74 protein-coding genes and 1 tRNA gene are annotated in these 98,603 nt (G+C 42.9%); 27 read left to right on the forward strand and 48 right to left on the reverse strand.

What is annotated here, in order from left to right; translation table 11 throughout:
• Positions 1-4: 4 nt before the first annotated feature.
• Positions 5-175, forward strand: coding sequence for an HU family DNA-binding protein (locus D0T57_RS16090; RefSeq protein ID WP_368666905.1), 171 nt, complete (start codon positions 5-7; stop codon positions 173-175).
• A 1,118-nt stretch (positions 176-1,293) separates the two neighbouring features.
• Here D0T57_RS16090 and D0T57_RS07250 read toward each other — a convergent pair.
• The 11 genes from D0T57_RS07250 to D0T57_RS07300 all read right to left on the reverse strand — a co-directional run bounded on the left by D0T57_RS07250 (position 1,294) and on the right by D0T57_RS07300 (position 24,974).
• Positions 1,294-6,237, reverse strand: a complete 4,944-nt coding sequence (locus D0T57_RS07250) for a hypothetical protein (protein WP_163272367.1) — start codon at positions 6,235-6,237, stop codon at positions 1,294-1,296.
• A 70-nt stretch (positions 6,238-6,307) separates the two neighbouring features.
• Positions 6,308-6,964 carry a hypothetical protein gene (locus tag D0T57_RS07255; protein WP_163272369.1) on the reverse strand — a complete coding sequence of 219 codons (657 nt, stop codon included), beginning with the start codon at positions 6,962-6,964 and terminating at the stop codon, positions 6,308-6,310.
• A 75-nt stretch (positions 6,965-7,039) separates the two neighbouring features.
• Positions 7,040-7,459, reverse strand: a complete 420-nt coding sequence (locus tag D0T57_RS07260) for a hypothetical protein (RefSeq protein WP_163272370.1) — start codon at positions 7,457-7,459, stop codon at positions 7,040-7,042.
• 23 nt (positions 7,460-7,482) lie between these two features.
• Positions 7,483-8,685, reverse strand: coding sequence for a fibrobacter succinogenes major paralogous domain-containing protein (locus D0T57_RS07265; protein WP_221412296.1), 1,203 nt, complete (start codon positions 8,683-8,685; stop codon positions 7,483-7,485).
• A gap of 866 nt (positions 8,686-9,551) precedes the next feature.
• Positions 9,552-11,153, reverse strand: a complete 1,602-nt coding sequence (locus tag D0T57_RS07270) for a chondroitinase-B domain-containing protein (protein WP_163272372.1) — start codon at positions 11,151-11,153, stop codon at positions 9,552-9,554.
• Between the two features lie 209 nt (positions 11,154-11,362).
• Positions 11,363-13,039: a RagB/SusD family nutrient uptake outer membrane protein gene (locus D0T57_RS07275; protein ID WP_163272373.1), complete on the reverse strand. Its 1,677-nt coding sequence runs from the start codon at positions 13,037-13,039 to the stop codon at positions 11,363-11,365.
• A gap of 22 nt (positions 13,040-13,061) precedes the next feature.
• Positions 13,062-16,208: a TonB-dependent receptor gene (locus D0T57_RS07280; RefSeq protein ID WP_163272374.1), complete on the reverse strand. Its 3,147-nt coding sequence runs from the start codon at positions 16,206-16,208 to the stop codon at positions 13,062-13,064.
• A gap of 26 nt (positions 16,209-16,234) precedes the next feature.
• A complete protein-coding gene (locus tag D0T57_RS07285) occupies positions 16,235-17,803 on the reverse strand; it encodes a hypothetical protein (RefSeq protein ID WP_163272375.1) in 1,569 nt (522 codons plus the stop codon).
• A gap of 86 nt (positions 17,804-17,889) precedes the next feature.
• Complete coding sequence (locus tag D0T57_RS07290) at positions 17,890-19,506, reverse strand: DUF4955 domain-containing protein (protein ID WP_163272376.1); 1,617 nt, start codon at positions 19,504-19,506, stop codon at positions 17,890-17,892.
• Between the two features lie 2 nt (positions 19,507-19,508).
• The gene (locus tag D0T57_RS07295) at positions 19,509-20,711 is read right to left on the reverse strand and encodes a glycoside hydrolase family 88 protein (RefSeq protein WP_163272377.1); all 1,203 of its coding nucleotides are present in this window, start codon (positions 20,709-20,711) and stop codon (positions 19,509-19,511) included.
• A gap of 315 nt (positions 20,712-21,026) precedes the next feature.
• Entirely contained in the window at positions 21,027-24,974 is a 3,948-nt protein-coding gene (locus D0T57_RS07300; protein WP_163272378.1) for a hybrid sensor histidine kinase/response regulator transcription factor, read from the reverse strand.
• 515 nt (positions 24,975-25,489) lie between these two features.
• On the opposite strand from D0T57_RS07300, the gene D0T57_RS07305 reads away from it, so the two are divergent.
• The 3 genes from D0T57_RS07305 (at position 25,490) to D0T57_RS07315 (ending at position 28,160) form a co-directional block, all read left to right on the forward strand.
• Entirely contained in the window at positions 25,490-26,413 is a 924-nt protein-coding gene (locus D0T57_RS07305; RefSeq protein WP_185154641.1) for a lysophospholipid acyltransferase family protein, read from the forward strand.
• Positions 26,410-27,438 carry a glycosyltransferase family 2 protein gene (locus D0T57_RS07310; protein WP_163272379.1) on the forward strand — a complete coding sequence of 343 codons (1,029 nt, stop codon included), beginning with the start codon at positions 26,410-26,412 and terminating at the stop codon, positions 27,436-27,438. The genes D0T57_RS07305 and D0T57_RS07310 overlap by 4 nt, the downstream gene beginning before the upstream one ends.
• A gap of 83 nt (positions 27,439-27,521) precedes the next feature.
• Positions 27,522-28,160, forward strand: a complete 639-nt coding sequence (locus D0T57_RS07315) for a DUF4294 domain-containing protein (protein ID WP_163272380.1) — start codon at positions 27,522-27,524, stop codon at positions 28,158-28,160.
• 59 nt (positions 28,161-28,219) lie between these two features.
• Here the strand turns inward: D0T57_RS07315 and dnaB are convergent, their stop codons facing one another.
• Positions 28,220-29,743 (reverse strand): replicative DNA helicase, encoded by a 1,524-nt coding sequence (gene dnaB, locus D0T57_RS07320; RefSeq protein ID WP_163272381.1) that lies wholly within the window; start codon positions 29,741-29,743, stop codon positions 28,220-28,222.
• 537 nt (positions 29,744-30,280) lie between these two features.
• Here dnaB and D0T57_RS07325 point away from each other — a divergent pair.
• Both D0T57_RS07325 and D0T57_RS07330 read left to right on the forward strand, forming a co-directional pair.
• On the forward strand, positions 30,281-31,159 hold the full coding sequence (locus D0T57_RS07325; RefSeq protein WP_255490533.1) for a glycosyltransferase: 879 nt from the start codon (positions 30,281-30,283) through the stop codon (positions 31,157-31,159).
• On the forward strand, positions 31,156-31,974 hold the full coding sequence (locus tag D0T57_RS07330) for a glycosyltransferase family 2 protein (protein WP_163272382.1): 819 nt from the start codon (positions 31,156-31,158) through the stop codon (positions 31,972-31,974). Before D0T57_RS07325 ends, D0T57_RS07330 begins: the two co-directional genes overlap by 4 nt.
• On the opposite strand, the gene D0T57_RS07335 is transcribed toward D0T57_RS07330, so the two are convergent.
• On the reverse strand, positions 31,975-33,354 hold the full coding sequence (locus tag D0T57_RS07335; protein WP_163272383.1) for an rRNA cytosine-C5-methyltransferase: 1,380 nt from the start codon (positions 33,352-33,354) through the stop codon (positions 31,975-31,977). It abuts the gene before it with no gap.
• Positions 33,355-33,786: 432 nt separating this feature from the next.
• Here D0T57_RS07335 and D0T57_RS07340 point away from each other — a divergent pair, with 432 nt between their 5' ends.
• On the forward strand, positions 33,787-35,199 hold the full coding sequence (locus D0T57_RS07340; RefSeq protein ID WP_163272384.1) for a sulfatase: 1,413 nt from the start codon (positions 33,787-33,789) through the stop codon (positions 35,197-35,199).
• A gap of 320 nt (positions 35,200-35,519) precedes the next feature.
• Positions 35,520-35,603, forward strand: a tRNA-Leu gene (locus D0T57_RS07345).
• 411 nt (positions 35,604-36,014) lie between these two features.
• On the opposite strand, the gene uvrA is transcribed toward D0T57_RS07345, so the two are convergent.
• From uvrA to D0T57_RS07370, 5 genes are all read right to left on the reverse strand, one after another.
• Complete coding sequence (gene uvrA, locus D0T57_RS07350) at positions 36,015-38,852, reverse strand: excinuclease ABC subunit UvrA (protein ID WP_163272485.1); 2,838 nt, start codon at positions 38,850-38,852, stop codon at positions 36,015-36,017.
• A gap of 23 nt (positions 38,853-38,875) precedes the next feature.
• Positions 38,876-39,745, reverse strand: coding sequence for a lytic transglycosylase domain-containing protein (locus D0T57_RS07355; protein ID WP_255490536.1), 870 nt, complete (start codon positions 39,743-39,745; stop codon positions 38,876-38,878).
• A 378-nt stretch (positions 39,746-40,123) separates the two neighbouring features.
• Entirely contained in the window at positions 40,124-40,942 is an 819-nt protein-coding gene (ispE, locus tag D0T57_RS07360) for a 4-(cytidine 5'-diphospho)-2-C-methyl-D-erythritol kinase (RefSeq protein WP_163272387.1), read from the reverse strand.
• Between the two features lie 136 nt (positions 40,943-41,078).
• Entirely contained in the window at positions 41,079-41,975 is an 897-nt protein-coding gene (locus tag D0T57_RS07365; RefSeq protein WP_163272389.1) for a diaminopimelate dehydrogenase, read from the reverse strand.
• Between the two features lie 101 nt (positions 41,976-42,076).
• A complete protein-coding gene (locus D0T57_RS07370) occupies positions 42,077-42,766 on the reverse strand; it encodes a DUF2461 domain-containing protein (RefSeq protein WP_163272391.1) in 690 nt (229 codons plus the stop codon).
• 310 nt (positions 42,767-43,076) lie between these two features.
• On the opposite strand from D0T57_RS07370, the gene D0T57_RS07375 reads away from it, so the two are divergent.
• From D0T57_RS07375 to D0T57_RS07400, 6 genes are all read left to right on the forward strand, one after another.
• A complete protein-coding gene (locus D0T57_RS07375) occupies positions 43,077-43,685 on the forward strand; it encodes a DUF4290 domain-containing protein (RefSeq protein ID WP_163272394.1) in 609 nt (202 codons plus the stop codon).
• 23 nt (positions 43,686-43,708) lie between these two features.
• On the forward strand, positions 43,709-44,227 hold the full coding sequence (gene rimM / locus D0T57_RS07380; RefSeq protein WP_163272396.1) for a ribosome maturation factor RimM: 519 nt from the start codon (positions 43,709-43,711) through the stop codon (positions 44,225-44,227).
• Positions 44,224-45,453, forward strand: coding sequence for a pitrilysin family protein (locus D0T57_RS07385; protein ID WP_185154642.1), 1,230 nt, complete (start codon positions 44,224-44,226; stop codon positions 45,451-45,453). Before rimM ends, D0T57_RS07385 begins: the two co-directional genes overlap by 4 nt.
• A gap of 33 nt (positions 45,454-45,486) precedes the next feature.
• Positions 45,487-46,188 carry an outer membrane beta-barrel protein gene (locus D0T57_RS07390; protein ID WP_163272398.1) on the forward strand — a complete coding sequence of 234 codons (702 nt, stop codon included), beginning with the start codon at positions 45,487-45,489 and terminating at the stop codon, positions 46,186-46,188.
• Between the two features lie 83 nt (positions 46,189-46,271).
• Positions 46,272-46,592: a hypothetical protein gene (locus tag D0T57_RS15610; RefSeq protein ID WP_185154643.1), complete on the forward strand. Its 321-nt coding sequence runs from the start codon at positions 46,272-46,274 to the stop codon at positions 46,590-46,592.
• A gap of 109 nt (positions 46,593-46,701) precedes the next feature.
• Positions 46,702-47,328, forward strand: coding sequence for a 4'-phosphopantetheinyl transferase superfamily protein (locus D0T57_RS07400; protein WP_163272400.1), 627 nt, complete (start codon positions 46,702-46,704; stop codon positions 47,326-47,328).
• Positions 47,329-47,332: 4 nt separating this feature from the next.
• Here the strand turns inward: D0T57_RS07400 and D0T57_RS07405 are convergent, their stop codons facing one another.
• The 13 genes from D0T57_RS07405 to D0T57_RS07465 form a co-directional block, all read right to left on the reverse strand.
• Complete coding sequence (locus D0T57_RS07405) at positions 47,333-49,456, reverse strand: Tex family protein (protein ID WP_163272402.1); 2,124 nt, start codon at positions 49,454-49,456, stop codon at positions 47,333-47,335.
• A gap of 275 nt (positions 49,457-49,731) precedes the next feature.
• Positions 49,732-50,685: a hypothetical protein gene (locus tag D0T57_RS07410; RefSeq protein WP_163272404.1), complete on the reverse strand. Its 954-nt coding sequence runs from the start codon at positions 50,683-50,685 to the stop codon at positions 49,732-49,734.
• Positions 50,682-51,437, reverse strand: a complete 756-nt coding sequence (locus tag D0T57_RS07415; protein ID WP_163272406.1) for a WbqC family protein — start codon at positions 51,435-51,437, stop codon at positions 50,682-50,684. Before D0T57_RS07415 ends, D0T57_RS07410 begins: the two co-directional genes overlap by 4 nt.
• Before the next feature lie 33 nt (positions 51,438-51,470).
• The gene (locus D0T57_RS07420) at positions 51,471-52,589 is read right to left on the reverse strand and encodes a DegT/DnrJ/EryC1/StrS aminotransferase family protein (protein WP_163272408.1); all 1,119 of its coding nucleotides are present in this window, start codon (positions 52,587-52,589) and stop codon (positions 51,471-51,473) included.
• A gap of 64 nt (positions 52,590-52,653) precedes the next feature.
• Complete coding sequence (locus tag D0T57_RS07425; protein WP_163272410.1) at positions 52,654-53,517, reverse strand: glycosyltransferase; 864 nt, start codon at positions 53,515-53,517, stop codon at positions 52,654-52,656.
• Positions 53,518-53,522: 5 nt separating this feature from the next.
• The gene (locus D0T57_RS07430; protein WP_163272412.1) at positions 53,523-54,386 is read right to left on the reverse strand and encodes a glycosyltransferase; all 864 of its coding nucleotides are present in this window, start codon (positions 54,384-54,386) and stop codon (positions 53,523-53,525) included.
• Positions 54,371-55,159, reverse strand: coding sequence for a glycosyltransferase family 2 protein (locus D0T57_RS07435; protein WP_163272414.1), 789 nt, complete (start codon positions 55,157-55,159; stop codon positions 54,371-54,373). The genes D0T57_RS07430 and D0T57_RS07435 overlap by 16 nt, the downstream gene beginning before the upstream one ends.
• On the reverse strand, positions 55,156-55,956 hold the full coding sequence (locus D0T57_RS07440; RefSeq protein WP_163272416.1) for a glycosyltransferase: 801 nt from the start codon (positions 55,954-55,956) through the stop codon (positions 55,156-55,158). Before D0T57_RS07440 ends, D0T57_RS07435 begins: the two co-directional genes overlap by 4 nt.
• Positions 55,957-55,961: 5 nt before the next feature.
• Positions 55,962-56,945, reverse strand: a complete 984-nt coding sequence (locus D0T57_RS07445) for a hypothetical protein (RefSeq protein WP_163272418.1) — start codon at positions 56,943-56,945, stop codon at positions 55,962-55,964.
• Between the two features lie 5 nt (positions 56,946-56,950).
• On the reverse strand, positions 56,951-58,213 hold the full coding sequence (locus tag D0T57_RS07450) for an ABC transporter ATP-binding protein (protein WP_163272420.1): 1,263 nt from the start codon (positions 58,211-58,213) through the stop codon (positions 56,951-56,953).
• A 20-nt stretch (positions 58,214-58,233) separates the two neighbouring features.
• Entirely contained in the window at positions 58,234-59,100 is an 867-nt protein-coding gene (locus D0T57_RS07455) for an ABC transporter permease (RefSeq protein ID WP_368666906.1), read from the reverse strand.
• A gap of 148 nt (positions 59,101-59,248) precedes the next feature.
• Complete coding sequence (locus tag D0T57_RS07460; protein ID WP_163272424.1) at positions 59,249-59,467, reverse strand: hypothetical protein; 219 nt, start codon at positions 59,465-59,467, stop codon at positions 59,249-59,251.
• 180 nt (positions 59,468-59,647) lie between these two features.
• Positions 59,648-61,315, reverse strand: a complete 1,668-nt coding sequence (locus D0T57_RS07465; protein ID WP_163272426.1) for an AMP-binding protein — start codon at positions 61,313-61,315, stop codon at positions 59,648-59,650.
• 194 nt (positions 61,316-61,509) lie between these two features.
• Between D0T57_RS07465 and mtaB the strand changes: the two genes are divergently transcribed.
• The gene (mtaB, locus tag D0T57_RS07470; protein ID WP_163272428.1) at positions 61,510-62,820 is read left to right on the forward strand and encodes a tRNA (N(6)-L-threonylcarbamoyladenosine(37)-C(2))-methylthiotransferase MtaB; all 1,311 of its coding nucleotides are present in this window, start codon (positions 61,510-61,512) and stop codon (positions 62,818-62,820) included.
• A 271-nt stretch (positions 62,821-63,091) separates the two neighbouring features.
• Here mtaB and D0T57_RS07475 read toward each other — a convergent pair whose 3' ends face one another.
• Entirely contained in the window at positions 63,092-64,627 is a 1,536-nt protein-coding gene (locus D0T57_RS07475) for a sulfatase-like hydrolase/transferase (protein ID WP_163272489.1), read from the reverse strand.
• Positions 64,628-65,287: 660 nt separating this feature from the next.
• Here D0T57_RS07475 and D0T57_RS07480 point away from each other — a divergent pair.
• From D0T57_RS07480 to D0T57_RS07495, 4 genes are all read left to right on the forward strand, one after another.
• A complete protein-coding gene (locus tag D0T57_RS07480; protein ID WP_163272430.1) occupies positions 65,288-65,881 on the forward strand; it encodes a sigma-70 family RNA polymerase sigma factor in 594 nt (197 codons plus the stop codon).
• A gap of 321 nt (positions 65,882-66,202) precedes the next feature.
• On the forward strand, positions 66,203-67,117 hold the full coding sequence (locus D0T57_RS07485) for a dimethylarginine dimethylaminohydrolase family protein (RefSeq protein ID WP_163272432.1): 915 nt from the start codon (positions 66,203-66,205) through the stop codon (positions 67,115-67,117).
• Between the two features lie 79 nt (positions 67,118-67,196).
• Positions 67,197-69,656 carry an endonuclease MutS2 gene (locus D0T57_RS07490; RefSeq protein WP_163272434.1) on the forward strand — a complete coding sequence of 820 codons (2,460 nt, stop codon included), beginning with the start codon at positions 67,197-67,199 and terminating at the stop codon, positions 69,654-69,656.
• A gap of 61 nt (positions 69,657-69,717) precedes the next feature.
• Complete coding sequence (locus tag D0T57_RS07495) at positions 69,718-70,395, forward strand: NAD(P)H-binding protein (RefSeq protein WP_163272436.1); 678 nt, start codon at positions 69,718-69,720, stop codon at positions 70,393-70,395.
• Positions 70,396-70,480: 85 nt separating this feature from the next.
• Here D0T57_RS07495 and glgP read toward each other — a convergent pair whose 3' ends face one another.
• The 5 genes from glgP to D0T57_RS07520 all read right to left on the reverse strand — a co-directional run bounded on the left by glgP (position 70,481) and on the right by D0T57_RS07520 (position 78,066).
• Positions 70,481-73,066 carry an alpha-glucan family phosphorylase gene (gene glgP / locus D0T57_RS07500; protein ID WP_163272438.1) on the reverse strand — a complete coding sequence of 862 codons (2,586 nt, stop codon included), beginning with the start codon at positions 73,064-73,066 and terminating at the stop codon, positions 70,481-70,483.
• 168 nt (positions 73,067-73,234) lie between these two features.
• Entirely contained in the window at positions 73,235-74,887 is a 1,653-nt protein-coding gene (locus D0T57_RS07505) for a glycogen/starch synthase (protein WP_163272440.1), read from the reverse strand.
• A gap of 253 nt (positions 74,888-75,140) precedes the next feature.
• Positions 75,141-76,412, reverse strand: coding sequence for a peptidase U32 family protein (locus D0T57_RS07510; protein ID WP_163272442.1), 1,272 nt, complete (start codon positions 76,410-76,412; stop codon positions 75,141-75,143).
• Between the two features lie 257 nt (positions 76,413-76,669).
• A complete protein-coding gene (gene pdxH, locus D0T57_RS07515; protein ID WP_163272444.1) occupies positions 76,670-77,308 on the reverse strand; it encodes a pyridoxamine 5'-phosphate oxidase in 639 nt (212 codons plus the stop codon).
• 257 nt (positions 77,309-77,565) lie between these two features.
• Positions 77,566-78,066 (reverse strand): flavodoxin, encoded by a 501-nt coding sequence (locus tag D0T57_RS07520; RefSeq protein ID WP_163272446.1) that lies wholly within the window; start codon positions 78,064-78,066, stop codon positions 77,566-77,568.
• A 387-nt stretch (positions 78,067-78,453) separates the two neighbouring features.
• On the opposite strand from D0T57_RS07520, the gene pyrB reads away from it, so the two are divergent.
• Genes pyrB through D0T57_RS07535 form a run of 3 tightly spaced genes read left to right on the forward strand, consistent with a single transcriptional unit; the run spans position 78,454 to position 80,413 of the window.
• The gene (gene pyrB, locus D0T57_RS07525) at positions 78,454-79,371 is read left to right on the forward strand and encodes an aspartate carbamoyltransferase (RefSeq protein WP_163272448.1); all 918 of its coding nucleotides are present in this window, start codon (positions 78,454-78,456) and stop codon (positions 79,369-79,371) included.
• Positions 79,372-79,385: 14 nt separating this feature from the next.
• On the forward strand, positions 79,386-79,850 hold the full coding sequence (locus D0T57_RS07530) for an aspartate carbamoyltransferase regulatory subunit (RefSeq protein ID WP_163272450.1): 465 nt from the start codon (positions 79,386-79,388) through the stop codon (positions 79,848-79,850).
• On the forward strand, positions 79,847-80,413 hold the full coding sequence (locus tag D0T57_RS07535; RefSeq protein WP_163272452.1) for a flavin reductase family protein: 567 nt from the start codon (positions 79,847-79,849) through the stop codon (positions 80,411-80,413). The genes D0T57_RS07530 and D0T57_RS07535 overlap by 4 nt, the downstream gene beginning before the upstream one ends.
• A 34-nt stretch (positions 80,414-80,447) precedes the next feature.
• Here the strand turns inward: D0T57_RS07535 and D0T57_RS07540 are convergent, their stop codons facing one another.
• From D0T57_RS07540 to D0T57_RS07580, 9 genes are all read right to left on the reverse strand, one after another.
• A complete protein-coding gene (locus D0T57_RS07540; protein WP_163272453.1) occupies positions 80,448-81,206 on the reverse strand; it encodes an MBL fold metallo-hydrolase in 759 nt (252 codons plus the stop codon).
• Positions 81,207-81,232: 26 nt separating this feature from the next.
• Positions 81,233-82,198 carry a hypothetical protein gene (locus tag D0T57_RS07545; protein WP_163272455.1) on the reverse strand — a complete coding sequence of 322 codons (966 nt, stop codon included), beginning with the start codon at positions 82,196-82,198 and terminating at the stop codon, positions 81,233-81,235.
• A 249-nt stretch (positions 82,199-82,447) separates the two neighbouring features.
• Positions 82,448-82,981 (reverse strand): SPOR domain-containing protein, encoded by a 534-nt coding sequence (locus tag D0T57_RS07550; protein WP_163272457.1) that lies wholly within the window; start codon positions 82,979-82,981, stop codon positions 82,448-82,450.
• A gap of 99 nt (positions 82,982-83,080) precedes the next feature.
• The gene (gene serS / locus D0T57_RS07555; protein ID WP_163272458.1) at positions 83,081-84,352 is read right to left on the reverse strand and encodes a serine--tRNA ligase; all 1,272 of its coding nucleotides are present in this window, start codon (positions 84,350-84,352) and stop codon (positions 83,081-83,083) included.
• A gap of 100 nt (positions 84,353-84,452) precedes the next feature.
• A complete protein-coding gene (locus D0T57_RS07560) occupies positions 84,453-86,699 on the reverse strand; it encodes a HEAT repeat domain-containing protein (protein ID WP_163272460.1) in 2,247 nt (748 codons plus the stop codon).
• A 25-nt stretch (positions 86,700-86,724) separates the two neighbouring features.
• Positions 86,725-87,984 carry a Gfo/Idh/MocA family oxidoreductase gene (locus D0T57_RS07565; protein ID WP_163272462.1) on the reverse strand — a complete coding sequence of 420 codons (1,260 nt, stop codon included), beginning with the start codon at positions 87,982-87,984 and terminating at the stop codon, positions 86,725-86,727.
• Positions 87,985-88,505: 521 nt separating this feature from the next.
• Positions 88,506-89,513 (reverse strand): hypothetical protein, encoded by a 1,008-nt coding sequence (locus D0T57_RS07570; RefSeq protein WP_163272464.1) that lies wholly within the window; start codon positions 89,511-89,513, stop codon positions 88,506-88,508.
• A gap of 114 nt (positions 89,514-89,627) precedes the next feature.
• Positions 89,628-90,056: a hypothetical protein gene (locus tag D0T57_RS07575; RefSeq protein WP_163272466.1), complete on the reverse strand. Its 429-nt coding sequence runs from the start codon at positions 90,054-90,056 to the stop codon at positions 89,628-89,630.
• A gap of 109 nt (positions 90,057-90,165) precedes the next feature.
• Positions 90,166-90,903, reverse strand: a complete 738-nt coding sequence (locus D0T57_RS07580) for a hypothetical protein (protein WP_163272468.1) — start codon at positions 90,901-90,903, stop codon at positions 90,166-90,168.
• Between the two features lie 319 nt (positions 90,904-91,222).
• On the opposite strand from D0T57_RS07580, the gene rfbA reads away from it, so the two are divergent.
• The 5 genes from rfbA (at position 91,223) to D0T57_RS07605 (ending at position 97,111) form a co-directional block, all read left to right on the forward strand.
• Complete coding sequence (rfbA, locus tag D0T57_RS07585) at positions 91,223-92,089, forward strand: glucose-1-phosphate thymidylyltransferase RfbA (protein WP_163272470.1); 867 nt, start codon at positions 91,223-91,225, stop codon at positions 92,087-92,089.
• A gap of 4 nt (positions 92,090-92,093) precedes the next feature.
• Entirely contained in the window at positions 92,094-92,642 is a 549-nt protein-coding gene (gene rfbC, locus D0T57_RS07590; protein ID WP_163272472.1) for a dTDP-4-dehydrorhamnose 3,5-epimerase, read from the forward strand.
• 3 nt (positions 92,643-92,645) lie between these two features.
• Positions 92,646-93,428 (forward strand): glycoside hydrolase family 25 protein, encoded by a 783-nt coding sequence (locus D0T57_RS07595; protein ID WP_163272474.1) that lies wholly within the window; start codon positions 92,646-92,648, stop codon positions 93,426-93,428.
• 10 nt (positions 93,429-93,438) lie between these two features.
• Positions 93,439-94,443, forward strand: coding sequence for a S41 family peptidase (locus tag D0T57_RS07600; RefSeq protein ID WP_163272476.1), 1,005 nt, complete (start codon positions 93,439-93,441; stop codon positions 94,441-94,443).
• 382 nt (positions 94,444-94,825) lie between these two features.
• Positions 94,826-97,111 (forward strand): NADP-dependent malic enzyme, encoded by a 2,286-nt coding sequence (locus D0T57_RS07605; protein WP_163272478.1) that lies wholly within the window; start codon positions 94,826-94,828, stop codon positions 97,109-97,111.
• Between the two features lie 54 nt (positions 97,112-97,165).
• Here the strand turns inward: D0T57_RS07605 and rpiB are convergent, their stop codons facing one another.
• Positions 97,166-97,621, reverse strand: a complete 456-nt coding sequence (gene rpiB / locus D0T57_RS07610; protein ID WP_163272480.1) for a ribose 5-phosphate isomerase B — start codon at positions 97,619-97,621, stop codon at positions 97,166-97,168.
• A 60-nt stretch (positions 97,622-97,681) separates the two neighbouring features.
• Positions 97,682-98,603, reverse strand: a 922-nt coding sequence (locus tag D0T57_RS07615) for a transketolase C-terminal domain-containing protein (protein ID WP_304487049.1), incomplete at its 5' end; no start/stop codon positions are given.

The following is a 98,603-nucleotide window of genomic DNA, read 5'->3' on the forward strand; positions in this document are numbered from 1 at the left end:
AGTTATACAAAGTTCTTTAAAAGAAGGCGAACGAATTACCATACAAAATTTTGGAACGTTCCATGTTAAGGAATTTGGTGAAAGAAACGCTTGGAATCCTAAAGATGGGGTCCCAACAAAGGTACCGGCTAAGAGGGTAGTGAAGTTTAAATCTTCACTCAATAAGAAAGTATAGATATATTTTAGCGAAAATGTATCTTTAATTCTTATAAGATTTAATATGTGGAGGGAGCGTATCTGTGAAGAAATGCTCCCTTGTTTTTGTAATCCGGTCAAAATATATAATTTTGAGCGCTAATGGAAATGTACATCGTTAGATGATTTTAAGAGAAGACTCTTATTGATAAAAAACAAGACATAATAGCTTGTATAGCACTTTTGTACAGAGGTTTTTGGCGAAAAACATTGTAAAAGTAAAATCGACAGAAAATATATATTTTCATATATAAAATAACTCAAATTTATGAGTATTTTTGTAGAAGTAAATTTTTAGTTTTAATCTTCCAAAAAGGCACAAACGTGTGCAGCACTTTAGATATTTGGTATTGCCCTTATTGAATATCAACTACTTAGAATTCAAAATACTACAGAAAACGGGACATCGGGATGACAACCTTTTCTTTTTTATATAAGTTGCTGTTTACTCAGACATTTATATTGTCTAATAAATCTAAAATTCAATTAATAGGCTCTCAGTGATTTCCCTCATTAATGTGATTAAATTTTGTTTTGCTCCGTAAAACAGAAATCACCATTCTTACATTATACCTTTTGCCAGTTTTTTGTGGGAATTTCCCCATTTTCCGAAATGCTATTTTCACTTACTTTGCTATATAATAAACTGATGGCAGACAATGAGGAAGATTGCGCAAGGTTAAGATGGCTTTGCGGCAAATAAATTGGCGCAATCATGAATCAGAGAAAATGTATTTTTACCAGAATTACCATTAAATGATCAGTTATTAGTATCTGCTGCTTAGACGAAAAACAATAAATATGACATAATCTTATTTTTAAGTATTATTCAATCAATTACAATAACCGGGATTTTTACCATTATTTCGGGTTGTTGCATATCCACAACTTACATGTCTTTCCTTTTCAAAGGTTTTCTCCAAAGGTCGAGAGTCTTTAAAAAGGAAAGACAGAAGGGTATATATCAAAACTTATTTCTATGTATCTGTAAGATTGAGCCCCATTTTTCACACATAATAACAAATGAGACTGACTGCCCTTTTTTGACAATCAGTCTCAAATGCAAGGGATCTTTATTCCCCTATTTATGTACATATATTATCGAAGTTTGTCACCAGGGAGAAGATCGGTATCTTTTATATCCACTGTCAAGGTGGGATTTGCTTGTACCACTTTCACCAGGAACGACTGCATAGGAGCAATCAAGTCCATTGTCTCATTATCTTTATTTTTATAGTTCGTCCCGTCCCATTCGAAAGTAACATATGAGTCTACTTTCCCTTCTTTGGTACTTTCTCCGTAAGCTATTGTGAATTCACTCGGATCAATAGAAGAGCTGTTTCTAACTAAAAATTCCCTTATTTTCAGATGGCACATAAACGGATTCCCTACCAATATATATTCGCCAACCTTAGCAGTAAATCTTGGCAATGTCACAATTTCTCCCGAAAGAGAAGTCCCTTCGTAAATAAACCTTCCACTGAGGGTGCGTTCCGGTATAGATATAGATACGTCCCGGCTTTTTAGCGAGTCTTCAATTGCATAAAAATCGTATTGATCGTCATCTTTCGGGAAAACAAATTTAGGATCAACATTTGTACTCGCTTTGTCTATCCAAAGAGCAAGGCCTTCTCCCAAGCCGAATTTTCGGTCAACATTATTGAAACTATTCGACCAAAGATACTGAGTTCCTGTTTGTGGATCATTAGTTTGCGGGTTTTCTTGATTGTATAACATTGGATAAACCAAGTAATCGTCCTCGTATCGCTTCGGTTTGTCTACATAAAGATCGCCACTATATGTATCGTGTAATGGAGCCGACAACATATACCATTGGCTCGATTTTAACTCAAGTTCTACTGTAGCTCTGTTGTAATAGGCCAACAAATCGGTACGAAACACCTCACCGCCATGTTCGAATGTAATATCGTAACAAGAAATATCAGTAGGTTTATCAACTCCGAAAGAGGTCTTTGTTAAGTCCGGATAATTTTCTATTTCATCCGGGATCAATACACTTACACACCTAGCGGGAACAGCATTAGTTGTGTTGGTTCCATCTTCTTCCACCCAGTTGGCATGATTATGCCAATCTTGGTCATTTCCTGCTCCTGTCCAAATAAGGTAAGGCACATCAGAAGCCTTGATGATTTTCCAGCCTTTGTTTTTACAACTACTTTCTTCTTCGCCGATATAATGAACAACACACCAATAAACGCCAGCATCTGTAGGCCTTTCGACTTCTATTTCGAAGTCAGTGCTCACGAGTACAGCTTCATCACTCGGTCCCTTCTCCTTAGCATCATCAGTAAGAGTAAATCCTTCAGGTTCTTTATACCACTTGATAATGCTAATCGGAGTAGGACCCAATCCTGCGGAAGAAATGGTGTATGGGTAGTTATCGCAAATGATGTTTACTTCACCGTACATCTCAGCAGTGTTTATTCCTGCTTCAGCAAATCGCCAATTCTCATTACGGCCTTCGCGTTTACTTAAAGAACCCAACATTGGTATAGCTTTGTCATTTCCTGTCAATGCATTCATATTTTTCAGATTGACATAGTTTATGAGAAGGATATTGTCCTCTCCTGGTAGTATTGGTACTCCGCCATCATCATCTTCTTGAACGTTGGCTGCGTCAAGGAGGATGTCGACGTTTGCCAATATTGTTTCTGAGGTTGATTGAATTGTAGTATTAGCGTAACAATTGTTTCCGCTGGCGTACCAGGCTTTCCTTATTGTTGTGGTATTGCCTGCGGTGAATTTAAATACATGATTATTTTGTTCAAACCATAAAGTATCTACAATGATATTGTTGATCGTAGTGTGTTCATCCAGATATACTTTGTTGTAGGTACCATCCTTGAGGTGAAGATTGGGCCTTGTCGACTCCAGGTTGTAATAAACATCGCCAGGTCTCGCTTCAAATATATTGTCGGAAGTATATTCCGATGCTACACGCACTGTAATGGTCGAATTCTTGGTGTTTTCGTACGTCAATGGTGCTCCTTGGGTATATCGCCAGGGATCATTAGGGTATCCGTGAATTCCAATGGTCGCTCCGGCTATATTCAATGTCCGGCCGGGATTAGCAGCGTAGTCACTCCTAAAACAATTGATATATAGTTTCTGTCCACTAAAATCAAGATGTCCATTCTTGAAGATAACTTCCTGGGAAGCGGTTCCGGTTTGCGTCAACTCATCCAGCAGTTTCCAACCGCCACTTCCTTCAAAAATCATGTGACACGGGATTTTCACCCCGTTGGTTTTGATTGTTTCCCCGGAGCGGCTGGAGATAAATGTCATTGCCTTTCCAAAATTGCCACTTAGCGGGTATATCGTAGGCATTGTCATCCCTTTTTGAAGTTCTAACGAACCGCTGATTTGGATGCCATAGTTAGCCATATTGAATACAGGTTTCTTATCTTCATCGCCAATCCATTTCATATTGTTGCAAAATGCTGCCCCGTTCAGTGTAACGGTTTGTCCCGGAGCTGAGAATGAGTTGTTGTCAAAAGTGACATTGTCTGTCAAACCTGGAACACATGTCGCCTTTATTGTTCCTCCCGAAGTATGTGCCCAGTTATTAGGGTCTAACCAATTGCCAGTGCCGCCAACCCAATAAAACTCTTTAGGAGTTCCTGTATTAAATGTCCAACCGTTATTGCCACCCAAATCGGCCGATTCCTTTGCAGTATAAGTCGAGGGCCCGATATGGATATCCGTCAATAACAAATTACTTAAATTAACGACGCCAGTAGCTCCCATTTCAAATTTGCGCGGATTACCGAGATCGTCAGAATAGATGATGATAGCTCCTCCGCAAGAACTTGAATTTAATAAATTATTCACCTTTACGGGTTTGCTGGTAGCCAGCATTTTATATTTTCCATGGGCACTAAAAGTTAATGTATCCGTTTCAAAAGAACTGATCCGGGCGTTAGCCGCACCGATGGTTACTTTTTTATGTTTTCCGCCTTGTATTAGCCCAAAACTGTCTCCTCCCGGACCAATACCCGATCCTAAACATTCCAATTCATAGTATTGATCATCGGGTTTCCCATGGAAGCAATTGCCGCTTACGTTGTCTACTATAATCTTTGAGTCTTTAGTTTGTTCCGCTGTTAAAGCCGCACCGCCTAGGTGAACCCAACCACCGTAGTTACCTGATTTTGCCCAAGTTTTTAGATGAATAGTAGCCCCGGCAATATTCAATGTGCGACCACTCTTACAAATGCTGTTGTTAAGATGGTATTCGGAGTCTATTACCTTCCCATCAAGGGCACTATAGAAGCGGTAAGCAGTTACCGTTCTTCCATTAAAAACCAAATGACCACTTTGAAATACGATACCATTGCTACGGCCCGGATCATCTGTATAGCGACCTTGGTCTTTGCTTACAACTTCAATATCGTCTTGAAAAGTCCATTTTCCGGTTCCGGTAGTTGAACCTTGGGATAAGCTATTGAAATAGATCGGGACTTCATTCAGTTTTACCCCATTCATGGTAATTTTTTCGCCCGCGTCGGTGCTCCTGAAAACAAGCGAGGCGGTAAGGGTTGTGAAAGTCTCTGGCTTTTCTACTTTCATATTTTGTTGCAGTTCAAGCGAACCATGAACTTCTATTGGAAAATAAACCATAACCAATGGCGGTTTGCCACCGTTGAATGTGAGATCATGAGCATAGGCCGTCATATCGATCAATAACTGATCGCCGCTCGCCAATCCGGAAGAGCCATTAAAGACTACATTGTCGAAAGGCGTAGGGACGCAACCTTCAACCCAATGATTAGGGTCGTTCCATCGGCCAGCACCGCCTTTCCATGTACGAGTTGCTCCTGGTGAGGGAGAAGTAAAACTCCAACCGTTGTTGTTTCCGCCGTCAAGACCTTTGGCAGTACGAGTACCGCCACTAATGGCGATGTCTGTAATCAATACACTCTCCGCTCTTACAGTATTAGGGCTACCTGAGATAGCACGTCGGACTCCTGGACTAAAACTGCAAAGCTCAATAAATCCTCCGCAACCAGAGCTTCCAAAAGGTCTGATATCCAGTATTGTATTGACGGTTATATTGCCTCCCAATTCATATTTTCCCGGTGCGTAGAGTTGCAAAGTATTTGTAGTAACGGCTCCTCCCTCTGCTAAAGTACCATTGGCTCCCGTGAAACTTAATCGTTCGAAGTTTCCACTGTAAATTTTGACAGGAACCCAGCCACCAGCCACCACGTCTACAATGTTGTATTCGTCTGTAGCTTTGTAGGTTTTCAACCAAACTTTGGGAATCAATTCTGAGTGATAATTATTTTTTTGAGATAAATTAATCGTAGAGCCGGAAGTGACACCCGAACGAGTCAAAGGTTGATCTGAATTGTGTTCCCAACGAGACACATTGACCGTTGCATTTTTCATGCTTATTAAGGCTTTGTTATTTGTATGGAAATAATAGCCGGTGAAGGTTTTGCCATCCAATATTAATTTCCCTTGATCAACACTAATTCCCCGTTGGTTCGGAGGGTTAGTATAATAACTGGACATGATGGTTAAGTTATCCATTAGCGTCCACTCGCCAGAGCCATTAAATAAAAATTTATGATGGAAAGTAGCCCCCCCGGTTTTAATTTCATTTCCCTTGGCACTAGATAGAAATCTGATGACGAAAGCATTATGGTCAAAATCTGGGAGCTTTTCAACTTCCATCCCGTCCTGTAATTTGAGCGAACCATATATGTTCATATTTGCCTTTATTATCAATTTCGGAGGGGCAAGGCAATCAAATGTTATGTTTAGGGCAGTTGCATCCGCATCGATGGTTACCGTAGATCCAGCAACCAATCCTGATTGATTATCAAAAATGACATTGTCTTCTCTGGACGGAATTCTGAGATAAGCAGTCCCACTACTGTTTACCCAACGACCATTGAGGTCGGCCCAATTACCGCTACCGCCTCGCCAATAGAAGTCGTCAGCTTGAAGGGCATTGCTGCCTAATGCTGTAAACAGCACCAGCAGTAATATATATTGTAAAGTTTTTCTTTTCATAACTATAAGCATTGTTTTATATGAGTTTTATTTGTTTTCATACGAATCTGCCACAAGCAATTTGCCACAACTAGGGTTCTATTCTATTACTGTCTACAGAGCTACATCTGTTAGATACTCTCAGCCAGATAGGCTTGGTATACTCTGTACCAACAGCAGGAGCAGGCATCTGTAATGTAGCGGTAGTTGAGCCCGATATACGTCCACCGTCAGTAAGTGGTGTATCGCCTAAATACCATTGATATGTGAGCGATTCAATAGCATTGCCTGGAAGTATTTCATCCACCTCGTATGTGTAAAAAATAAATTCATGTGCAGGTCCCTTTATGGTAACGGAAGTTAATTTGACGCATAAGCATGACTCATGCATCCTCACCCATTTCGAGCCTTCCCAGTGATACAATCCGGGGCAGATGTCAGTGTTGTCTACCGTATGAGTGTTGTACACCCAAAGCCCGGAGTGGGCTAGTGTAACCCAGTCGGCACCAGCTCCCAGCATGGTTTTACTCATGTCGGCACCTGTTTCGCTTAGTAGTTTTACCCGGGGCATCAGTAAGCCACGGACAGAATTGACTCCGACTGGTGTATTGTCTTTCTCTTTTATCTGCAATATAGCTCCATCAGCCGGTTTTTCGCCCACCCCGACAGTTACCTGGCTCTTGATGCCGGAAAATCCGAGAAGCAAGGTAGCGAGCAAAAACACTTTGATGTATTGTAAATGTTTCATATTTTGTGTGTTTTGTTTTTTATTCCTATCCTTTTTTGACCAAACAAGGTATTTCTTGTCTGGTCATTGAGCCTGTTAATCGTTGAGCTTGGTCAGGCTCACCGGAAGCCATTCGTAACTTGGTGTTTTTGCTTTGTCATAGTTCCATACATAAACTCCGGTTTTGGGGTCTGTAGCTTCTTTCTTGATATGGAAAACCACCAATCCTACATGGTCGTCCTGATCCCAACCGGTAATGGCAGAACCGCCATCTACGGTGCTTGACAGGTCTGTACCGCTATCGATAGTGAGCGAGGTGAGCCTTACACGAGGCAAGAGAAGACCCTGACTGGCATTTGGGTTGTCGAAGTCTTCGAGGTTTTTTCTGATTTTGGTTTTTAGCTGGAGCAGCATACCGGGACTGGGCGCCTCGTCTACACCCATTGTAACCTGCGCTTGCACAGATGCAACAGACAGGCATATAAAAAGAAGTACGAGTATGAGTTTTAGTTTCATCTTGTTTATGTTTTATGATTGTATCAAGGATTATCTCTCTTGCAACGAACAGACAATAAGTCGGCACGGTTGGTTTGAGTTCGGTGTAAACTATGACTTCGCGATGTAGTTCGTGTCCAAATTGTAGTATACTCCTTAGTGGAGACTGATCTAGTTTTACTCACCGTCATAAAAATACTCTCGTCAGCATACTTGACTACAGTAACTTTATCAGTTCTACCATTAATAAAAACACCGCCCACTGCCAGGATATTGAAGCCGCCTGCAATTATAGGACGACTGCGATCTTGCCTGCCATTCACATTCTCACACTTCGAAAGCATTATCGCCGGATGACTATACCCATTCTCAGCAAGGTTGTCAGCACCACGTGGGGGTCCTCCGTTTCCAGTAAATGATGTGTTCCAAGCCTCATCCCATTTGGCAGGCTGAAAAACAGTATTGGGTGGAAATTCGCCATATTTGTTTGGATTTTCGTAAATCTCTTTTTCCAGTTCGTTCCATTCCCTATCGGTAGGGATATGCCAACCATCGGGGCAAATCCCTTGTATAACAATCGGTTGCCCATTTATAAGCTCGTCAGGCTCACCGTGTCCTTGGTAGATTTCACCATCCAGGGTTTCGCCCGGAAGCACCGTCCCCAGTGTAGCGCCCTTGTAGTTGTATAGATAGCCCTGTAGCGGCGTCCAGGTCTTTGGCTCTTTTGTAGGATTACTTAAATCCACATTAGGATAACAATAATATGCTGTAGCATACGAGTCGGCTCTACCTGAGGGAACGCCAAGTGTCATACTTTCATCCGTATAGCGCATATTTTCCAGCATCCAGGTGCCGGCTGGGCCAAAGGAGTGATACAAGTATTCCTGCTTTTTGCCATCTTTTTGTGGGCGGTCGTCTACAAGAACGCCCAGTCCCGGCGATCTTAGGCTAGGCCCCATATATTCCCATTGGCTGCCCGTCCACAGATAAGGCCCCCGGTAGATGGGCGTGCGCGAGCAGTAGTCGCCTTTACCATAATACACCATCAGTCCTATGTGCTCGTCTTTATCGAGAGTACCTTCTATCGTCAGAAGACTATCTAAGGTTTGTCCCAGGTCACCGGCTAATGTGTCCAGATATACCCGAGGAAGTCCAATTCCTTTGTTGGAATTAACCAGCGGGTCATCGTTATCTTTCATGTCGCCTTCTACTTGGAGCAATGCCCCTTTGTGGGGTGCTTTATCCACCCCAATTGTTACCTGAGATACCACTTGCCGGCAAGGGTTTAATAGACCCATCAACAAAATAATGTAAAAAAGGGAGTGAGTAGTTTTCATGTTTATTCGTTATTAAAATGTTTGCGTTAGACAATCTGGTCTATAATGCCGATGCTTTTCGTCTGTTAAGTTTCGTGTAGGTTTTCATCATTATGTCGTAATTACTCTCCGGGGTTGAAGCCTGCATATCCCGCGGTACTTATAGGCGATTTTCCCAAACAGCCGATAACAAACAAACAGATACGATGCTAGGACTGTAGGCTTCAGTAGCCGGAGTGTATTAGTTTTGTAGAGTATGTATGCAAACAAGGCAACCTCCTGACGGAAAGCTTTGATAGGGCTTGGCGTCAGGAGGTTGTAGTATGTGTATTTACAAAAACAAAAAACCTGTAATCTTTTTAATAAAAAAATTACACGACTATTGCATTTTGAAAAAAAATATTCCTATCTTAAGGGATTTGCAATTCCCCGATGGAAGTGTTTGCGCGCGGCAAGGTAAAGAATCACTTAGTGTGTCTCTCTCTCTAGCAAAATAAAGCTAACCCCCAAATATTCAGGAGTTAAATACATAGACAATGTTGTATTTTTTGAGCCCTTTTGCATCTCTTAATCTAGTTCCTTCCTGCAAATGTAGAATAATTTTGCTAATTAGAAAAAAAATTATGCTTTATTATGCTTTGTGGGGAGGGGAAAGGATAAAGTTTTATTATAATATTACTTGTTTTGAGTAACGCCATTTCATGATCAGACAATTCTTGAATACGGCAAAAATAAATGTGGCGGTTTTAATGCCACATTTACATGTCGTATAGCAGGGGGCTCGCTCTTGCCATCCATTATCTTTCTGTTCTTTCCTTATTCGCTTTAAGTCTGGCTTTGAGTTCTTTGTCTGAAACTCCATTGTCGGCATAAGTTCCGGGAAATACACCGCCACACCACAATGGCCCTACGTCGGCACGTGTCAATGGTTTTCCTGTAATACCTCCTTGGGTAATAGCCTCAAAATCTATGTCCAAGCCTTGAATAGCTTTCATGCGCAACTCGAATTTTCCGTTGGACAATATGTCTTTTGAAGGGTATATTCTACCATCGGAAAACGTGGTTTCAAACGGTTTATTTTCAAATCCTTTGGGGTCGGATATTAAGCCTGAGGCACATCCTGTGTAAAAGTTTTGCTCCCATTGTTGCTGTCCAGCAATATTGTGTTCATCGCAAAAAACAGTATAATCACTTTTTTTGCTGGGCGATGCAAAAAATATATTCCCTGCAAAGCGAATATCGTAAGGAAGCTTCGTCCTGTCGCCAAAAGCTTTTATCCTCTGTGGGTATAGTGGGCTGAAATGAATATCGTAGCCATTGTTGTCGGCGAAGATATTTCCCACAACATCAATATTATAAGCCAGAGCATGTTCGCTTTCCGGCGGGCCGGGATTGAAGTAAAGAGCCGCATTACCCCGCGATGCGATAGTATTAGGCAGGCTAAAGTAATTGTTGGCAATGATGTGGCCGCTTCCCCACACGAACATTCCACCGTATTCAAACCTACGGTCACTCCCTATAAAGAAGTTGTTGATTGCTACCTGACGGTCGCCATGCCGGAAATTCAGCGTGCCTCTACAGTTCAGTATGGTATTGTTTAAATAGATATTTTCGGTAGACTTGCCGGTAATAATTTCCGGTTCGGAATCCTGCCTTTCGAAGAGGTTGTGATCGACAAGGCAACGCCCGTAATCTTTTCGCCAATAACCTATCCTGATGCCCCCACCGGCATTGCCTACTTTTTTAGGATTCGAAAAATAACAATGGTCTATACGATGATACATCGGGACGCCCGCTTCTCCCGTTTCACTCTTTTTGGGGGTGTTGTTCAAATTTATTACCTGATCGTAGGTCGTCTTTTCAATAAAAGCACAGTGGTCTATACGGCAATGCTGAGGCACATTCCCTTTTTCGTCGAGCGAAGTGGTTATCCATGCCGAATCTGCCGTATCGAAGCGATGAAACAGGCATCCGCTCACCCTGACGTGGCTTCCGTATATGGCTACTAAGCCCGGCCCGTGCGATCTCCACTCTGATTGATTGCGTGTGCCGTCGCGAAATACAATGCCCTTCAATACAATATAGTTGCCTCTCAGTTCTACTTTTACATCACCCGTAAAGCTTACCTTACCGGGATTCTGAGCGCGTATTACTATAGAATCGCCAAGAATACCTGATTCTGAAACTATCAGTTTAATATTGTGATACTTACCATCGGTTAAAATGATTTCGGTTCCGGAATCGGGTTTCAAAGAGCCTACCGCCTGTTCCAACTCGGCAGTTGAGGAAACTGTAATTTGCCTGTCTTCTACTTTATTTTCCTCGTGAGGGATGACCGAAGCCATCCCGCATGAAGAAACAAGTATTGATAATATTATAAATACAAATCTTGTCGCCATTTCAGAGTCTGTTTAAATTTTATAGCAGAACTTTTTTATAGCTATTTTTAGATGGATTTTACGTGTTTTGCTCGCTGGTTTAGCGGGCTAAACCGAGAGTAAAATATGGGAAATACGCTAAAAAGAGCATAAAAAAGTTGCTAAGAACTATACTAAAGAACCTATAAGAAATATTTTCGCTAAAATTTAATCAGGCTCTCAATACTTTTTTATTTGTCCGAGCCTGCCCATTCCGGTTTTTGGTTCAGTTTTTTATTTATAGTAACTTCCTGAAGCGGATAAGGCAGCGACAGATGCTTTGCCGGATTGAAGTTGTTTGCCGAGCGCAGATAAGAAACATGCTGGTCGTTTGTTGCAACAAATCCCGCAGTACCTTGTATCACCGTTTTCTGGTAATCGAGCCTCTCCTTCAGTTTCCCCCAGCGAACCAGGTCGTGGCGGCGAATGCCCTCGAAACAGAGTTCGCGCATACGTTCTATCACCAATTCGTTGAAGAACGCTTCTTTAGAGCCTGTAATACCAGCATCGGCATCGGGCAGTCCGGCACGGTTACGCACCTTGTCCAAAGCATCGATAGCTGCCTGCGACGGGCCGTCGTTCACCTCGTTGTCGGCTTCGGCAAACATCAATAATACATCGGAATAACGCAAAACCGGAGAATTTACACAAGTAAAGTTATAATTTTGTTCCGATGCCTTTTCGAGTAGTATGTAGCTCTCGCGTTTCCCCTGATTGGGTATGTCTATATCATTATAATCCTGCGGTTCCCAACGGCGGAATTTGCCGGGACAATAGAATGCTTCGAGAAGTCCCTGCCGGGCTATATTACCTTCGTTATACTGCATTCCGGGAACATTCCACGCCTTGCGCACATCACTATCGTCATAAGAATTGGTCAACACCGGCGAAGCGTTGAGCATAGAGTAAGAGCTAGGTCCTTCTGTTCCGCCTGCGAGTATGAAACGTAAACCATTGAGTCCGCCTACACGCCCATTTACCATAAGCCCCATCTGACGGAGATAACCAAACGAAATCTCGAATAAAGACTCCTTGGTGTCATATGTATTTTGCACATAGTTCAAGAAATGCCTGCGATAGCCGTTTTCTCCATTACTTTCCTGCATCAGATCGTGCCAGCCGTCAGTCATTATAATATCACAATGCTCCCGTGCCAGTTTATAAGCTGATTTATCCTGTAGGGGATATCCGGCACGCTTGAGGTACATACGAGCCAATAGTCCATGTGCAGCCATTTTATTTGCTCGGCCGGGAGTGTATTCTTTATCGTTAGAGTGGTAAAGGTATTCGGCTGCAAAAAGCAAATCGTCTTTGATAAAGTCATATATTTCGGCAAGCGAAGCTGCTTCTACATGATTATAACTTTGGTCTTTAGATGATTCTTTTCTTATAGGCACTTCCTCGAACCAGCTTGTAAGATTGAGATAGCTGAATCCCCTGATAAAGCGAGCTTCGGCCAGATACCGATTGTATTCATCTTCGGGGAAACCGGTGCTGAGGTTTTCCATAAAAAGATTTGCCAGGTTGATAGAGTTGTATAATGCCGCCCACAGGTTGGCGATGCTTACATCCGATGCCGTATGGCGATAGAGGCTTACCGACCAGTTGTCGTTGCCGCGGCGGTTATAATATCCTTCATCGGCACCGGCATCGAACTGGATAAGGGCTTGACCGAAAACATTGTCGCTTGCCAATACACTATACATTCCGGCTAATCCGATTTCTACTTCGGTCTTTGTAGAATAAAATGTTTCCGGTTTGATATAAGATTTCGGATCTTCGGTAAGAAAATCATCACAACTTGTCATTGTCATACCCGATACAAAAAGGGCGAAGGCAATGCTTATATATTTTTTTAAATCTTTCATTGTCTATAAATTTTTCAAATTATCAGAACATAATATCTATACCACCCATAAAGGTCACACTTTGCGGATAGGCCGAGTAATCTAAGCGAGGTGTAAGCGCACCGTATTTACCTACCGATACATCCGGATCGTAGCCCGAATATTTAGTCCAGGTAACGAGGTTTTGCGCCGATACATATACACGCATTTTGTTTATTTTCAACTTGCTGGTCAAAGATACCGGCAGGGTATAACCCAAAGAAACCGATTTCAGCCTCAGGTACGAACCGTCTTCAACATACCGGCTGTCTACCTGATTGCCTTTGGGTGGCATACCGAAAATTGTTTCATAGCGCACGCCATTAATATCGCCTTCGGTATGGTATGGAGACCAGTAGTCGCCTACTTTGGCTAGTACATTGTAGCGTTTGTTCTCTGCAATACCTACAGCAGTATTGGTCGCATTAAGTATTTTCCCTCCGTAAGACCATTGGAAGAATACTTGCATATCGAAGTTTTTGGCGATGACAAAGTCGTTGGTGAAACCTCCGATATGTTTCGGATTGGTGTTGCCGAGTACTACACGGTCGAGCTCGTTGATAGTACCATCGTTATTCTGATCTACAAATTTGACATTCCCCGGTGCTACATTCGCACCATTGTCGGGTATTCCGGGTTTCAGGGTAAATGTGCCGTTAGTGGCATCGTAGTTGAAATCGTTCCATGAATAAAGCCCGTCATACTGCAACCCGTATATTTGTCCTACAGGCCGGCCTACTTTGGTTATGTAAGCGTGTTCGGCAATCGGGCCATAAAAGTTAGGATTGGTATAGATGGCGTCCTGTCCGTCGTTGAGTTTAAGTACCTTGTTGCGGTTAAAAGATATATTGAACGACGATGTCCATTTAAAGTCCGGTATGTCGATATTTACAGTATTGAGCGTAAACTCAAGCCCCTGATTGGATACCTTTCCTACATTTTGTTGCACTCGGTCGAATCCGGTGCTGAGAGCCATATCAGCGTTCAACAGCAAGTCGGAAGTCTCCTTGTAATAATAATCTAACACAATGTCTATTCTGTTTCGCAAAAGCCACAAGTCGAGACCAACATTGGCGTGTGATGTCGTTTCCCATTTAAGGTCGGGAACCCCAAGATTTGCCAAGTACACGCCTGGAGTATATTTTTCGCCATCTCCCCACACATAACCACTTTCGGAGTTGATATTGAGGTAGCTGATGTGTGCATAGTCAGATATACGGTTGTTGCCTGTAAGTCCCCATCCGGCACGTAGCTTCAGGTTGCTGAGCCAGTTGAAGTCTTTCATAAACTCTTCTTCGGTCACACGCCAGGCTCCCGAAAAAGATGGGAAATAGCCCCAACGGTTGTCTTTGTTGAACTTGGATGAACCATCGGCACGGAAGTTTGCCTGAAACAAGTATTTATCCTTATATCCATAGTTTATCCGTCCGAATGCCGAAGCCATCGTATTGCCTCCCTGATATGTTTCGGGCAAAGCCGGGGATGTACCAAGCTGTATCTTGTCGATGCCGAAAATATCGGTAGGGAACTGGGTGTTTTTTGTATATACAGTCTGCGACCTTTGTTTAGTAGCCTCCACACCTACGAGGGCATCGAAGTTGTGCTGCCGTTTTTTGAGTTTATAGGCAAGGGTGTTCGAGCTGGAAAGCATATAATTCTTAGCTTGATTGACCGAGCCGTTGATGCCATCATTGTCGCGCATACCCTGTTGTGTTTCTTCTCCATAGAATACAGAATTCTTGCTGTTGCTTACCTGATAGTTGGCCGAAAGATTGAGTACAAAATGTTTGCCGAAACTGCGCCGCAAAGAAACGACTCCGCGTGTTACATCCTGTTTCCTTTGACGATCGGTGTTTTGAAGGTTTTTTACAGGATTGTAAAGATACTTAAATCCTTCATCTTCCGGGTCGTAACCGCCTACCTGCATACCATCGTCGTTTATAGGCTCTACCGGGCGATACTGCAATGCATCGCGAATAACGCTTGTGTAATTGTTGCCCGAAACATCGAGTCCTCCTTTCTGATTGTGCGAATAGTGCAATTGTGCCGTCAGGGTTGTATGTTTTCCTATCTTATGAGTAATTTTAAGGTTGTTTGTCAATTTCTTGAAATCGGTATTGAGCAACGTTCCTTTTTCGTAGAGATACTCGCCCGAATAATATATAGATGTACCTTTATTACCTCCGCTGATAGTAAAGTTAGCCTTGTTGTAGCTTGCAGTGCGGAATATTTCATCCTGCCAACTAGTGCCTTTAACGCCTCTGTACAGCTCCGGGTTGTCCCATGTATTTACAAATTGCCTCACCTTTTCTCCGGGAGTGTAACCATCTGCAGCATAAGCTACTTCCTGCTGATAGCGAACATAGTCGTATGGCCCCAGCACCTCTATACGCGATGGTATCCACGATACGCCACTGTTGAGGTTCACCGATATGTCGGTACGTCCGTCTATCCGTCCGGTTTTGGTAGTAATCAGTATTACGCCATTTGCTCCGCGCGAACCATAGATAGCTGTAGAAGAAGCATCTTTAAGTACATCTATATCCTTAATGTCTCTTGTGGAGATAGTTGCCGGATCGAAATTTTCGAGTGGAATACCATCTACCACATACAGGGGAGAGTTGTCGCCGGTGATGGAGTTGCCACCACGGATTACTATATTCAAGCCTTCGCCGGGTGTACCGTCGACAGAGCTTACCTGTACGCCGGCCACACGGCCAGCCAAAGCCTGGTCGAAGTTTGATGTGGCCGTATTCACTATGTCGCCGCCGGAGATAGAACTTACAGCACCCGTGAGGTCGCGCCTGGCCATTGTGCCATATCCAATGGCAACTACCTCTTTCATCTGGAATGCCTCAACTTCAAGTGTTATGTCGAAATGCTTTTTTTGACCCACCTTTTCTGTAGCGGGCAGGTAACCCAAAAACTTAACTTCGAATACATCGGAGCTATTCATGCCATCGAGGGCAAACTTTCCATCGGCATCGGTTGTCGTTACTTTTTTCGAATTTTTCACTATCACCATTGCACCGGGCAAGGGTTCTCCGCTCTCGTCGCGTACAACTCCTGTTATTTTTACCTGCGAATAAAGACTTGTCGTACATACAAGAAATATGAAACAGGTAGTTATATATTTTATAATTTTCTTCATCTTCTGATTTGTTTTCGTGTGTTTATCTATTCACTTCTCTCTGTAGCTTTGTAATATACGTCGGAAATCTTATATCTTCCGGGACGGTTATATTTGCCATCGAAAGTAACTGTACCTGTAAAGTTGCTGAAATGTACAAAGGCAAGTGTAAACTCATCTTCGTTTTTCCACTCTTCGAGGTCGAGAACGCATTTAATCCATTTCTTATCGTTATTCTTGCTCGAATCTTTAAGGTCTTTTGCCTGGTCGTTTTGTGTGCTGCCATTTACTGATACAAGTACATTAGTTCCCGGATAAGGAAGTCCTGTAAACTCGGTGCCGAGCGTTGTTCCGTTAGATATTTGAGCTTTTACCCGGTCGCTCACATCTACCCACGTAGCCAGATCGGGATCGCTCATTGTGCGTGTAAAATTGGTCGAAACCATTATTTTTACCTGCGTAGTTATCAGGCCTGAAGCAGAAAGGTAAGTAAGGTATTCATTGCCAATCCACATGGTTGCCGACAAAGCGAATCCGTAATTGTAATCCGAAAGCTTTTGAGGAGTCATCACCACCCACGATAGATGGGGTTTCTGAATAGAATTTGATCCCGACAGCGTTGGGTTATTCATTATCGAATAATTATTTTTAAGAGCCGCAGGCCTTTCGCTTGCCGCAGGTGCCGCCGCAGCCTGACGATCCCAAGGTTTGTAAGATGGTTGGCTTCCTACTTCTTTTACAAACTTAATATAGCCGTCATTCCAGTTTTCTGCCGCAAAAGTAGGGGTGAAGAAATATTTTTCCTGCAATGGCAAATCAACAGGTGTAGACGAAACCACGATTGTAATAATATCGGTACTTCCATGGAATACAGCTTCTTCACCATTCAGTGTGTTTGTAACTATAATTGTGGGGGTCAGACTTACCTGTTCCGAAGGAGCATAGCCTTGTTTGAGCCAGATCGCACCTGTGTTGGCGTCTATTTCCAATTTGTCGGTATCGCTTCCAAGCGAAAATGTTACATTAGGGTTACCCGAAGGCATATACGCTTTTGTAGTCTTCTTTCCGCTGCCGATAACAAGGTTTTGTGCCATAGGAATATAAATGAGGGCAGAAGGTAGCAGTGGTTGTACTTTGAGCTTAAAAGCTTTAGGGAAAAGTGTACTGTATTCTTCGCCCTGATGCACTACGGTAACCTTTATGTCGAAATAATAATCGCCATAATCGAATGGATTCCCTGCCGCTATGGTTATCGTACCGGCATGGCGGTAATTGATGACCTCTATAGGGTTGCCTTCGCTGTCTTTACCAACCTCTACCATTACGGGGTTGGCTATCTCTACATAGCTCATATATGCATCGCTAAGTTGCTGTCCTTCGGCATTCGTACCTCCTACAATTTCGAATGTGGGTATAAGTCCGCCCGTTTCCACGGTAGGCAATCCGCTCTTTATCAAACCGTTTTCGCGTGCATTTACCACCTCAGCATACACCAGATTGCGCGGTGTTACGTCCGAAGAGGAAAGTTTCTGGTCGTCGATAAATGTATCGTCTGTACATCCGTACAGAAGCGATAACGCCCAAAAACAAATAAAAATAATTTTCCATTGTTTCATAGGTAATAAATATTTAGGTTATAAAAAATATGAAAAACGAAGTAATTGTGTAAATATTTAAACAAGTACTGAGTGATTCTGTAATGTTATTTGCTCTTTAGTTTTACTAGCCACTGTGGCAGGTATCCCAGACGCAGTTCGAGTTGTGCTTCGAATAGTGATTCCGGTTGAACCGGTTTCCCGTTGCTCTCTTCTACCACCACCTGTTCGCAGTTGAAGGTAGTTCCCGAGCCGTGAAAACCTACTATAACAGGCGGCATGAACTTCCAGAATCTGGAATCCGATGCCCACCAATCGAAATTCTCTTCCGGAGTATCGGTTTCCCGAAAATTCCAGAGAAATAAGTCTGACAGATGGTTTGGATTATTGCGTTCGGAACCACCCGCCCGATGGCGCATAAATCCGCTTTCGCAGGCATCGAAAAGTGTGGCTCTGGGTTGGCTGGCATGCGACTCAAAGCAACTATTGCTATTGGTCCGGCCACGCCAGATTACATTGCCCATAGCAGGTTTTGATACTCCTACGGAATGCCACATAGCCGGCTGGTCGTCTATTTTGCCGAAAAATACACGGGAAGAGCCTTGCGCGCGCATAGCCGAGTGCCCTATATTGCCGGTTATTTTGCAATCGTAAACCGACACATTTGCCGAAGAAATGATAGATATGCATTCGCTTACGTTGGTGAAACTGCAACGGCGTACCCACGAATTGACAACCCCATTCATCGAAAACATTTTGTATCCACCGTCGTGAAGCCAGTTTTTGTGATGGACAAACTCTTCGTGGAAGTTGCCAACGAAGGCTATATCTTCTACTCCAACCTCTTCTATATGAGGGAACTTGCGCAAGCACCACCCCCATTTAGATTCCACTTCTTTCATTACCGGTTCTTTAAACCATACGGTATTGCCTTCTGTTTTCACTATTTGATGGTAGTCGTTTACTTGCACACCTTTGACTGTGAGGTCAGTCCATTTAGGGTTGACTTCGTATGGGGCTAACTCTGCTGCAACCAGTTCGGGATCGTTGTTTTTAAGTTCGAGGCAAATCCAGTCGCCGGACTTAAGCATCGAAGCATCTGCCACTTCTACCGAGAAAGAGCCTCTGGACGCGTTTTTAGTCACATCCGTTAGTTTCGATTTAGCTCCTTTGGTTCTAAAGAGTATCAGGTCGGGCGATGTCCACATCTTATTGGGATCTGTAGCCGGATTAGGAAGTTCCATAAATATTTCCGTACCTCCTTCGCCCATACCATCGCCACGCAGTACAATATTGCTGCTACGTATGACGATAGCATCATTTGGGTCGCCTTCTGCATGGAGGTCGTAGCGTCCCCGGGGAAAGTATATGATGCCCGATCCGTTTTTCTCGGCTGCCGCTATTGCTGCTATCATTGCTTTGCGGTCCGATTTTCCATCGTTAGGCTTAGCACCATAGTCGCAAACGTTGAAGATGGTGTGTTTTGCTTTTGGCACTTCTACTTCCGAATGGTGATAACCTGCATACGAAAAGTCGAGCAATGTGGTTTCGCTTCCCGTCCGCTGGGCTTCTACAAATTCCAACCACAGACGGCTGACGTTGTCTCCTGTAACGACTTTGCTATTGGGCTTGTCGTCAGCATAAAGAAGATTTACAGTAAAGCTACTGCCAAACAGGAATACCGCCAGAAACAGAAGTCCTGTTCTTAATATGTGTGTACTCATAACTATTTATTCTTTGTGTTACGGTTTCTCTGACGCAGGAGGGCTTCGATATAATAGTAGTCGGCATAATTTAACGGCACATCTATTTCGTTCTTATGAGGGATACTGCCAACCGAATGTTTCAAGATGAAATAGTTGTTGTCGCCTATCGTTGCAGTATAACTTGGCGAGGCCAGCGTGTCGATCAGTTTAGCGGCATAGTCATAATATTTGCCGGGAATGTAAGCATCGAGTTCTATCAATGCAGAAGCGGTGATTGTTGCTGCCGACACATCGCGAGGCGCATTGGGTATGTCGGGTGCATTATAGTCCCAATACGGGATATTATCTTCCGGCATCTTGGGATGATGCATAATATAGTTTGCTATTTTCTCCACCATATCCAGATAAGCCTTATCCTTGGTATAGCGGTAGCACATCACATAGCCGTAAAGCCCCCATGCCTGTCCGCGTGCCCATGCACTTTCGTGGCTGAAGCCTTGTGCTGTATGTTTGCGGACAGCCTCTCCTGTTTCGGGATTGTAGTCGATGACATGGTAAGAGCTGTAATCGTCGCGAAAATGATTTGCCATAGTTGTATTGGCGTGTGCCACAGCTACATCATAATATTTGCGGTCGCCTGTAATAAGGTGGACTTCAAACAGTAGTTCGAGGTTCATCATATTATCTATGATAACCGGATAAGTCCAGCCACGGGTTGCCTGCCAGCCTTTATCCACATCCCAACTCTTTATTGCCCCTACAACAGGGTTGAACCGGCCAACTAAAGAATTTGCAGCATCTATCATTACCTGCTTGAAGGCTTCGTCGCCTGTAAGCCTGTAACCATTGCCATAAGAGCAATTGAAGATGAATCCTACGTCGTGATAGCTCCAGTCTTTGTGTGGCTCGTAAAGCTTTTGGAACTTCGCGGCACCATCTTTCCATACTGCATCTTTAGTAAACTCGTACAGATACCAGCAGGTTCCCGGAAAAAAGCCTTCGGTCCAGTCAAATTTTTCGCCTGTAATATAATGTGTACTCCCATCCGGTTTGATAGTACGCGGGATTGCTCCTTTCTGCCCGGCGTCGGCAAGCAGGAGCGAAGTTTGCTCGACAGCGTGTTGCAGGTGTTCCAGATTTGCATCTTGTGGAGTTATTGAGTCGCAGCACACCATCGAAAATATCGTAATGCCGGACAACAGAAGATTAAAGACTTTCTTCATTTTAATCAGGGTGATTTAAGATTAATGTTTTATAATAATACTATTTGAGCCGCTGTTCAGGATTCTTCAAATTCAAAAATCTGCTGACTCTTCACAAAACTATAGAATATATCTTTTCGATATGTTTGAAAAAATTCAAAGCTTTTTCGTAATAGTACAAAATAGCCTATAACAGAAGGTTTAAAGCACAAAACATGATAGATATGAAAATATACAGCCAATTCCTTTATATCGGGCAAGCCGTTAGATGCGCGGCTCTGCCGGTATTAGGGAAATATAAGGCAAAATGAGATTGTTGCTTGTCGCCAACTGATATTATTTTTTGCGATAATATTGAGCAGGTGATACGCCATAAAACTTTTTGAAGCTGGTGCTGAAATATTGTTGCGACGAAAAGCCACAGCGATATGCTACTTCTGCTACGAAAACCGACGGATCGGCCTGCATAATTTCGGCCGCATATTTCAAACGTATAGTCTGTATGAAATTATTGGGGGTCTGTCCTGTCACCCCTTTTATTTTAGAAAACAGGGATGTACGTCCAAGGCACATATCAGAAGCCAATGAATCTACCGAATAGTTGGGGTTTTCAATGTTGTCCATCACATAACGGCTAGCTTTTTCGATAAATTGGGCGTCAATATCATTGAAAGGTAGTTTAGCCGGAGCTAAACGGTCTTTGGCATATTTCTCTTGCAAGGCTTGCCGGTTCTTTATTACATTCTCGATACGTACAATCAGTAATTTTATGCTGAATGGCTTGGTTATGTAATCGTCGGCACCCGTCTGCAAACCTTCAACCTTGTGCTCGGTAGCCGTGCGCGCTGTAAGCAATACGACAGGGATATGGCTGGTATCGAAGTTATTCTTCAATTTTACACACATTTCTGTGCCGCTCATGCCCGGCATCATTACATCGCTGAGCACGAGGTCGGGTTGAAGTTCGGTTGCTTTAGATAGCCCTTCAAAGCTGTCGGCAGCCGTTTCGATATTGTATAAAGGCAGAAATAAATCGCGGAGAAACTCGCGCATTTCTTCATTGTCTTCTACAATAAGTATTGAGTATTTTTTTTGAGTGCTTGTTGCAGCAATGTCTTCATGTACCGTTTTCAATTCATCTCTGCTTTCAATAATATTCGTTTCCGGATCGTCTTTGAGCAATGATTTTTGTTCTTCTGTAAAGAATCCGTCACCCTTTTGCAGAGAGACAGTGAATACCGAACCCTCGTTTTCGCGGCTTTCTACTTCTATTTTGCCCGAATGTGCTTCTACAATGTTTTTTGCCAAGGCCAGCCCAAGTCCTGTACCCGGCATTATATTCTTTTTGCGTCCGAAGGAGTTTTCGGCCTGATAGAACCTATCGAATATTTTATCTATACTTTCTGTGGAAATGCCCACACCGCTGTCTCGTACTTCAACGCTTATCGTTTGATTCGTTTCGCGCAAGGTTACAGAAACCGAACCTTTGGGATCGGTAAACTTAAAGGCGTTTGAAATCAGATTGTAAAAGACTTTTTCCATCAACCTGCGGTCGAACCACAAATAAACAGGATTTGACGGGCCATCGTATTCATATTTTATATTGGAACTGTCGGCTAACTCTATATAACTGACAAATATTTCGTAAAGGAAAGCATTAAAGTCTTCTTCCGCCACCTGCAGATTGATATAACCGTTTTCCTGTTTGCGAAAATCGAGCAATTCATTTATCATCGCTTGCATGCGCCGTGTGTTCTTATACGAACTGAGTATGCGTTTGTAATACGATGGGGCGATGTTTGATTTTTCGAGCAGATATTCCAGCTGGCCGGCGATCAATGTAAGAGGGGTACGGAATTCGTGCGATACGTTGGTGAAAAACCTTAGTTTAGACTGGCTGTATTCCGCTTCACGCTTGTGTTCGAAATCTTTGATAGAAAGTTCATATTCAGCTCTTTTCAACAATAGGTACATCCTGTTTAAGAAAGCGATGATGAGAACAGCAATAAGCGAATATAGGGCGATTGCCCAGCTTGTTTTGTAGAAAGGAGGGTTAACGTGTACGCTCAGATGGGTTTTGCCTATGCCAGTGCCGGCATCGGATTCGTAGCCTACCACAAATGTGTAATCGCCGGGACTGACATTCGTATAAGATGCCTGGTTGCGGATATCTGCTTTGATCCAGTCGCGGTCATAGCCTTCGAGTTTGTACACAAGTTTCCTTTTGCTGCTTCTGGTGAGCCCCATGTCGGAAAAACTGAACGAAAAGGAGTTATGCTCGGGCCCCAGGTTAATACGGTCGGTTATCATAATGCTGGCATCAAGGATTCCCGTATCGTCCGAAGGGCTTACCGGTTTGCCATTCACTCTCAATTCTGTAATTTCGATACGTTCTGCCGGTGTCGTTCCCGGAAGGTCGCGTTCGAAGAAGGATATCATACCGTTGAATCCGCCAATGAAAATCTCTCCGTTAGAGGCTTCAAAAAGCCCGTTTTGGTTTATCTCATTAAGTAGTAAGCCGTTTTCCCGAATGTAATTAACGAAATGCTTACGGGTATAGTTGAAAACGGAAAATCCCTGGTTTGTGGTTATCAACAGGTCGTCGTATCTTGAGTCGGCAACGTTGAGCACTATATTGCCCGGAAGCCCGTCGGCAACCGAAAAATGCTCAAAATCGTCAGTTTCGGGACGATAGAGATCGAGCCCCGATGGCGATGCTATCCATACACGCCCAAAGCGGTCTGCCGTTATACTATTTATCAAATTGCCGCTGATACCTGTGATGTTAGTAGCCTCGTAAGAATACATTTTAAACTCTCCGGTACGCATGTTGTAGCGTGCCAATCCTTCAAATTCGCTCCCTATCCACACATCGTCTTCGGGGGTCAGCATAACAGCCAGAATGTTGTTATTCATCCGGCGATGGTATTGTTCCGGCAACAATCGTTCTACGTCCAGGGTGGAGGGGTCGAAAAGCATCACGCCATTGTGTGTGGCAATTATATAGCGGTTGTTGTATGGAATAATCTGTCCTACATTATTACTGTGGATAAGTGAACGGTGAGACGGCCTGTTCCTAAGGGACGTAAATTTTTGTTTACGTATGTCGAACATATTCAGCCCTCCTGTATGTGTCGCCACCCACAATATGGTATCGCCCTGGTTTGCAACCGACTTGACATTGTTGCACGGTATGGAGGACGGATTTGACGGGTCGTGATTGTAATAGGTAAAAGCGGATGTCTTACGGTTGTAATAATTCAGCCCGCCTCCCTCGGTACATATCCAGAGTCCGTCGTGCGAATCTTCACATATCTGGCTTACTATTCTAAAATTCAGGCCTTTGTGGTTGGGGTTGACCGGGTAATAACGAAATACAGAGCTTGTTGGGTTAAAAACATTTATGCCTCCAAAATATGTACCCACCCATATTGCTCCCTGTTTGTCGGTGTAGAGAGCCCATACCGAGTTGTGCGAAAGCTGCGTCGGGTCGTTTTCTTCATAGCCGTAATGATTTATTACCTTACCTGCTTTTTTATCGAAATGGTCGAGCCCGAGAAGTGTGCCTATCCAGATATAGCCATCGAGATCTTCGGCGATGCAACGTACAAAATTGCTGGACACCATATCTTCCGACTCTGTATATTGCCGTATATCGCCACCAGGCGACACACAGAAAACACCATTGGATGTACTTCCCACCCATATATCGCCGTCAGAATCGCGGTACATATTAGTGGTGTTGACTCTGGGTAGAATGATTTGCGGCGTATTATGCTCGGTAAGTAAATACACCCCGTTGTTAGTGCCGGCCATTAAGCCTTTATCGGTATCTAAAAGTACATTCAATAGCGTTCCTTTGGGAAGGCCTGTTTCCACCGGAGATATTTCTCCCGATTGGTTGTCCATCCTTAGCAATCCATTGTTAGTCCCGATCCAGGTGAACCCATCGCCAAGTTCGAAAGATTTTATGCCGGGTACAATATGATTGTCGAATTTTTCGGTAATTATATCGAAACAAGAGATAGCACCAAAGGTCTGTATCCAAAGCTTCGAACCCGAAGCTTTAAGCCGTTTTATCTGATCTTCGGGTAGGGAATTAGACTTGTTTCGGTCTGCATAATAGACGGTTATCGAATTGCCGTCGTAACGGTTGAGTCCATAACGAGTACCAAACCAGATAATCCCTAACGAATCCTGAGCAATAGATGAAACGGCGTTATAGCTGAGTCCACGGCCGAGTCCGATTCGTTCAAAACTGATATTTCCTGCCGACAATTTCATAAAGGAAAAGCACAAAAGAACTTTAAGCAGAAGATATACTCTTTTCCTTGTAGTTTTGCCAGTTTTGTAGTTCGATACCATTCTCAATAACAACTTATTTAACAGGAATTAAAGATAAGAAATATTTTACATCTCAGGGATGCTGCCTTCTGTTTAACTCTTTTGAGTGGCTGATACAATTGTTAAGGATGCGGAAATACTGCTGCTCAGAAGATATGTGTCGATTCATATTAGTTCTTTAAGTTAACAATAATACCAGACGAATATCCGGAAGGTATATGCGAAAATAATCCTATTATTTAAAGGGGAGTTTCGATATAGTACGCAAAGTGTTCAAATATGTACATTAAATCCTATTTGAGAAAAAGATTTTCTCTAAAACTTAAACGGTTACAAAGAAAGACTCCTATACATTACATAAATTTCGTTCACCAAATCGTCACTACGCAATAATTTGTGTATTTTTGGTCTTTTATTTACCGATATTTAGTATTGCGTTTTTTACAAAACTATAAATGATGAATAAGATACTTTATTATATAGTATATTCGTGGATGTACCTGCATGCCTTACTACCATTGAAGGCACTGTATATATTGTCCGATATCCTTTATTTTTGGGTATATAAGGTTGGTAGCTACCGTTTGCAGGTTGTAAGAGAAAACCTGAAAAACAGTTTTCCGGATAAGACAAAAGATGAACTTCGAAAGATAGAAAAGGAATTTTACCATCACTTCTGCGATTACTTTGTAGAAACTATCAAGTTGTTGCACATTACCGATGAGGAGATGCAAAGACGGATGCAGTTCGAAAATATAGATCTTGTAAAAGACCAGATGAAAGATGGCAATTCTGCACTTATGTTCTTAGGACATTATTGCAATTGGGAGTGGATACCTTCCATAACACTGCATTTCAAAGGAAAGGATTCTGATAAGATTCTGGGCGAGATATACAAGCCATTGAAAAATAAGGCAATGGATGATATTTTTAGGAAAATACGCAGTCGTTTCGGCTCGTTGGGTATTGCCAAGCATGAGACTTTGCGCGTGATAGTTAAGCTAAGGAAAGAAAAAAAGCAGACCTTGATAGGCTTTATGGCAGACCAGACCCCATCGGTGGTCAACATACATTACTGGTCGCCGTTCCTCAATCAAGATACTCCAGTCTTTACCGGAGTGGAGCGTATAGCCAAGCAAACAGGTTTTTCGGTTATCTACCTTGATATGGAGAAAACCGGGCGTGGTTATTATAAGGCAACGGCGCGCCTGATTACCGATAAGCCTGCCGAAGAACCCGAATACTCTATAACTGAGACTTATATCAGGGCGATGGAGAAAACCATCATGCGCAATCCTGCCTACTGGCTATGGACACATAAGCGTTGGAAGAGAACCCGCGAGGAAGTAGAACAAGCTCAAAAAGCCCATAGGAAATGAAGAAGGCAGCTGTTGTTATTCTCAACTGGAACGGGCGAAAGCTATTGGAAGAGTTCCTGCCTTCGGTCACAAAATATACAGCAACCCCCGACGTCGGGATTGTAGTAGCCGACAATGGCTCTACGGATGATTCTATCGAATTTCTGCAAAACAACTATCCGGATGTTTCTCTTGTTCTGTTGCCTCAGAACTATGGTTTTGCCGATGGATACAACAGGGCTTTGCAGCAGGTGGACGCCGAATATTTCGTCCTGCTGAATTCTGATGTGGAAGTTACAGAGAATTGGCTTTCGCCTATAGTGTCTTATCTGGATGAGAACCGGGATGTAGCCGCAGCCCAGCCGAAATTGCTGGCGCAGCGCGATAAGGCCTACTTCGAATATGCCGGTGCATCGGGCGGATACCTTGATAAATATGGCTATCCCTTTTGCCGTGGACGAATGTTTCAGACTGTAGAAGAAGACAAGGGGCAATATGATACGCCAACGGATGTTTTGTGGGCTACTGGAGCCTGCCTTATTATCCGGAGCAGGGAGTTTTTCGATGCCGGAGGATTCGATGCTTCATTTTTTGCCCATATGGAAGAGATAGACCTTTGCTGGCGTCTCAATTGCCGAGGCAAGCGTATTGTCTGCCTGCCATCGTCTGTGGTATATCATGTAGGCGGGGCTACACTGAAAAAGGAGAATCCGAGAAAAACATACCTCAACTTTCGCAACAACCTGCTGATGCTTTACAAGAATCTTTCTCAAAAGGACTTGAAGCGTACGATGATAATCCGCCTGATATTGGACTATATAGCTGCTTTTCAGTTTATGCTTACCGGAGGTTATGCCAACGGAAGGGCGGTGATACGGGCACATAAGGATTTCTATAATAACCGGAAAATGTACAGGCAGGCGAGGCAGGAGAATTTGTCGAAAACGATAGTCGATGTTCCCCGCACTATATACAAAGGAAGTTTGCTGATAGCCTATTATCTGAAGCGGATCAGGTTGTTTTCCGGCTTGAAGGGTTTCATCTGAACCGGGACAAATATAATTTATCCTAAAATATATTTGCATATTATATTTTCTTGTATATTTGAGCATTAGTATCCGTATAAAATATGAAGAGGTTTCTACTGCTGTTTTGTCTTGTTTTGCTGTTGCCTGTTGCGGTTGTGTCGCAGGAGCAAACTGGCGAAGCCCCTAAAACATATATTGATGTAGCCATGATATATGAAGGGGATACCGTGGCAATATTTGCATTGAGGCCGGTTCATATTTTCGCGCCTCGCAAGTTTCGTAACAATAAAGAGCGGCAGGCTTATTCGAGATTGGTGAGAGACGTGAAGAAAACTTATCCTTATGCCCGTTTTATAGCTGAGTCTATTATCGAGACTTACGAATATATGGAAACCTTGTCTACCGAAAAGGAGAAACAGAAATATCTGGAAGATGTGCAAAAATTTATGATGGATGAGTATAAGCCCAAAATGAAGAAGATGACCAAGAATCAGGGGAAAATATTGGTCAAGCTTGTCGATAGGGAATGCAATACCGTTTCGTACAACATCGTCAAGGCTTTGGTAGGCAGTTTCAAGGCTACTCTTTATAATGCTTTTGCAGGATTGTTTGGCAATAGCCTGAAAACACGCTACGAGCCGGATGGCAAGGATGCTGATATAGAAGCTATCGTGTTGCAGATAGAACAGGGTACTGTCGATTATTATTATTCAGTTAATTATCATTCGTTTAAGCAATAAACATAAAAAGGTGTCCTTTCTTACTTTTGGGACACCTTTTGCTTGTCATTTCTGTTTTTCTAAAAAGGAACAAAATCGTTTCCATTTCCCTGCATAGGTTCAAAACCCTGATTAGCAGATGGGGTAGGGGAGTTGTTTATTTTCGAAGTGAAACTTTGTCCTGCCCCGAAGTTGTAATCGTCGTCAACATTCTGAAAACGTGCAAATTCGCTTTTGAAACGTAGCAAGACATCGCCCGTAGCCCCGTTACGGTGCTTGGCTATTATAAGCTCTGCCAGTCCGATAAGTGAGTTTCCTTTATCGTCTTCAAATATCTTATAATATTCCGGGCGGTGGATAAAGCAAACCATGTCGGCATCCTGTTCTATGGCTCCCGATTCGCGTAAGTCAGACAACTGAGGGCGTTTTCCTTCGGCTCCTGCACGGCCTTCTACACCACGGTTTAGCTGCGAGAGTGCAATCACGGGTATATTGAGTTCTTTTGCCAAACCTTTCAGCGAGCGCGAAATCATACTTACTTCCTGTTCGCGGCTACCGTAATTCATACCGCTGGCGTTCATCAATTGCAGGTAGTCTATTATCAGTATCTTTATGCCATGTTCGCGGACAAGGCGGCGGGCTTTCGTCCGCAATTCGAATACGGATAAACTAGGTGTATCGTCAACAAAAATAGGAGCCTCGTATAGTTCCTTTATTTTAAAGTCGAGTTGTTCCCATTCATACGGTGCAAGCTGCCCGTTCTTGATTTTCTCGCCGGGTATTTCGCAGGTGTTTACTATCAGACGATTGACCAACTGCACGTTCGACATTTCGAGAGAGAATACCGCTACGGGATATTTATATGATACAGCCATATTCTTTGCCATGGATAATATAAAGGCTGTTTTTCCCATCGCCGGACGTGCTGCAATGATAATCAAGTCGGAATTTTGCCATCCCGATGTCATCTTATCCAGTGCCGTGAATCCGGTTTGCAACCCGCTCAAACCATCGGAACGGCTGGCAGCCTTGTCCAATAGGTCGAGAGCTTCCTTTATTACCGGGTCTATTTGCGTAAAGTCTTTCTTTACATTGCGTTGCGAGATTTCGAACAACTTGGCTTCGGCTTCTTGCATCAGGTCGTCTACATCGCTGGTTTCGTCGAAGGCCTTGTTGGAAACCAACGACGAAAACGATATTAGTTCGCGCGCCAGATACTTTTGGGCAATGATGCGGGCGTGGAATTCTATATGCGCTGCCGAAGCTACTTTCTCGGTCAGTTGTGCAATATATACCGGGCCGCCTACAACCTCCAGTTCGCCTTCCTTGCGCAACTCTTCCACTACGGTGAGCATGTCTATTGGTGCCTGGCGTATGGCAAGGCTCAAGATGGCTTTGTATATTATCTGGTGTACATTGTCGTAGAAACTTTCGGGTTTCAGTATGTCGCTCACCAGCGAATATGCATCTTTTTCGAGCATCAATGCCCCCAGCACCGCTTCTTCGAGTTCGCGGGCCTGAGGCTGTATTTTGCCTATATCGGGTATTTGGGATGTTTCTTTAGGTCTTTTCCTGTTCTGATTTCTGTTGTTAGCGTCGGCCATGTTGTATTTTTCTCCATATTTAAGGCTTCAAAGATACAATAAATAAAGCTTATACACATTTTTAGTTTTAAACACCTCTTGTTAATAACTTGGCTAAATTTTTCCCCTCCATTTAGCTCAAGTAGCCCACTATTATACGTTCGACAACCAAGATGGTAGCTTTTTGCCTTGAAGTGGTCGGTGAAATTTTTCTCTACTATTCTAATTTATTTTATCTTTGCCTGTTAACTACAGGGATAAAAGCTAAGAGCCTGTTTAAATTTTATAGCAAATCTTTACTAAAGAACCTGTAAGAAATCTTTTCGTTAAAATTTAAACAGGCTCCAAATAATTTTATCTATAAGGAAATGCTTTGGTTGAAGGAAAAAGTAACATTGAAAAAATAGCAAAAAGGTGTTACATGTGTTACTTTTTGGCTCTGCACTTTCCGATGAGAGAGGGTGACAAGTCACAAAAAGGGAGTGATAAAAGTAACATTGAAAAAGTGGCTAAAATGTGTTACTTTTGTTACTTTTTTCAAGAATAAAAGACTAATGAATGATTGATAATAAAAGCATAACTGTTTCCGTCTCCATGATTACCTACAATCATGAAGAATTTATTGCCGAAGCAATAGAGGGAGTCGTTATGCAAAAAACAAACTTCGCCTTCGAACTGGTTATCGGCGAAGATTGCAGCACCGACCGCACGCGGGAAATTTGTATCGAATACCAGAAAAAATATCCTGATATTATCCGCTTGCGCCTGCCCGAAACCAATCAGGGCATGATGCTCAACTGGATAAACAATATAGAAAGCGGGCAGGGAAAATATATCGCCCTTTGCGATGGCGACGATTACTGGACAGACCCCTACAAGTTGCAAAAGCAGGTAGACTTTATGGAAGCAAATCCTGATTTTGCCATGTGTTCGCACGCTACGCACACGCTGATGTGCGGCGTATTAGACGACAATATGAAGATAGAAAGTGATGTGCTGACCACCGAAGACTTGCTGAAGAAAGACTGGGCCTTACTCACGGCATCCATTTTTTTCAGGAAAGATGCCCATAAGACTCCCGACTGGTATTATACAGTAAAGAACGGCGACTATGCCCTCCAATTGATAGTATCCCTATCGGGAAAAATAAAGTTCCTGCCTGAATATATGGCAGTCTACAGGCAGCATTTCGGCGGAATGTCATCTACATTGAAACCACTGAACCAGACTGCGTGGATGGTATATTTATTGCATAAGTTCGATGAATATACTGCCAATAAGTATAAAAAAATAATATTGCAACGCATAAAGAGGATGTATAAGCTTCAACTATTTTATGCGTGGGGATATAAGCTGCGCAAAGCCGCGTTGGTAATGGAAATATACAAAAGATTACAGTTTGTCAATCCCTTTATGATAGAATCGAGACGAAAATGAAATTATCTATAATTACCATAAACCTGAACAACAAAGAAGGGCTGCAAAAAACAATAGAAAGTGTTGTTGAGCAAACCTTTGCCGATTACGAATTTATCATTATCGATGGTCTGTCTGCCGACGGAAGTGTAGAACTGATAAAGGAATATGGGGATAAAATATCATATTGGGTAAGCGAAAAAGATACAGGTATATACAACGCCCAAAATAAAGGTATAAAGCAGGCAAAAGGGGAATACCTCTACTTCCTCAATTCGGGCGATGCCCTATACGAAAACAATACGCTGGAGAAAATATTTGCCGGCGACCCGCACGATCCGTTTATTTGCGGCAGTTTCTATATGGAAACAGGAGGCCAACTCGAAGCCGACACATCATACAAAGGTCGCGACTGGCAATTTTCCATCTACGAGCTTTTCGCAGGATTCCTTTGCCATCAGGCATTTTTTATCCATGCAGATAATTTCAAAAAATATGGGTTATACGATGAGAGTTTCAGGGTAGTTGCCGACTGGAAACTATTCTTCCAAGCCATTGCCATAGATCACCTTCCGGTAAAGTACGTAGATACTTTCATCGTGATCTACAATATGGAAGGATTCAGCACTCAGATAGGCGGCGAAGTGATCTACCCCGAAAAACTGCGTGTATGCCGCGAATTTCTCAGCGAAGATATAGTAGAAAGGCTCAAACGCCTGTACTTCCTTGAACAAAACGGCTTTGTGACTGACATTATGAAGTCGAAGAAATGGATATATGACGGTTTCCGCGCTTTCTGTAAGATAGGGCGTATATTCGGATTTGTAAAAGGGTAATCAAATGACGCGAACTTCTTCTCGCGGGATATCTGCCGAACGGATACGCCACTCCTGCGGATAAAGATTATTTGCACGGTTGCCAATGTTTTTTACGAACCCTAATGGCATATCTTTATAGGTAAGCAATATATAGCCTTTTGGTTGATTGTCAAGCATTAGAGCCTCTTTTCTGAGGTAAGAAATCGCTTGTTCCCAACTTAATTCACAAATCGGGAAAGCACCTTTATCCAGCAGTTGGCTCATAGCCAAGGACTGGTTAGGTATGAAGTCTTTACCCTTATACTCACCGAGGCAAACGCCTTCTGATATAATATGCAATGCAGACTTTAAGTACTGCACATCGGGATATAAACTCTTATTGAAGGCATACCAAGAATCCTTATTCTGATAGTATATATGATTTTCTTTGTCTTTAATATAATCTCTTGCCTCAGCTGATAGGGTAGTCTTTGAAGGTTTTTCTTTAGCCGGTTTAAATTTCCGTGTCTTTGGATTATCCTCTCCTGTCTTTCTCAATACAGCACAGAAAAAGCCTTCGCCCTTTATCTTATGAGGAAAGAACCGGTATGCCGGAATGCCGTTCATCAATGACGGGTTTACGCCCCAATCAGGCTCAATATCGACAGGCAGAGCCTCTGCATCAAGTTCTTCGCTTATCCATTGCACATTCTGTTCGTTTTCATCCAGATTGTATGTACAAGTGCTGTATATAATCAGTCCACCCGCTTTCAATGACGGCCAAACGTCTCTTAAAATCCGCTGCTGGCGTTCTTTGCAGAGCTTTACATTGGCTTCCGACCATTCGTTAATTGCTCCTGCATCTTTGCGAAACATACCCTCACCCGAACATGGAGCATCTACAAGGACGACATCGAAGAAACCTTCCAATTTGGCAAAATCAGCCGGGTCGTTGTTTGTAACCACTACATTCGGGAAACCCCATTTAGCCAGATTTTCCGACAAGATATTTGCACGGGAACGTATTACTTCGTTCGATACCAAAAGGCTCTCATTACTTATTGCATCTGCTATCAAAGTCGATTTACCACCGGGAGCAGCGCACAAGTCCAATACTTTTACAGCCTCGTTTCCTATATATTGCTTAAGTATCTGGGAGATAAACATAGAAGAGGCTTCCTGCACATAGTAGCATCCGGCATGCAACAGGGGATCGAACGTAAACTGAGGGCGTTTGGGCAGGTAAAAACCTTTACTGCACCATGCCACGCCTTCTTCAATACAGGTGTTTACATCTATCTTTTTGCTGTTGAGGCGAATGCTTACAGGAGAAGGTTCTTCGAGCGATTTCTTAAAATCCTCCCATTCTTCTCCCAGCAAGGGGCGGGTACGTTGTATAAAGGTGATAGGTAAATCCATGATCGATAAGTGAAAATTCTTGCAAAAATAAGGATAAATACGCGATAGATGTATAGTTATAAGGTTATTTTTAGGGCAAATTCCTATGTATATGACATAAATTTCATAGAGTTTATATTTGCTTTAAAATCAAGCTTTTCGATCTGCTAAAAAATATAATCAAGTCCGTATTTGAAATAACTTTTGGCTAGTCTCCCATATTTCGACAGCCATACTCTTCTGATTTTCTTATAAATATACAATCCGGTGAGATATGCCCAAAAGAATGAGATGAAAACAATTGAAAGTGATTTTTTGTCATGTATTGCGCTGAAGCATCTCTTTTGTACGAATTTTGAAACATTCCGTATGTTTTTATAAAGAAGCATTTATGTGATTGAGTTATATTTGTAATTCAGGATATTGAAGTCTCTATTTATACAATCACAACCCATGAAAACTATGAACCCTACAAATTTTAGCTGCAAAGCGCTACTGGCGGGCGTGTCCTTATTCTCGGGAGTAAGCGCATCTGCTGCACCATTGGAAGAAACCCGTCCGAATATCATACTGATAATGACCGACCAGCAAACCGCAGGAGCCCTCAGCTGCATGGGAAATCCCAATGTGAAGACCCCGGCAATGGATGCACTTGCTGCCGACGGGGTTATGCTTACACGGGGCTATTGTTCCTTTCCGGTGAGCAATCCGAGCCGGGCGTCGCTAATGACGGGCTTTATGGCTTACGAAACAGGAGTGCGGGACAATGGAGATACTATGAAACCCGAATACGAGCAACAGAGTTTGGGGCTGGTAATGAAGGAAGCCGGATACGAGTGCCTTTATGCAGGGAAATGGCATATACCTGATGTAGAAGTTCCCGACAGGTTTGGGTTTACGAATATAACAGGGATGGACGACCGTATCCTTGTTGATAAGTGCAAACCATATCTTCAGAAAAAATATGATAAGCCTGTTTTCTTTGTAGCATCTTTTCTCAATCCGCACGAAATATGCGAGTATGCGCGCAATGAATCTCTTCTGTATGGGCAGCTTGCACCTTTCGATCTGGAAAAAACGCCTAATCTACCTGCCAACTTTATGCCCCCAACCTACGAACCGGAGGCTTTGAAGTTGGAAAAACAATGGGCTCCGATGTTTCACGACACCTATACTTACACGCAGGACGACTGGCGTCGCTACTTGTACGCCTATTACCGTCTGGTAGAGCGTGTTGACTTGGAGGTGGGCAGGCTGGTTGCCGAGTTGAAAGCTAATGGGCTTTACGACAACTCTGTCATCATATTCACGAGCGATCATGGAGAGGGTGTGGCAGCCCACCAGTGGAATCAGAAATGGGCATTGTATGAGGAGGTTGTTAATGTTCCCTTGTTCATCAAAGCTCCTAAAAGCAAAGGCAAGAAAGGCGTTCGTAACGACAAAGCTCTCAGCAACATCGGGTTGGATCTATTCCCTACTGTGTGCGACTATGCCGGAGTTAAACTCAATGACAGCTATACCGGAATGAGCCTGCGCCCGATAGCAGAAGGCAGTGCCGATACACTACACGAACATGTTTTTATAGAGACTTACATGAGCAGCGCACGGGTACGTGGTTTTTCTATAATAGAGGGTAGGTATAAATATGTACTCTATCTCTACTACCAAAACCGCGAACAACTCTTCGATCTGGAGAACGATCCGGGTGAGATGCTAAATCTGGCAGTAGACAGTCGCCATGCTGAAAAGTTGCAGCAGATGCGTGAAAAGTTGTGGCCGTGGGCTCAACGGCTGAAAGACCCGCGCATGATGAAAGGTGTGCGTCCCTTGGCTCTTCCGGCAGATAAAGGATTTTATCAGGATTGAGGTAATTTGCGTTATCCCTGGAGAGAGGATAGCTAAAATGTTTTACAAAGGAGCTTGGATTGCATTAATGTGAGTTTGATATAATTTTCGGAAGATAGTCAATTAGTTATCGCCTATGTACTATTGCTCTTTTGATTCAAGGAAAAACGTTTATTTATCAGTTATTTGGTAGTTTCAGAAAAATGATGTATTTTTGAGCCCGAAAAGTTAAACAGCCATCGGATAAATTGGCACTAGCTCTTTGAATAAAACTTGAAATGTATTTGTTTACAATGATATAGCGTCTACGGGTTAAAGACTCGTCTTACGCTCTTCAGGTTGCTCGAATGGTGGAATGGTAGACACGAAGGACTTAAAATCCTTTGAACATTGCGTTCGTGGGGGTTCAAGTCCCCCTTCGAGTACTTTTAAAAGCTTTAATGATTGAATTGTCAGTTAGTTAGAGCTTTTTTTGTGTGTGTTTTTGGAAACATTCCGGCGAGCCTCCCAAGCATGTCTACCGAATCAGCCAAGCATATAAAAAAAAGAAAGCCCGCGAAATCACCTTCGCAGACTCCCCAACCTTAACACAAACTTTACAAAACTACACAATAGAGTCGGTTGCAGCCTGAAATTTGGTCTAAATGAATTTAAATTCATTTCAGGAACCAACCCTGTGCTCATTTATTTCTATTCGCCGAAAGGCTTTTAAACAGCCAATATCGACTTTCTTGTTTTTTCTTTCTTTCAGTCTCAACTGATATTTGCAAAGATACAAAATCAGTGATTATAAACAAGAATAAAAAAGTACTTTTTTGTTTTTATTATTAAAAAAGTTAAACAGACAATTCTTGTTTCAGATATTCGGCTGTAAAGCTGTCTTTTACCTTCACCACATTCTCCGGTTTGCCGGTAGCAACAACCATTCCACCACCAACTCCTCCATCGGGCCCCATGTCGATAATGTAATCGGCACTCTTTATTATATCCTGATTATGTTCTATTACTATAATCGTATTGCCACGCTCTACAAGTTTGTTGAACACAGCCAGCAATACACGGATATCCTCGAAGTGAAGCCCGGTAGTCGGTTCGTCCAATATGTATATGGTATTGCCTGTATCGGTACGTGCCAGTTCGGCAGCAAGCTTAATACGCTGGCTTTCTCCTCCCGAAAGGGTAGTAGACGACTGCCCCAGTTTGATATAGCCTAAGCCTACTTCTTGCAACATCTTCACTTTTTGCAGGATAACAGGAACATTCTCGAAAAATTCGACAGCCATATTTATAGTCATATCCAGCACATCGGCTATCGACTTGCCTTTGAAGCGTACCTCTAAAGTCTCACGATTGTAACGCTTGCCGTGGCATTCTTCGCAAGGCACATATACATCGGGTAGGAAATTCATCGCAATGGTCTTGTATCCGTTTCCGCTACAAACTTCGCAACGACCGCCTTTTACGTTGAACGAAAAACGCCCTGCCTTGTATCCCCTTATCTTCGATTCGGGTAGATTGACATACAGGTTGCGTATATCCGAAAATACTCCTGTATATGTAGCCGGATTGGAACGTGGGGTACGCCCGATAGGCGATTGGTCTACACTTATTACCTTATCCACATTGTCTATCCCTTCAAACGACCTATAAGGCAATGGGTCGGTCAGCGAACGGTACAGGTGTTGGCTTAGTATCGGCTGCAATGTACCGTTGATAAGGCTCGACTTGCCACTACCCGATACCCCTGTAACACATATAAATGTATTGAGTGGGAAAGAAACCGACACATCTTTCAGGTTGTGCCCTGTAGCTCCTTTTATTGTTATCTTCTTGCCATTGCCACGCCTGCGTTTCTTCGGCACTTCTATTTTGAGCCGTCCGTTCAGATAGTCGGCAGTCATGGTATTGGCTTTCATCATTTCCTGCGGAGTACCCGAGAAAACAACCTTTCCGCCGCGACGTCCGGCATAAGGCCCCAGATCGACCACATAATCGGCATCGAGCATTATCTCTTTGTCGTGTTCTACTACAATGACCGAATTGCCTGTATCGCGCAGCTTCTTGAGTGAGTCTATCAAGCGGTCGTTGTCGCGCTGATGAAGGCCAATGCTAGGTTCATCAAGTATGTAAAGCACATTTACCAGTTGCGAACCTATCTGGGTGGCAAGGCGTATGCGCTGGCTCTCCCCTCCCGAAAGGGTAACAGACGGACGGTTGAGCGACAGGTAGTTCAATCCCACATCGAGCAGAAAGGACAAGCGTGATACTATTTCTTTCTTTATTTCTACGGCTATTGCCTTTTGCCTGTCGGATATATGGTCGTCCATATCCTGTATCCACTCGTAAAGGGTTTTAATATCCATTACTGCAAGGTCGGCAATATTCTTACCATTTATCTTGTAGTGCAGGGCTTCTTTGTTGAGACGCTGGCCGTTGCAGTCGGGGCAAACATCTGTCTTTACAAACTGTTCTGCCCACTTCTGTGCCGTGGCCGACGAATCGCTATCCTGCTGCATCTCTATATATTTGGCTACGCCTTCGAACGCAACCACGTAGTTGGAACTACCGAGCGACTCGTTTTTTATCTGCAAACGCTCGTCCGTACCAAACATTATTTCGTCCATTGCCTCCTGCGGTATATCCTTTATTGGCGTCTTGATAGATACGTCATATTTTTCGCAAATGGCTTCTATTTGCCAGAAGAACAACGAGTTTTTATATTTCCCCAATGGAACTATACCACCAGCATAGATGCTTTGATTGGGTTTCGGCACAATCTTATCTATATCTATCTGGTTGACTATCCCCAGTCCTTTACATTTGGGACAAGCCCCATAGGGCGAGTTGAACGAAAAGGTATGCGGCGCAGGCTCGCTATACGACAAACCTGTAGACGGACACATCAACTGCCGGCTGAAATGGCGTACTTCTTCATTGTCGGCATCCTGTATCATTATCAGCCCCTCGCCCATCTTCATCGCTGTGCGCAGGCTGGCTTTCAGGTTGTCGGCAAACTTGTTGGATACTACCATTTTGTCGATAACAACTTCCACACTGTGCATCTTATACCTATCGAGGCGCATGCCTGGGATTATCTCGCGGATAGCACCATCGACACGCACTGTAAGGTAGCCCTTCTTATTTATTTGTTCGAACAGTTCCTTGTAGTGCCCCTTACGGTTGCGCACCACAGGAGCAAGCAAATAGATACGTTTGCCTACATAGCGTTCGAGTATCAATTCGAGTATTTGTTCCTCGGTGTATTTCACCATCTTCTCCCCGGTGAGATACGAATAAGCATCTCCGGCACGCGCATAGAGCAGGCGCAGGAAGTCGTAAATCTCGGTAGTAGTGCCTACTGTAGAACGGGGATTGCGGTTCGTAGTCTTTTGTTCGATGGATATTACCGGGCTTAAGCCTGTAATCTTGTCAACATCGGGACGTTCCATACCGCCAAGAAAATTGCGGGCATACGCCGAAAATGTTTCGATATACCTGCGTTGTCCTTCGGCAAAAATGGTATCGAAAGCCAGTGACGATTTGCCGCTTCCGCTAAGTCCTGTAATGACTACGAGCGAGTCGCGGGGTATTTCTACATCAATATTTTTGAGATTGTGCACGCGTGCGCCATACACGTTGATCTTCTCTTTTTCTTCTGGTATATTTGTTTCCATCAAGTCTTGTAACCTTCCTTGTTTTATCTGTTGTTCGATACCCATTTCCTGTTGTGGACTTTCATCCGTTCGCCCTTTTTATAGTAAAGCGATTCCTGAGTAGGGATGAGTATCGTATATGTATTCTGGCTTTTGGCGGAAATTGTCAGTTTCCTGTCGCGAAGCCAGGGGTTAAAATCTTTCAGTTGTGCATAAGTTATACCTTTTTCTTTGGCAAAAGCTGCCAGGTCGGGTATTGTTTGCTTTACTACAACACTTGTAAATTCAATTGGTTTATATAAATCTTTTTCTTTCAATACAAAGCCATATCTGTATGGGGCTTCGAATATCTGCTTGATAGCAAGCATACGGAAATAGTAACGGGTGGTTTCGTCTACCAGCCAAAGATCTAGCCCATCTTCCGCCTGTTGCTTTTCCAGTTCGCCGCTGATGCGTCCCTGCCCACCGTTGTACGACAAGGCAACACTCGCCCAGCTACCATATTTGGCATAAGCCTGCTTGAAATATTTACATGCTGCTTTCGTTGCCTTTTCTATCGAATAGCGTTCGTCTACCTCCGACGACACTTCGAGCCCGTACGATGGCGCTGTCTTCGGCATAAACTGCCACATTCCGGCTGCACTGGCGGAAGATACAGCGCGGTGGTTTAGATTGCTTTCTATTACTGCCAGATACTTAAAATCGTCGGGGATACCGTTTTCTTTCAAGATAGGCTCTATTATGGGAAAATAGCGGTTTGCTCTCTTAATCAACAACAAAGTAGTAGAATGCAGGTATGTGAACCCGTTTATTTCGCGGTCGTAACGCTCGTGCATATCGTATCTTTCCAGTTTTATTTCTTCGCCGGCAAACTCTACTTTGTCGGGTACTTCTATCGACTTGGTCAGCGACATGACGAAAGGAGGTTGTGTCTTGGCATTTTCGTTACTCTGGTTAGAAAGGAAAACCAAAGCCAGAAAACAAATGCAGGCTATGGCGACAAAATATATAGGGTTCTTCTTCATTTATATTATTGTATAATATTCAGGTTTTAAGAGTCTGTTTAAATTTTATAGCAAATCTTTTTTATAGCTGTTTTTAGATGGATTTTATGTGTTTTACTTGCTGGTTTAGCGGGCTAAGCCGAGAGTAAAATGTGGAAAATACGCTAAAAAGAGCATAAAAAAGTTGCTAAGAACTATACTAAAGAACCTATAAGAAATATTTTCGCTAAAATTTAAATATTTTATTTACACTTCTGCATACTAAATATAGTTAACCAAAGGCAAAAACTATTCAAAGACTCCTTTGCTAACGAAGCTGCCGCCGAAAGTTTCTGTATTTATATTATCAGTCTTGCAAATAGCATAAACCGACGAGCCGGAACCCGACATGGATGCATATATCGCCCCTTGGCTATAAAGCTCCTCTTTTATCTCCCTTATCTGTGGATGGCGGGCAAAGATACTTTTTTCGAAATCGTTTACCATCAGGCTTTTCCATTCTTCTACCGGCTTGGCTATTACCTCTTTGAGCGATAGTTGCAGCTCTTTTGGCGTAATATCGGCAAAGGCCTCCCGCGTTGAGATATGGATGTCCGGTTTCACTAATACAAAATAGTACCCTCTGAGCGAAAGGCTAACATCTTCGAAAACGTCTCCGATACCCGATGCAAATACAGGACGATTGTATATAAAGAACGGGCAATCAGCTCCCAACCGGAAGGCTAAACCAGCCAATTCTGAATCGGATGCACCCAACGAAAAAGTGTTATTTAACAGACGAAGCATAAATGCAGCATCAGCCGAGCCTCCTCCCAATCCTGCGCCAAATGGTATTTTTTTCAACAAGTGCACTTCGACCGAAGGGAAATTGTAGTGCGTCCGCATCAGCTTCAGGGCTTTCACTGCCAGATTGTCGGCGGGAACGGAGCCTACCCGAAGACCTGCTTCTACGAATGAGTCTTCCTGCTGGTTTTCCTTTACTATTATTTCGAGGGCATCTTTGACGGGTATAGGGTAAAAGATTGTTTCGAGGTTGTGATAGCCGTCATTCCTTTTCGAAACGATGTTCAAACCCAGATTTATTTTTGCATTCGGAAAACAAATCATATTTTTTCTTATTTGTGCGCAAAGATAACTTTTTATGCGCATATATAAAAAACGGGGAAGCGTCTTGAGCTTCCCTGTTCCTATATTTCTGGTATCGCTTTGGTTTTGAACCACGGAGCAACCCGGATGCTTAAATTTACACCAGTTTCTTTATCAATGCCTCCTTATCGCCATATATATAGTCGATAACAGGCACTTCGATCATAGTATATGCTCCCGGTTGCTGCTTCATGGTAGCGCGCGCCGAAGCCACAAGTACCTGTGCAGTAAGGGCTGGATTGTTGATCTTCATATTGAAATCGAACAACTGGTTCTGGGTTGCACCCGAAACACCTTTACGCACCATATTCACCCCGTGCCCCATATCTTTCAGGTTGTCTACATTGTCTACCTGCATTACGTGGGTTTCGTCGTGAACGAAATAATCGTCGGACTTTATGGCTGCCACTACCTCTTCGAATTTATACCCGTCTTCTACCTCGATGTAAACCATGCGGCGGTGAATGCTTGTTCCTAGCGGAATAGTCATAGAAAGGGCTGCTTTTACTCCTTTTATAGCTTTTACGGCTACTGTATGCCCCATGCTCATGCCGGGTCCGAAATTGGTATATGTAACACCTTTAGGGGCCATAAACTCAAGCATAGAACGCACCATAGAGTCTGTACCCGGATCCCATCCGGCAGAAATGATAGAAACCGCCTTGCCTGCCTTAGCTGCGGCATCGAGGCTGCGGCGCAGGTCTACAATACCGCCATGTATATCATAACTGTCTACTGTATTGATACCCAATGCAAGACATTCTTTTGCATATTCTTCTACACTGCGTGTTGGGGTGCAAAGCACGGCTACATCTATGCCATCTAGTTCCTTTATGCTTTTAACGACTTTATATTGTTTCAATTCTTCGGGAACGTTATTGGGATCGCGGCGAACGATTCCTGCTACTTCAAAATCGGGCGATGTAAGTATCGCATCCAGTACATATTGTCCGATATTACCATATCCGACGATTGCTGCTCTGATTTTTTTCATATGATATTTTAATTATTTAGTTACCGGTTACTTCGCCCTTCAAGGCTGTTACCGGTTGCAAGTTATAAGAAATACCTCCAGTCCCCGAAGGGCAAGAGGCTTTATATCAGTGTTGCCTCCTTCATAAAGTTATACAACCACTCCAAGGCTACAAAATCATCCTTTATCATTTCGGCGAATTTTTCGGAATAAACTTCCTCGCCTATCGGCCTTACTTTCTCTACCCAAATGCCCTTACGTTGTATCCACGGTTGGAAATACTGGGGCAAGTCGTTTGGTATAGGGCGTTTATATTCTTCACCGTTTACGGTATAGCCTCTGTCTAATACGGTTTCCTGCGTAACGCGCTGAAACTCTTCGGCATCGTATGTTATTTCGTCTCTCAGGGCATCCATCACTTTCTTTTTGGGCTGGAATAGCCCCAGGCCTAATGTGTACCTGTCGGCCCCGATCTCCATAAAATAGCCCGGGTAATCTTTCCATTCCTCACGGCTGGCAGGTATCTGAAAGGTCAGCCACATAAATTCCTTATAAGGATTTTTATTCTTCGAGAAACGGATATCGCGGTATATGCGCGATATGCCACGGTGAGGACGCATTTCGAATGCGCCATCAATATTGTGCATTGCCGGCGAAAGGGCAGTGAACAAGGCTTTCAAAGGGTTCAACAGTTCCGATTCGTAAATATGCTTATTGGCATCGAACCACTCTTTATAGTTATTTTCTTTCAGGTCGCGGAAGAACTGGAAGGTTTGTGGGGTGAACCCTTTAAATATCAGTTTGCTCGGCATGGCATTTCTGTTTTTACCTTTTTCTGAAGTGAAAAATATACGGCAAAGCTATAAAAAATATCGGCTTTTTTCAAGCCTGGAAATTTTAAAGAAAGTGTAAAATAAAAAATAGTAGCTAATAAAGCTAAGTACAGCTACATAAAAATTATCCTCTTATTTGAGAATTGTATATGCTCAGGATGTTGGTTTCCGACAAAAATATTATCTTTGTAGTCCTATTTCGGCCGATGGATTTTGATATACAGACTACAAAGACAAATAATTGAAGAATCGGCCCGGTTGAAAAAGAATCATAACCCAATAATATAAAATGGAATATAATACCCAACTCAAAAAACTGGCTTTGCCTGAGTATGGACGGAATATACAGAATATGGTAGATCATTGCCTGACTATTCCCGAGCGTGACGAGCGCAAACGTTGTGCAAATACGATAATCAACATCATGGGAAACATGTTTCCGCATCTGCGCGATGTAAATGATTTTAAACATATCCTTTGGGATCATCTGGCTATAATGGCCGATTTCAAGTTGGATATTGATTATCCTTACGAGATAATTAAAAAGGAAGACCTTTTCTCCAAACCGGACAAACTGGACTATAGCCGCCCCGATATGAAGTACCGCCACTATGGCAAAACATTGGAGAAGATGGCGAAAATGGCAGGAGACATAGAAGACCCTGTAGAGAAAGAACAATTTGTATTGCTGGTAGCTACCCACATGAAAAAGTCTTATATACAATGGAATAAAGATGTGGAGGATCAGAAGATATTTGTAGATTTATACGAACTGTCGGACAAGAAAATAGATGTGCGGGGTTCGGATCTGAAATTGCCGGAAATGAAAGAACTGGGGCAACGCAACAACAACAATAATAACAACAACGGCAAAAAGAACAACCAGAAGAAAAAATAGTACTTATCCATTTGTTTTCTGACATGATAAAGGAGAGTGAAATATTTAAAATAGGTAAGCTGACTAAACCTCACGGCATAAAGGGCGAAATAAACTTTGTATTCGAAAACGATGTGTTCGACCGTGTCGATTGCCCGTATCTCATATGCATGGTTGATGGCATATACGTACCTTTCTTTATCGAAGAATACAGATTTAAAGGAAAAGATACCGCTCTGATAACGATTGAGGATATCGACTCGGAAGAAAAAGCCTCACGGTTGGCAGGGCTCGAAGTATATTTCCCCCGGAAGTATTATGATGAAAACGAAACCGAAGACATTGCCTATTCATGGAATTTCTTCATCGGCTTCACAGTGGTTAATAATAAGGAAGATAAGTTGGGTATAATAGAAGCTGTGGACGAAAAAACCATAAATGCTCTCTTTCTTATAAACGGCGACAATGGCGAATTGATAATACCGGCTACCGAAGATTTTATAGAAGAGGTAGATGCTCCCAATAAAACATTGTATGTGGCTCTGCCAGAGGGGTTGATATGAAAATAACAGCATATCAGTCACACACCTTAAAAAACGGTCTTCGTATTGTACACAAGCCTGTTGCGGGAGATGTTTCCTACTGTGGTTTCATTGTGAATGCCGGAACCCGCGACGAAAATGCAGACGAATTTGGCATGGCTCACTTTATAGAGCATATGCTTTTCAAAGGGTCGGAAAAACGGAGCTCACGCCAGATTATCAATAGAATAGAAGATATAGGAGGCGAACTAAATGCCTATACCAACAAGGAAGAGACTGTTGTTTATGCCGCCTTTCTCGAAGAACATTTTGCACGGGTTTTCGAACTGCTTACAGATATGACATTCCATTCCCGGTTTCCCCAGCGGGAGATAGATAAAGAGGTGGAAGTCATCATCGATGAGATACATTCATACGAAGACAGCCCTTCGGAACTGATATTCGATGAGTTTGAAAACATTGTGTTCGACGGTTCGCAGATAGGACATAATATATTGGGCGATGAGGCTTCTTTGCTGTCGTTTGACACGGATAAGGCCAAAAAGTTTATATCCAGATATTATTTGCCATCTAATACAGTATTCTTCTCGTTGGGCAATACCAGTTTCAAGAAGATTGTATATTGGGCCGAGAAATATTTATCAGACTTACCCGTTCTTGAAAATCAAAGCCATAGGATAGCTCCCGCTGAATGTATGCCCGTACATAAAAAAGACAGAAGAGATACCTCGCAGGTGCACACGACGATTGGCAGCCGGTCGTATTCCTTATATAATCCAAACAGGAAAATACTGCATTTGCTCAACAATATACTTGGTGGCCCGGGGATGAACAGCCGCTTGAACCTTTCACTTAGAGAGAAATATGGCTTTGTCTACAATGTAGACTCTTCGGTTACAGCCTACAGCGATTCCGGTATCTTATCTATATATTTTGGCTGCGACAAAGATAATCTCGATAGATGTATTAGCTTGGTACATAAAGAATTGCAAAAGATTAAAACCCAAGAGTTGACTACGACGCAGTTGCACAGAGCCAAGAAGCAATTGATGGGGCAAATAGGAGTAATGAATGATAATAAGGAGAACCTAGCCTTGGCATTGGGTAAGAGTTTTCTTCATCATAATCATTTCAATACCCTAGACGAAACCTTCAAGAAGATAGAACTGATAACAGCGAGGCAGATAGTGGAAGTTGCCAATGAAATTTTAGACGAAAGCAAGTTGTTTAGCTTGATATATAATTAATTATTATAACTTTGTGACTCTATATACAGCTTTATGAAGACATTGTTAAGAATATTGATCCTATCCGGCCTTTTATTGTTATCTATCAATGGCCTTTATGCTCAACGCGTGAAGAAGAAATTTACGACAGATTTTCATATGGGTTTGAATTTTGCCGAGATGGACATACAAGGTGCAAATAAGTACAAAGAGCCAAAGCTTGGAATGTTTTTGGGTGCAAATCTGAACTTCAAGATATTAGGAAATGTGCAGATTCAAACAGGCTTTTGGGTCACTAAGCGAGGACTGAAACAGCATATCGAAGAAAAAAGAGTAGATAACGGGACTAATACAGTATATATGGGCGATACTATAAGGGAGACTGCAGCAAGTTACCTTCAAGTACCGCTGTGCCTCGGATATGAGGTGTTCCTTACCAAGAAGTTTGCAGTCAATTTCAATGTCGGCGGATATCTGGCATATGGTTTTAAAGGAAACCACCATGAAGAAGGTATCCAGACTGTTGTGCAGGATGGTGTCGAGATGCCTCAAACCCTGACGGTGTTTGACAGGGAAACCTTCGGGCTATCGTATTGGAACCGTTGGGACTATGGAGCAATAGCCAAAGTCGGTTTTGTTTACGATATATATACTGTTAACTTTTCCTACGAGCATGGGTTCTATAATGTATCGGGCGACCCGAACCAACCATTGAAAAACAGGAATAAATCAGTGTCTGTAGGGTTCAGATTTTAGACGGGGAGAATTGCAATGAGCTTCTTTTACTCTCGGTTCAAACCTTTTGTCATATCAGTTGTTTAATATTTCAGTAATAACAAATGAAATATAGAGTTATGGAAAATCTGATAAAGAAACTTCAAGATGAAGTTGGGTTGACACAAGACCAGGCAATAAAAGCCGTAGGTGTTGTAATGGACTACATGGACAAGGAAGGACTGGATATCGACTGGGAGAAATTCTTCAAGGGAAAATCGGAAGACGTTGTAAACAAGGTGAAGAGCTTCTTTAGCAATGTTTCGAAACAAACTCAAAGCTATACCGACAAATTAGCTGATAAAGTGGATGATATAGCAGAAAAGACGAGAAAGAGCGCACACGATATAAGCCAGAAAGCCGCAGACTTTTTCGACGAAAAGTAAATCGCGCATAAGGCCTGAAATAGAAGAGAGTTTTGATAATAAGCTCTCTTTTTGTATTTTTACGGGGGATTGGAGTACATTATCCATTTCCCTTTTCTTACAAAAGAATATGCTATACCTAAAACATTGTATAACGGACCATACCTCCATTGCTATCTGGAAGGTAGAAGAACCGGAAGAAGACCTTCTATCCCAAATAAGCCGTCAGGAGTGGATAGAGAATATCCACGAGATAAAATCACCTTCCCGCAGACTCGAAATCCTGTGTGCCCGCATACTTATCAGGGAACTAACAGGAGAGGAGAAGGAAGTCTATTACAACGATTCGGGCAAACCTTTTCTTGCAGATCATTCATACCATATCAGCGTATCGCATACCAGAGGTTATGTTGCCGTAGCCATCAATAAAACCAAGGATATAGGACTCGATATAGAACAGATATCGGATAAAATCAAACGGGTAAGAAGCCGCCTGATAGCTTCCGATGAGTATATCAACGATGACAAAGAACTCATTCACTTGCTATTGCACTGGTCGGCAAAAGAAGCGATGTTTAAGTTTTTGGATGCAGAAGGAGTCGACTTCCTCAACCATTTGTTTGTCGGCAGGTTCGAACCCGAATCAGCAGGAACATTTTCAGCTTCGGAGACAAGGACAAAGCATAGATACAATTTCATAGCCCGGTATCAGGTAGAACCGGACTTCGTGCTAGTCTGCTTAGAGGCTAATAGCTAGGCCCTTATGATTTCATTGATAGCTGTACCCTTTTTCTCCCCAGATCGACAGACAATACCTTCACTTCTACATGTTGATGCAATGAAACAACCTCGGTAGGATCAGATACAAAGCGGTCGGCAAGTTCCGATATGTGTACAAGCCCGTTTTCTTTGATGCCCACATCTACAAAGCAACCGAAGTTGGTGATGTTGGTAACGATTCCCGGCAACACCATCCCTTCGCGCAAGTCGTCGATAGTGCGTATGCTAGGGTCGAATTCGAACATCTTAATTGCCTTACGCGGGTCGCGTCCGGGCTTGTCCAACTCTTCCATTATATCGTTGAGGGTAGGCATACCGGTAGTTTTGGTTACATATTTATCCAGTTCGAGCGATTTCTTAAGTTCCTTGTTTTCAATCAAGTCCTTTACGGTACATTTCAGGTCTTTAGCCATTTGCTCTACTATATGGTAGCTTTCGGGGTGTACAGCCGAATTATCCAACGGGTTGTCTGCCCCTGCAATACGGAGGAATCCTGCGCATTGTTCAAAGGCCTTTTCTCCCATGCGGGCTACCTTTTTCAATTCTTTGCGCGACTTGAATGCCCCATGTTCGGCCCTGTAATCTACAATGTTCTGTGCCAATGTAGGCCCCAATCCCGAAACATAAGTAAGCAGGTGCTTGCTGGCTGTATTGACATTTACACCAACAAGGTTTACGCAACTCTCGACAGTCAGGTCGAGCGACTTTTTCAGTTTTGTCTGGTCTACATCGTGCTGGTATTGCCCCACACCTATAGACTTAGGATCTATTTTTACCAGCTCGGCCAAAGGATCCATCAGGCGGCGGCCAATAGAAACTGCCCCACGAACGGTTACGTCATAATTGGGAAACTCTTCGCGTGCTACTTTCGAGGCTGAATAGATGGATGCCCCATTCTCGCTGACTACAAATACTTTAACTTCTTTCTCGTAGCGCAGGTTGGTTATAAACCGTTCGGTTTCGCGGCTGGCTGTTCCATTGCCTATGGCTATGGCATCTATATTGTATGTGGAGACGAGTTTTACGATTTTGCTCCCTGCTTTCGACGTTTCGTTTTGCGGGGGATGCGGATAAATGGTTTCATTGTGCAACAGGTTTCCTTCGGCATCGAGGCAAACCAGTTTACAGCCTGTACGATAGCCGGGGTCTATACCCAATACCCGTTTTTCGCCCAATGGCGGCGACAATAATAGTTGTCGCAGGTTTTCGATGAATACGCGGATAGCCTCTTCGTCTGCTTTTTCTTTCGATAGGTTGGCAAATTCTGTTTCTATAGATGGTTTCAGCAGGCGTTTGTATGAATCTTCTATGGCATCGGCAACACATTCTGTAGCCTGATTGTCATTGTCACCTTTCAGGAAGCGTTTATCGAGTCTTTCCAGTGCCATATCTTCATCGGGAGAGATGCTTACTCGCAATATTCCTTCCGCTTCTCCCCTCCGTATTGCCAATATACGGTGCGAGGAAGCCTTACTTAGTTTTTCCGAATACTCGAAATAATCGCGGTATTTATCACCTTCTTCCTCTTTGCCCTTTACTACCTTCGATGTAATGATGGCATCCCTTTGAAAGAGGTTGCGGATGGTGTTGCGGGCATATTCATCCTCGTTTATCCATTCTGCTATAATATCCTGTGCGCCGGCTATGGCCTCTTTTGTATCTTTTACATCTCCTTTTACAAACGGTTGTGCTTTCCCTTCCACATCCATCGGATGTTGGGCCATTATTAATTTAGCCAGAGGCTCAAGCCCTTTTTTACGGGCTATCTCGGCGCGCGTCTGGCGTTTGGGTTTGTATGGCAGGTAGATGTCTTCGAGTTCCGACGATACCCAGCAGTTTTCGATCCGTTCTTTGAGTTCGGGTGTCAGTTTTTCTTGTTCGTCTATCGACTTCAGGATAGTTTCCTTCCGTTTTATCAGTTCGTTATATTTGTCGTTGTGCTCCTTGATGGCTGTAATCTGCACTTCGTCGAGACCGCCTGTTACTTCTTTCCTGTAGCGGCTGATAAAGGGGATTGTTGCTCCCGAATCGAGGAGTTCTATTGTTTTCTCTATTTGCGAAGCCTTGATGTTTAAGGCTGACGATATAAGGTTTATAATTGCCATACGTATTTAAGAGTCTTTATATATTTCTTCTTTTTTGCTAAAGATAAAAAGTAACAAAAGTAACACATTTTAGTCATTTTTTCAATGTTACTTTTATCCCTTCCTTGTTGTGGCTTGTAACCCTCTCCCATCGGAGAGAGCGGTGCAAAAAAGTAACAAAAGTAACACTTTTCCGGTTGTTTTTCACCGTTACTTTTTGTCGCTTTTATTCTTTAATGTATAGATAAAGATACTGTTTTTTGTTTGGCAAAAACCTATGCCAATATCAAAAAAAATTAGCGGGTAATCACTTCCACTATCCTCTCCATATCCTCTATCTCGTACCGATGGTCGCAAGGAAGTGGCAGCAAGTAATTTACCACCTTGTATTCTGCCGAATCTTTTTCAACCAGATCCAATGTCGCTTTCCAGTAGGTAGACACATATATCTTGCTGTCTATCAGCTTTTTTCTCAATTCCATATCTTCCGAGTAAAACATATAGCTCAACGGGCAGGTATCAGCCGGAAAGTCATCGTATCCGAACTGATTATATTTGCCCAATGCTGCGTGCAAATATTGGAAATTGCGGATTTGCCTCTCTTTCAGGTCTTCATAATCCAGGCTTTTCAGCAATGCTTCTCCCAGATTCGACATCCGTTTAACGGGTTGTCCTATCAGGCTGTCGCAATAGGTGAGAAAATCCTGATAAGCGGCACTTGCGCTGCCATACTCGATACGTTTCAGCAAATGTGTCATATGCGGCATAGCATCGTCCTGCTCAAATTCCTCATCGAGCAGTGTATCTGTGTAAAGATATGCACCATCGGGCAGGCCGAAAAATTTGCGAGGCGAATATATGGTGTCTATACCGGGGTAGGGTGGTGAGTAAAAAGCGTGGGTATTATCTACAATCAATTGTTTGCCAAAACGTTTCACCAATTTATCTACGGTCAGGCATTTTATGCCGAAGGTATCGGAGTAGAAGAACACTTCACCTTTTTCTAATTCCTTATCAAATATCGGGTCGAGATTGAAATCTACAGGGTAAAACTCATAGTCTACGCCCAGTTTTTTTATTGGCTCCCATATCACTTCCGAATCGAGGTACGGGATATATATCTTGCTGTACTTCTTTGCCCTAAGTATATATTCAAGGCAATTGCGGGCAGTATTCAATTGTACTGCACCTTTATGGTAATGTTCTCCTTTACGGAGTTGAAGCTCAAAAAAACCTCCTATTTCTTTCATAATGGCCCCTCCTGTCCTCCCCACAGGGGAGATTTTTCCCCCTTGGGGGTAAGGGGGCTTATTAATTTATAATTTCCCAGCATTTTCCTTACTTCCTCCACGGGATTGAACATTATTACATCCAGAATGGATAGCCATGCTACAAACTCATTTTTGAACTGTGTGTACTCAACCGGGTTGGTAGAAATAAAATGCAAATTTATATTTTCTTTTTTAAAGTCTTCTGCGTGATATAATTCCTGTCCGCCAATAGCGTTGATATAGTCGGTGGCATTCAAAGCTTTGCAGATGGCTATTACCTTGTCCTGCCCTTTCAGCGAATGGTCGATGCCGATGGTAGACGATATAATGATTTCCGTACCTATCTCCAGATATTTACATATTTGCGTTACCGAGTGGTAAATATAAAGAAACAGGTTGGTTTCGCTATAATTTACAATGCCTTCTACAATAGGCATTACGTCGTTGAAATACGGGGCTTTGCGATACGATTCGCGTATTTGGTTTATAAGTTTTTGCTTGTCGAACGATGAGGATATCCTCCTGTCACGCACATCCAGATAATCCGAATCTTTTTCTACAGGTATGGTTATTAGCGTATCTTTTCCGTTTTGCAAGATGCGGTTACGGTTTATCCAGCCTTTTTTGGTGAATTGTATATTGTCGTATATCACATATTTGTCCACAGCGTTCAGCAGTTGGAAATATCCGATATACGGCAGGAAGTAAGGCTGCATGATACCTATTTTCATAGTTACGAGTTACAAGTTACGAGTTACAAGAACTTATCTTGCTTGCAACTCATTTATTAATGAACATATTCTAACGATATCTTCTGCTTCCAGGTTGGCATACATCGGCAGACAGACTATCTCTTTCGATACTTGTGTAGCTACAGGCAGGTTGCTTGCACTGGCCGATGGCAAACCCTTGTATGTAGGGAAGTCGCTGATAAGCGGATAGAAATAACGCCGTCCGAATATATCGTATTCCTGTAGTTTGAAATAGAGTTCATCGCGTGTCATTCCATATTCCAGTGCGTTTACACGTACCGGATAGTAAGGATATGTATGCGATACGCCTTCTTCTACCTTCATGCAGGTAATGCCGGGTGTATCTTTCAGCAATTCATCATATAGCTTTGCCGACTGCAAGCGTTTGGCTATATAGCTATCTACGTATTTTAGTTGCAGCGAACCGTATGCTGCCTGCAATTCGTTCATCTTGGCATTGATACCCGGTTCTATAACCGTAGTTTCGTTGCGGAATCCAAAGTTTTTCAACAGGTCGATACGCTGTTTTGTCTTTTCATCCTGGCAGACTATCGCTCCGCCTTCTATGGTGTTGAATACCTTTGTGGCATGGAAACTGAGTATCGACAGGTCGCCCCAGTTCATCACCGACTGCCCGTCTTTCCTTACAGCAAAGGCATGAGCGGCATCGTAAATCACCCTCAGCCCGTAGATGTCGGCTATGCGCTGTATTTCTTCCACATCGCACGGGTTGCCATATACGTGCACCGGCATAATCGCCGTTGTTTGCGGTGTTATGGCGGCTTCTATTTTACTGGGGTCTACATTGTAGTTCTTGTCGTCAATGTCTACAAATACAGGTTTTATGTTGTTCCACCACAGCGAATGCGTAGTAGCCACGAAACTGAACGGGGTGGTAATCACCTCGCCTGTAATGCGTAATGCCTGCAATGCTGTTATTAGTGCCAATGTTCCGTTCGAAAAGACAGATATATATTTTACGCCGAGATATTCGGCCAGTTCTTTTTCAAACTGCTCGTGGAAAGGGCCGTTGTTTGTCAGCCATTTATTATCCCATATTTTTTCCAGATAAGGAACAAATTCTTCCAAAGGGGGAAGGGCAGGTTGGGTTACCAGTATTTTTTTACTCATGTGGTTTCTAGTTACGAGTTACAAAGTTACGAGTTACAAGTGAATAACAAGAAAGAATTGGCGATTAGTAACTTTTGTTTTTTATTTTTCTATAAATATTTTTTATAAAAGGGGGCATCATATTTTTCATACGTCCTTTTAACGATTTGTCGCCATAAAGCAATATTTCGAGTCTTTTTTTATGTTTGGTAAAATATGCGGTATATTTATAATTAAAGTATTTGTCGTATTCGTTTATTAGTTCGATCGTGCGCAACGCCTGTTCCCTTTCTGTCATCCGCGACCATTGCCCGTTGTCGTGTATGCGGTATGCCGATGTCACTTCTTTCAGATATGCAAGGGGCGAGAACTGCCCCATATACATTCCCAGCATCCAGTCGGCAATTTCCATGCTGAAAAGCTTGGGGTTTATTTCCTGTATTATACTCCCCCTGAACACACAGCACGAGAGGTTGCCTATGCGGTTGCCCATAGCCAGTTGAGGGGTGGTAACAGGTTCGTAGTCATCTGCTCCCATCCATTCGAATATTTCTTCCCTTTCCTGGTCTTCGAACAAGCGTATATGCCTGTTGAAACTCATCGAGTAGCCGGAATTATTCTCCAGAAATGAAACGTGGCTTTCAATATGATTGGGCGTTGTCCAGTAATCGTCACCTTCCATTATGGCTACATAATTGCCCGTACAGGCTGCAAATGCCTGTTGATAATTTTTATTGTAGCCTACATTGTGTGTCTTGTGTAGATATGTGAATGTAAAGGGCGACTTTGTTTCATATTCTTTTATGATATCTACCGTATTATCGGTAGAACAGTCGTCGGCAACGATAATCTCCACTTCGCACGGCGTCTTTTGCATAAGTATGCTTTCGAGAGTCTGGTGGATGTATCGGGCATGGTTGTATGTGATGAGTACGATATTTATTTTCATACTGTCTATTCTTCTTTTTCAGGGAAAAGTTTTTTGAATACTTTCTGCATAAATCGTACAGGAGCATAAAGGAATAAGCCTATTTTCAGCTCCGTACAGTTTTTATACGATTCTACTTCGCGTTTATTGTATTCGGCTCCTATGTAGTCCCTTATTGGGTTGAGGTATTCCAACAGTAAGTTTTCGTGGTTCCTGAATATCTGCATCAGAAGTCTTTCGTTTTTGCGATAGTCTATCATTGTAGAGCGCGAGACTTCCTTTATGCGGTAAAATACATGGAAGCCTTCGAGCTTGACCACCTTATCGTCTTTGTGGAGAAATGAGAGCCAGAAATCCCAGTCTTCGAGCCCTTCTACCATATTTGTATTATAGCCTGTTGTCTTTTCGAAATCTTCTTTCTTGAAGATACCGCTTACGGATATGAAGTTTTCTTCGAACAGGTTCTTGTAAATATAGCCGGGTTTTCTAAGTTTTTTGTTCTTTGCTCCGAATAAGATAAGGTCGCTGTAAACCAGTTTTGTATCGGGTTCTTTTTCGAATATATCTATGGCTTCGGCTACATACCTGCTGCCTACCTTGTCGTCGCCGTCGAGAGGCAATATATACTTACCTTCGGCTTTGCTGATGGCAAAGTTGCGGGTGTCGGATACGCCGCTATTCTCTTTCCGGTAATATCTGAACCTGTTGTCTTTATGTGCCCATTCGTTGGCTATGGCTTCTGTATTGTCGGTCGAGCCATCGTTGACTATGATACATTCCCAATAAGGATATTCCTGATCGAGAACCGATTGCAGAGTTTCCGACAAGAATGTCCCCTGATTGTAGCATGGGACGATGATGGATATGACAGGTTTTACAGCTTGAGCCATTTAAGGAATCCTACTTTTTTTAGAAATCTTACACTTACAGAACTTTTCAGCCTGTAAAGTTCGTCTTTTTTTTCCATCCACTCTTTATAGATGGAGTAATATAACGGATATTTTTCTTTTATGTGCCCTTCTTTTTCGTGCCAGAGTGCAGCGAAATTTTCTGGCTGCGAACTAATGCCGTCAAGATAGAATGTAGAGAAATACTTATCTATATATTTATACGAACATCTTAGCAGGCAAACGGCATCTATAAAGAAAGCCCAGTCGGCTACTACTCTCATACCCTGATCGTAGTACCCATATTCTACCAGCAGTTGCTTACTGATAAATGTGGCGCAATGCGGCAGCGAACTTTCTGCAAAAAACTTAAAGTCTAAATATGGGGGATATGTTTTTATATACGTTTGTCCGTTACTGTCAGCTATTTGCAGGTTGTAATAGATAATGTCTTCGCCACTTATGTCTTTTATCAACCCGCTTAAATCGGTAGCAGCATTTATTGTATCGCCACTATTGACAAACAGGAGGTATTCGCCACCGGCTTTTTCTATCCCCTTGTTCATCGCATGGTAGATTCCGGTGTCGGGTTCGCTTATCCAATAAGCAATTTTGCCGTTCTGTTCTTTTATATAATCAACACTATTGTCTTTAGAGCCGCCGTCTATTACAATATATTCTATATCATCGGATAGTTGCGGGACTATGCTCCTGATTGTTTTTTTCAATCCCGGAGCATTATTGTAATTTATGGTAATAATAGACAGGCGTTTCATTTATCGTGTTTTTTCTGATAAAGATACAAACCTATCAGGCAACAAGTCTCGTACCAACTCCAAAAAAGTGAAAGGAATATTCCTCTTAACCCATCTTTGTAGCCTTTATAATCCAGATAGCAGGATTTAAAAGCTCGGAACGGAGCGGTCAGGATACCTTTTAGCCCTGTACGGATATTGCGCGTATATCGCGACTTGGGTTCTATTTTTATGTATCTCCAATGTTTCTCCAACAGTTGCGAGTAACTGTTCATCCATAGGTGAGTAATATAATTTTCTCCTTTGTATTCTATGTAGCCGTCTCTGTAACCTTCGAGTACATTCCTGCCGCGATGCACGATCGGAAGAAAATTATACCTGTTTTTGTGCAAGAGGCTTGTTTTTGATTTTATCCCTCCCCATACTGTACCGTTCAGTCTTCTGTTTTTGAAATAGAATATCCATGGTATAACGTAGCCGCCAATATCATTGGGGATGCCTTTGGCGAACAACTCCCTTATTTCGGTTACGAGTGACTGGTTAAAACGTTCGTCAGGATCGGGAATCAACAGCCAGTCGTGTTTCAACTTTCCTATAAATTCGTGATGGATGATTTCTACGATAGGCACTCTTTCGTGAGAGTATATATTAGCTGTAAATTCTTTAGCAATATCTATTGTGGAATCGGTAGAGCCGAGGTCTACAAATATTATCTCGTCACAAAAATTTATGGAAGAAAAGCAATCGCGTATGAGGTCTTCTTCGTTGAAGCCAACAACTATGGCACTTATAGGCAGTTTGTCTTTTTTTTCTTCCATGAAAATTACCAAATTAACCAGTTTTCAAAATCGAGGCCGAAATTTGTTCCTTCCTTCATGCGCATACCCAGATACATTCCCGGATTGGAACTGAACGTGCCGATAAACAATTGAGATTGGCTCAATATATCTATAGATGCAAATAGACGAAGGTGCGAATCTTTGATATGCTTCTTACCTTGTCCGAAAAAAGCCGAATGTACATATCCGGTTTCTTCTTCGCCACAGAATGTATATATATTCGATCCGGGTGCGATTGTTTTTAATTCTTTTATTACCGAATAGTCGTCGGTAAGTACGAATATGTTGTCCAGATTGGCTTTCAGTGAACGAGCCTTGTTTATATAATCTGCTGTAGAATACACATTACTTTCTTTGTCCTTATCTCCTTTTCTTATATGGAATCCGGTGTATTCGGCTGGTATTTCTATTGTCTTTTTTATTTGTACCGTTTCTTTCTCGGTAGTGGAATTATATTTCCATGTGATAGCTATCAAATGCCTGCAGATATCAAGTATATCGCCTTCAATGCCTAATTGGGGAAAGGAATAGTGTTTGTTCTCCATATTCCTGTCGTGGAATTTCAGCCATAGATCTTGAGTAAGGAAATCTACATTATTCCATTTTTTATACCACCAGATTTTAAATTTTTCTTTCTCTGTGAAAAAGAGAGGAAAGTCGATATGGTTGCGTTTATTATATTTCTGGTGAAATAATCTAGCCGAATTATCGAAAAATGGCATTTTTATTTCTTCTTTCTCTTCGCAAAATGGCAGGAAATAATCTGTCCATCCTTTTTCGAAGCCAAAGCCTGCATCTGCCGAATAGAGTGTAAACTGGATTTTGTGTTCCAGGCAATAGAGCATGGCCAGAATCATATTGTTATATTCAGAGAAGAAACCGGCTTCGTATCCTAAATGGAATACCAGTTTTTCCTTGAAAGAACTATTCAATGCCTTATATTTTTCCAGTAATATATTGCTGTCCATTCACTTTATTTGAGCATTAACAACCCGCACGAATCGTAGTTAAATTCCAATCCTGTGGCTCCAATGATTCCGTTCGACTCTATCATTACAAATTGCGGGATATTAATCAGCGATTCCACATTGGGCTGTGTAACATCTATATCCAGTACAAAGTTTCCTTTAGTCAGGTTGTCAGGCAGTTCGAGGATTTCGTTTATCTCAAAAGCACCTTCTTCGTATGTAGGCACGCGGCCGTATAAATGGCCGGGAGAATATATGCCCTGCAATATTCCCTTCAGGTCGTAGAGACGTATTTCGAGCGCCATTTTCTTCCTCTCCTGTATTTCTCCTTTTATGGAAATGGTAAGCTTTGTATTCTCCTGGTTTATATTGACAAAATTACTATCCGAACCGTTTATCGTTATTTCATTTAGCTTGATATGCGAGTGGCATTTTTTTACCCCGTCCATTATTCTCGACGAACCATCGAGATGGCTGTAATGCTCCATATACACATTGATGGCTTCGCTTACCGAACCCGAGAAGTTAAGCTGTCCGTCTTTCAGTATTACAGCCTTTGTGCACAGCGATTCCACTGCACCCATATTATGGCTTACGAACAATACGGTTCGCCCTTCGCCCCTCGATACGTCCTGCATCTTTCCGATAGCCTTCTTCTGAAATTCGGCATCGCCAACAGCAAGTACTTCGTCTACCACCAGTATTTCGGGTTCGAGGTGGGCAGCGATGGCAAACCCAAGGCGCACGGTCATACCCGAAGAATAGCGTTTTACGGGGGTGTCGATATATTTTTCTACTCCGGCAAAGGCAACTATTTCGTCCAGTTTACGCGAAATCTCATTTCTGGTCATACCCATGATAGAGCCGTTCATATAGATATTTTCCCGCCCTGTCAGTTCGGGATGGAAGCCAGTACCTACTTCGAGCAGCGAGGCTATACGTCCCTTCGCCTTTATCGACCCTGTGGTGGGCGAGGTTACCCGCGACAGTATCTTCAATAGGGTTGATTTTCCTGCCCCGTTTTTTCCTATTATGCCGAGTACTTCCCCTTGTTTTACTTCGAAGCTGATATCGCGCAATGCCCACACGTATTCGCCAATAGCTTTGGATGAGCGGTCGTTAACTTCGCCTATTTTCAGGTATGGGTCTTCTTTGCCCCTCACCTTGTGCCACCATCGGTTGAGGTCGTGGCTGATAGTGCCTGTGCCTATAACACCCAGACGGTATTGCTTCGATATATTTTCAAATTGTATTGCTATGTCTGACATTTTCTTCTGCTCCTTTTGTTCTATACTACATCTATGAAGCTGCGTTCTACCTTGTTGAATATCCAGATGCCGAATATCATTGAAAACAGAGTGACAACGATGCTATATGTGAATGATAACCATGTAAATGTACCTACGCCCATCCATCCGTAGCGCATTACTTCGATGATGGAAGTTAGCGGATTCAACTGGATTATCCACATATAATCAGCATAATTTTGTTCCATTACCGATAGGGGATATATTACAGGTGTTATATACATCCATAGCGAACTGATAAATGTAAATAATATGGCAAGGTCGCGGTATTTGGTGGTCATAGAAGATACGATCATACCGAATCCTATACCGAATCCTGCCAGCAGGAATATAAGCAACGGGAATAAAAGGATATATGCGTTAGGTGTAATAGCGGCATCTGTGAAGAAGCAGTAATACAAATATGCAATGAAGAAGAGCGTAAACTGAATAAAAAACTTTAACAGACCCGATATAGCCCCCGAAATGGGAACTACCAGCCTCGGAAAATAAACTTTGCTGAATACACTTGCATTGGACGAAAATGTGCCCGAACCTTTATTCAGGCATTCGAGAAAATAGTTCCAGCAAACGATCCCCGAAAGGTAAAATAGCACCTGTGGCAAGCCATCGGTAGAGATTTGCGCTATACCTCCAAACACGAACATGTAAAGTATGGTGGTGAACAAGGCTTGGATAACATACCAGAAAGGACCTAATATGGTTTGTTTGTATTGCGTGACTATATCGCGGTGGATGTACATCCTTACCAGGTCGCGGTATTTCCACACTTCTTTTATGTTCAGAGAGAAATTGCTGCCTCGAGGCTTTATTACAATGTCCCAATGTTCTTTTTCAATCTCCATTATTTAGCTATTGTTTGTGCCTTTTTGTTACAGCCTACAAAGTTAGTTATTTTTGCTTGCTTTTTGTTTTTTCCGTCTCCTAATATATACAAAAAAACCTATATGAGTATTCTCATATAGGCTTCTTAATTTCTTCTAATTGTGCCGAAGCTTATTTCTTAACTTCTTCTACAATTTCTTCTACTTTAGCAGCAGCAGAGTCAACAACAGCAGCAACTGAGTCGCCTTCAGCTTTAGCATCTTCTATAACTGCATCTACTTTAGCAGCGATAGAGTCTGTGTCAGTTCCTTCTGTAGTTTGTGTTTTGTTTCCGCAAGCAGCGAATGAGATTGCAACAGCAACAGCAGCAAATAATACTAATTTTTTCATCTTTCTTTTCTGTTAAAACTTAAACGGTAAATGTTCTTTTTCGGTTATCCTTTTACATAACACGGTGCAAAGATAAACATATTCTTGATATGTCATCTAACACAAATACATTTTTTTTAATGTTTTTTTTGCCAAAATATATATTTTTTTGAAATAGAAAATGGTTGTTGGTCTAACTGCTTAATTTTCATACAAATACCTTTTTATGCTTTTTTTAGGAGTCTTTTCAAACTCGCTTGGGTATATCTGTATGGCAGTTATATTTTCGAATGCTGCAAGCTTTTTATTCAGGTTTTGGCGGTTTTCTTCCATTATTGCCGGCAACATCTCGTGGTCTACCTGTGCGGCATCCATCGTTTCGTAGTCGGGATGTGCAAGTGCAACCAGCTTACCATTCCGTTCTACAACAAGGCTTTCGAGTATAAACGGCATATTGTTGAGACGGGCTTCAATTTCTTCGGGGAATATGTTTTGCCCATTAGGCCCCAATAGCATAGTTTTGCTGCGCCCCCTGATGAAAATACGGTTGTCTCTGTCTATTGTCCCCAGGTCGCCGGTTCTGAGCCAGCCATCTTCTGTGAATGCGGCTTTTGTAGCTTCTTCGTTCTTATAATAGCCTATCATTACGTTCTCGCCACGCACTTGTATTTCTCCTACAGTGTTGTATGGGTCGTCGGAGTCTATACGTACTTCCATTATATTGTCCAACACTTTTCCGCACGAGGTAGGGATAAAGTCGTAGTTGTGGTCGTACGATATCAGCGGGGCGCATTCTGTCATCCCATATCCTACAGTGAAAGGGAACTTGATTTTGTGCAGGAATGCTTCCACTTCCTGGTTCAGAGCTGCTCCACCGATAATCACTTCGTGGAAAGAGCCTCCGAGGGCTTCCATCATGCCTTTCCTTATTTTGGCGTATATCTGATCTCTTACGATAGGTATTTTCAAAGCTGTTTTTATAGCCGGCCTTTCTATTTTCGGCAATATTGCCTTTTTATATATTTTCTCTATTACCAGAGGTACAGATATTATCAGGCTTGGTTTTATTTCGGCAAATGCTTCTGCCAGTATCTTCGGCGACGGTGCTTTGCCCAACAATGTAGTGTGCGAACCTTCCGTAAGCGAATAAAGAAACTCGAATGCACATCCGTAAGCATGAGCCAGCGGCAGGAACGACACGATGTTCTGTCCTCTGAACAATAGTTTCAGATAGTGGGCATGAGTCACGTTGCCCGCTAGGTTGTTGGCCGATAGCATCACACCTTTGCTGAACCCTGTAGTACCCGAAGTATAATTGATGAGTACCAGCTCGGAGTTGTCGACTTCGGCATATACAATATCCTCTTGCGTAAAACCGTTCGGATATTTGCTTTTCATTTTTTCGTCCAGCGATTCGGTAATGAGCGACAAGCGTTCTCCTTTTTTCTCATAAAGGCAGGTAAACCTGAAATCGTTTACCGACAAAGCCCCCTTTATCTCTGGCAAGTGGTCTTCGTCCAACGATTCCCAAATGCTTGCCCCCGTAAACAAGAGTTTAGACTCGGAGTGATTTATTATGTGCTGAATATTATCGGCATGAAAATCCTGTAAGATAGGCACTATTATAGCGCCATAAGTAATCACCGCCAGATAGGTTATGCACCACGGTATATTGTTTTTACCTACCAACGCCACTTTGTCGCCTTTCTTTATATTGGCTTCGCTGAGTATTATATGTATGCGGGCTATTTCGCGCGCTATGTCTTTGTAATATAAGGATTCTTTGGTTGAGTAATCGGAAAGCCCCTTCAAATCCCAGTTATATCTAAAGCTGTCTTCGTATAATTTGATGAAATTTTTATCAATCATTGTTTTTGCTCATTTAGGGTGATTTTGTGCAAAAATAAGTAGTCTGCATAGAATCTCCAACTTTTTTGTAATAAACTTCGCGTAATTACCTACCTTTGTAAGTTGTTTTTATAGTTAAAAGTTGGAAATTGAAAGTTGGAAGAGAACAAATTCATTTTCAACTTTCAATTTTTTACTTTCAATTTAACCGATAAATGATAGATAATTCAATATTCGAAAATAAGAAAGCAGCCTATCTTACCCTCGGATGCAAGCTTAATTTCGCCGAAACCTCTGCTATCGGCAGGCAATTGGCACAGGTGGGCGTCCGCAAGGCGAGGAAAGGAGAAATAGCCGATATCTGTGTTGTAAATACTTGTTCGGTGACAGAGCTTGCCGATAAAAAATGCAGGCAGGCAGTCCGCAAACTGATAAAGGAAAATCCAGGTGCATTTGTTATCGTTACAGGATGCTACGCCCAGTTGAAGCCCGAAGATATAGCCGGGATAGAGGGGGTAGACCTTGTACTGGGTTCGGAGCAAAAGCTGGATGTCGTTGCCTATCTCGATGAATTGAAGAAGAAGGATAAGGGTATAATTTTCACCACAAAAACAAACCAGATAAAGGCATTTGTACCCTCTTGTTCCCAAGAAGACCGCACACGCTACTTCCTGAAAGTGCAGGATGGTTGCGACTATTTCTGTTCGTTCTGCACCATTCCGTTTGCCCGTGGGCGAAGCCGCAACGGCACTATCGCCAGCATGGTAGAGCAGGCGAAAGAAGTGGTGGCAAAAGGCGGCAAGGAGATAGTGCTGACAGGGGTAAACATCGGCGACTTTGGCAAAACTACCGGAGAGTCTTTCTTCGACCTGATAAAAGCTTTGGACGAGGTGGAAGGTATTGAACGTTACCGCATTTCTTCAATAGAACCTAACTTGCTGACTGACGAGATAATCGAATTTGTGGCATTGTCGAAAAGGTTTGCCCCGCATTTTCATATCCCTTTGCAATCGGGAAGCGATACAGTACTCAAGTTGATGCGCCGCCGCTACGACACAGCGTTGTTTAAGCACAAGGTGGATAAAATAAAATCGGTAATGCCCGATGCTTTTATCGGAGTGGATGTAATAGTGGGAACACGTGGCGAGACGGACGAATGCTTTGAGGAGGCGCGTGCTTTCCTCGAAAATCTCGATTTTTCGCAACTTCATGTTTTCACCTACTCCGAACGCCCGAATACGCAGGCATTGAAGATAGACCATAGTGTAGACCCCAAGACAAAACATGCACGTTGCCGCATATTGCTCGATTTGTCGGACGAAAAGTTGCGAAAGTTTTACCTGTCGCAGCAAGGCCGTACCCGGAAGGTATTATACGAGCATACAGACTATGAGGGTATGATGCATGGTTTTACCGAAAACTACATCAAGGTGGAAACTCCGTATAATGAAAACAAAGTGAATGTCTTGTCGGAGGTAGTCCTTGATAGGTTTGACGAAGATAAAATATTGTTTTCAGAAATATAATATCAATGGCTTAGTAATAACTGTTAGGAAATATTTCGTTCCAATTTTTAGGATTGTTTTTAAGATAGTTTTTTCTTCCGCGAAGCGATGATAGCGGGCTATCTGAGCTGAGTGAAAGGAAAACTAGCCAAAAAACAGCTAAAAATGAACGAAGAAAGTTCTGGCTTTCCAGATGGAAACGAATTTGTGATATTTCCTAACAGTTACTAAGAAGGAGGGTGAATCTCCTTTTTCTATACATTCACCCTCTTTTAGCTCCTCTGGAATCTACTTATTTCAGCTCCCGGTCTTTTGCTTCCGGATCGAAATGAGCCCCTGCAATGGCTAAGAATTGTTTCTTGAACGAATCCAATTTACCGGGATGGGTTTCAGCGAGATTTACGCGTTGTGCCGGATCGTTTTTAAGGTCGTACAATCCGTATCCGGGTAAATTCCCTATCTCGTTGCCGGTGATATTGCGCTCTTCACCTTTGTATGGCGGTATCATCGCCCAATCTACAGCCCGAAAGGCAAGTTTGCCCTGCGCTTCCAGAACCAGGTTGTCACGTCCTTTCCCTTTCTTACCCATAAACGTATCAAGATGTTCCTCACTATCCAGATTGTCGGGGATATTGCCTCCTGTGAGTTTAGCTAACGAGGCCGGAAGATCGAGTTGGGAAATCAGTTCATCGGAAATCCCGGGCTCTATTTTACCTTTCCAATATACGAACAACGGTACATGAGTGCCTGCATCGAAAAGGCTGTACTTGCCGCCCCTCAATCCGCCCATAGGATCGTGGCTACCGGCCATTTCTTTGGCAAAATCTTTATACCCGTCGTTCAATACCGGCCCATTGTCGCTCGAAAAGATTATCAGCGTATTTTCCAACAATCCTTCCGATTCGAGGTAAGCCATCAGTTCGCCTACACACCAGTCGGCTTCCATGATAGCGTCGCCACGTGCTCCCATCGTGGTCGATCCCACAAAACGCTGATGAGGTGCGCGAGGTACATGCGGTTGATGTAGTCCGTAGAACAGGAAAAACGGCTTATCTTTCGTGCTCCCGATAAAATCCTTTACTTTTCCCATAAAATAATCTGCCATATCCTCATCCACCCATCTGGCGGCATGCCCCCCTTTCATATAGCCTATGCGGGGAATGCCATTTACGATAGAGTAATTATGCCCATGATCCCACATCATTTTCAGCATTTCGGGGTTAGTAAGAGCTGTTGGCTCGCCTTCGAAATTGTTTTCATAATCCACTTCTATCCGATCGTTGGGGTCGAGGCCAACCACCTGCCCGTTTTCTACATATACAGTAGGCACACGGTCGTTTGTCGCTGCTATCAGGCACGAATAATCGAATCCTATCTCATTCGCTCCGGGTGTTATACGTTTATTCCAGTCTACATTGCCCTCGCCCATACCCAGATGCCACTTGCCAATGGCTGCGGTATGATACCCGTTGGCTTGCATCATTGCAGGCATCGTATATTGCTCAGGGGATATAACCAGTGGAGCGTCTCCCGGCAATATCCTCACATCGCTATTGCGCCACGGGTACATCCCCGTCATAAGGGCATAGCGGCTCGGTGTAGAAGTGGCCGAGGTAGCGTATCCGTTCGTAAAGCATACGCCCTCGTTGGCCAGTCGGTCGATATTCGGCGTCGAGATAGTCGTGGAACCGTAAGCACTAACATCGCCAAAGCCCAGATCGTCGGCAAGTATCACAATGATATTAGGCTTCTGCGGTTGGTCGTGATTTCCCGAACACCCTGCCAACAAGGCAGCAGGAATAGCCGGAATAAGAAGTGTTTTTTTCATCATTTAATAATTTAGATATTAGTTATGCGAATTGACAATTGAAGAATAAGTAAGCTTGTTTCATTGTTACTTTTGAGTTTTTTGTTAACATTAATATGTAATCAACCAACGATTGATTTAACCTATTTTTGCAATACATAGTTAAAAAGTAACACATGTAACACTTTTCTTCTATTTTTCGCCTGTTACTTTTTCTTATTGCCACTTTTTTTCTTGCTATAAGCTCCTCCCCTTGCTATAGATAAATTTTTCTACTGCTTATTGGCATTACTAAAATAATTAAAATACTTCTGTCAATAAGTCCCAATTCTCTCCGGAGCATTTCTTTTGTACGAATTTTGAAACATTCCGTATGTTTTTATAAAGAAGCACTTCTGTGACTGTGTTGTATTTATAATTCAGGATATTGGAGTCTCTGTTTATACAATTATATAGATCTTATGTTTGAATTTATTGCTTAGACGCGGTTACAGTTTTTTGAGGCTTTTTATGCTTGCTGTTCCTAAAAAGACAAAAGTCTGTTAAATTACGTTTTTCGCCTTGACTATTTCATTTTTTTACCCTTTATTTGCATTGTTGAAATAAGATTTTGTATAACTGTTAAAACCAAATTGGCCTATAGGATAAACATTACTCTGTAAAATTAAAATATAAGAGATAATGGAAGAAACATTGGTAAAGATGACCGATGAACAATTGGTTGTAAATTATTCTAATGGCAATAATCTTGCTTTTGACATACTTCTCGAACGGCACAAACAAAGTGTCTTCAACTATATTTTCTTCATCGTACGCAATAAAGAACTGGCAGAAGATATCTTTCAGGAAACCTTTATAAAAGCCATTGTAACCATCAAACAGGGGCGTTATACCGAAACAGGTAAATTCAGGGCGTGGATATCGCGTATAGCACACAACCTCATCATCGACCATTTTCGTCAGGAGAAAAACGAGAATACAGTTTCGAACGACGAAGCCCAGCTCGACTTGCTCAACAATCCGTTGCTTTGCGAAAGCACTATAGAAGACAGGCTTATAAAAACACAGATAGCCACCGACATACAAAAACTGATCTCCTACCTGCCCGACAGCCAAAGAGAGGTGCTGTTTATGCGCTATTATCAGGATTTGAGCTTCAAAGAAATAGCAGACCAGACAGGAGTCAGTATAAACACGGCATTGGGACGTATGCGCTATGCCATATTGAATATGCGGCGTATGGCTGAAGAAAATAACATTGTACTTACGCTATAAGCATAATTTCTCATACACACTTTTTTTCTTATTAGCATCAAACTCCTCTTTTCACCCAGGGCAAACGCATGAAAAAATGATATTCCGGTTTTGGCTACTGTAGGGGCGAATTATCATTCGCCCGCAGATTTTTTCTATTTCGGGCGAATGGTAATTCGCCCCTACAAAACTCAGAATTGAGTTCGAATAAATTTCATGCGTTTGCTCTGTCTTTTCACCCCGGAAAGAGGAGTCTTGTTTTATATATAACTGCGCGCAGAAAGGATTATTAGGACAGGATAGTTTAAAGGATTATCTTTGTAGCGGATAATACAGATATTTATGATATTGAATATTAAGAACGAGACTGCACCGCTAAAAACAGTAGTATTGGGGCAACCTTATTCCAACGGGAAAGAACCAAAGCTGGAAGAAACATACGACGCCAAATCGTACGAAACTGTGCTCAATGCAACATATCCTACCGAAGAAGATATTGCTGCCGAAATGAATAGTTTCGAACAAGTATTAGTAAGGCATGGTGTAGAAGTATTGCGCCCGTTGATCCTGCCAAACAGCAACCAGGTATATGCGCGCGATGTGGCATTTGTGATAGACGACAAAATAATAACATCGAACATTATCCCCGACCGTGCCGACGAACAGGAAGCCTATGCACCAATATACAGCCAGATAGCTTTCAACAAGATATACAACCTGCCCGAAAAAGCCCATGTGGAGGGTGGTGATGTGGTGTTGTGCAACGATACTGTTTTTGTGGGTACATATACCGAACACGATTATCCGCAATATAAAACGGCACGTACAAACGCCTATGCTATATCTTTCCTGAAAGAACTTTTCCCCGATAAGACATTTATAGCCCTCGAACTCGAAAAAAACGATACCGATCCACGGAAAGGCATTCTCCATCTCGACTGCACATTTATGCCTGTAGCAAACGATAAGGCAATAATCTACAGAGAAGGGTTCAGGGACAGGAAAGACTATAATCTTCTGCTCGACTTCTTCGGAAAAGATAATGTCTTTGAGATCACGCAAGAGGAAATGTATTATATGAACACCAATGTGTTCTCTATTTCGCCACAAATAGTAGTCAGCGAAGAAAGATTTACGCGCCTCAACCATCATATGCAGCACGAATGGGGGCTAACAGTAGAGGCTATCCCTTATTTCGAAATATCGAAAATGGGCGGGTTGCTTCGTTGCTCTACCTTACCATTGGTTAGAGAATAACTTTGTGCTGGTTTAAGAAGGCTATAAATGCAAACAAATCAATCAATTGATTATCTTTGCAGCCTAAAAGTTAGAAAAAGTGATTTATCCGGATAATTTTGAATCGAAAATAGGGTTCGACAAGATAAGGCAGATATTAGCCGACAGATGTTTAAGCCCATTAGGACGGGAAAAAGTCGAAGAAATGGCTTTCTCCTCCCGATACACAGATATACAGGAAGCTCTGTCGCAAACCGACGAGTTTATCCGCATAATAAAAGAAGAGGACAATTTTCCAACCAACTATTTCCTGGATGTACGCCCTTCGCTAAAAAGCATCAGGGTAGAAGGTACGTGGATCGACGAAAGCGCATTGTTCGACCTGCGCCGTTCGTTGCAAACGATACGTGAGATTGTCAGCTTCCTGAAAAAAGAGGATGAAGATAATACTCCCTACCCACATTTATATACACTAGCGGGCGAAGTTGCCGTATTTCCCGGACTGATAAACCAGATAGACAGGATTCTCGACAAATTCGGACGTATAAAAGACAATGCTTCTTCCGAGTTGAACCGTATCCGTAAAGAAATATTGCAGGTATCGGGCGGTATATCCAAAAGCTTGAACAGTATTCTCAGGCAGGCTCAAAGCGAAGGATTGGTAGAAAAAGATATAGCACCTACCATGCGCGATGGGCGGCTGGTCATACCTGTTGCCCCTGCTTTCAAGCGTAAGATAAAAGGAATAGTACACGACGAATCGGCTACAGGAAAGACCGTGTTTATAGAACCTGCCGAAGTGGTAGAAGCCAACAACCGTATCCGCGAGCTCGAAAGCGAAGAACGCCGCGAGATAATAAAAATACTTACTGCTTTTACCAACGAACTGCGACCTCTTGTGCCCGAAATACTGCAATCGTACGAATTTCTGGCGATGATAGACTTTATCCGTTCCAAAGCTGCTTTTGCCATTGACATAGACGCAATAAAACCGGCGATGGAAGACAAACAGATCGTACGCTGGTACACAGCAAAGCACCCCCTATTGTTTATTTCGCACCGGAGGCAAAACAGGCAGATAGTTCCTCTCGATATAGAATTGGAAGACGATAAACGACTGCTAATTATATCGGGGCCTAATGCCGGGGGTAAATCCGTATGTCTGAAAACAGTGGGACTGTTGCAATATATGGTGCAATGCGGTGTTCCCATCCCGTTGGACGAAAGGTCGGTTGTCGGCATATTCGAGCATATATTTATAGATATAGGCGATGAACAATCCATAGAAAACGACCTGAGTACCTACAGCTCGCACCTTACCAATATGAAGTTCTTTGTAAGGAACTGCGATGCGAAAACGATACTGCTGATAGACGAATTTGGAGGAGGTACAGAGCCGCAGATAGGAGGAGCCATTGCCGAGTCGCTGCTCAAGCGGTTCAATCAAAGGGGCGCATTCGGCGTAATCACTACCCACTATCAAAACCTGAAGCATTTTGCTAACGAAAACAAGGGAGTGGTTAACGGCGCTATGCTTTACGACCGCCACCTGATGCAGCCGTTGTTTACACTGGCTATCGGCAATCCGGGTAGCTCGTTCGCTATCGAAATAGCCCGGAAGATAGGTTTGCCGGAAGATGTAATTGCCGATGCTTCCGAAATTGTAGGTAGCGACTATATCAATATGGACAAATACTTGCAAGACATAGTACGCGACAAGCGTTACTGGGAAACCAAGCGACAGAATATCAGGCAGAAAGAGAAGCGGCTCGAAGAGGTTACGGAGAATTACGAAACCGACCTTTTGTCAGTAGAAAAGCAGCGGAAAGAAATACTGCGCCAGGCAAAAACAGAAGCCGAACGTATCTTGTCCGAAGCCAATGCCAAGATAGAAAATACGATACGCACGATACGCGAATCGCAAGCAGAGAAAGAAAAGACCAAACAGGCAAGGCTCGAACTAAGCGACTTCCGTTCTTCCCTCGAAAACGAGGCTCCGGCTGACGGCAAGATAGCACGGAAGATAGAGAAGTTGAAGAATAAAGACAAGAACAAAAAGAAGAAAGAAAAAGCGCAGGGACAAACAGCCCAACCCGAAATAACTGTTGGCGACAACGTACGCATAAAAGGGCAGACATCGGTAGGGCAGGTGCTCGACATACAGAAAGGAAATGCAACTGTGGCTTTCGGCATGATCAAATCGACAGCAAAACTCGATACGCTGGAGTATGTAAGCAAGAACCAGCAAAAACGCGAAAAAAAGCCCACAATGGTCAGTGCTGCCGTAAGCGACGATATGCGCGAGAAGAAGTTGAACTTCAAGCAAGATATAGACGTAAGGGGTATGCGCGGCGATGAAGCATTACAGGCTGTAATGTATTTTATCGACGATGCCATTCTGGTAGGCGTATCGCGTGTACGCATACTGCATGGCACAGGTACAGGGGCGTTGAGGCAGATAATCAGGGACTACTTGCGAACCGTACCGGGAGTCTACAATTATCAGGATGAGCATGTACAATTCGGCGGTGCAGGAATTACGGTTGTCGACCTCGATTAATATTGGCACTATTGTTGCTGTATATCTTCTGTATTAATCAATCAACGAACACGGAACAAACATGAATAAAACTGCGACAATAATAGGAAGTACAGGGATGGTAGGCTCTCTTCTACTCAGGGTATTGCTCTCCGGCAATGCTTATGATAGGGTCATCATCTTTGTACGCAACAAGGTGAAAGCATCGCATCCGAAACTGATACAGCACGTTGTCGACTTCGACAATCCGGAAACTTACCAAGACCTGATAGAAGAAGGCGATATGTACTGCTGCCTTGGTACAACCATAAAAAAGGCAAAGACCCAAGAAGCTTTCGAAAAAGTAGACCTAACTTATCCTATAGAGTTTGCTAAAGCGGGAGTAGCAAAAGGCATAAAGCAATTTCTTATAGTATCTTCTCTCGGCGCAGATCCACAGTCTGGCAACTTCTACTTGCGGACTAAGGGGAAATGTGAGGAAGCATTGCGGGTACAGGCATTCAAGTCGATCTCGATATTCCGCCCATCGCTGCTGTTGGGCAGGAGAAAAGAATTCAGGCTGGGTGAAAAGCTTCTGACTATCTTCATGGGTATAATCTCTGTCTTTATGGTTGGCCCGCTGAGGAAGTACAGGGCTATAAGAGCCAAGAAAGTAGCTTACGCCATGTATGCCATAGCCCGGCGGGGTACTGTCGGATTCCATGCCTACGAATCGGACGAAATAGCCGATATATATTCGCAGGAGAGATTAAGGAAATAGCTAACTGTTTGTGTGCGAGTTATATATACAAGAAGGCTGGTTTCTCGATAGAGACCAGCCTTCTTTAGTATGATAAAATCCCTTATTAAATCCAGCGTGTAAATGCAAAATCCTGACGGTGAGCCATATCCGGATGTTTCGGGTAGACACGGTACGAGAAGGTTGTAGCTCCCGGTATGCGTGCTTTGGTTTCCAGCTCAAAATACAGCTTGCTGCCGTCTTGTTTCACTTCCTTAAATTCCTGAACGAACTTAAACTTATTGATCTTACTATCAGGATCGTACTCAGTCATTACGGCGTCGATACCAAGATCGCCTTTCATATCTTTCTTGTCGATAACAATCTCTACTCTGATTTTCTCACCTTCGGTAAAGCTGTTCGATGTCACCTGTACGCCATCTCTGATGTCCTGTCCGTTGAATTCCAGTTTCTCTACAGTGAACTTATCCCAGTTGGCAGCAGTATCTTCTTTCCATGCAGCAAGCTCTTTTGCTTTAGCATAGTTGTTAGCTGTAACCATCTTAGACCTTTCGCGCTCAGGTAGATAGAAGTTTTTGATATAGTCGTCTATCATGCGCTTGGTAGTATATTCGGGCGCAACGTGAGCAATAGAGTTCTTGATGTACTGTATCCACTCAGGAGAATAGCCTTTCGAGTTGCGGGCATAGTAGAGCGGAAGTATCTCGTTCTCGAATATAGAGTATATTTCAGAAGCATCAAGCTCGTCTTGATATGCTTGATTAGAATATGTACGCTTGTCGGTCAGGCACCATCCTGCACCTTCTTTGTAACCTTCGTACCACCAGCCATCGAGTACCGAGAAGTTCAACACACCATTCATCAAAGCCTTTTCGCCCGATGTACCCGAAGCCTCAAGAGGGCGGGTAGGCGTGTTCAACCAGATATCAACACCCGAGATAAGTCGTTTAGCTAAACGCATATCATAGTTTTCGAGGAAGATAATCTTGCCTAAAAACTCAGGACGGCGCGAAATCTCAACGATTTGCTTAATCAGCCCTTGTCCTGCACCATCGGCCGGATGGGCTTTTCCTGTATATAGGAATTGGATAGGATACTTTTCGTTATTCACCAGTTTAGCCAAACGGTCTAAGTCTTGGAACAATAAGTGGGCACGCTTGTAAGTAGCAAAACGGCGTCCGAAGCCTACTAATAGAGCATCAGGATTGATTTTGTCCACAATATTGAATATGGCAGAAGGCGCTTTCTGGTTCTTAATCCAGCCTTCTTTCATTTGCTCCTGTACATAGCTTATCAGGCGTTTTTTCATTGCCAGGCGAAGATTCCATATTTCAGAGTCAGGAACACCGTATATGTTATCCCATATTTCGTGGTTCGACTGGTCTTCGTAGAAGTTCTTATCGAAGGTCTTTTCATAAAGACCTTTCATTTCTGTAGCTGTCCACGTAGGCATATGCACACCATTGGTTACATGCCCTACGTGCAGTTCCTCTGGGAAATAAGCAGGCCAAACAGGCTGGAACATATGTCGCGAAACTATTCCGTGCAGGTAACTTACTCCATTGGCTTCGAGGCAGGTGTTCAAAGCAAATACACTCATACTGAACTTCTCGTCGCTGCCCGGATGCTCGCGTCCCATGTCTACGAAATCGCGCCACGAGATACCCAAACGTGCTGGGAAGCTGCCCATATATTTACCAAGCAAGCCTTCGTCGAAGTAGTCGTGTCCGGCAGGTACAGGCGTGTGTACTGTATAAAGTCCCGATGCACGGACAACCTCCAATGCTTGGTTGAAAGTCAAGCCCTCGCCTTCGATAAGGTCGAGCAGGCGTTGCACATTGATGAAAGCCGCATGGCCTTCGTTGCAGTGATATATTTCTTTCTTGATGCCAAGTTTGTTCAATAGCATGATACCACCAATACCAAGCAGGTATTCTTGTTTCATACGGTTTTCCCAGTCGCCGCCATAAAGCTGGTGGGTGATAGGCTTGTCGTATTCGCTGTTGAGGTCGATATCCGTATCGAGCAGGTACAGGCTTATGCGGCCTACATTTACACGCCATACATTGGCATATACATCCCTGTCGGGATACGGCACAGCAAGTATCATCTGGTTGCCATCTTCGTTCAATACAGGCTCGATAGGCAATTCGTCAAAGTTTTGCGGCTCATAGTTAGCCACCTGTTGCCCGTCAGGGGATATTATCTGCGTGAAATATCCATAACGGTACAGGAAGCCGACTCCTGTAAGGTCTACATGGCTGTCGCTGGCTTCTTTAAGGTAGTCGCCCGCCAATACGCCAAGGCCTCCCGAATATATTTTCAAGACATGGGTAAAACCGTACTCCATGCTGAAATATGCTACCGAGGTTTTAGATGTATCGTATTTTTGCGCCATATATGATTCGAAACTCTTGATTACATTCTTGGCTTTTTGCATCAAGCCTTTGTCTGCAAGAATTTCGTCTATTCTTTCGTATGCTATTTTACGCAACAATACGACAGGGTTGTGCCCCGATTCTTTCCACAGTTGGGGATCCAACTCCCTGAAAAGGTCTGTTGCTTCATTGTTCCATACCCACCACAGATTGTGAGCTATTTTTTCGAGGGGTAGCAAATCTTTTGGAAGGTTTACTTGAGTGTAGGCATTTCTCCATACAGGAGTGTTAGAATAACTTGCTTTAATTCTCATTTTAAAATATCAATTATTTAAACTTCTTATGTCTTATTATTATTGCTTAGATAGCAAACCGGGTTCTGAACATTACGAAATGCAAAGATAATAAAGTCAATCGTTTGTACGTGCTTATTATTAAACAAATAACATATCTTTAACTGCAATCGTTTGCAAAAAACTGCTTTAAATTCTGGTCGATGCTTTTTGCAAAGCAATCTTATAAGCTTCTTGGTAATACTTGAAAAAATGTGCCCAGTCGGCTAGGTTTGCCCTGTCGAGAGCGGCTTGCCGCAGTATCCTTTCCTGTTCGTCACTCTTGGTCGTCATTTCGAACACGCGGTTACAAATGTCTTCCGATACTTCGATGAAGTTGTAATCGTCGCGGGTCAACACCTCAGCCCCATCGTCCATTCCGCGTTCGTCGCCCATCTTCCTCATCCACAGGCCAAACCCGGCGAGCGATGTTGTGATGGTGGGAACCGAAAATGCAATGCTTTCGTGCGGGGTATATCCCCACGGCTCGTAGTAAGAGGCAAATACCGTAACATCCATTCCTATAAGCAGGTCGTAGTATGGCATATCGAAGATACCATCGTTGCCATTGAGGTACGACGGCACAAAGATTATCTTCACACGGTCTTCCTTACGGTTGTGCATGTTCAGGTATTGCAGCTGGTTGAGTATCGAATCATGGTTCATATTGCGCAACCAGTGTGTCACATACGGATGGCTCAAAGCCTCTTTGGGTGTCTTTTTTAATTTTAGCCTGTCCTTCAGGTCTTTGCGGTAGGTGTCTGTCCATGCAGGAACCATAATGAAGGCTACTACATCTTTTTGCAACTGCTTTATATTATTGAGGCGGTGCAGGGCATCGACAAATACATCCAACCCTTTGTTACGGTACTCGTAGCGTCCGCTGGTAGCTACCAGCAAGGCATCGGTCTGGATGTCGTAACCTAGCAGCTTTTCGGCAACATTGAGTAATGCCTTCCGAGCTTTCAGCCTTTTTTTCTCATGTTCTTCACCTACCGGTATAAAGTCCTTCTCGAATCCGTTGGGCGTCACCAGCGGATCGCGGTGCAACAGGTTGCGGCATTCGCGCGCTGTAATATCGCTTACTGTGGTGAAGCAGTCTACGTGTTTGGCTGCGGCTTTTTCTACCGAATGTTTGGCCACCATATTCAGTTCGCGCGCCATCTGGTCGCTGTCGTAGGCGTCGAGGTAGTTGTAGAGAGGTTTATTGTTGCCGGCTATCGACCGTCCTATAGATGTGGCATGTGTGGTAAACAGTGTACCGATGCGTGGCAAACGGTCTTTTATATACAGTGCGCCCATGCCGAGCATCCATTCGTTGAAGTGTGCTACAACCTTCTTATCCTCAAGCTTATGGTATTTATAGAAGCTTTCTATTATCACGCCTGTGGCATAAGCAAACATACACGATTCGTCGTAGTCGCCATATGCGTGCAGCGAGTCTACTCCAAACTTGTCCCACATCCTGCCGTATATAGCATTTTTCTGATTATAGAATTGATCGAAATCTACAAGTATTACAAGCGGTTTGCCGGGCACTTTCCAATTGCCGACACGTATTTTCAAGCCGTCTTTTTCTGAGGCTTCTTTCTTCCATCCTGCCAGCAATCTCTTGTTCTCGGAGAACCAGGGGCTTTCTGTCTCTTTCCATACATCCGGACCAATGAAAACAACTTTGGTCTTATCCATTTCCTGCATTGTCTTCGCCCGGGTAGACAATACGGTGTATATGCCACCTACTTTATTGCATACCTCCCAGCTGGTTTCGAAAATATAATCCGGAGTATAATTTTGTTCTGCCATAAAATTAAAACGTTTCTATTTGTGTTTTAGTTTTCAAGTTTTTAGTGTTTGTTTCCGGCTATTTGCCGTTCCGAAAAAAGTAACAAAAGTAATGTTTTTTCGCAGATTAATGAAATTTAATATTATCAAACTAACAATCAGTTGATAAGACATCAGATTGCATTATTCTTCCTAATTCATAATGCTATCCTCATTCTCATACAACAGAAGGCTTGAAAAGAAAACTAATAGATTTGTTTCCTGTCTTATATGGCTATTTATCCACAAATTTAGGTTTATGTTCCACCTTTACCAGTTTAAACAATTTGTCGGACGGACGAATCTTATCTTCCACCCTTATCGAGAATTTCTCACCTTTCACAGTTTCTTCTACCGGCTTAAGGTCTACTCTGATCTCTTCCACCACCTGAGTAACTGCACCGGTGGTAGGGCCTGTAATCAAAATTTCATCCCCCACCTTGAGCGACTGGGTTTCCATCAGAAATTCGGCAACCCCAAGGTTGGAAAAATACTTGATACCTTTGCCTATATATATCTTACGTTTGGTAGCTCCCGAACCGTAATTGCTCGACCACTCGCCCAAACGCTGCCCCAGATAATAGCCGTTCCAGAATCCGCGGTTGAAGACCGAAGCAAGCCGTTCGTCCCAAACAGCAATCTTATCTTCGGTGTATGTGCCGTCGCAGTATGCCTGTATCGCCTCTTTGTAGCATTCTACCACAGTTCTTACATATTCCGGGCCGCGGGCACGCCCCTCTATCTTAAACACACGCACGCCTGCATCCATCATCTTATTCATAAAATGAATGGTTTTCAGGTCTTTGGGCGACATTATATATTCGTTGTCTATTTCGAGTTCTATGTCAGTCTCCTTGTCTTTCACAATGTATCCCCTGCGGCAAATCTGATTGCAAGCACCCCGGTTGGCCGAAAGGTCTTTTTCGTGCAGGCTCAGGTAGCATTTACCCGAGACAGCCATACACAGTGCGCCATGCGAAAACATTTCGATACGGATAAGCTCTCCGTTTGGCCCTGTTATATTCTGTTCCACAATATCTTTGTAGATAGCGGCTACCTGATCGAGATTCAGTTCGCGCGCCAAGACTACCACATCGGCAAACTGCCCGTAAAACTTCAATGCCTCGGTATTGGTAATATTGAGTTGGGTAGACAAATGTACCTCTACACCTATGCTGCGCGCATACATCATCACGGCTACATCCGACGCTATAATGGCCGATAGATCAGCTTCTTTGGCTGCATTTACTATCTGGTGCATCAGTTGTATGTCGTTGTCGTATATTATTGTATTAACAGTAAGGTAGCTCTTTATACCTTTTTCTTTACAAATAATGGCAATATTCTTCAGGTCGTCGACAGTAAAATTGTTAGACGATTTAGCCCGCATATTAAGTCCTTCTATACCAAAATAGATAGAATCTGCTCCGCCTTGTATGGCGGCGGCCAGCGAATCGTAGGAGCCTACGGGAGCCATTATTTCGAAGTCTGATATCTTGTGTTTCATTGTGATTGTCTTACATTAAGCATGCAAAATTATCGCTTTTATATGAGAACCACAAACTAATATATGTTTAAGACAGGGTAAACGTATGAAATTTATCTAAACTCAATTCGTCCCTACAGTAGCCAAAACTGTAATATCATTTTAAAGAATAAACAGACCGGCTTTATTGCCGTGGCTTTGCCTATTCCCCACTTCGGGGGATAAAGGGGAGGTCTCTATAGATAATCGTTTTACTACTGATTGGCTCTAATAATAATCTAAGGAGCAAGCCTTTCTACAATCCACTTGCCGGAAGCCAGTGTATATTGTATGCGGTCGTGCAGGCGGTTTGCCCGCCCCTGCCAAAATTCCATCAATTGTGGTACAACTATATAACCGCCCCAATTATCGGGACGGGGTATCTCATCTTCCCCAAATTTTGTTTCGTAGCCATCTAGCATTTTGTCAAGGCAATTTCTATTAGGAATTATCCTGCTTTGAGGCGATGCCCATGCTCCCAGACGGCTCAATGCGGGGCGCATTTCGAAATAGGCATCCGATTCTTGTGACGATACTTTTTCTGCAATTCCTTCTATCCGCACCTGCCGTTCGAGTTCGAGCCAAAGGAAATTGAGGGCACAATGTCTGTTTTGCTCTAGCTGCTGCCCTTTGCGGCTTTCATAATTGGTAAAGAATACAAAACCATTGTCTTTTATCTGTTTTAGCAAGACTACTCTCGACGACGGCCTACCATCGGCTGTAGCTGTAGCCAGATTCATCGCATTGGGTTCGGCGATTCCGGATTGGGAAGCTTCGTTGTACCATGTTTCGAAAAGCTCCATCGGGTTTTGAGGTACGTCTTTTTCGTCCAATGTTTTCAGCGTGAAATCTTTGCGTATGTCGAATAGGTCTTTCATTACAGTTTTTATTAATACTAACAGTTTCCTGCATATTTTGTTCCTTGCAAAGCGACAAAGAAAAATCCCCGTTGACATCACGTCAACAGGGATCTATAGATCAACTAAAAACTATCAATAGAAAGTTATGTTAAACAAAGTACATTATTAACTTTGCCTTCTATCCTGCAACAGATAACATTCATCTCCAGTTTGCACCTTTCCTCTATTTATAAGTAAAATGGGAGAAAATACGCATAACCGGCAATCCGTACTGTTTAGATTTCTTTTTTCAATTGCCCTACCCAGTTTGCGATGCGCTCGCCTGTCAGGTCCGACTCGTTGTCGTTGTCTATCAGCAGCCCTACAAATTTGCCATCGACAACGGCTTCCGAATCGTCGTAGGTGTATCCCGCAGTATCCACCTGCCCAATCAACCGGATACCTTTCTCTTTTACGGCATTATATATTTTGCCAACAGCATCGCCAAAAGTGTCGCTGTAGGACGACGAATCGCCGCAACCGAAAAGGGCAACTTTTTTGCCCGCAAGGTCGGCAGTTTCCAGCTTACCGATATAATCTTCCCAATCGTCTTGCAAGTCTCCAAAACCGAATGTGGGCGAACCAAACAAAACAACATCATATGCAGAGTAGTCGGCTCCGGCTTTTGCCACATCATATACGTCTGCTTTGTCTACACCCAGTTGTTTGGCTATTTCTTCTGCTACGTCTTGTGTATTGCCGGTTGTAGAACCGTAGTAAATTCCTATTTTCGACATGATTAAAATGTTTTATAAATTAATGATACAAAGAAACTGAATATAACATAGAGGCGCAATACCGAAAAATAATGAGATTTTGCGTTTTGCTACCAACAAGTAAGTATCTAGTCTTAAAATAAGTATAGATTCCCGAAATTCTATAAAATAGTTATTTGTTTAAAAACTATTGGAGAAAATGAAATACTTATTTCAAAAAAAGTCCATATCTTTACGTTCAATAAAAGATAGGATTAAGATGAGAAGATTAAACATATCTGAAAACAATTTTCACCTCTGGCCCGAGTTTTTTATTCATTTTGATATTATTATATAAACAAATATATCCTCGGAAAAGATTTCTTCTCCGGGGATTTTTTTGAGGTAACAATTTATCTTTTAAGAAATATGGTAAACAAAAGCCTGGTATCCATCACCGACTATTCGAAGGAAGACATCCTGAGAATACTGAAAATAGCAGAAAAATTTGACGAAAAGCCCAACCGTAGGCTACTCGAAGGCAAAGTATGCGCCACCCTGTTTTTCGAACCCTCTACACGTACACGCCTCAGTTTCGAAACGGCAATAAACCGCTTGGGAGGACGTATTATAGGTTTCTCGGACGCCGCCACCACCAGTTCGTCGAAAGGGGAAACGCTGAAAGATACTATCCTGATGGTGAGCAACTATGCCGACATCATCATCATGCGCCACCATCTGGAAGGTGCTGCACGCTATGCCTCGGAAGTAGCAAAAGTACCGATCATCAATGCCGGCGATGGGGCAAACCAGCACCCTACGCAGACCATGCTCGACCTGTATTCTATCTACAAGACGCAAGGAACACTTGACAACCTTACCATCACCATCGTGGGCGACCTGAAATATGGGCGCACAGTGCATTCGCTGATAATAGGAATGTCGCATTTCAACCCACGCTTTATATTTGTTGCTCCCGAAGAGTTGAGTTTGCCCGAAACTTACAAGCAGTTTTGCGACAGTAGGGGCATCCCTTATGAAGAGCATACCGATTTTTCGCCCGATGTCATCAACCAGGCAGATATATTATATATGACACGTGTACAGCGCGAACGCTTTACCGACCTGATGGAATATGAGAAAGTGAAAAATGTGTATATCCTCAGGAAAGATATGATAGAGAAAACCAAAAACAACTTTAGGATACTGCATCCGCTACCGCGTGTGAACGAGATACAACAAGACGTAGACGACAGCCCTAAAGCCTATTACTTCGAGCAGGCTAAGAACGGTATGTTCATCCGCGAAGCCATTATATGCGAAGCCCTTAATATAAAAGTTGACTAAAAGAGATAACAGATATGAGCCAAGAACCAATAAAAGAATTGCAGGTTGCCGCCTTGTGCAACGGTACTGCGATAGACCATATACCCAGCGATGTAGTATTTAAAGTAGTATCGCTGCTCGAACTCGAAAAGCTAGACAATCCTATCACCATAGGCAACAATCTGGAAAGCAAGAAGATGAAGTCGAAAGGCATCATTAAGATTTCGGACAAATTCTTCGAAGAGGAGGTGATAAATAAAATAGCATTGATAGCACCCAATGTGGTTTTAAACACCATAAAGGACTACAGGGTAGTAGACAAAAAACGAGTTGTATTGCCTCAGGTTATCAAGGGCATAGTGAAATGCAACAACCCAAAATGTATAACCAACAACGAGCCGATGCTGACCCGATTCGATGTGATAGACGCCGACAATACCGAACTGCGTTGCCACTATTGCGACATCAAGATACAGAAAGACGAGATAATACTGAAATGAAACAAGACTGGAAACCGGGAACGCTTATCTATCCGCTTCCTGCAGCCATGATCAGTTGTGGCAGCGATCCGCAGGAATATAATATTATCACACTTAGCTGGTTGGGAACTATTTGCACCAACCCGCCGATGTGCTATATCTCCGTTCGCCCCGAACGTCATTCGTATGAGATAATAAAGCGCAATATGGAGTTTGTGATAAATATTACAACCGAAGAACTAGCTTATGCTACAGACTGGTGTGGGGTGAAGTCGGGTAAAGATTTTCGCAAATTCGAAGAAATGGGGCTTACCGTAGGCAAGGCTTCTGTTGTGAGTGCCCCAATTATAGAAGAATCGCCTTTGAATATAGAGTGTAGGGTAAAAGAAATACTAAGCCTTGGTTCGCACGATATGTTCATTGCCGATGTGGTGAATGTAAAAGCAGACGAGAAGTATATCGACAGCGAAACAGGCAAATTCAGTCTCGAAGATGCAAAGCCGCTGGCTTATTCGCATGGGCAATATTATGGGCTGGGCGAGAATATTGGCGGCTTTGGGTGGTCGGTAAGGAAGAAGAAGTAGGAGGCTTCTGTCAACCTTTAGAGCCTATATCCCTTTATAATTTCACCTCCAAACCATCATAAGACAAAAATACATTTTCCGGAAGTGCTTTCTGCACCTCTTCGTGCAAGCCCATGTGGTGCGACATATGTATAAAATATGCCTTCTTAGGCTTTATTCTCGCTACTATCTCAAGGGCTTCGGACAGGCTGAGGTGTGACATATGTTCTTCTATACGCAACGCATTAATAACCAGCACATCCAATCCTCGAAGATTTTCATATTCCTGTTCCGGTATTGTCTTCACATCTGTCAGGTATGCAAACCCATGGATGCGGTAGCCTAAGATTGGCAGCTTAAGATGCATCACCTGAACAGGCAATATCTCTACACCGTTTACCGAAAAAGGCTTGCCGGCATCTACCTTGTGCAACAGGAAGGTAGGTACTCCCGGATATTTATGCTCGGCAAAAGAATAAGGCATCCTGTTCTTGAGAGCCGACAGGGTCATATCATTTGCATATATATCTACATCGGCAAATTTGCAAAAGGGGCGCAGATCATCTATTCCTCCTACATGGTCGTAATGTTCGTGCGTGAGCAACACCCCGTTTATCTGCTTAAACTCTTCGGGCATTATCTGCTGCCTGAAATCGGGGCCGCAGTCTATCAGTAGCCGCACGCCGTCGACATCAATCAAAACAGACGCCCTTAAGCGTCTGTCTCTTTTATCTTTCGAGGTGCATACCTCACATTGGCATCCTATTTCGGGAACACCTGTCGATGTTCCTGTTCCTAAGAACTTGACAATCATCCTATATCGTTTTCTTTTACAGGTTGTTATTTATCGTAAACCAGTATCCACAAGTCGTCTAAAGGCAGTCCGTATTTAGCTATCCTGCGCGATTTCGATATATTTGCGGTATATCTGGATGTGAACTCTTCCATCTTTTTAGTTGCTACTGTCTGGTTGTCGGAGGTAATCAGTATCGTGTAGAATATTCCCTGATTATTCTTAACTACTACAGCTTGCTCTCCTAGTCCGTTGAAGGTGCGTTTAGCATATTCGGCATTGTTTTGCTTGTTGAATGATCCTATCACAATGCTGTATTTTTTCATCAAGTCCCGGTCTTTTTCATTCACAAAGGTTACAGGCGTATTCCTGAACAACTTCCAGTCCTCGTTTAGGAAACGGCTTCCGGTTGCTTTTCTTGCTTCTAGCGTAGCTTTGTTTTCTTGTTCCTTTGTCAATTCTTTTTTTACAGGCTCAGGTTCTTTCTTTGCAACCGTTTTCTTCTTCGTCGATTTTGTTTCTATAGGAGCTAACGCAGCTTCGACGTCTTTCTTGTCGAACGATCCTTGTCCGATAAGCGCGGCAGCAGACGAGTGGTCATATACTATCTTATTTGTCTTTTTCGGAATTCCGGGTATTGTTGGCTCTGGTATTCCTTTGCCTACAGGTGGATCTCTTTCGAGGTACTCGTCGCAACCAAACAGGGCTTTCGATGCCGATGACTCGCGGTCGAGTTCAAGGGTTACGACAGGATTCAACAGCGATTTGCCTCCTTTTGTTATATCTGTTACTGCAACCATATTTTTCATTACCGAATCTAACTCGGCAACGGAGATTGTATCTAATATGACATCGGTATCGGCAACATTGGTTTTTACAACAGAAATATTCCTATGAGCCTTATTCATCGACTTATATAGATTCCTGTATTTACCTCCTGTAATTTGCGCGTTCGAAGGAATGGCTATAAAAAGGCTTATAGCAAGTAAAGTTGTGTAATATGTTATTTTCATAAACCCAGATTTCTACAAGGTAAAATGTCTTCTTTAATCTTAATTTCTAATAAGATAGTACAAAGATATAAAAAATAGAAAGCAAACAAATCCTCTTTAGTCATAAACTTTTGAATAGCGGGTACTTTTAAGATTTGGATCAGGAAGTTTTGTCTAACTCTACGCAAGTGCAACAGGCTTATAATTACGAAACAAAAAGGAGATAACCGCTCCGGCTATCTCCTTCCTACTATTTTTTATTATATTTTTTTAATATTCCCTTTGCAATATCCACCAGTCGTTGAACGGAATACCATAACGGCTTTTAAGTGTAGCTATGTCGCTCGACGATAGGTAATTGTTCAGAATTTCATTCTTCTTGGCAACTGCCTGTTCTTTCGATTCGTAGCTAGCAACAATAACACGGTACATTCCTTGTTCGTTGCGGGCAAGAATTACATTGTAGCCATCGTTGGTGAAACGTTGTTTCAACGATTCGGCTCCCGGTTTCATCGCCATGGCAGCTACTACTACGCTGTACAATTTGAGGTTGTTAGCATCCGATTCGTAAACAGGTTCTACTTTTTCTTTTCTCACCGATTCGGTAGAGCTTGAATATGAAGGGCTGGTTGCAGGTTTAGATACAGATGCAACTTCATCGTCGGTAGTAGAAATCGTGTTGTCATCCATCTCCCTATCTTTAGCTGCTTCGTATATGCTTTTATAGGCACTTTGTTTGGGCTTACAAGAACCGAATGCTATAACAAAAGAAGCAACGACACCAATTAAAATCAATTTTTTCATAAGGTATTCTTTATCGTTAATTTTACTATATTTCGCAAATTTAATATATTCTGTCTTATACAATAACAGTTTATTCGTTCAAATAGTTTGAATTTTACTTTAATTAATATATTCAAAACCTGTATATGGCACTAATGCTGCCGGTATACGGATGCCTTCTGCGGTTTGGTTATTCTCCAGCAGTGCTGCGACGATGCGGGGCAAAGCCAGTGCGCTGCCATTTAATGTGTGTGCCAGTTGTATCTTTTTGTCCTCATCGCGATAACGACATTTCAGGCGGTTGGCCTGATAGCTTTCGAAATTGGACACAGAACTGACTTCCAACCATCGCTTTTGTGCTGCCGAATATACTTCGAAGTCGAATGTGAGAGCCGATGTAAAGCTCATGTCGCCGCCACAGAGACGGAGTATGCGCCACGGCAATTCCAGTTCTTCTACCAATGTTTGTACATAAGCTACCATTTCTTTTAGCGACTGGTAAGAATGCTCCGGCTTATCGATGCGGACAATCTCCACCTTGTCGAACTGGTGCAAACGGTTTAGCCCACGTACATCTTTTCCGTACGAACCTGCTTCGCGCCGAAAACAAGCCGAATAGGCTGTATTCATCACCGGCAGATCATTCGCTTCGAGAATCACATCGCGGTAGATATTCGTTACTGGTATTTCGGCAGTAGGAATCAGGTAAAGGTCGTCGGCTACGGCGTGGTACATTTGCCCCTCTTTGTCGGGCAGATTACCTGTTCCATATCCCGATGTTGCATTTACCACATATGGTGGCTGCACTTCCATATAGCCTGCCTCGCGTGCCTTATCCAGAAAGAAGTTTATAAGGGCACGTTGCAATCGCGCACCTTTTCCTTTATAAACTGGGAAGCCTGCTCCTGAAATTTTCACTCCCAACTCGAAATCTATAAGGTCGTATTTCTTTGCCAGTTCCCAGTGAGGTTGTGCTTCTTCGCCCAATTCGGGAACAACGCCCCCTGTCCTTTCCACAACATTGTCTTCCGCTGTACGGCCTTCGGGAACTTCGTCGGACGGCATATTGGGAATCTGGACAAGCAAATCTTGCAGGTCTTGTTCTGCCTGGCGCAGTGTGTCCTCCAATATCTTATTCTGCCCTTTTATTTCGGCCACAGTACTTTTAGCTGCTTCGGCCTCTGCCTTTTTGCCTTCTTTCATTAGTTGTCCTATCTGTTTAGACAGGCTATTGGCCTCGGCAAGACTTGTATCTAATGTGGTCTGCGTTCTTTTACGGAGTTGATCAAGCTCCAATACTTTTTGTATTATTTCACCGGCATCGAAGTGTTTCTTTGCCAGTTTTTTTATTACGAGCTCAGGGTTCTCGCTGATAGTTTTCAATGTCAGCATACACGTATTTTTAATTTTAGCTGCAAAGTTAACATTTACTCATTAGTTATATGTTTTTTTGAAGAAAATTTTATTTAATCCGCTCTACTAGCCTTCGGCCTCACTCTTTCGGCATTTCACCCAGGTGCTTACGAAGGGCAGCACGTTGATAAGCGGCATCGGGATTGTCGAGTAAGTCTACAACCTTGTTCAATAATGCTTTTACTTCGTTGCCTGTCAGGTCTTTGTTTGCCAAAGCTATATCCATTACCGAATTGGCTGCATTTTGCTGTAAAGCTTTATCGTCCAGATATTTTCCGGCTAGCAACAATGCTTGCAGGTTCTTTACATTGCCCAAATGCTTCAAAATCTGGTTCTTTTGCTTATCTGTTTTTGCTATATCGAGCGCTTTGGCAAAAGATTCGGCACGAAGCCCTGCATCGAGTTTCGGCGATGCCGATAATTCTATATAGCGGTTCAAAGCCCGGTCGAAATAAGCTGAACCGGAAGCATCTTTGGCTATTGCATACAGTTTGGTGGTAGCTTCCTGTCCTTCGAAACTTAACAAAGACGAGAATGCAATGTCTTTGTCGGTTCCTGCCTTACTATCAAATTTATCTGAAATGATTTCCAGAGCTTTAGCATCGCCGGTAGCAGCCAGTATAGGGTAATAAAGGTGTTCTTTTGCTGCACCTGCGGTCTCCATTTGCTTGATAATCAATGCCGCCTGCCTATCGGGGGTATAATTTGACAATAATTCGGTAATCGCCTGCTGAACAGGCACAATAGTAGCCTCGTCGCCTTCTTCCAACAGTGGGTATAGTTTCGACATATTTTCTATTGTCACCACATCTTTCAGGGCTTGGTATGCTGCCGCTTTCACTTCGGGCGAGGTTGATTTAAGTTGTTCCATAACCAGCTTTTCCTGATAGGTGGATTTACGCTGAGCTATCAGTTGCAAACCGGCTACTTTTCCTATATCCGATGCTTCGGGCATTATTTGCTCTATTTCGTACGACATATCCAGAGCAAAAGCCGAAAGTCCCTCTTTTGCCGGTTCGACTATCTGTTTGTCGCTCTCGGTAAACAAGTTGACCAGCACCTGCCCTGCAAGGTTGTCATCCATTGCCGAAAGCAGCCTGATGGCTGTTTGTTTTACAGGCATCGAGGTTTTCTTCTTTTCTTTTTCGTCTATCAGCACCGTACCCAATACTTGTATCAGGGATTTAGCCCCATCATTTTTAGCTACGAGGCGTACATCATCTATAAAGCGTTTTTTCTTGGCATCCTTCATGTCTACCATAAACTGGTTCATCACATCTATTCGTACATCGTCCGATTTGGAGTCTTGTATCAGTTTGGCCAATTCGATATATGTACCCAGCTTTGGATTAGCCGATGCTATCGACAATGCTGCAACGCGATATTTACGGTCGTTGTCTTTCATTGCTGTAGTTATCAGTTTTGTGATATCCATAGGTTTGGCTGCAACCTGTATTTCAAATGCGGCAATGCGCGTTTGTATCTGCCCTGCTTTTTCGGCATTTTTCATCAAGTCGGCAGCCGCTTTTTCGGCTTCTTTTACATCTTTTTGCGCCAATACTCTTTTTATCAAGGCGATATAAGCTTCTGTTGCGCCTGTTTTTTCCATTGCATAGCCGGCTTTGTCTGCCATAAGAGCAAGGTCGGTGAGCGAACTTTTTGTTCCTACCCTGCCAAGTGCATAGAGTACTGCTTTTTGCAGGTTTTCGTCGCTGCTGCCCAATAAGGTTTTTAGCGATGGTTCGGCAGATTGCAGTTGTATTTCGCCAATAGCCATGACGATATCTTTTTTCAACTTCTCGTTTGTCGTTTTGTCGAGGGCATTCAATAAAGCTTCCCCGCTTTCGGGTGTATTGATAGCTGCTAAAGCGCGCGAAGCCGGCCCGCCAAGCGATTCGTCGCTGAGGTATGAAGTTAGTTTTGCCACCGACTCTTCCCTGCCGGTAATTTCGAGCTGGCGGATAACAAACGCTTTTATCTCCCTGTCGCTTACCTGATCCAAGGCTTTTGTATAGCCGGTTGCCACAGTCATGCGGGGCATATCTACTTTGAGCCCTGTAATATAGTGCGACAGGCCGCTAAGGACGTATTCTACGGCAGCGTTGCTGCCCTGTCCCGGAGGGTGCAGCCGTTTTACTAACTGTATTACACCTTCTTCGCCTGTAGCAGCCAGTTGTTTCATCAACTGATTATAGCTGTCTCCTTTTTGAGCAGGCATTTCTGCCAAAATGCCGTCGATGGTAGTTTGTACTGCCTGTTTATCTTGGGCAAAAACCATCGCTGAGCATATCAGCATGATTGCTATCAATGAATATATTTTTTTCATATATATAGTGTTCCTGATTATAAAATTAGATATTCCAAGGTGAACGCATCGGCTGATCCAAAAGCCTGTTTGCAGCCTCGTCGTTAATAAACTTGAGTTTTACCGGATCGAAATGCAGGGTACGGTTGAGACGCAAGGCAACGATTCCCATATTTACGATGGTTGCCGAGCGGAAACCGTTTTGCTCGTTCAGTGCAAACGGCTTGCGGGTTTTCACGCTTTCGATGAAATCGGTGACTTGTTCTTCCGGCTCGGGGAATGCAGCCAGTTTCTTTTCCCAATCGGGGATATCGCAAACGAAGTTTTTATAAACATTACCGTTAGGCCCTGAAATGTATGGTGTGTTAGGGTCGCCATAGTCTTCTCCCCATAATACAATCTGGCATCCGTCTTCGTAGGTGTATGTTATCGAACGCCATGTGCCTATGGCATCGGGATGCTGCTGAGGCGCATCTACTTCTACTTTTACAGGGCTGGTATTGTCTTTGCCCAATATATATTGCACAGGGTCGATATAATGTTGTCCCATATCGCCCAGGCCGCCGCCATCGTAGTCCCAATAGCCACGGAAAGTAGCATGTACACGGTGCGGGTTGTAAGGCTTGTATGGCGCAGGCCCCAGCCACATATCGTAATCCAGTTCGGCAGGAACAGGCTCAGGTTTGAGGTCGGTATTGCCTACCCAGAAGAATTTCCAGTTGAAGCCTGTATGCTGGCCGATTGTTACCTTCAAAGGCCAGCCCAACATACCGCTTTGCACGAGCTTCTTAAGCGGTCTTACGGGTGTGCCCAACCCATAGAAGTTGTCGGTAAAGCGGAACCATGTATTCAGCCGGAACATGCTTCCATATTGTTTTACGGCTTCCATCACGCGCTTGCCTTCGCCTATAGTGCGTGTCATGGGCTTTTCGCACCAGATATCTTTTCCGGCTTTGGCTGCTTCTACCGACATAATGCCATGCCAGTGCGGAGGGGTGGCTATATGTACGATATCTACATTCTTGTCGAGTATCAGGTCGCGGAAATCGTGGTAGGCTGCTATCTTTTCTTTCACAAGGTTCAACCCCAGTTCGAGGTGCTTTTTGTCTACATCGCACACTGCTACGAGGCGTGTGCCGGCATAGTCGACGTGGCCGCGTCCCATGTTCCCGGTTCCGATAATTCCTTTCGTCAACTGGTCGCTCGGTGCCAGATAGCCGTTGCCCAATACATGACGAGGTACAATAGTGAGGGCTGCCAGACATCCCACTGTTTTTAAAAAATCCCTTCTGTTAGTCTTTGCCATAATTAGATTTGATGGGCTCCGAAAGATGGCTACCGGTTGCAGAGTGGCAAGCCAGCTTTCGAAATGTTATTGATTTTTTTGAGTGTTTTTATTAAGTTCCGAAAATACTAAAAAAGATGGAAAACGAGGGTATAAAAGATTGGTTTATTTCTATGTGTTTATTTAATATCTCTAATTTTTACAAAGAAGTTGTTTCCCTTCTGAGGGCAAACGCATGAAATTTACCCAAACTCAATTCTGAGCTTTGTAGGGGCGAATTATCATTCGCCCGGAATAGGGGAAATCTGCGGGCGAATGATAATTGACTCCGTCGATTTTCAATTCGCCCCTACAGTAGTCAAAACTGGAATATCATTTTTTCATGCGTTTGCCCTGTTTTCCTTCTGAGCCTGTTTGAATTTTAACGAAAATCTTTTTTACAGAGCCTTGCCGAGAAAAAATGAAGACGGGTGATTGGAATTTTCTCCAATCACCCGTCTATTTTGTGTGTAGCTTATTCTAAGCCCTAACCTTATGGTGGGTTATTTTCTTTGTATGTATATTTCTTCTTTGACTACTTTGCTCAAATCGCGTAAATCCCTATAGGTTTTAAGGTCGCGAAATGTATTATTGGCCTTATGGGTGACTCTGAAATTGAAGCTTTCTTTTACAAGATAAAATTCTTTTTCTGCGTCGGGGTCGGTATTGGGTACTACAACTTTTTCATCGTAAATGAAATAGATTACATCGTCTACAATCTCGATAAGATTCTCTGACTCAACCCACTTGCCGTATTCGTCATATCCTCCGATAGTACACGATGGTTCATTCTTCTCATTTCTACGAAATGTGAATAGAGTACCTTTCAATATTTCCGACTGTTTTTTATTAAATTCTTCGCTAGTGTCCACTCCTATCCATTGGGTGAAACCTGTGATTTCCCAATTTCCCAATAAATAGTCAAAATCAACCATTTCTTTTTCGGGGTTAATATCTACAACCGAGTTAGGTGCTATACTTGTTTCTCTTTCAAGGAAAAAGTCTCTGACAAAGAATTTTGCGTTTGGAAAATATTCATTTTTTACATTACTGTATTCGATGTAACGCTTCAATATGCCGGGAGTGTGGCCTATTTCTCCTATCCACTGATAGGTGGTAGTGTCTTCGCCTGTCCATTTGCTTTTCCAGTCGTACGTGATGCAATTGCCTTTGGTAGAGTATGTCCCATCTTCGATGATACTGTCGATAACATTCTTTGTAGTAAACCTGTATTCTTCACGTTCACTATCATAAAAATAGCTGGTTTTATACCCGTCATACTCTATCAGGCGAAAACTTGGATATGTATCAGGATTAGCACCAGCATAGTATTGTGCCTGTATTTCCTTTGACATATAGTAGGTCTCCCATGTACCGAGCAATTCGTCTTCTTTGAGGTCTGTAGGTTTCAGAGGCGGGTCGGGAGGAGTTGCTCCGGGTTCGTCTTCGTTATTGACACAACTGGCGAAACTCAAAATGGCGAGTAATATTAAAGGTATTAATTTTTTCATTGTTTTGTAAAAACTATTGTGCATTGTAAGTTACAAAGATAGATAAATCTTATTTAAAGATAACAAAGCTTTTACTTTTTTTATAGTAATGAATTTGCTTTATCGTATCTATACTTAATGACTTAGAGCCTTTTTTAGCATCATTTCATATTCGTAGTTATAGTCTTGTACCAAGACGTGCATTTCATCTTTCGAAAGCGAAAGCAATTTAAATACCAGTTTCTTTGGACTTTGCTTTTTCACATTCTTATCCAGATAATCCTGATAATATATGATGATGGCTCCATCTTCCAGTTTGTATTTTCCTGCTATATTAAAGAGAATCATGCCATCAGTGGCTTCGCCCTTGTGGAATACCATATTTTCTTTGAATATGTATGTATCGGGATTTTCTATAATGAAGGTGGTGCTGTCTCCCTGTATGCGTTTGTATTCGTGCCATCGCCCTTCAATCTTTTCTTTGGCTGAAACATGTGTTTCTTGTGCTACTAGCGGAAGTGTGAATAATAGCAGAACAATGTATATGGCTGTTTTTTTTATCATCTTATACTTCTTTTTGGGGGTTAAAAAATAAAAGCGAGGTGTATATTATCTCCCAAATATACACCTGCCATCCTTATTCACCAAACCTAATTATAATTATCTGTATTTTCTACCTTCTGTTTCTTTCAGTATTCGATTTTCTTCCAGTGTTCGACGCCAAACGGTATTCGCCTCTGTTGCTTTGCGACGGGCGGTTTACGTTGCTGTTACTTTTCGAATTGTCGCGGCGTTGATTCTTCGATGAATCGTAGCTGTTCTTGTTCGAATTGTTGCGGTTTTTGTTGGTATGTATATTGCTGTTGTTCTTTCTGTTATCTTGTTTGTAGTCGCGCTTGTATGTCTGATTGTTGTTGTTATTGCGCGGACGGTCGGCTTTATAAACATTGTTTCTTCCATGATTTGCAGACTTTGTGCTTGAATACCATCTTACATCGTTTCGCCTGCTGTTGTGGTAACGGTGGTCGCGGCTATCGCGTATCACTATTTGGTTTCTATAACCTTTGTAGCGTCCATAGTCCCTTACGTGTGTATGGTGGTATCTCCACGGTTCGCGCACATTCAATACTACTTTATAAAGTCTATACAAATCGTAGTTGCGGTATCCATAAGGCAGGTAACGTGCCGAGATCCATCTTCCGCGATCCATGTAATAGAACATTTCGTAATTTACATCGTAATAGCAATCTATATCAGGGAAATAATAAAACCCTACGTAATCGTAACCAACCGGACCCCATGCAGGTTGACGGCCTATATTGATGCTTACATTTATATTTTGAGCTTCTGTTGTGCTGTAAAACGAAGATACTCCAACCAATATTGCGAATAATAATATAAACTTTTTCATAGCGATAAATATTAAAAAGTGAGTACTGTTTTTATCTCTTTGTATCTTTGATATGCTTCCGGCTGAAAAGATTAATTACACTTTTGTGTTTTAACTAAAATTAATTATTTGTGATATTCTTGATATTTCACCTACTGCTATACAACGCTTATTATCAAATGATTATTGAATTAATGCAAATGTAAGCTCTCATAATTGCCCGATTTTACTTATCTTGCATTAAGTTTTTTAATAAAGTACGGAGAGAAGACGTTTACAGCAGAAATAATTGAAGTATCCGCGAATAAGACTATCTTTGTCTCCCGATAAAAATAAATATATGAAAGGAATTATTCTTGCCGGAGGTAGTGCCACAAGGCTTTACCCCCTTTCCAAAGCTATATCGAAACAGATAATGCCTGTTTACGATAAGCCCATGATTTATTATCCCCTATCCACCCTGATGCTTGCCGGAATACGCGAAGTGCTGATAATATCCACGCCTCGCGATTTGCCGATGTTCAGGGAATTACTTGGCTCAGGCGAAGAATTGGGTATGAAGTTCGACTATGTGGTACAGGAAGTCCCTAACGGACTGGCTCAGGCGTTTGTGCTCGGTGAGGAATTTCTTGACGGAGAAGCAGGTTGCCTGATACTGGGCGATAATATGTTTCACGGGCAAGGCTTCTCGAAGATGCTGAAAGATGCTGCTTCGGTAGAAAATGGAGCATGTATTTTCGGCTATTACGTGAAAGACCCGCGAGCATACGGAGTTGTAGAGTTCGATGAAAACAATAAGGTTATTTCGTTGGAAGAAAAACCTCAAAACCCAAAATCGAACTATGCCGTTCCCGGGCTTTATTTCTATGACAAAACAGTAGCCGAAAAGGCTAAAGCACTGAAACCATCTCCACGTGGTGAATACGAGATCACCGACCTGAATAAAGTCTATCTCGAAGAAGGAAATCTGCAAGTACAGCTTTTCGGACGCGGATTTGCATGGCTCGATACCGGCAACTGCGACAGCCTGCTCGAAGCAGGCAATTATGTAGAGACCATACAAAAACGACAAGGTTTTTATATTGCCTGTATAGAAGAGATAGCGTGGCGAAACAAATGGATAAACGATGACCAGTTACGTGCCCTAGGTAATAAACTTGATAAAACAGCATACGGACAGTATATTCTGGGTTTAATAAACGAATAATTATATGACATTCACCGAACAAACTATACCTGGAGTATGGATAATAGAGCCAAAAGTATTTCTCGACCAACGCGGATACTTTATGGAAGCCTATAAAAAAAACGAATTTGAAAAACATATAGGCAAAGTAGAGTTTATACAAGATAATGAATCAAAATCGACCAAAGGGGTATTAAGAGGACTGCACTACCAATCGGGCGAATACTCACAAGCTAAATTAGTCAGGGCATTGAAAGGACGTGTACTCGATGTTATTGTCGATTTGAGAAAATCCTCGTCTACCTTTGGCAAGCATGTAGCAGTAGAACTGACCGAAGATAATAAAAAGCAACTATTCGTACCTCGCGGATTCGCCCACGGTTTCCTCGTTTTGAGCGATGAGGCTACATTCTCCTACAAAGTAGATAATATATATGCCCCTCAATACGAGAATACATTGCAGTGGAACGACCCTGCACTTGGCATAGACTGGGGCATGGACGAAAAAGAATTGATCTTATCGGCAAAAGATAAGCTTGGAACTCTTTTGGCCGATGCTGTATTGTTCGATTAAACAATGGTGAAAGATTTACGAAAAAAGACAGGTAGTAGAAGAAAGAAAACTTTACCTTCCCGGAAGGCGAAGTTTTTGATAATAGCTTTATCCGCGATTTTTTCATCAGTATTAATCTTTTTACTTATAAAATCTTTTTCAGGGAAAACTGAAACGTTCGACTCCAATAAATATTTCGTAAAAGGCATAGATGTTTCGCATCACAATCCCATTTTGGACTGGAAGAATGTAAAATTGCAAAATATATCGTTTGCTTACCTGAAAGCAACGGAAGGTAATTCGCATATCGACCGCAATTATCCTTACAATTACGATCTGGCAACGAAGGCAGGAGTTGCGACCGGTGCTTATCATTTCTATACGTTCGCTCTTTCGGGCGAAGAACAGGCGCGCCATTTCCTGAAAACAGCCAAATTTGCATCAGGCGACCTGCTTCCTGCTATAGATGTAGAGCATTCGCCGGCCAATCCGTATAGCAAAGATGAGAAATACAGGGCATTGGTCGTAAACGAATTGAAGGTGCTCGAAAATGAGCTTTATGAACACTTTGGCATACATCCCGTTATTTACACCAACAGGGATTGTTACAAGCATTACATAAAAGGGCATTTCCCCGATAATATCATCTGGATTTGCGACCTGGATAAAGAGCCGGGCGAAAAACTCGGAAACTGGAGGATATGGCAGTTTTCGCACAAAGGCGAACTGGCTGGTGTCGACGGACATATCGACCTCAATTACTACCGTTATTCCTACGAAGAATTTAAAGAGTTATTATTACCATAACATAAAAACAATGAATTACCGCATCGTACTTTATCTGTTAATCAGCGTCATTTTTATTTCATGTTTCGATGAAGACAAATTTGAAAACACAAAAAGAGGCAATTTCGAAGCTTTGTGGAATATACTCAACGAGCGGTACTGCTTTTTCGAATATAAGGACGTAGATTGGGATGAGGTCTATACCCGCTATTCGGAACGTATAAGTGGCAATATGGACAACGATGCGTTTTTTTCACTGATGGCCGAAATGCTTGCAGAACTCAAAGACGGGCATGTCAACCTTACTGCCAATCACGATGTAGCCCGTTACTGGAAGTGGTACGAAGACTACCCTTACAATTTCGATACCAAGATACAGGATAATTATCTGGGTACCGATTATGGCATTGCCAGCGGACTGAAATATAAAATGCTCGACGATAATATCGGTTATATCTATTATGGAAGTTTCTCCAGCGGGATTGGCGAAGCGAATATCAATCAGGTACTCGACCGCTTTGCTGTCTGCGAAGGCATAATCCTCGATATACGCAACAATGGAGGAGGGCTGCTCAGCAACAGTGAGAAACTCGCCTCGCACTTCTTCAACGAGAAAACGCATGTAGGCTATATGCAGCACAAAACAGGCAAAGGGCGCAACGATTTTTCGAAACCATACGAGACATATGTCGAACCTTCTAACGGCGTAAAATACCAGAAAAAGGTAGTGATACTTACCAACAGGCGTTGTTATAGTGCTGCCAACGATTTTGTAAATGCCATGCGTTATGCACCTGATGTCACTATCGTAGGCGATAAAACCGGAGGGGGCAGCGGCATGCCTTTCTCGTCCGAACTACCGAACGGTTGGTCTGTACGCTTTTCGGCATCGCCCATGTACGATGCCCAGATGAATCATCTGGAATTTGGTATAGACCCACATTATAAGGTAGATATGACCGATGAGGATATGGCTCGGGGCATCGACACTATCATAGAAAAAGCCCGCGAAATAATAAAATCGGGTGTGAGTTGATTCTATCAGAATGCTCTATCAAAATGCTACTATCTATTGCCATGTTGAACGATAGTGAATTGTAAATCGCCGAAGCGAAGGCGAGGCAAACATCTCTCCAATCAAAAGAGATCCTACCCTTCGGTCAGGATGACAGGGTTATACATTAGTGGTTTTGTCTTTTTGGAATTAAAAATTCTTAAATAAGCGTCTTTTCTATTTTTGCATACCGGTTAAATATGTTGGAAAATACCTTATTTTGACAAAATGATTTGTTGAAATATTATTTTAAGTCATAGCTTTTTCTTAAATTTGTTTCAGATGTCAGTCAATATATTATTTTGTCGATGTCTGAAATTATTCTACTAAACAGTTTTATCAACCTTGTTAAAACTCAGAAGCTATGCCAAAAGTCACAAAAGAAGCAGCCCTGAAATACCACTCATCGGGCAAGCCCGGAAAGATAGAGGTAGTTCCTACCAAATCGCACAGTTCACAATTCGATTTGTCGCTCGCATATTCGCCCGGAGTGGCCGAACCGTGCCTCGAAATTGAAAAAGATGTACAAACAGCCTACGACTATACAGCCAAAGGCAATCTGGTAGCCGTAATCTCCAACGGAACGGCAGTATTAGGCTTGGGCGATCTCGGAGCATTAGCATCCAAACCGGTAATGGAGGGCAAAGGCTTACTCTTCAAAATATTCGGAGGTGTAGATGTTTTCGATATAGAAGTAAACGAGACCGACCCCGAGCGGTTTATACAAACAGTAAAAGCTATTGCGCCTACCTTCGGCGGCATCAACCTCGAAGATATAAAAGCACCCGAATGCTTCATCATAGAAAAAAGGCTGAAGGAAGAACTCGATATCCCTGTCATGCACGACGACCAGCATGGCACAGCAATAATTTCTGCCGCCGCCCTTATCAATGCGCTCGAAATAACAGGAAAAAAAATATCGGAAATCAGGCTTGTAGTCAATGGTGCGGGAGCTTCCGCCATTGCCTGTACCAAGCTTTATATGAATTTCGGGGTAAGGAAGGAAAATATCATTATGTGCGACAGCAAAGGCGTTATCACTACCCGCAGGACGAACCTGAGCGACGAAAAACGCCTTTTTGCCATAGACAGCAATATGGTTACACTAAGCGAAGCCATTGCCGGTGCAGATGTGTTTCTAGGTTTATCCAAAGCCGATGTGTTGACAATAGATATGGTGCGTTCGATGAATGATAACCCGATCGTTTTTGCGCTGGCAAACCCCAATCCCGAAATATCGTATGACGACGCTATGGCTTCCCGCAACGATATTATATTCGCCACAGGACGTTCCGATTATCCTAATCAGGTGAATAATGTATTGGGGTTCCCATATATTTTCAGAGGTGCGCTCGATGTCAGGGCTACCGCTATCAACGAAGAGATGAAAATGGCGGCGGCAAAAGCCATTGCCGGACTGGCGCGAGAGGTAGTGCCCGATGTCATCAATACGGCTTACGAAATAAAACGTCTGGCTTTCGGGCGCGAATATATCATTCCTAAGCCGCTCGATCCGCGCTTGTTGACTACCGTTTCTACAGCTGTTGCCAAAGCGGCAATAGAAAGCGGTGTCGCCCGTAGGATTATAACCGATTGGGATGATTATGAAGACCACATATCCGAAATGCTGGGGTATGGCAACAAGCTTATCCACAGGCTGCATACTATGGCTAGAGGTGAACCTAAACGCGTGGTTTATTGCGAGGGAAACCATATCAATATGATGAAAGCGGCTGTTATAGCCCAAAAAGAGGGTATATGCCAACCGATACTGTTGGGCAGCGAAGAACGTATCCGAAATATTGCGGCCGAAAATGGTATCGAACTTAATGGTGTGCAGATAATAGACCATCGCAATATCTCGGAAGACGAACGCCGGAGCAAATATGCCACTCTATTGAGTGAAAAGAAATCGCGGGAAGGTATCCGCTATCAGGAGGCTTTTGAGAAAATGAACGACCGCAATTATTTTGGCATGATGATGGTTGAAACAGGCGATGCCGATGCAGCCATAACGGGTGTCTATAGCCATTACCGCGAATTTTCGAATACAGCGTTAGAGGTCATCGGGCTTCGTCCGCAATACAAGCATTTCGCAGCCATGCATATCGTACAGACCAAAAAGGGACCGTATTTCCTTGCCGATACATTGATAAACCGTTGGCCGGAAGAAGATGTATTGATCGAAATAGTAAAACTTACGCACGATGCAGTACGTTATTTCGCTACAGAGCCGGTTATGGCAATGCTTTCGTTTTCCAATTACGGAGCCGATAATAATGGTAGCCCTAAGAGCATTGCAAATGCAATCAGGTATTTCCACGAAAATCATCCCGATTTTATCATTGATGGCGAAATGCAGGTGAATTTTGCAATGAATAAGGACTTGCGTGACAAGACCTTTCCGTTTAATACATTGAAAGGAAAAGATGTGAATACATTGATATTCCCCAATCTAAGTTCGGCAAATATATCCAGTAAGCTATTAATGGAACTTGGCATTGCGGGCGAAAGCCTCGGCCCTATACAAATGGGGTTGCGCAAGCCGGTTCACTTTACAGATATTGAAAGTTCGGTTCGCGATATCGTAAACCTTACGGCTGTGGCTGTAGTAGATGCTATTGCTAATAAAGAGGGGCAAAGTAAATAAAAGAAGAGGGTGTGTTTTAAACTTTAAACATACCCTCTATTCTATGCTATAATCTTAGCAAGGAATCTTATTTATCCTGTCCTGATGCCTTCCTCCTTCAAATTCGGTGTTGAAAAATATTTCTGTCATCTGATAAGCCTGTTGTTGTGTAACGAACCTCCCCGGCAATACCAATATATTCGCATCGTTGTGCAAGCGCGTCAGCTGTGTGATTTCTTCGTTCCAGCACAATGCCGCCCTTACTTTCGGGTGCTTGTTGAGTGCCATATTGATACCGTTTCCTGAGCCGCAAACGGCAACGCCATATTCGCATTCACCTTTGTCTATGGCCTTACCCAACTTATGGGCAAAGTCTGGATAATCGACACTATCGGTCGAACAAGTGCCGAAATCGACATATTTAATCCCTTCTTCTTCAAACACATCTATGATGTATTTCTTTGTTGTAAAACCTGCATGGTCGCAAGCCAGGCCTATCGGTTTATCCGATTTAAGAATAGATATTTTCATCTGGTTAAGTATAAATTACGGGCTGTATTTTCGCAGCCCGTAATTCTTAATATAATAAATTTACTTTACAATCTCCTTCACCTGATTATATACATTCTCCGGAGTGAATCCTAACTTTTCATCAAGCACTTTATACGGAGCCGAGAATCCGAAGGATTGCATGCCCCATACTTTGCCGTTGTCGCCAACCAGCCCTTGCAGGGTGACAGGCAGTCCGGCGGTCAGTCCGAATTTCTTCTTGTCTTTCGGCAATACGCTCTCCTGATAGGCTGCCGGTTGTGTGCGGAACAGACCTTCGGACGGTACAGAGACGATACGGGTCTTTACGCCGTCTGCCTTGAGCAGCTTGGCTCCGTCTACCAGTGTCGATACTTCCGAGCCGGAAGCGAGGAGGATAACGTCGTAGCCTTCGTCTTCTTGTACGATGTATGCACCTTTTTCTGTCTGTAGGGCTTCGTTGTAGCGGTTGGTAGCGGCTGGCAGGTCGTTGATATTCTGCCGCGAGAAGATAAGGCCTGTAGGGGTTGATTTATTCTCCATAGCCATCTTCCAGGCTACTGTAGCTTCGGTTACGTCTGCCGGACGCAAAACGAGCATGGAGTTGTGCCCGTGGTGGTTCTGGAGTTTTTCCATCAGGCGTATTTGTGCTTCTTGCTCTATCGGTTCGTGGGTTGGGCCGTCTTCGCCAACGCGGAAAGCGTCGTGTGTCCAGATGAACTTAACTGGCAGTTCCATCAGGGCAGCCAGGCGGATGGCTGGTTTCATATAGTCGGAGAACACGAAGAAGGTAGCGCAGGCTGGTACGATTCCGCCATGCAGGCTCATGCCGATGCACAAGCAAGCCATAGTCAGTTCGGAAACTCCTGCTTGCAGGAATGCTCCTGAGAAGTCGCCTTTTTGCATGGCGTGTGTTTTCTTGAGGAAGCCGTCGGTCTTGTCCGAGTTCGACAGGTCGGCCGAAGAGACTACCATGTTCTCTACT

Source organism: Dysgonomonas sp. 511 (assembly GCF_010501105.1).
In the GTDB taxonomy this organism is placed as follows: domain Bacteria; phylum Bacteroidota; class Bacteroidia; order Bacteroidales; family Dysgonomonadaceae; genus Dysgonomonas.

Coding starts and splice junctions, on each gene's coding strand:
- D0T57_RS07250 (WP_163272367.1), bottom strand. CDS start 6,237: ATGAAAAGAAAAACTTTACAATATATATTACTGCTGGTGCTGTTTACA.
- D0T57_RS07255 (WP_163272369.1), bottom strand. CDS start 6,964: ATGAAACATTTACAATACATCAAAGTGTTTTTGCTCGCTACCTTGCTT.
- D0T57_RS07260 (WP_163272370.1), bottom strand. CDS start 7,459: ATGAAACTAAAACTCATACTCGTACTTCTTTTTATATGCCTGTCTGTT.
- D0T57_RS07270 (WP_163272372.1), bottom strand. CDS start 11,153: ATGGCGACAAGATTTGTATTTATAATATTATCAATACTTGTTTCTTCA.
- D0T57_RS07275 (WP_163272373.1), bottom strand. CDS start 13,039: ATGAAAGATTTAAAAAAATATATAAGCATTGCCTTCGCCCTTTTTGTA.
- D0T57_RS07280 (WP_163272374.1), bottom strand. CDS start 16,208: ATGAAGAAAATTATAAAATATATAACTACCTGTTTCATATTTCTTGTA.
- D0T57_RS07285 (WP_163272375.1), bottom strand. CDS start 17,803: ATGAAACAATGGAAAATTATTTTTATTTGTTTTTGGGCGTTATCGCTT.
- D0T57_RS07290 (WP_163272376.1), bottom strand. CDS start 19,506: ATGAGTACACACATATTAAGAACAGGACTTCTGTTTCTGGCGGTATTC.
- D0T57_RS07295 (WP_163272377.1), bottom strand. CDS start 20,711: ATGAAGAAAGTCTTTAATCTTCTGTTGTCCGGCATTACGATATTTTCG.
- D0T57_RS07300 (WP_163272378.1), bottom strand. CDS start 24,974: ATGAAATTGTCGGCAGGAAATATCAGTTTTGAACGAATCGGACTCGGC.
- D0T57_RS07305 (WP_185154641.1), top strand. CDS start 25,490: ATGATGAATAAGATACTTTATTATATAGTATATTCGTGGATGTACCTG.
- D0T57_RS07310 (WP_163272379.1), top strand. CDS start 26,410: ATGAAGAAGGCAGCTGTTGTTATTCTCAACTGGAACGGGCGAAAGCTA.
- D0T57_RS07315 (WP_163272380.1), top strand. CDS start 27,522: ATGAAGAGGTTTCTACTGCTGTTTTGTCTTGTTTTGCTGTTGCCTGTT.
- dnaB (WP_163272381.1), bottom strand. CDS start 29,743: ATGGCCGACGCTAACAACAGAAATCAGAACAGGAAAAGACCTAAAGAA.
- D0T57_RS07325 (WP_255490533.1), top strand. CDS start 30,281: ATGATTGATAATAAAAGCATAACTGTTTCCGTCTCCATGATTACCTAC.
- D0T57_RS07330 (WP_163272382.1), top strand. CDS start 31,156: ATGAAATTATCTATAATTACCATAAACCTGAACAACAAAGAAGGGCTG.
- D0T57_RS07335 (WP_163272383.1), bottom strand. CDS start 33,354: ATGGATTTACCTATCACCTTTATACAACGTACCCGCCCCTTGCTGGGA.
- D0T57_RS07340 (WP_163272384.1), top strand. CDS start 33,787: ATGAAAACTATGAACCCTACAAATTTTAGCTGCAAAGCGCTACTGGCG.
- uvrA (WP_163272485.1), bottom strand. CDS start 38,852: ATGGAAACAAATATACCAGAAGAAAAAGAGAAGATCAACGTGTATGGC.
- D0T57_RS07355 (WP_255490536.1), bottom strand. CDS start 39,745: ATGTCGCTGACCAAGTCGATAGAAGTACCCGACAAAGTAGAGTTTGCC.
- ispE (WP_163272387.1), bottom strand. CDS start 40,942: ATGATTTGTTTTCCGAATGCAAAAATAAATCTGGGTTTGAACATCGTT.
- D0T57_RS07365 (WP_163272389.1), bottom strand. CDS start 41,975: ATGAAAAAAATCAGAGCAGCAATCGTCGGATATGGTAATATCGGACAA.
- D0T57_RS07370 (WP_163272391.1), bottom strand. CDS start 42,766: ATGCCGAGCAAACTGATATTTAAAGGGTTCACCCCACAAACCTTCCAG.
- D0T57_RS07375 (WP_163272394.1), top strand. CDS start 43,077: ATGGAATATAATACCCAACTCAAAAAACTGGCTTTGCCTGAGTATGGA.
- rimM (WP_163272396.1), top strand. CDS start 43,709: ATGATAAAGGAGAGTGAAATATTTAAAATAGGTAAGCTGACTAAACCT.
- D0T57_RS07385 (WP_185154642.1), top strand. CDS start 44,224: ATGAAAATAACAGCATATCAGTCACACACCTTAAAAAACGGTCTTCGT.
- D0T57_RS07390 (WP_163272398.1), top strand. CDS start 45,487: ATGAAGACATTGTTAAGAATATTGATCCTATCCGGCCTTTTATTGTTA.
- D0T57_RS15610 (WP_185154643.1), top strand. CDS start 46,272: ATGAAATATAGAGTTATGGAAAATCTGATAAAGAAACTTCAAGATGAA.
- D0T57_RS07400 (WP_163272400.1), top strand. CDS start 46,702: ATGCTATACCTAAAACATTGTATAACGGACCATACCTCCATTGCTATC.
- D0T57_RS07405 (WP_163272402.1), bottom strand. CDS start 49,456: ATGGCAATTATAAACCTTATATCGTCAGCCTTAAACATCAAGGCTTCG.
- D0T57_RS07410 (WP_163272404.1), bottom strand. CDS start 50,685: ATGAAAGAAATAGGAGGTTTTTTTGAGCTTCAACTCCGTAAAGGAGAA.
- D0T57_RS07415 (WP_163272406.1), bottom strand. CDS start 51,437: ATGAAAATAGGTATCATGCAGCCTTACTTCCTGCCGTATATCGGATAT.
- D0T57_RS07420 (WP_163272408.1), bottom strand. CDS start 52,589: ATGAGTAAAAAAATACTGGTAACCCAACCTGCCCTTCCCCCTTTGGAA.
- D0T57_RS07425 (WP_163272410.1), bottom strand. CDS start 53,517: ATGAAAATAAATATCGTACTCATCACATACAACCATGCCCGATACATC.
- D0T57_RS07430 (WP_163272412.1), bottom strand. CDS start 54,386: ATGGCTCAAGCTGTAAAACCTGTCATATCCATCATCGTCCCATGCTAC.
- D0T57_RS07435 (WP_163272414.1), bottom strand. CDS start 55,159: ATGAAACGCCTGTCTATTATTACCATAAATTACAATAATGCTCCGGGA.
- D0T57_RS07440 (WP_163272416.1), bottom strand. CDS start 55,956: ATGGAAGAAAAAAAAGACAAACTGCCTATAAGTGCCATAGTTGTTGGC.
- D0T57_RS07445 (WP_163272418.1), bottom strand. CDS start 56,945: ATGGACAGCAATATATTACTGGAAAAATATAAGGCATTGAATAGTTCT.
- D0T57_RS07450 (WP_163272420.1), bottom strand. CDS start 58,213: ATGTCAGACATAGCAATACAATTTGAAAATATATCGAAGCAATACCGT.
- D0T57_RS07460 (WP_163272424.1), bottom strand. CDS start 59,467: ATGAAAAAATTAGTATTATTTGCTGCTGTTGCTGTTGCAATCTCATTC.
- D0T57_RS07465 (WP_163272426.1), bottom strand. CDS start 61,315: ATGATTGATAAAAATTTCATCAAATTATACGAAGACAGCTTTAGATAT.
- mtaB (WP_163272428.1), top strand. CDS start 61,510: ATGATAGATAATTCAATATTCGAAAATAAGAAAGCAGCCTATCTTACC.
- D0T57_RS07475 (WP_163272489.1), bottom strand. CDS start 64,627: ATGAAAAAAACACTTCTTATTCCGGCTATTCCTGCTGCCTTGTTGGCA.
- D0T57_RS07480 (WP_163272430.1), top strand. CDS start 65,288: ATGGAAGAAACATTGGTAAAGATGACCGATGAACAATTGGTTGTAAAT.
- D0T57_RS07485 (WP_163272432.1), top strand. CDS start 66,203: ATGATATTGAATATTAAGAACGAGACTGCACCGCTAAAAACAGTAGTA.
- D0T57_RS07495 (WP_163272436.1), top strand. CDS start 69,718: ATGAATAAAACTGCGACAATAATAGGAAGTACAGGGATGGTAGGCTCT.
- glgP (WP_163272438.1), bottom strand. CDS start 73,066: ATGAGAATTAAAGCAAGTTATTCTAACACTCCTGTATGGAGAAATGCC.
- D0T57_RS07505 (WP_163272440.1), bottom strand. CDS start 74,887: ATGGCAGAACAAAATTATACTCCGGATTATATTTTCGAAACCAGCTGG.
- D0T57_RS07510 (WP_163272442.1), bottom strand. CDS start 76,412: ATGAAACACAAGATATCAGACTTCGAAATAATGGCTCCCGTAGGCTCC.
- pdxH (WP_163272444.1), bottom strand. CDS start 77,308: ATGAAAGACCTATTCGACATACGCAAAGATTTCACGCTGAAAACATTG.
- D0T57_RS07520 (WP_163272446.1), bottom strand. CDS start 78,066: ATGTCGAAAATAGGAATTTACTACGGTTCTACAACCGGCAATACACAA.
- pyrB (WP_163272448.1), top strand. CDS start 78,454: ATGGTAAACAAAAGCCTGGTATCCATCACCGACTATTCGAAGGAAGAC.
- D0T57_RS07530 (WP_163272450.1), top strand. CDS start 79,386: ATGAGCCAAGAACCAATAAAAGAATTGCAGGTTGCCGCCTTGTGCAAC.
- D0T57_RS07535 (WP_163272452.1), top strand. CDS start 79,847: ATGAAACAAGACTGGAAACCGGGAACGCTTATCTATCCGCTTCCTGCA.
- D0T57_RS07540 (WP_163272453.1), bottom strand. CDS start 81,206: ATGATTGTCAAGTTCTTAGGAACAGGAACATCGACAGGTGTTCCCGAA.
- D0T57_RS07545 (WP_163272455.1), bottom strand. CDS start 82,198: ATGAAAATAACATATTACACAACTTTACTTGCTATAAGCCTTTTTATA.
- D0T57_RS07550 (WP_163272457.1), bottom strand. CDS start 82,981: ATGAAAAAATTGATTTTAATTGGTGTCGTTGCTTCTTTTGTTATAGCA.
- serS (WP_163272458.1), bottom strand. CDS start 84,352: ATGCTGACATTGAAAACTATCAGCGAGAACCCTGAGCTCGTAATAAAA.
- D0T57_RS07560 (WP_163272460.1), bottom strand. CDS start 86,699: ATGAAAAAAATATATTCATTGATAGCAATCATGCTGATATGCTCAGCG.
- D0T57_RS07565 (WP_163272462.1), bottom strand. CDS start 87,984: ATGGCAAAGACTAACAGAAGGGATTTTTTAAAAACAGTGGGATGTCTG.
- D0T57_RS07570 (WP_163272464.1), bottom strand. CDS start 89,513: ATGAAAAAATTAATACCTTTAATATTACTCGCCATTTTGAGTTTCGCC.
- D0T57_RS07575 (WP_163272466.1), bottom strand. CDS start 90,056: ATGATAAAAAAAACAGCCATATACATTGTTCTGCTATTATTCACACTT.
- D0T57_RS07580 (WP_163272468.1), bottom strand. CDS start 90,903: ATGAAAAAGTTTATATTATTATTCGCAATATTGGTTGGAGTATCTTCG.
- rfbA (WP_163272470.1), top strand. CDS start 91,223: ATGAAAGGAATTATTCTTGCCGGAGGTAGTGCCACAAGGCTTTACCCC.
- rfbC (WP_163272472.1), top strand. CDS start 92,094: ATGACATTCACCGAACAAACTATACCTGGAGTATGGATAATAGAGCCA.
- D0T57_RS07595 (WP_163272474.1), top strand. CDS start 92,646: ATGGTGAAAGATTTACGAAAAAAGACAGGTAGTAGAAGAAAGAAAACT.
- D0T57_RS07600 (WP_163272476.1), top strand. CDS start 93,439: ATGAATTACCGCATCGTACTTTATCTGTTAATCAGCGTCATTTTTATT.
- D0T57_RS07605 (WP_163272478.1), top strand. CDS start 94,826: ATGCCAAAAGTCACAAAAGAAGCAGCCCTGAAATACCACTCATCGGGC.
- rpiB (WP_163272480.1), bottom strand. CDS start 97,621: ATGAAAATATCTATTCTTAAATCGGATAAACCGATAGGCCTGGCTTGC.